This is a genomic window from Acetobacter musti (genome assembly GCF_011516835.1).
Classification (GTDB): domain Bacteria; phylum Pseudomonadota; class Alphaproteobacteria; order Acetobacterales; family Acetobacteraceae; genus Acetobacter; species Acetobacter musti.
The window spans coordinates 57,672-141,422 of record NZ_WOTB01000012.1; the positions used below are offsets into that span (position 1 = coordinate 57,672).

An 83,751-nucleotide genomic window follows, 5' to 3' on the forward strand; every position below is an offset into this window, starting at 1 on the left:
CGAAGCCGGTCCGGACCCACATCGTAATCCTGCATCAGCCGGTCCCCGATGAACTGACTGATCGCAATGACCCGGTCTCCCGACGCCAGCACGGAATTATACGTCTTCTTGCCCGGAAAACTCTCGCTGTGCACGCCATGCCACGTCGTCACAAACCGCACGGAGCGCGACCGCGTCGCCAGCCGGGCCGCCCAGGCCGGCGCGCGGGAACGGGCATGCACCAGCCCGACATTCTCCGAGGCGATCAGAGACCGCAGACGCCCCGCGTTGCGCAGAATGGCATAGGGAGACTTGTCGCCCAGACTGAGCGTAATATGCCGCCCGCCATAATATTCGATCTTGGGAACAAGCCGCCCGCCGGCGCTGGCCACCAGCGCCTCGCCACCCGCGCGGGTAATGGCCTCGACCATCTCGATGGTCCCGCGTTCAACCCCTCCTGCGTCGAGAGCGGGCAGCACCTGAAGAATGACGGGACGAGGCGACATAACCATAGTTATGCACGCCTAGCATGGTCTGGCCGACCCTGCATCCGCAACGACACATGAAGCCCGATCTTAAAGCACCGAACATGCCAATAAATCGTTAAAACCGGCGCCCGGCAGCCATGCGACGTAACACTTGACCACGGCAGGCAGGACGCGGTCCAATACCCCTGATGGAAGCCCGCCTTCAGTCAGCCCCCGCGACAGCATGCGTCCCGGCGATGGTCTCCGCTGTAAAGCCCCGCCATGAACGGCTGTCACAGGGCAGAGCGATGAAACACGCTCCCCTCATGACAGGGTTTATCGCCTGCGCCGTTCTCGCCTGCGCCACACCCGCCCTCGCCGCCGCACCACACGGAAAAACCATCACCCCGCCTCCGCTGCCCCCCTTCTCCTTCTCCGACTGCCTGGCGCTGCTGGATGACGATCCGTCCGATGTCAGCGATTACGTCGCCAGCCACAGCCATACCGGCAGCGAACGCGACGTCACGCATTGCGAAGCCCTGTCCGATGTCCTGTCCGGAGATTTCACCGGCGGCGCCACCAGGCTCGATACCCTGGCCCATGACGCTCCCCGCAGACCGGAAGAAGACGCCACGGCCGAGGAACGTGCGGATGTCGCCGCCGACGCCGCCCGCGCCTGGCTCGCCGCCGGCCTCGCCCGCCAGGCCGAAGACTCCGCCGCCTACGGTCTCACCCTCGCCCCGGACTCCGTCGCCCTGCGCCTCATCCGGGACCGCGCCCTCCTCCGCCTGGGCCGGCCGGACGCCGCGCTGACCGACCTCACCAGCCTCTCGTCCAACCCGCTTTTCGCGCCGGAAACACATCTGCTGAAAGCTCAGGCCGAACATGAAACCGGCCATTTCGAGGCCGCCCGCGCCGATATCGACACCGTCCTCGCCGTCACACCGGACGACCCGGCCGCCCTGCTGGAGCGCGGCATCATCCGCCAGCGCCTCGGCAATCTCCCCGGCGCGAAAGAAGACTGGGAGCAGGTCGTGGCGCTGTCCCCTGATTCCCACGAGGCCGATCTGGCGCGACAGGACCTGGATGTCCTGGCCTCTGACCCGGATTCCGCCACCGTCCACACGGACACGGCCGCCAACCAGACCACCACCCCGCCCGGACAGGCCGCGCCAGCCCACCCATGAGCCAGCGCATTCTGGTGATCAGGCTCGGCGCGCTGGGCGATTTCGTGCAGTCCTTCCCGGCGTTTCAGGCGATTCGCACCCACCATCCGGATGCCCGCATCACCCTGCTGACCACTGCCCCGTTCCGTTCCCTGGCGGCGGCAAGCCCCTGGTTTGACACCATCGAGACCGATACCCGCCCGAAACTGTCCGACCGGCGCGGCATGAAACGCCTGAAAGCGCAGCTCTCCGGCTTCGACCTGATCTACGACCTCCAGACCTCCGGCCGCTCCACCTGGTATTACCGCCTCGCCGGCCGTCCCGCCTGGTCCGGCATTGCCCGCGGTGCCTCCCTGCCACACGCCAATCCCTGGCGCGACGAGATGCACACCCGCACCCGCCAGCGGGACCAGCTCCGCATGGCCGGCATCGCGGAGGTCCCCGAGCCGGACCTCTCATGGCTCGCGAAACAGGGACCTCTTATCGAAACCCCGTACGCGCTGCTCGTCCCCGCCGCCGCCCCGCACCGCCCCGGAAAACGCTGGCCCGCCGACCGTTACGCCGCCCTCGCCGTCCGCCTGGCGGAACGAGGCATCCGCCCCGTCATCATCGGCACCGCAGAGGATAATGGCCTCGCCGTCACCATCCGCGCCCGCTGCCCGCAGGCCCTCGATCTCACCGGCAAAACCACCCTGCCCGAACTCGGCGGCCTCTGCGCCCGTGCCGCCCTCGCCGTCGGCAACGACACCGGCCCCATGCACCTGGCCGCCGCCATGGGATGCCGGTCGGTCGTCCTGTTCTCGGCCGAAAGCGACCCCGCCCTCACCGCACCGCTCGGCCGCGCGCCCGGACAGGTCAGCGTGATCAGGGTCAACGATATGGCAACTCTTTCCGTGGACAGGGTTGTCTCGGCTACCGGCTGACGCCATTAAAGTCCGCTGTTCGTGAAACGACCGTCAGTAAGGCCGTTTCAGTCTCATCATCGCCTGTATGACCGGAGCGCTCACCATGCCTGCCATAACCCTGCCAGACGGATCCGTTCGCCAGTTTGACGGGCCGGTCACGGGCACGGAGATCGCAGCCGCCATCGGCCCCGGTCTCGCTAAAGCCGCCCTCGCCATCGAGGTCGACGGCCAGCTTCGTGACATCTCCCGCCCGGTCGAACACGACGCGTCCATCCGCTTCATCACCCGCAAGGATGAAGCCTCGCTGGAAATGATCCGTCACGACGCCGCCCACGTCCTCGCCGAGGCCGTGCAGTCGCTGCATCCCGGCACCCAGGTCACCATCGGCCCGTCGATCGAAAACGGCTTCTATTACGATTTCTATCGCAACGAGCCCTTCACCCCGGAAGATTTCCCCGCCATCGAACAGCGGATGCGCGAGATCGTCGCGGCGAAAGAGCCCTTCACCCGTGAGGTCTGGGACCGCAACGACGCCATCAGATTCTTCGAGGACCGTGGCGAGCGCTTCAAGGCCGAACTGATCCGCGACCTTCCTGAAGACGAGCAGATCTCGATCTACCGTCAGGGCGAATGGCTCGACCTCTGCCGCGGTCCCCATCTGCGCAGCACCGCCGATGTCGGTACCGCCTTCAAACTGATGAAGGTCGCCGGCGCCTACTGGCGCGGCGATCACCGTAACCCGATGCTCACCCGCATCTACGGCACCGCCTGGCGCGACCAGAAGGAACTGGACGCGTATCTCCACCAGCTTGAGGAGGCCGAGCGCCGCGATCATCGTCGCATCGGCAAGGAGATGGACCTCTTCCACATCCAGGAAGAAGCCGTCGGCCAGGTCTTCTGGCACGCCAAGGGCTGGCGTCTCTACACCGCCCTGCAGGACTACATGCGCCGCGCCCAGACCCGCGCGGAGTATGAGGAAGTCCGCACACCCCAGCTCGTGGACCGCGCCCTGTGGGAAGCCTCCGGCCACTGGGACAAATACCGTCACCACATGTTCATCGCCACCGTCGAGGATGAGGACAAGACCCTCGCCCTCAAGCCGATGAACTGCCCCTGTCACGTGCAGATCTTCCGCCACGGCCTCCGCTCCTACCGCGAACTGCCGCTGCGCATGGCCGAATTCGGCGCCTGCCACCGCTATGAGCCGTCCGGCGCTCTGCACGGCATCATGCGCGTGCGCGGCTTCACCCAGGACGACGCCCATATCTTCTGCACCGAAGATCAGATCGCGGACGAGACCGTGCGTTTCGTCGCCATGCTCTCGGAAGTCTATAAAGACCTCGGCTTCGAGCATTTCCGCGTCAAATTCGCCGACCGTCCGGAAGCCCGCGCCGGCTCTGACGAAACCTGGGACAAGGCCGAAGCGGCGCTGAAGGAAGCCTGCGAGACCGCCGGTGTCGAATACGAATACAACCCTGGCGAGGGCGCCTTCTACGGCCCGAAACTGGAGTTCGTCCTGCGCGACGCCATCGGCCGCGACTGGCAGTGCGGCACCCTCCAGGTCGATCTCGTCCTCCCCGAGCGTCTCGACGCCAGCTATATCGGTGAGGACAGCGCCCGCCACCGTCCCGTCATGCTCCACCGCGCCATCCTCGGCTCGTTCGAGCGTTTCATCGGCATCCTGATCGAGCAGCACGCCGGCAAATTCCCGCTCTGGCTGGCCCCGGTCCAGGTCGTCGTCGCCTCTATCGTCACGGATGCCGAACCCTACGCGAAAGAGGTCACAGCTCAGCTTCGCAAGGCCGGCCTCACCGTCGAGGCCGATACCCGCAACGAAAAGATCAACGCCAAAATCCGCGAGCACAGCCTGGCCCGCGTGCCCGTCATCCTCGTGGTCGGGCGCAAGGAAGCCGAAGCCGGCACCGTCGCCATGCGCCGCCTCGGCGGCGCCGAGCAGCAGATCCTGCCGCTCGCCGAAGCCGTGACGCTGCTCGCGGAAGAAGCAAAAGCGCCTGATCTGAAACGCGGCTGATCGTCCTTCTGCCGGGGCTGTTCTCAGGGCTCCGCCCCGAACCCCGGCAGGGCCCGCAGGCCCCTGCACCCCGATCTGTTAAATAAAATGGTTTGCAAAGGTCCGCGACCTTTGCCGGGTCCGGGCAGCGCCCGGAAATCTCCCCGCAAAGACCACCGCCTCACAGCGTAATGAATTCAAAAGATTTCTGTGTTTCTGTTCATCTCCTGAATGTCAGGAGCCTGCCGATGAACCCGGTTCTCAAAGTCATCACTCTGGACAGAACGCCCTGGAGATTTGAGGCGTTTCGTCGCGCCAGCCCGAACATCCCGGTCGAGCGGATTTCCGCCTGTGACGGAAGCCGCCTGAATGTCGCGGCCTGTGCGCGCAGCGGCCTGTTCTCCGGGACGCTCCGCTACGGAGCCGGAGCAATGGGCAGCGCCGTCTCCCATATCTCCCTGTGGCAGGACTGCGCGAAGGGTGTCGTCCCGTTCCACATCGCGGAAGATGACGCCCTGATCCGGGACGATTTTTTCAAACAGGCTTCCACCATTCTGAACCGCAGACCCGGCTGGGACATCGTCCTGTGGAGCTATAATTACAACTGGCCCGTCGCGCTCCGCCCCGCGTCAGGCACCGCCCCTGTCGTTCTGAACGGCCCGGACGGCGACCCCGCCAACATCCGCAGTCAGAAAGCGGAATTTCAGGCTGGCCGGAGAGAGCCCGTGCTGCTGCCGCTCATTTCCGCAGCCGGCATTGGCTGTTATTCCATCTCACCGCAGGGCGCCGGAAAACTGCTGAAAGCCTGCCTTCCTCTCGCACAGAAACCGGCCCGCTACGCCCTCGATGCCGGAACGGACTGGATCAATGGCGCGCTGGACGTCGAAATGTCGCGCCATTACGAAAAACTGGAAGCCTTTCTGGCCTTCCCGCCGCTCGCGCTGATGGTGAATGACGAAACCGCTTCCACAATCCGCGGCCGTCATCGCGCTGAGGCCGAGCCTGTGCCCGCGTAACAGATCAGACGACCAGGAGCGCAACGGAGCTTCGTCAGGCTTTCCGCACGAACTCCGATTTCAGGTTCATCGCCCCGATCCCGCTGATTTTGCAGGCGATATTGTGTCCGTCATGACCATCGGTGAGGCGAATATTCTTCACCCTCGTCCCGGCCTTGACCACCAGGGACGATCCTTTGACCTTCAGATCCTTCGTCACGATCACGGAACAGCCGTCTTCCAGCACATTGCCTCCCGCGTCGCGAACCACGTCGTCCGCCGCACCTGTGTCGCTGCCCTCTGCGGCTGTTTCCGGATTCCATTCCAGCCCGCATTCGGGACAGTTCCACAGAGCCCCATCCTGCCAGACATGCTCACAGCCGCATTCCGGACATTTCAGTTCGGTATCCATCATAAAACCTTATTATTTCCCGAAACCGCCCGAAGCAGAAATACGGGACGTGGAATACAGGAAGGCATCCCCTGAAAAACGGCCTGATTTCCGCATCCTGCCGCCGGCGGGGACGCCCGCCACGCCGTCGCTCATACTGTCCCTGACGACCGGCAGAAACCCCAGGGCACGTCCTTATTATTGTTTTCTCTCTTCCTTTTGGCCCTCATCCCGCATACCTCACAAATCTGAAGCGAAGAGGATACCGCCATGAGCGACGATGAAGACGATGTGATCGTAGGATACCTGATCCAGCGCGAGTACGAGGAAGACGAGTTCGATTTCTGGGACCCGGAAAACGAGTGGCAGGACGATCCTAACGAAGCCAAACTCTACGAAACGGAAGAAGAAGCCGAGCGCGACGCAAAGGCTCTCCAGTCCGAAGACGCCTCCATGGAAATCTCCGTCGCCGTCGTGATCGAGGACGACGAAGAGGATGATGAGGACGAAGACGAGGACGAAGAGTAAGACCGCAGGCATATCCGGGCTCTGCCCGGACCCGGCAAAGGTCACGGACCTTTGCAAACCGTTTTATAAACAAACCGGGGCGCAGGGGCGTGCGGTCCCTGCCGGGTTTCAGGGCAGCGTCCTGAGAATGCCGCACGACGTGAAGCGCTGCCCCTGAGGGAAAAACCGGGCTCTGCCCGGACCCGGCAAAGGTCGCGGACCTTTGCAAACCATTTTATAAACAAACCGGGGTGCAGGGGCCTGCGGTCCCTGCCGGGTTTCAGGGCAGCGCCCTGAGAGGAACCCCCACTGGCCCTGACCGGCCCCTCAGAACCCTACCGCACCACGCCAAACTGAAACACGGTCGTGTAATCGAACGTCTCCCCTGGCTGCAGCACCGTCGTCGGAAACTCCGGATGGTTCGGGGAATCCGGATAATGTTCGGCCTCAAAGGCGATGGCGTCGGTCTGGCGGTAGGCTCGCCCGGACGGTCCCGCATATGCGCCATCCAGCGAGTTGGAGGTGTAGACCTGAAGCCCCGGCTGTGACGTCAGCACCGTCAGCGTCCGGCCTGTCGCCGGGTCCTCCAGATGCGCTGCCTGACGCGGTGTCCCGCCATAATCGCCGTTGATCACCCAGTTATGGTCATACCCCCGCGCGAACATCATCTGCGGATGATTGCTGCGCAGCCACTCGCCGATGACATGCGGCTCCCGGAAGTCGAACGGCGTGCCCGCAACCGGTGCAATCTCGCCTGTCGGGATCGAGGTCCTGTCCGTCGTCGCCCGGTAATGCAGCGTCAGCCGGTCTGAATCGTCAAGAATGTAATCGACATGCACCGTCAGCGTGCCGGGGAAGCCCTCGTCGCCATCCGGACTCACCAGAGTCAGTTCGGCGCCGGAAGCATGTGACAGCCCGTCCAGCCGGCGCACGCGCCACAATTTCTTGTCGAACCCGCGCAGACCGCCATGCAGCGAATTCGGCGGCGCCGTGACCGCGACGTGATGTTCCACGCCGTTGAGGGTGTAGGTGCCTTTCGCAATCCGGTTGGCATACCGCCCGATCAGCGCCCCGAAAAACAGACCGCCTTTCGCGCTGTCGACCGCGTAGCCCTTCAGATCAGGGAAGCCCAGGACGATATCGGCCATCGCACCATGCCTGTCCGGGGTCCGGATCGCTGTGATGATCCCACCATAAGATGTAAAACTGACGGTCACGCCATGCATGTTCCGAAGCGTGAAGAGATCGGCCTTTCCGCCATCGGGCAGAGCTCCGAAATCGGCTTTTTCGAAGCGCGGCGCGGCCTCCGCCCGGCCGGGGAAGGTGCCGGAACCAAGAAGCGTCGCGGTCAGGGCGCCAAGTGCGAGACGGGGGGAAAGACCGGAAAAGTGCATGGGCTGAAAATCCTCTGATCCGGATGAGAACATGTCACGAAAGATCTGTTTCCCATGCTGACGAAACTGTGTGCGGCCGCCCGGACCGCCGGTTTACCGTCAGAACGTCAGAGCCGTTTCGAAATCGAGAATATACGCGTTGGGATAACGGTTTGTTCCGCCCGGATGCCAGAGATACTGCATGCCGGGCCGGATCGTCGCCCACGGCGTCGGCCGCCAGCCATAGTTCAGTTCCAGCGAGTTTTCCTGGGAGGGTTTGTAAGCCTGTTCCCCGAGTGACTGCAGATAGCGCGCATAATCCGTCAGTTTCGGATTCACGACGAGAAACTTGCCGCCAAGACTGACCGTGTCATCCGGGCGGCCGGGAAACGTTCCCTTGCGGATGATGCCCCATGTCGCGAAATACGGCGCAAGAGCGGTGCGCGGATCGCCCCAGATGAAGCTGCCGAAAATAACGGTGCCCTGCGCACTGCCATCGTGATCGCGCTGGATCATCTGGTCGCCCTCGAACCAGCCGCCATAACGGCCCCGGACGGATTCATCGGGCAGACTGACCAGGGCCACGTTCGACGGCTCGAAGGTGGTGATGTGCGTGGTGACGATCTTCACCTCGGATGTGTCCCAGTAGCCGCCGACCTTAATGTTTTCGGGCAACGCGCCATGCTCGTCGGTGTCACCGGTTTTCCAGCCGAGCTGAAACGGCAGATAGGTTCCCGTGGAATCGCCGAGGCCCAGTTTCCAGCCATTATGGGTGTTCGAAATCGTGTTATCGACGTTGTAGACGCCGGCGGAGACAAGCAGGCGCTCGGTGCCCAGCGGATAGAGCTTCAGATAAGCGCCGGGATGGGCCGTCGGGTACCAGCCATAGCCGGAATTCATCGCCAGAGACTGTGGCATGCCGCAGACTGCGTTGGTCTGGAACTGACAGTAAATCGACATGCCCCAGTGCGTCGTTGACTGGGCGAAATCGTTTTCCGTGTTGACCCAGCCGGCCTCCATATCGGCATAGCGGCCGAAACGGTGCTCAAGGGACCAGCGCGTCAGACGCACCGTCTCGCCCGATCCGAAAATCTGCTGCACGGAGTCCAGAGCCGGCAGGATCGACGTGCCGAGCCCGAGCCCGGCCCGCTCCGTGATGAGCAGATGCATGATCCCGATGTCGTGTCCGGTCAGTTTTCTGAAATCGATATCGGCTCCAAGCCCGAATTCATGGGCGTAGCGCACCGCCTGCGCCCTGCCGCCGACCGGATTGCCGGAGGTGTCTTCCAGATAATGACCCAGAATGGTGACGCCCCGGTCCTCCAGCCACTGACGGCGGCCGCCCCAGTCTCCGGTCATGGTGCTGCCACGGATCCATTCTTCATAACTTTCCGGAAAAATCCCGTGGTAACCGGGAGAAACCGGAACAGGGGCCGAATGTGACGTCGTGGGGGCGGAGACTGCGGAAGAAGGCCTGACCGTCGCCGGCTGGCGGCGCAGCGGCGTGCGCGAGGCATATCCGCCGGTGCGGGGCGGCGTGCGTTCCGGACTGTCAGGATGGACGGAATCCGCCATGGATGACGGGCCGTGGAAAAAACTGGCCAGACACGTAAAAACGCAATATATTCTCTGATGTTTTGCGATATTCATCCGTTTCGAACGTGCTCCCGGAAGCGGAGTCCACGAAGAGAGAATTCAATAGTCTGAAATATTCCGGGTAAAAAAGTCCATCGGATGTTTCAGGATTAAATTTAACTTCACGCCGGAACTTTATGTCCTGTCCCGAAACCCATACGGCGCATCAGGCGTAAATCGTCGCGGCAAAAGTAGTCGTTGACAAATCAGATGCGGCTCATCTCTTTTCTTACCGATCCATAATGTTCTGAACAGGTTTTTCTTAATGACGACAAGAGCTGACAGGCCGGGCCTCATCCTGGCCGCAACAGCCATCGTAACGGGCCTTCTGGGGCTGATCCTTGCCAGCGGCGGCGGCTGGCTCGCCTCCCTTGGCGGGTCGCTTTACTATGTGATCTGCGGCATCGTGCTGCTCGTCACCGCAGCCCTCCTCTGGAAACGCCGGGCCGAAGCCTGGTGGCTTTATGCCGCTCTTGTCTTCGCGACCCTGATCTGGGCCGTCGCCGAAGCCGGGTTCGATTTCTGGACCCTCGCGCCGCGTGGCGATGTCATTCTGCCGCTTGGCCTCTGGCTGCTTCTGCCTTTCGTCACGAAAGATCTGGGCCGCCGTGCCACGGCCGCACGCCTCCCGCTTGCCGCCGGTATACTTGCCGGCATTGCCGTGTTTGGCTTCGCGCTTACACAGGACCCGCAGGATCTTCCGGGCACCCTGCCGCAGGCCAGCGGTCCGGTCACGCCGGGCGATGCGCAGGAAGTCGCGAACGCCGACTGGGGCGCCTATGGCCGCACGCAGTTCGGTGACCGTTACTCGCCGCTTGCCCAGATCACGCCGGCCAATGTGAAAAACCTGAAAGTCGCCTGGACCTTCCGGACCCATGATCTCAAGGGGCCGCACGACCCCGTCGAGATCACGGCGGAAGTTACCCCGATCAAAATCCATGACACGGTCTATCTGTGCTCGCCGCATCAGATCCTGTTCGCGCTGGATGCCGCCACCGGACAGCAGCGCTGGAAATTCGATCCGAAAATCTCCTTCGACCCGACCTTTCAGCACATGACCTGCCGCGGCGTGTCCTGGGCCGCGACGCCGGTCGAAAACATCTCCACCGATACCGCTCCGGGCGCCACCCCGGGCGTCACTCCGGGCACTGCGCCGGAAGCCGGGCCGGACAGCATCCCGCCCGCGCCTGCTACGCCTGATAACTGCCCGGAGCGCATCTTCCTTCCGACCAATGACGGCCGCCTGTTCGCCCTCAACGCCAAAGACGGCGAGCGCTGCCATGCGTTCGGAAAAGACGGCGTCGTCGATCTGACCGAAGGCATGCCCATGAAGGAGCCGGGCTTCTACGAGCCCACCTCCCCGCCGGTGGTGACCAGCAAGGTTGTCATCATCTCCGGCGCCGTAACGGATAACTATTCGACGCATGAGCCTTCCGGTGTCACCCGCGCCTACGATCTGCGCACCGGCCAGCTTGTCTGGGCCTTCGATCCCGGCAACCCGGACCCGAACGAGATGCCCTCCGCGACGCATCATTTCGTGGCGAATTCGCCGAATTCCTGGATCACCTCCTCCTATGACCGCAATCTGAACCTGATCTACATTCCGACAGGTGTGGCGACGCCCGATATCTGGGGTGGCCGCCGCACGCCGGATCAGGAACGCTATGCTTCCGGTATTCTCGCCCTTGATGCGGATACCGGCAAAAAGGCCTGGTTCTACCAGACGGTCCATCATGATCTGTGGGATATGGACATTCCGGCCCAGCCGAGCCTGGTCGATATCCATCGCCCTGACGGCACGGTCATTCCCGCACTCTATGCCCCGGCGAAAACGGGCAATATCTTCGTGCTGGACCGCCGCACCGGCGCGCCGGTCGTGCCTGCACCGGAAACCGCCGTGCCGCAGGGGGCAGCGCCTGGCGATCATGTCTCGGCCACCCAGCCTTTCTCGGAACTGACCTTCCGCCCGAAGAAGAATCTGACGGACGCCGACATGTGGGGCGCCACGATGTTTGATCAGATGATCTGCCGCATCATGTTCAAGTCGATGCGGTATGAAGGCCCGTTCACGCCGCCGTCCCTGCAGGGCACGCTGGTCTTTCCGGGGAATCTCGGCATGTTCGAGTGGGGTGGTCTCGCCGTCGATCCGGTGCGTCAGGTGGCGTTCGCCAACCCGATCGCCATTCCTTTCGTCTCGCATCTGATCCCGCGCGGTCCGAACAATCCGCCTGAGCCGACCCCGGCCGGTGGCCCTTCCGGTTCGGAAAGCGGTGTGCAGCCTCAGTACGGCACGCCCTATGGCGTCGATCTGCATCCGTTCCTGTCGCCCTTTGGTGTGCCCTGCAAACAGCCCGGCTGGGGCTATGTCGCGGGCATCGATCTGAAGACGAACAAGATCACGTGGATGCATCGCAACGGCACGACGCGCGACAGCTCTCCGCTGCCCTTCGGTTTCAGGGTCGGCATTCCCTCCCTCGGCGGGCCGATTACGACGGCTGGCGGTGTGGCGTTCCTGACCTCCACGGCGGATTACTACATCCGTGCGTATGATGTGACGTCCGGGCAGCAGCTCTGGGAGGATCGTCTCCCGGCCGGCGGCCAGTCCACGCCGATGACCTATGAGCAGAACGGACGTCAGTATGTTCTGACTGTCGATGGTGGTCATGGGTCGTTCGGCACGAAGCTGGGGGATTATGTCGTCACCTATGCTCTGCCGGATCAGAAGGACACGCACTGACGGCTGCTGTTCTCCTCCTGCCTTTTTGGCAGGGGGATTTTCAGAGGGGCTCGTCCCTTTCGCCGGGTAAGAGAGACAGGTTCTCCGGCGCCGTTCGCAAAGCGTGAGATCATGCAGAGCTCTGCCCTGCACCTGGAAGGGGTCGCGGACCCCTTCACCCCTTTAAGCAGGGGGATTATGTCGTTTGCGACTATGCCTGCTTACGCCTGCATGGCGATCGTATAATCGTTCATTTTTATTTTCCGAAAGCAGGCAACGACTTAGCCATTTTATTGGTCTGGTAAAATACACGGAAGGCAGAGCCGCTTTCTTTCACTGTCCCTCGCTTCCTGATACCTGTATTCCGGCTAAGGGAAGTCAGATAGCAACATGTCCATTCTTCCAGAGAGCTGGAAACTCCCATCAGAACTTGATCAGCCCATACCTCGGCAGGTTACCCGGCTTTCAGTGTTCGGTTTTAATTTCCGGGTGACGCTGGGGGTATTTGTCGGGATCTGGGCTTTTCTTGTTGTTATTATATATTTTGTTTCATTCGTTCATTTTCGTAAAATTGAAGAACATGGCATAATTACTTCTGCGACAATTAGCAGCGTTTACATAATAAAGAAACGCCGTGGGGTTGTTTGCGGCATCGACTACTCTTTTCAGTCAGATACAGGCCGTCTCATCTATAAAAACGGTTCAGGAGACCGCATGCCGCCCTGTAATCACAGGGTCGGAGATTCAATCCCGATCATTTATCTTCCCAGGGAGCCGGCTGGAAACCGTCCTCTTGCCAGCCTGGAAGACTCAAAGCATTCCCTGTTCGCACTATACATGGGACTGGCTGCTTTCTTTCCTGCCATTACCGGTCTGGCGATTACACTCACAGTTATACGGCAGCGCAGGGAGGTCGATTTACTCCGATACGGACATGCCACACAGGGCCGGATCAGAAACACAGAAATCCGACGTAAGCGTTATCGTCGGATCCTTCGTGTATTTTACGTTTATCGCGATGCCGATGGAAAAACACATGAGCATCATCGTGATTTCGAACTCGCTTCGGGGGACAACGGCGCCTCCATTCTCGAAAGAGTTTATAACAACACAACCGTGCTTTATTACCCGGATAATCCCTCCTCAGCTTTTCTCTATCCAGCTGATTTAGTGATATGCAGCAAAAACGATAAACCGAGGAACGGAGTGTCCGGGGCTGAGGGATGAGACTGACCTTCCTGAATAGTCTGTCAGCTATATGCGCGGACGGCAGACCGAATACGCTCTGATGTGAGACACTGATGGGGGTTTCCGTCTGCCCCATGGCGGACAAATCGATTCTTCATAAACAGGGTAACAACCGCTCTCACACCTTTTGTTTTTGGCAGTAAGCGGACGCAGGACCGGGTATGAGAAAAATATCGCTTAGGAAAGTCTGTCGGCAGGATGCAGAAGAGCTTATTAAAGCCAATACTGAGAACCGTCTTTATCACGCTCCCTGGGTTCAGCCTTTTATAACTCAGGAAGGCTTTGATACCTGGTTCGATGAGCAGATGTCTGGCGCCAATATAGGGTTTATAGCCCGAGACCCGGATACCGGAAGTATTACAGGCGTTACGCATCTCAGTCAGATTTTTATGAGGGGCTTTCAAAATGCTTATCTGAGCTATTATGGAATGATCAGGTTCGCCGGACACGGGTTGATGACGAAAGCCGTGCGCCTGACAGTGCAGGCTGCTTTCAATGACGTGGGATTGCATCGCCTGGAAGCAAATATCCAGCCCGAAAATATGAAATCCATAGCGCTCGTCCGAAGACTCGGATTCCGTAATGAAGGATTTTCCCCGCGTTATCTTCGCATAAACGGAGAATGGCGCGATCATGAGCGTTGGGCATTGCTACGGGACGAACGTTAATTTTCGAGCGTTTGCCAGTCCCCATTTCCTGTGCTCAGGCCTCATTCTTTGAGATAGAAGATGAAGCTTGCTGTGAAGTGGATTGCTGACATGAATGTATGAGCACACTCCTCCACGAGTGCCTGCAAATCGCAAAGCGCTGCTCAGCTCAATGAATTAACAGGTCCTGAGTCTGGTTTACTTTCGCCCTGTTCTGTTGACTCTGCATATCATAATTCGCGAGTAACACCCGGCACAAATAACCGCCAGCCAGAACCATCCAATGAGCAATAGTGGAACCCATACAAACAAAAAACCAAATACAAATTTTATATTATCCGCATGAGAATGCGTATTATAAAAATATTTAAAATGCGTTGCATGCACATATAAGAGAAATAAAATACTCAATGTCGATAATATCGACACGACTTAAATAATATATATGTCAACCCACCCAGGTTATCGGCAACGTATACTTTCGGAAATAAAGTTCTTATGCCTCATGATAATCCAGAGAATAATTTTTTGAAAACTTTCTCATGATGAAAATACAAATTGACACGGCAACATTTAAAAATACTATTTTCTATAAAATTTCATCAATAGTAAAATCTGCGGTACACAGAAAATAAGCCATAAAATTTCCAAAATATTATCGTATGTAATTCGTTAAATCCTGAATTTTTAAAGAACATCTCCCGTAAATAAGGAATTTATGTATTTTGCAAGTAAAATTCTGCTTTGTTTCGGCAGGGCGCCCAGCACCTTCACCGCATGATAATTTAACAAACCGGTTTGCAAAGGTCCGCGACCTTTACCGGGTCCGGACAGCGCCCGGCTCTTCCCGTCAGAACACTCCCCACAACACCGATTTCCATGCAACCGATTGCCACTAACAGACCGGTCACCCCTCAGGCCGACTCCCGCACAGCCAGACGCGGCGCAAGCGAGACAAGACGCGGAGCGGTGATCCGCCCCTTGAGGAAATCGTCGAGCATCCTCACCCCCGCGCGACCGATTTCCGCCGATGGCTGCACGGCGGTCGTGAGCGCCGGGGTGATGAAGGCGGTGTAGTCAAGCCCGTCATAGCCGGCGACGGCGACATCGTCCGGCACACTCAGCCCGGCCTGGCGAACGCCCTGCATGAAGCCGATGGCAAGGGCGTCACAGCAGCAGATGGCGGCGGTAGGCCGCTGATCCAGGGCCAGAAAACGCCCCGCCGCCGCAAATCCGGACGCCAGATCGAAAGGCCCTCCCTCGATCGGAACCAGCCCATCCTGCAGGCCGAGCGCCGTCAGACGGTCGCGGACAGCCGCGTAACGGCGCACTTCATGATAAACGCCGGGCAGCCCCGCGATATAGGCGAAAGACCGGTGGCCAAGTCCGGCGAGATGATCGACGACCGCCACAAACCCCTCTTCCTCCTGGGCGACGACGCTGCTCAGCCCCTCGGAAGTGAGATCGTGCATAACGCTGATCACGGGCGGCGCCGGACCGTCCTTATGCCCCGCCACGGCCCGGTCCCATTTCTCAGTGGCGATCAGAAGAATGCCATCCACCGTATGATTGTGCAGAAAACGCATGACGTCGGCCGTAGGGATCGGCTGCCCGGTATGTGAGTGAATCATTACGCTCAGACCGAGAGACTCCGCCTCATCGCAAACACCGAGAAGGACTTCGGTAAAGACAGGCGAAATAGCCTGCCCGGTGAAATTCGGGGCCAGCACCATGATGGTTTCCGTGGTGCCGCGGCTCAGATTGCGGGCGGCGATATTGCCCATATACCCCAGATCGGCGGCGACTTTCTCCACCAGACGGCGGGTTTCGGCGCTGACACGGCCCGGTCGCGTCAGCGCCCGGCTGACGGTCGAGATGTTGAGACCGGTTTTTTCCGCCAGATCCGCCAGAGTTATTCGCTGCGCCACGCTGCCCTCCCGTTGCGATGCTGTTCTCTGCCATCGTCAGCCATTTCTATCCAGCGCCGTCTGCTTTCTGCGCCGATCTCCATCCCTGCCGAGCACAACAGAAATCCGCCCGGATCAGATCAGGCCGGAGAATCGACGCTGCAGTTCCATCCTCAGATCATTACGAAGAAGAAAACTTTTTCTTTCCTTCCGGAACCGAATCGGTATATGCAGGTTATGGCAATCGCTTGCCATAACCTTCTCCGATGCCTTTGCCGTCATTCAGACGGCAGGCCCGATCGCAGGACACTCAGTGATGATGCTTTGCCGGCCCGACGCGCCCTCTCCGGATCATCGGATTTTGTCGTACAGGGCGTCGCGCCTGCCACTTCTCCGCCTGTTCCGCGTAACTCTTACGGCGTCCACCGCGCTCGCGCTGTATACCGGCGCCGCCTTCGCAGCCGCGCCGGAGGCTGCCGGATCATCAGCTCCAAAAGCGACGCCCTCATCCGCCGCATCAGGAAAGATGCCAAAGGCGCAAGCTAAGCTCTCTCATCAGCCTCGTCCGGCAGCGAAAACCGCACCGGCATCCGGCAAGGCCGCCGGACAGCGCTATGCCGCCACGGGTATCGAAGAGGTGACGGTCACTTCCCAGAAACGCGCGGCCTCGGCTCAGAAAACGCCGATTTCCATGAGCGTGTGGAAGGGGAAAGATCTGCAGACGCTGGGCATCAGCAATCTGGAGGCGCTCAGCACCGTGGCGCCGGATATAAATTTCCTCCAGACGGAAGGGCAGGCGGTGATTACGATCCGTGGCATCTCCAGCCACGACACCAGCGAGATCGGCGATCCCGCCGTGGCGATCGCGACGGACGGTGTTTACACAAACCGTGGCTATTCCTTCAACAACAGCTTCTATGACCTTGACCGGATCGAGATCGAGCGCGGCCCGCAGGGCACTCTGAGCGGCAGAAACGCGGTCGGCGGCGCCATCAATCTGATCACCGCGAAGCCGACAAAGAAGCAGGAAGCAAACGCGAAGGTCGAGTTCGGCAATTACGGCGCCATCAATTCCTGGGCGATGGTCAATCAGCCGATCTCCGACAAGGTGCAGATCCGGGCGGCGTTCAACTCAACCCATCACGAAGGCTACCGCGATCTGGGGAAATCAGGATACGGTGACGGCGCGAACGATGTCTCCGGCCGCCTGACCCTCGCCTTCCAGCCTTTCAAAGGATTTTCCGGCAATATTTCCTATCAGGGAACCCATATCGGCGGCGCCGGCCAGGCAGTCTATAACGTGTCGTACCGCTTCGGCGCGGATGGGAACCTGCTGACATCGCAGCCTGACCTGCCCTCCGGCAATCCGCGCCATCTCCCGATCCCGACAACGCCGCAGGTTTCCACCCTGGACAATGCCCTGCGCTGGAACTTCGATTATAAACTGCCTTACGTAACGCTGAGCTATCTCGGCGGTTATGACGCGACGAATTATAAAGAGGTCAACGATTCCAGTTCGAATGTGTCCTATTCCCGTCAGATCGAAACGTGGAACGCGAACGAGCACCCGAAGACGCAGAATCAGGAATTCAGAATTTCGTCCGATGAAAATTACAAATTCTTCTGGACGACCGGGATCTATTATTTCAAGGAAAATAACAGCCTGACCAGTTTCGACGCCATCCCGGTGGATGACGCCTGGGGGCGTTCGCTGATCTTCAATTACAATACGCTGGCGCGGTCGCTGGCGTGGTACGCGCATGGCACCTGGAAAATCCTGCCGACCCTGCGTCTCACCGGCGGCGTCCGGTATAACTGGGATTCAAAAACCCGTTCAGGAAACATCATGTTTCCGACGGACTCATCCAGCCTTCCGTATAACTACATCACCTCGCCCAATTACGGGCATGCGTCCTGGACCAAGGCCACATGGCATGCCGGCATCGAGTATGACATTACGCCGCGCAATATGGCGTATTTCAAGGTCGATACCGGCTACAAACCGGGCGGCTTTACCGATCTGAACGCCTATAATCCGGAAAATGTGCGTTCCTACGAACTCGGTTTCAAAAATCGCTTCTGGCATAACCGGCTTCAGTTCAATATCTCAGGTTTCTGGGAAGACTATACCGGCCAGCAGGTAAGCCAGATCATCAACAATCTCGGTGGTGGCGGCGAGATTATCGACAATGCGGGCTCCAGCCGGATTTATGGCGTTGACCCGAACCTTGTGCTCCAGATCCCGCATGTCGGCCAGTTCGATTTCGATTTCCAGTGGCTGCATGCACGGTTCAGAGATTTCTCTGTCGCCGTACAGAAGCCGATGGCTGACGGAACATCCGCGATCATAATGCAGCAGTTTTCCGGCAATCAGCTGCCTCAGGCGCCGAATTTCTCCGTCGGCGCCGGCTTTACCCGTTATTGGACCGTGCCATCCGGCCGGGTCATGACCCAGATCCGGACCCGGTTCCAGTCCTCAAACTATTTCTACTTCACAAACACGGGCGATACGAAGCAGCATGCCTACACCAACACCACGGCGCTGGCGGAATATTTCCCTGATATGGGACACTGGCACGCCCAGGTCTTCATAAGAAATCTTGAGAATAGCAGAATTTTCACTTACGCGGCGGAAAACGGCTACGCGAACGCGTATACCTATTCCTTTGCCGCCCCGCGCACTTTCGGAGGCTCGATCTCGGTCGATTACTGAGAGACTGTTTCAGAAGCCTGACCCTGAAACCTCGGGTTAATTACAAAGAAATTTTTGGTGAAGCTTTTTGAAAAAAGCTTCAGAAGACGCCGCCTTTTTGAAAAAAGGCGGCACCCAAAAACTTTTATTATTTTACAAAAGGCTTTAAACGGAGCAACCCGCTCCGCTCCCTGACCGGGATCAAAGGGACCGCGTCCCTTTGTGGGGTTCGGGGCAAAGCCCCGTAACCCACCATGTATCCGGCTCACTCTGCCGGAGCCAGACCCGTCATTCAGTGAGCGATCGGACAGCCGCCCGAAAGACTGTCAATCATTCCGCCGGCATCGAAATAATGCTCAAGCCGGGTGATCTTCAGTTCATCATTGAGCGTCGCCAGTGTCGCCCCATGAATATCAAGCAGAGTTCCGTCGCCCTTGTGACCGTTGAACTCCCCGTTCTGAAGACCCCAGTGCCGCCATGTCAGTGTCGCCGTCGGCAGATGGGCCTTGAGTGTAAGCAGCTCCCAGAGAAAACCGGTGCGAAACGCGTTGTGAAACGCAGCTTCCGATTTTTCATAGTTACTTTCGGAAGCGTTGTAGTTCGCCCTGTCTCCGATAAAAAGATTGTAGCCACCCTTCGCCACAAGATCCTGAACCGTATATTCGCGGCTGCCATTAACCGTCATCCGGAAGACTTTCGGATCGATCGAAATCCAGTCTTCAGGATTCGCTTTGTTGGTCGCTTCCATCTCGAAGACACGGACCAGATTGGTGATCGTCTCCTCCAGACTGCCCGGTTCGAAATGCATCTGACGTTCGTCAGCAAGACGCTTATTCGTAAACGCATAGCTCGGCGCGCCGTAGCGCCAGACATTTTCAGGTGTCGCCTCAATAACGGCCTCGCGATCCTGTAGCCACAAAGGGGCGCTCTCACTCATCCGGAAGTCCTTCCTGTTGTGACCAGCAGCCGATCACACGGTAATGTTCGTAATCCAGAATGATTACATCTTCAGGAAGATCAGATTTTCTTAACTTACTGACAATGATTTTTTGTGAATATGTTCATTTCCTGAACCGGTTCATTGTCTATATTTATATCCTTATCGTAAAATTAAAGAAAATATCTGACGGCTGAAGCCTGATGCATCAGTGAGGTAGACAGGATAAGGTTCTGATACTGAGGAACCCCGCCAGCCGCAAAACGCACCCCGCGACAAACCTTTGATAAAACCAGAAGTTTTTGGGTGCCGCCTTTTTTCAAAAAGGCGGCGTCTTCTGAAGCTTTCTGAAAAAAGCTTCACCAAAAACTTCTTTATAATTAACCAGAGATTTCAGGACCATGCTTTGAAACAGTCTCTGACGCACGCAGGACTGAACTGTATCAGGACAGTGGAAACACTTCCTCAGCCCCGCCATTTCCCGATCAGATATGAATACTCGCCGAAACCCGGTTTGCGCCGCTTTCTGTTCCACACAGCCCGCCAATCAGGCTTTCAGAAATGATCCGACGGCCCGCCCGCCTCACTGCGCGGGCGGCGAGGACACAACCGCCGTCGGAACTTCGCTGAAGCTGTTATTGCTGCGGTCGATATCCGGAATCACGCGGTCAGGATCGAGAATGGCGGTGCGGATCGCCTGCGTGCCCGCGATCTGAAGCGTAATCTCATTGCGCAGCAGCCACGTCTCCGTCGGAATGGTGATCCGGGCGGAACTCCCGTCCATCCAGGTGACCTGAAGAACAACCGGCAGCGGAAGCCAGCCCTTGCTGACAACACGGATCAGCGCACCCTTCGCCGGGTCCCTGTCGACATAGCTGACACCGCCAACAGCATAATCCGGCGCCCAGTTGTTGAAATACCACCCGCGCCAGAACCAGGAGAGATCCTCGCCGGCTTCGCTGTTCATCAGACGGAAGAAATCGGACGGGGTAGGGTGATGGAATGCCCAGGTGGCAATGTAGCGGCGGAAGGCACGGTCGAAGCGTTCCGGACCGAGGATCTGTTCGCGCAGAAGCGTGAGACCATAGGCCGCCTTGAAGTAGGTGACCGGATGGCGATATTTTTCCGGCACCGTCTCCACCGGCGCCATAAGAACCGGCGCCGCGGGATCTTTCAGAACTTTTATAATGTCGTCCGCCGGTTTTCCGGTATCCGGAGCATATTCAGCGTCGCGCTTCGGAGCGAATTCGCCCTGACTGAAATGATCCGAGGCATAGACGTCGATAAAGGTGTTAAACCCCTCGTCCATGAACGCATTCCGCCGTTCATTCGACCCGACGATCATCGGGAACCAGCCATGGCCAAGCTCATGGGTCGTGATCCAGAACAGTTCCGCATCACGATCGTCCATGCCGTCAAAGACAATCCCGGGATATTCCATGCCCGCGCCATGACCCGCGGCATTGATCGCGTTGGGCCACGGATAAGGATACCATTTCTCCGAGAAATACTCGATCGCGTGCTTGACGTAGGAGGTCGAGCGATCCCACGCATGGGAGCCGATGCCCTCGACCGGATAAACCGACATGGCAAGACGCGGACCCGCAGGTTTGTCGGGAGCCGGCGAGACAGGGGGCAGATCGAGTTTCGCCGCATCCCAGAGGAAAGCCGCCGAGGCCATGAAGGCAACATCGCGGGTATTGTTCATGCGGAAATGCCAGGTCTTCGTGGCAGGCGCCGCCGGCCGGGCATCGGCGCTGTCCGTGCGCGCCGGTTCGGCAGGTTTCGCCGTCTTTGCGTCTCTGCTCTCCGGAACGGGTGCCGGTGCAGGCGCGGCGGCGGCCGGTGGCGCCGTGGCCGCCTCGACCTCGGCCTGGGTACGGATCATGACACGCTGGTCGCTTTTCGCGGCCTGGGCGAGACGGTCCTGCTGTTCGCGGGTCAGAACCTCGGCCGGATTGAGGAGTGCGCCCGAGCCGGCGACGATAAAGTTCGCCGGCACGGTCACGCTGTAATCGATATCACCGTAATCGAGATAGAATTCCTGACCGAGATAGGGCGCGGTATCCCAGCCACGAATGTCGTCATAGACGTTCATGCGGGGATAGAACTGGGCGATTTCGTAAATATCGCCGTTCCTGCTCGGTGTTACCGCTGTGCGCCCACCCCATGGACCAGGAATGGTGTAGTGCCAGACAACGTGCAGCCTGAGCCGGCCGCCTTTCTGAAGCGGCTGCGGCAGTACGGCCTGCATGCGCGTGTCGGAAATGACCGGGACGATGGGCGCCGTTTTGCCGTCCTCGCCAACGGAGACGCTCTCGACCACCATGCCGTCAGTGTGGTGGGTGTGCCGTTCGGGCGAGGAGAAATCGGCCCGCGACCCTTCGCGGTAAATATTCTGGTCGAGCTGGAGCCAGAGGACGGCCAGATCGTCCGGGCTGTTGTTGGTATAGGTAATGACCTCATTGCCGGTAACGGTTTTGTTGGCCGGGTCGATCGTGACTTTGATGTCGTAATCGGCCCGGTTCTGCCATGCGGCGGGACCGCGCAGCCCGCTTCCGGAGCGATACGCGTCAGGCGCATCAGGCCAGGCCAGCGCCGCGAAAATCCGCGCGGGATCAGGCTGTGGCAGCGCAACGGGAGCCCCGGAGGTCGCGCTGCCGGAGTTCGGGGCAGGAGTCGCTCCGGCAGAAGCCGCATCTGCAGGAGCGTCATCGGCCCGGGCGGAAAGGACGGGACAGAACAGGCTGACGGACCCTGCCAGTGCGGTCGCGGCCAGAAGCGGGACAAGGCCGGTGCGTCGCGGCTGACATGCCCCGGCGGGGGGACGGATGCGAGAAAGGGCAGGCAGGGACTTCACAAGGCTCACTCCGGACCAGGCAACACGGCCATGTTCATGCGTTAAGGTGCTACCGCACTGACCGGTTCCGTCAAGACAGGGCTCAGAGACCGTTTCAAAAACCCGCCTGTCAAATCTCCGGCAGATTATAAAAAGTTTTTGGTGAAGCTTTTTTCAAAAAGCTTCAGAGAACGCCACCTTTTTGAAAAAAGGCGGCACCCAAAAACTTTTACTGTTTTTTATCAATTGCTTATCGCAGAATGCCCTCTGGTCCTGGCTGAAGCGAACAGGTGACTGGGACTCAAAAAACATAACACCATCAGTTTGTTATGAGACTTTTTATGCGTTGAAGGCTTTCGAAACAGTCCCTTATGCTCAGGCGCTGCACAGGCAGGAGTTTATAATGGCTTTCCGGGTCGGAACCGCAGGCTGGAGTATCGCCACACCGCTCGCAGCCTCGTTTCCGGACGAGGGCACGCATCTCGTCCGGTACGGCCGGCGTCTGCCCTGCGCCGAGATCGACAGCTCGTTCTGGCGTCCTCACCGCCGGACGACCTATGAGCGATGGGCGGCCAGCGTCCCGCCGGATTTCCGGTTTTCCGTCAAAATGCCGCGTGTCGTCACGCATCAGAAGCGACTCACGGAAACGGGTGACGACGTGAGCCGCTTTCTCGATGAGAGCGCCGGCCTCGGCGACCGTCTCGGCGTCCTGCTCGTTCAGCTGCCGCCGGGAGGCCGGTTCAGCCCGGAGATCGCGGCGTCGTTTTTCGACGATCTTCGCCGCCGGTTCGACGGAATGATCGCCTGCGAGCCGCGTCACAAAGGATGGTTCACTCCGGAGGCGGAGCAGTTGCTGACGGACCGCCGGATCGCCCGCGTCGCAGCCGATCCGGCGCCGGCACCGGGCGCCGGAGAACCCGGCGGCTGGCGGGGCCTGACATACCGGCGTCTGCACGGATCGCCGGAAATGTATATCTCGGATTATTCGCCCGAGAGACTGGCCGCCTTCGCCACACAGCTGCGCGAAGACCCCGCTGATGAGATCTGGTGCATCCTCGACAATACGGCGCGGGGCTGCGCGCTGCCAAATGCGCTCACCCTGTGGGCAGATGTCGCCCCCACCGCCGGCCCGCCTGGAAAAAGCACTCAGGGAGAATAATCGACGCGGGCTCTGCCCGCACCCGGCAGGGACCGCAGGCCCCTGCACCCCGGCCAGCCGCAAAGAGTCCCACGATAACGCTATGATAAAAACAAAAGTTTTTGGGTGCCGCCTTTTTCCAAAAAGGCGGCGTCCCCGAAGCTTTCCGAAAAAACCGTGACCGTATTTCGCAAACAAAAGACAAAGGCCTCTCCCTTCCACCCGCTTCATTAACAAACCGGGATCAAAGGGACCGCGTCTCTTTGCGGGGTCCGGGGCAAAGCCCCGAAAAGCACCCTAGTTTCAGGCCCATTTCAGGCATTGTCTTCCGCTGACGGAACGAACATCATCCGCCCCATGATCCGACGTCCTCTTCTCGCCGCCTTTGGCCTCGCCATCGTGCACGGCGCCATCGCCGCCTCCGCGCCCGTCCTCCCCACCCCGGCCACGCCGGCCGCCGCCTCCGATGTCGCGGCCACAAGCCGGCATTTCGAAGCCATCCGCGCCAGCCCGGAACAGCTCCTGCCGTTTCTGCGCGCGTTTCCGAAAGGAAGCGACCTGCACAATCATCTGGTCGGCGCCATCTACGCCGAGCACATGATCGACTGGGCGACGCGCGATCAGCTCTGCATCAATCCGGAAACCGGCGCCATCGGCCCGGCCCGATGCACGCCCGGCCTGCGGGGCACACGGGAAGGCATGGCGGCCTCGGCCATCGCGGCCGATCCGGCTCTGTACGGGCACGAGGTCGATACGCTCTCGATGCGGAATTTCGTCCCGACACCGAATGACCGGTCCGGCCACGACCATTTCTTCTCGACCTTCGACCGGTTCATGCCCGCGACATTCGCCCATAACGCCGACATGCTGGCCGACGCGCTGAATCAGGCCGGATACGACCACGTGCATTACGTGGAGCTGATGATTTCACCGCAGCTCATGCCGGTCGCCACGCTCGGCGCATCGACCCCGGTGACGGGCGCGGCGGATTTCGGCGCCGCGATCGACGCCTTTTCGCCGCGCTTCGCCCCGATGATCAGAGGCGCCCGCGACGAGACGGACGCCATGGAGCACGGAGCCCGCGCGCTGATGAAATGTGGCACCCCCGCCGCCACGCCGGGCTGTGACGTTTCGGTGCGGTACCTCTACCAGACCGTGCGCACGATGCCGCCGGGCATGGTGCTGGCGCAGCTGGCCTTCGGCTACGCGCTGGTGCAGGCGGACCCCCGTTTCGTGGGGATCAACATCGTCGCGCCGGAGGATAATCCGGTGGCGATGCGCGACTACGCGCTGCACATGCAGATGTTCAGAACCCTCTCGGCCCGTTCGCCGTCGGTGAAACTCTCCCTCCATGCCGGCGAGCTGGCCAGCGGTCTGGTTCCGCCGGAAGGAATGCGGGACCATATCCGCCAGGCAGTGGAAATCGCCGGCGCGAAACGCATCGGGCATGGCGTGGACGTCATGCAGGAGCGCGACCCGTACGGCCTGCTGGCCGAAATGGCGAAGCGTCGCGTGATGGTCGAGATCAATCTGACCAGCAATGACGAGATTCTCGGCGTGAAAGGCGCCGCGCACCCGCTGATGTCCTACCGCGCGCAGTCCGTGCCGGTCTCGCTCTCGACGGACGATGAAGGCGTGTCGCGCAGCGATCTCACGAATGAATACGTGCGCGCCGCACAGACCTATCCCCTGTCCTATGACGATCTGCGGGATCTCTCCCGGACCGGGCTGGAATACGCTTTCATCCCCGGCGACAGCCTGTGGTCCTCCACCCGCCCCTGGCATGTGACAGCGGCCTGCTCCGGCATCGCTCCTGACACCAGAGCTCCCGAAGGCGCCTGTCACGATCTGCTGGCCCACAGTGAGAAAGCCCGGCTGCAATGGGCGCTGGAAGCCGATTTCGCCCGTTTTGAACATGCGGTTGCAACCGGCGAGGCGCCCCGGGACTGACCGGGCGCCCCCTCGTCATGCCCATTCGTCATGCCCACTCGTCATGCTGGTTCATCATAAGGAATATTCTCCGATGCGTCTGACTTTTCCGGTGCTCACCGCCTTCGCGCTGAGCCTGTTCGTCCTCCCGCAGGCCCGGGCGGAGGAGGCGAAAATCCCGGTTCGCGTCGTCGTGGTGACGACCTTCGAACTCGGAAAAGACAGCGGCGACATGCCGGGCGAATTCCAGAACTGGGTCGAGAAACTGCCGCTCGGCACGGAAATCCCGGCTCCCGGCACGGATCACGGCGTGATGCGCTACAATCCGTCGCTGCAGGTGCTGGGCCTGGCGACCGGCGAGGGACCGGAACATATGGCGTCCGCCATGACCGGACTCGTGCTCGACCCGCGCTTCGATCTGCGTAAGGCCTATTTCGTCCTCGCCGGAATCGGCGGCATCGACCCGAATTTCGGCCCCGTCGGCGCGGCCGTCTGGGCGCCGCATGTCATCAATGGCGGCCTCGCGCATATGGTCGACGCGCGCGAGATCCCGAAAGACTGGCCGGACGGATTTCTCCCCGTCCAGGGCGCCTCGCCGTCGCTGAGCCCGGTGCCGCCGCTGCATTCGCAATGGGGCGATATGGGCTACACGCTCAATCCCGGCCTCGTCGCCTGGGCGTATCAGCTCACCCGCGACATTCCGCTGCCTGACACAAAGGGACTGCAGACCAGCAGAGCCCGGTATCACGGCTACCCGCAGGCGCAGCTCCCGCCAAAAGTGATGACCGGCGACACCCTGTCCTCGGAAACTTTCTGGGCCGGCGAGCGGATGAACCGCTGGGCGGAGCGCTGGGTGAAATACTGGACGGAAGGGAAAGGCGTCTTCGCCACGACGGCCGAGGAGGATATCGGCTTCATGCAGGCCCTCACGGCACAGGCCCGCGCCGGCCGGGTCGATATGAACCGGGTTCTGATTCTGCGCACGGCCAGCAATTACGACATGCCGCCACCGGGCCGGACCGTGGCGGAAATGCTTAAGGAAGAAACCACGGAGGCCGGATTCTCCGGCTTCATCCCGTCACTCGACGCCGCGTACCGCGTCGGCAGCGTGGTGGTGCGGGAGCTGGCCACGCGATGGGACCGGTATCAGGACACCATTCCGACCGCGCCGTAAAATCCCGCCCGGATCATCGGGCCTGAACCGCGCACCCCGCCCCGGCACCTCCCCGGGTTCAGCAAACCGGGATCAAAGGGACCGCGTCCCTTTGCGGGGCACGGGGCAAAGCTCCGAAAATCCGCTTCGCAGTTCTTTGCAAAGCATAAAGACGCCCGGCTTCAGGAGGGCGTTTATGTCTTTTGCAAGCAGGAGACAGAGCAGGGCTCTGCCCTGCACCCGGAAGGGATAACATATCCCTTCACCCATTTAATTTAACAGTCCGGGATCAAAGGGGCCGCGCCCCTTTGTGGGGTTCGGGGCAAAGCCCTGAAAAGCCATCCTGTCTGTAACTGCAAAGCATACAAACGTCTTCAGAAGACCTCCGGCAAAGCCAGTCCTCCCGGCCGGCCCCGCAAAGCATACAAACCGCCTCCCCGAAGCGGCTCGCGCAGGAGTGTTTTCATAAAGCAATTTTATATAGCATAGTGCATATACCGCATCGGGATGACGCCAGCAGGGTGCGGAAAACCGGGGAACAGACGTGCCGACCACCGACCGCCACGACCACAGCCTGTCCGAGGTGTTCGCCTCCGTAAGCGTGCCGGGTGCCGACGCCTCATGGCTGCGCCGGTTCCTCGCCTTCGTCGGCCCCGGCTATCTCGTCTCGGTCGGCTACATGGACCCCGGCAACTGGGCGACGGATCTGCAGGGCGGATCACGGTTCGGTTATACCCTGCTCAGCGTCGTCCTGCTCTCCAACCTGATGGCGATCCTGCTCCAGGCCCTCTCCGCGCGCCTGGGCATCGCCACCGGCCACGACCTCGCCCAGGCCTGCCGCGCGCACTTCCCGCGCGGCCTTAACCTCGTGCTCTGGGTGGCATGCGAACTGGCCATCATCGCCTGCGATCTGGCCGAAGTCATCGGCACGGCCGTCGCCCTGCAGCTCCTGTTCGGCCTGCCGCTGCTCGCCGGCGCCCTGATCTCAGCCCTGGACGCGTTTCTCGTCCTCCTGCTGATGGGCCGCGGTTTCCGCTACATCGAAGCCTTCATCATCGCATTGCTGACCATCATCGCCGTCTGTTTCGCCGTACAGCTCGTCATGGCCGCGCCGCCCGTCGCGGAGATGCTGCGCGGGTTCATCCCGCGCACGCGGATCGTGACGGACAGCGCCATGCTCTATATCGCCATCGGAATCATCGGCGCGACCGTGATGCCGCATAATCTCTATCTGCACTCCTCGATCGTGCAGACCCGCGACTACCCCCGCACCCCCGCCGGAAAACGGGAAGCCATCCGCTTCGCCACCCTCGACAGCACGATCGCCCTCACCCTGGCACTGTTCATCAACGCCGCCATCCTGATCGTCGCCGCCGCCGCGTTCCATACCAGCGGTCACAGCGACGTGGCCGATATCGCCGACGCCTACCATCTGCTGACACCGATCCTCGGCGCCGGCATCGCATCCACCCTGTTCGCCGTGGCGCTCCTCGCCGCCGGCACGAACTCGACCATCACCGGCACCCTCGCCGGACAGATCGTGATGGAAGGCTTCCTGCGCCTGCGAATGCCCGGCTGGGCCAGACGCCTGCTGACCCGCAGCCTCGCCATCGTCCCGGTCGTGATCGCGACCCTGTTCTACGGAGACCGGAGCGTCGATCAGCTTCTCCTGTTCAGTCAGGTCGTCCTGTCGATGCAGCTCCCTTTCGCCGTCATCCCGCTGGTCTGGTTCGTCTCCCTCCGTAGCCTGATGGGAGAATTCGTCATCTCCCGCCGCCTCGCCGTCGCCGCCTGGCTGGTGGCGGCGATCATCCTGGTGCTGAATTTCCTGCTGCTTTACGGAAGCCTCGCCGGATAGACCGGACCTCATTCCCCCTGACCTTGTCAGTCGTCATGGATTCCGGAGGAGTGCTCCGGGCTTTCCCGCAGTATGGGAAGCAGGTTTTCGGGGCTTTGCCCCGCACCCCACAAAGGGACACGGTCCCTTTGATCCCGGTCTGTTCAATAAGCGGGGGTGGGACGGAGTCCTGCCTTCCGTCTGCAAAAGATATTAAGAGACTGTTTCAAAAGCCTTAAATGCACAAAAAAAACATAACAAACTGATGTTGTTATGTTTTTTACCCGCTCATTCGCTCGCCTCAGCCAGCTTCAAAAAACACCCCACGACAAACCATTGATAAAAAACAAAAGTTTTTGGGTGCCGCCTTTTTTAAAAAGGCGGCGTTTTCTGAAGCATCCTGAAAACCTTCACCGGAAACGTCTTTATCATTGGACCGGAGATTTCACGATCAGGCTTCTGAAACAGTCCCTGAACGCCGGCAATAACCGGATCATACCGTTCACGGACACGACCTTATACACCCTCATGCCAGACAATACCCGCCAGCCCGAAAGCCAGATCTCACATCCCGCCCACTGGTCACGCCGCGAAAGCTGCGTTAGCAGCATTCCATGAGCGTATCCCTTCGCAACAGGTTTCACCTGCTGGCCGCCTGGCTACTGGTCCTGCTTGCGCTTCTGGTGCGCCTGTCCTCCGGCAGTATCGCTCTGCCGTCTTCCGTCTTCGACGATCCCGTCAGACAACTGACAAAACTCTCCATCCTGTGCGACGAGCCCGCTCCCCTCTCCGACCCGGACGGGAAGCATCAGCAGACCGGCGACGATCAGGATGGCTCCCTCCTCCTGGCCGACTTGCTGGAACTCCTGCCACTCATCGCAGGGGCCTGCCTGCCCGCCTCCCTGTCAGTCCTGTGCATCCACCGGGTCTGGACCTTTCCGCCCGTTCGCGGTCCTCCGCTCAGAAAACGCTCATCGCTCTGCCCCCAGGGGCCACCCGCCTGACCTGACTGCCACCGAGCCACCCGCGCGTGAAAACGTGCGGGCCTTCCGTGCTGATTATTCAGGTTACGATCATGGGCTTTTCACACTGCACCGCCCGCCGGTTCTTCGGCGCGACGGCGGGCGCCATAGCATTTCTCTGCGCGGGCACACATGCCGCGACACCGCAGAAACGCGCTCTCCCCCGGTCACGCCAGCACAGGGCGGATACGACGGTTCCGGCCCGAAAGCCGCCCGTGACCGAAAACATCCTCATCACCGGGATCAGCCACGCCCCGGCCACCATCAGACCGGCCGGGCAGACAACCTACAGTTCCGACCGGAGCAGCTTCGGAAACCAGCTCGGCCAGACGGTCGCGGACATGGCCGTCACCATCCCCGGCGTGAGCTTCACCCAGGGCAATGGCCCGCGCGATACGGTGGTGTCGGTGCGCGGCTCAGGCGACCGCCAGTCCTACGGCCTGAAAAACCTGCAGATCCTCGAAGACGGCTTTCCGATGACCCAGCCCGACGGAACCGCCCGCGCCGATCTGATCGACCCCCACGCCTATGAAGGCATGGACGTCTTCGAAGGACCGGCCTCCACCGTCTACGGCAATTACGCCGTCAACGGCGCCATCAGCTTCCGCACCCGCAAAGGCGCCGACATCCACGGACTCGAAATCGGTTCCGATTTCGGCAGCTACGGCATGTTCAATAATTACGCCACGCTCGGCCTCGGAAATCGCAGCTATGACCTCATGGTCTTCGCCAGCGACGTCCGGGGCAACGGCTTCATCGCCAGCAGCCGCTACAACACCTCAACCGAAAATGTCCGTCTGCGCGTCAGCCTGACGCCGTCCGATCGCCTCGTCCTGAAATTCGTGAACAACGTGACAGACGCCTTCCTGCCGGTCCGCCTGTCGCTGAACCAGTACCGCGCCAACCCTTATCAGCAGGGCTGCTATAACGCGGCCAGCGCGGCAGCGGGCTGCGCGTCCGTCAGCCTTTTCGTCAACGGCCGCTACGGCGCGAAAGAGGCCATGAGCCCCGAAGCCGCCGGCCTCGGCCGCTTCGACCGCCGCACCATCGTCGGCCTGCGCTGGGAACACGACTTCGACAGCCACACGACATGGCGCAACCAGTTCACCTATGACCAGCGCCACGTCGATCAGCCCACATCCCCGACCTCCTTCGCCGGGCCATACAATTCTTACAATGTCAGCAGCGATATCACGAACCAGGTCCGCATCGGCGCTACGTCACTCGAAACCTTCGGCGGCATAAGCTTCGATGACCTCGATTACGGATACCAGACCTGCAACATCATGCCCCTGGGCGGCGCGACCTGCGGCGCGATGAGTTCTGAATCCTATGGCCATCAGTGGAACCTGGGCGCCCGCTTTCAGGAAGACTGGCATTTCGCACCGAACTGGCATGCGGTCGCCGGACTTGGGGGCACCTATTCGGATATCGGCGCCATGGAAGCGGTTTACAACTATTCCGCAGCCGGCAGAACACAGCAATACATCACCGCCAATCGCTTTTTCTTCAATCTCGCACCCGAAGGCGCCCTGATCTACTCCCCGTCGAAAGACTGGACCCTGCATGCGCGGATCGGCACCGCATACGGAACGCCATCATCATCGAATCTTTTCATCACACCACAGGGCCAGTACGGAAATAACACGCAGCTGAAGAGCCAGAGCAGCACAGGCGTGGATGTCGGCGCGGACTGGCATCCGGACGCGAACAGTCACATTCAGATAACAGGCTTTTACGAATTCTACAGAAATGAACTCGTCAGCCAGTCCGCCGGCGTCAACACCGTAGGCGCCTACACTTTCAACGCTCCGGCCTCACAGCATCGCGGCATCGTCCTGGGGGCGGAGTGGAAGCCTTTTCCCAAAAACTTCCCCGGCGGCCGGATAAAGCTAAGCTATACCTACGATAATCAGATCTACACAAATTATACCGAAGTCCTTTCTGACAGCACGATCTCCCGCAGCTTCAGCCGGAAGGGCAACGCCATCCCTGGCGTCATCCCGAACTTCCTTAATGCCCGTTTCCTGTATGACCAGCCCGCCGGCCCGCTGGAAGGCCTCGGCGGATACGCGGAAGTCACCTGGCGCGACTCTTACTGGCTGGATAACGCCAGTAAACTCAAAGCCCCAGGCTACGCGCTGCTGAATCTCGAACTGCATTACGACCCCCCGGCGCGTTACGGCTGGGCTCATCGTCTGCACTGGTATTTCGAAGTGCAGAACGTCGCGAATACAAACTGGATCGCCGGCGCCACGAACATCAGCGATATACTCCTCGCCAGCGGGCGACAGGCCGGCGCCGGAACACTCATGAACAGCACTGGCTCAGTCTATGCCGGATCGCCACGGGCATATTCCGGCGGCGTACGGATCAGGCTTTAGGGGCTGTTTCAGAAGAAGCCTCATGAAACCGCCTTTAAATTACAAAAAAGCTTCATAAGACGACGAATTTTTTAAAAAAGCGGCACCCAAAAACTTCTTTTTTATCCCTGCGCGGCGTTTGAACCAGTCTCTCAAGGATGACAGACATGACTCACACTTCCCCATCCTTCTTGCGTTCCCTCTGGCCCGATCACCGCACGGTCTGGCGCTGGCACTTCTTCGCCGGCCTGTTCTGCCTGCCCTTCGTCGCCTTCCTGTCCCTGACAGGCAGCATCTATCTGTTCAGACCCCAGATCGATGACCTGATCGACCGGCCGTACGATCATCTGCCGGCAGTCACGGCCCCGTCACCCTCGCAGGACGTCAGCGCCGCACTATCCGCTGTGCCGCACAGCACATTTCTGGCTTACGAACTGCCGCGTACGCCCCAAAGCGCCGCGCGCGTCATCGTGGATCACAACGGCGACGCCATCCGGGTCTATGTGGACCGGACCACTCACCACGTCCTGAAAACGGTTTCGGAAGAACTGCGCTTCGAGCGTGTGATTTTCAAACTCCACGGACAACTGCTTCTGGGGAACGCAGGCTCCGTCATCATGGAAATGGTCGCCTCATGGACGATCATCCTCGTGATCACCGGCCTCTGCCTCTGGTGGCCGCGCGGTCAGCACAGCCTGGCCGGCATCCTTTATCCACGCCTCAGCCTGACTGGCCGTGCCCGCTGGCGGGATTTTCATGCCGTCACAGGCGTCTGGATCTCTCTGTTTCTGGTCCTCTTCCTGGTCTCGGGACTGCCCTGGTCCTTCGTCTGGGGCCATGCGCTGTCATCCGTCGAACACACCGTCGGGCGTCTGACATCCGTGCAGGACTGGGAAATCGGTGCCGTTCCGGCGCGGGATACAATCGCGGGCCACCCGGCTCCCGGACCATCCGTCCCGGACATGCCTCAAACGGGCACAGCCGGCATGAACATGACTGAAATGGATATGCCCCGAATGGATATGCCCCGAATGGATATGCCCGGAATGGATATGCCGCCGGCCGCTCCGTCCGCCCCTTCGGGACCGGACCTGACAGGCCTCGATAACGTCGTCCGCACCGCGCAGACCCTCAGCCTGCCCGATCCCGTGCTGGTGACACCCCCTTTGGAACCGGACACGCCGTGGACCGTCCGCTCCGACACGCAGAACCGCCCTTTACGGGAGAGCGCACAGGTGACAGCAGACGGGCATATCGTCTCGCGCCGGAACTTCGGTCAGAAAGGACTTGTCGATCGCTTCACCGGCTATGGCGTGGCCGCCCATGAGGGACAACTGTTCGGCCCGGCAAACCAGGTCATCAATCTGCTCGTCGCCCTCGGCCTCATGCTGATGAGCGTTGCCGCGACCATTCTCTGGCTGAGACAAAAACCTGCAGGCCAGACCGGCGCCCCGCCCCGGCTGCCGTCACAGAGAGCCGGCCTCATCGCGACAGCGATCCTGTGCCTCCTGGGCCTGCTCCTGCCCGAACTCGGCGCCTCGCTGATCGTCCTCGCCGTCGCCACGCGGCTTGGCCGCCACCGGGAGCAGACCGTCGCGCGGAAAAACGGATGACTCAGGAACCGGGCAGCAGACGCGCAAGATCGGCCGCGATCTGGTTGGCGCTGGAATCAACCGGAATCATGCCGACCAGATGGTTCCGCCCGTCCATCAGATAAAACAGAGAGCTGTGATCGACGAGATAATCCGGCCCACTCCCGGCGCGACGGCGGGCGGTGACATGGAATTCATCCATCACTGGCCGAAGCTGCGCCTCCGTCCCGGTCAGACCGACAATCCGCGGCGAAAACCGCGACACGTAATCCTTCACGACCGGCGGCGTATCCCGCTCCGGATCAACCGACACAAACAGAGGGGTGACAGCCCGGCCTCTGAGGCCAGGTTCGTCCAGAGCGGCCGAGACGGTCGCGAGTGTCAGAGGACAGACATCGACGCAATGCGTGTAGCCAAAATAGATAAGCGTATACCGCCCCCGGAAATCCGCCTGAGTGACACGCCGGCCAGCGCCGTCAGTCAGCGCATAAGGACCACCCACGACAGCATGGCGCTGGCCCGTCAGAAGCGTGCGAAACCCCGCCGCTCCCGCCACCAGCAGAAAAGCCGCGCCGGCAATGACGAAAATCGCCCTGCGGTCCCGTTTCACCGGAACCCCCGCCGGCCGGGCGGCTTTGGCTCTCCTGCGACTGTCCTGTCGTTTCATAAAAGCCGTATAGCAAAAACGGACCTGTTCCGCAGCACATCACAGGAACCCGGTTCCCCATTATTTCCGGAACGGCCAGACCGTCACTTTCCAGTCCCGCTCATCTGCCCGCCACAAAGAACATTTCACAATAAATCCCTGATAAAAACAGAAATTTCCACGGAAGTTTTTTTCAAAAAGCTTCATAAGACGAAGTCTTTTTAAAAAAGGCCGCGCCCAAAACTTCTTTATGATCTGCTGTAATCTATTGAAACAATCCTCAATACAGGCCTGTATAAACCTCCCGGATCGCGGAGAAAGGGCGATGAATGTCTTTCCGCCTCACCTGTCTGCTGAAAATAGCGAGGAAAAACCCACGCTGGAGACGAGCGGGACCGTGCTCCGTCATCGTCATGCTGCTTTCCTTCAGCACAGGCGCACGGGCACAGCAAGCACACGCACAGCTATCGGCCTCATCGTGTATCGAGGGCGCTACAGTCGTGCCTCTCCTCGGCGGAAACGGCGACAGTCCCATCATCCCGGTCAAAGCAGGCTCTTCACCGGCGGCGATGTTCGTAAGTCCCGCGTTTTCCCATATCCTGGTCCATGATCATGACCGGATATGGTTCCCGCAGGGGCCGGCGCAGCAAGTGGTGGCACAGGACGGAAACCGGGTCATTGCGGAGCATACCGAAATCGACAGCCTGACAATCGGAGCGGTATCGCTGCCAATGGTTCCCGCCCTGCTCCTGGATGGCGAAGCAAAACACAGCGCGGACGGCCTTCCGGTTCTCGGTATCATCGGACGTGACATACTCGCTCACGTCGAGGTGCTCCTCGACGTTCCCCACAGGACGCTCGCGCTGTTCCAATGGAGCCGCCGGAAAGGATGTGGCGAGACACCCGCTCCGATCTTCACCGGCGATGTCTATACGGTGCCCATGGACAGCGACGCCGGCATCCAGGTCCGTATTGGCCCGGCTTCAGCCCGCCTCCGGCTGGACCCGGATCTCGCAGTCAGCGTGCTGCCACGACCGGACGCCCACGCCGCCGGCGTCTCAGACGAAATCCTGTCCCATGACCCTCGCGTAACCGCGCGTTATGTATCCATACAGGCGGGAGCGAGACATCGTTTCCCGACAGTGACCATCGGCGCGGAGTCTCTCTCCGGTTTCGATTTCGTCATTGAGGACAGCATTCGAAACGGCGCTCTGGGAGAGAATTTCTTCGAAGGTGTCGTGGCCCTGCTGGATTTTCCCCATGGCCGGTTCATCTTTCAGCCGACCGATGACCGGAACGACGCGCCCGTTCTGCACCTCCATTTCGACCAGTCCCGCCAGGGCTACACCGCAGTCCGCGAACAGCAGGGAAAGCCGGACCATCAGTGAACGGACCATCAGCGAAACAGCAGAGACAGCTTCCCGGCAGGACCGTACAGACAGCCGCCGCCCGGATGACATCTTTTCCCGCCTGTGATCACTCCCCGGCTGCAGACATCCTTTCCCGAAGACGAACGATCCGGGGCGGACCTTCCGCTCACTCACCCTGCGCCGGCAACGCCCCTTCGCCGCCATCGGGGTAAACCCTGCACCCGCCGGAACAAAGCCGGACAGAGAAATCCCCTGACGCCCGGCCCCCGACGCAGCCCCCGGACGCAGCCACCCCCGCATCATCCACGGCAGCCGGACAGAACAGCCTCCCGTCCCCCGGTCTTTACGGCATCCCCTCCGGTCCATAATGGAAACGGCTCACGCAGCACGCTCCGGCAACAGAGGGCCGGAAACAGGAAGGCAGACCATGACGAAACCGCCGCAGGACGGAGCGGACCGCTCCGCCGACACCACGCGGGCCGTCCTCGTCGCGCTCCTCGCCAGCCTCATCGTCATCAGCGCGATCTGGATTCTCAGACCCTTCCTGCCGGCAACCATCTGGGCCGTGACCATCGGCGTCACCACATGGCCCCTGCTCCTGAGACTCCAGGCCGTCCTCGGACACAGCCGGGGCCTCGCCGTCTCCGTGACGATCCTCATTGCCCTCCTGATCTTCGTCCTGCCCCTCTGGCTCGCCATCACCACCGTCGTCCGGCACGCAGGCGATCTCGGCATGATGCTCTCATCCGCCGCGGCTTTCCGCCTCCCGCCGGAACCGGAATGGCTGCGTCACCTCCCGCTGATCGGCCCCCATGCCGGCTCCGTGTGGGAAAAAGCCCAGCACATGAAGCTCCCGGAAGTCGTCAGCCAGGTCATCCCCTCTCCCGAATATCTCATCCGGAGCTTCCTCTCCTACGCCGGAAGCTTCAGCATGCTGGCCGTCCAGTTCCTGCTCACCCTCGTCATCCTCGGCGTGCTGCTCATGAAAGCCGAAGCGGCGACAGCCGCGGCGGAACATCTCGTCACCACCCTCGCCGGAGAACGCGGCCGGGACATGCTGATGCTGGCCGGCCACACTATCCGCGGCGTCGCCTTCGGCGTCACCGTCACCGCCATCGTCGAGTCCGCCGTCGCCGGCCTCGGACTGAAAATCGCCGCCGTCCCGCTGGCCAGCATCCTCACCGCCGTCACCTTCATGGCCTGCCTGCTCCAGGCCGGTCCGGGCGTCACACTGATCCCCGCCGTCATCTGGGTCTATTTCGATCGCGGCCTGGTTCCGGCCATCATCCTGCCGCTGATCACCGTCGTCACCATCGTCATCGATAACGTCCTGCGCCCGTATCTCATCCGCAAACAGGCCGACATCCCCCTCGTGCTCATCATGCTCGGCGTGATCGGCGGACTGAGCGGACTGGGACTCGTGGGCATCTTCGTCGGCCCCCTCGTGCTCTCCGTGGCCTATACGCTCACCAGACACTGGGTGGCCGACTCCCGGAAAACCGTCACTCCACAATAAAACCCCGATAAAAACAGAAGTTTCCGGGTGCCGCCTTTTTTAAAAAGGTGGCGTCTTCTGAAGCTTTTTGAAAAAAGCTTCACCAAAAACTTCTTTATAATTTACAGCAGATTCCACGGGAAGATTTTTGAATCTGCCCCCGATCCACGTCCGGACGAAAAGCTCAGCCCAGGACAGGCCTGAAGGATCGGGGGAAAGAAAAACACCTTTATGAGATAAAAGATTTCCCGAACTGATCAGGATCGCTCTCCTGCCGCCAGGGCCGTCCGACAGACACCTGGCCAATGCCGGGTCAAACACACGCCGAAGCCCGCAAACCCCACCGCAACCTGCCCCGGAGCCGGCGACAGAAAACAGACACGCCCCGGCAACCAGTAAAATCAAAGAAACCTCCCCGGACCGGACCAGCCGGAACTTCGCCCCGAACCCGACAAAAGGACCCCCCTGCAGCCACGCGGCAGAGACACCTGCCTGCCCGCAAATCAGACGCTCCGGGCAGGCCGCCGGTACAGATCAGGGCCGGTTTTTCGCGATTACCGCTGTAAAACGACCGGAATCGCATTTATCGGCAGCATTTCGCCCCATCGGTATTTGACTTGCACGTAACAGCACGGTCATCATAGCGCCGAACCGGTCGCCCGCTCCTCACAGGCAGCGGGCGGTTTCCGTTTCAGCCCCATCAATTCAGACAAGAAGTACCTCTTTCGATGATTTCCGCCCTGATGCCGACCTACAACCGTGCCGACCTCGCTTTCGAGCGGGGCGAAGGCGCCTGGCTGTACACGACGGACGGGCGACGATTCCTCGATTTCGCGGCAGGCATCGCCACCTGCTCGCTCGGACACGCCAACCCGCATCTGGTGAAAGCCATCACCGAACAGGCCGCGCGGGTCATGCACGTCTCCAACCTGTTCCGGGTGCCCCAGGCCGAAAGGCTGGCCGACCGGCTGGTGCAGGCAACCTTCGCCGACAGCGTGTTCTTCTGCAATTCCGGCGCCGAAGCCAATGAAGGCATGGTCAAGGCCGTCCGCCGCGCCCAGGCGAAATCCGGACACCCGGAACGCACGCGCATCCTCTGCTTCGAGGGCGCCTTCCACGGTCGCACGCTCGGCATGCTGTCAGCCACCGGCAACCCGACCTATCTCGACGGTTTCGGCGAGCGCGCCCCCGGTTTCGACCATGTGCCGCTCAACAACATGAACGCCGTCCGCGCCGCCATCACGCCGGAGACGGCCGGCGTCATGCTGGAACCCGTGCAGGGCGAAAGCGGCATCCGGTCCGCCGATGTGCGGTTCCTGAAGGAACTCCGCAGCATGTGCGACGAATTCGGCCTGTTCCTCGCCTTCGATGAGGTCCAGACCGGCGTCGGCCGCACCGGCAAACTCTTCGCGCATGAATGGGCCGGCGTCACACCGGACGTCATGTCCACCGCCAAAGGACTCGGCGGCGGCTTCCCCATCGGCGCGATCCTGGCGACCGAAGCCGTCGCAAAGCACCTCACCGCCGGCTCGCACGGCACCACCTTCGGCGGCAACCCGCTGGCCTGCGCCGCCGCCAACGCCGTCCTCGACGTGCTGCTGGCGCCCGGCTTCATGGATCAGGTCTGCGCCCGCGCCGCCCTGCTCGGCACGAAGCTGGACGAGCTGCTGAAAGACTTCCCGGACGTGTTCTCCGAACGACGCGGCATGGGACTGCTGATCGGCCTGAAATGCGTGCCGAAAGCCGCCGACGTGCTGACCGCCGTCCACAACGCCGGCATGCTCGCCGTCACCGCCGGCGACAACGTGCTGCGTCTGGTTCCCCCGCTGACCATCACCGAGTCCGACTGTGAGGAAGCGGTCGCCCGTCTGAGAAAGGCCGCCGAAGCCGTGCGCGCCGCCGCCCTGGAGGCCGTTTCGTGAGCACCGTAACCCACGCGCCCGCCCCCATGCCCGTCGCCACCCCGTCTCCGGAGACCGCCTCTCCCGGAGGCGCAGCCGGCATCCGGCATTTCCTCGACATCCGGGACCTGGACCGCGCAACGCTGCGCCAGATTCTCGACGTCGGCGCCGCGATCAAACGCATGCAGCGCGGCCGCGCCCGCCCGCTGCACCCGGCCAGACCGCTCGAAGGCCGGGCGCTCGGCATCCTGCTGTCGAAACCCTCGACCCGCACCCGCGTCTCCTTCGAGGTCGGCGTCCGCCAGCTCGGCGGCGACGCCGTCGTTCTCTCCTCGAACGACACCCAGATCGGGCGCGGCGAGTCCATCCAGGACACGGCGCGGGTCCTGTCCCGCTTCGTCGACGCCATCGTCCTGCGCACCGGCCGCACCGCCTCCCTGCGCGATCTCGCGCGCTGGAGCAGCGTGCCGGTCATCAACGGCCTGACACCGGATTCCCACCCGGTGCAGATCCTCGCCGACATCATGACCTTCGAGGAATATCGCGGTCCTATTAAGGGCCGCACCCTCGCCTGGGTCGGAGACGGCAACAACGTCGCCTCCTCGCTCATGGAAGCCGCCGCGCAGTTCGGTTTCACACTGCGCCTCGCCACGCCGAAGCAACTGCCGCCGAACAAGGAAGTCGTCGCCTGGGCCCGCGCGAACGGCGCGAACCTGCTGCTGACCCATGACCCGCGCGAGGCCGTGGACGGCGCGGACTGCATCCTGACCGACACATGGGTCAGCATGTCCGACGAAGCGGCGGCGGAGCGCATCATCCTGCTCGAACCCTACCGCGTGGACCGCGCTCTCATGGCGCACGCGGCGAAAGACGCCCTGTTCATGCACTGCCTGCCGGCTCATATTGGCGAGGAAGTGACGGAAGAGGTCTTCGAGGGTCCTCAGTCCGTCGTGTTTGACGAGGCGGAAAACCGTCTTCACGCACAGAAAGGCCTGCTGGTCTGGGCTCTGGGCGGCGAAGACTGGACCCGCTTCGGAAAGGAGCCGGAATGACAGACGCGAAAGACAACGAAGGATCGGCGGACATCACCGGAGCGGACATCACCGGAACAGGTCCGGAAGACGGACCCGCTCAGTCCAGCACGACCGAAGACGGCCCGTCCGGCCCCGGCTGGCTGGAACCGGAAGTCGACGCCGCCTTCGCCTCGCTGGGCCTCTCCGCCGCAGCGGTGAAGCCATACCGCGATTCCTATCTCGACTGCCTCGCCGGCGTCCCGCGCAGCCAGGACCTCGATGTCGGGCACGACGCCTGCCGCATCGGGCTTCTGCGGGCCATGAAAGCCGGCGTCACCCTGAAAGACGAGGCATGGCAGGCTTTCGGCCAGAAACTGGAAGCCATCGAGTCCGAACTGACGTCCGATTTGTAAACCGGAGCCGCCATACACATATATTCCGGGACTGCCGGACCGATGTCCCGTGCGCTTCCCGGCGCGCCAGACCCGGAAAGCACTTCACGGTAAGTCTTTGATAGGAACTGACAGAAGTTTTTGGGTGCCGCCTTTTTTTCAAAAAGGCGGCGTCTTCTGAAGCTTTTTGAAAAAAGCTTCACCAAAAACTTCTTTGTAATTTACACGAGGTTTCACAGGCGGCCTTTTGAAACCGCCTCTGAGGGAACTGGCGCAGCAGTAACCGGCCCGGCATAACGGGTGCAGAATAATTCAGGTGGCCCGGCCGCGCCCGTCGCAATGACGGCGGCGCGAACGGGCGGGAGTATGACCATGGAGACCCCGGCTTTTCTCGATCGCAGTCGCCCCGACGTTCCCGATGTGGTGGTCCCCGGCGGCGTCACGCCTTTCCACCTCGCCGGCCGCCCGGTGCGCGGCCGCCTCGTGCGGCTGGGACGCCTGGCCGACGCGCTGCTGACCCGCCACGATACGGCCCCCGCCGTCTCCGCGCTCGGCGGAAAGGCCCTGGCCCTGGTGGCCGCCCTGTCCACCGCGCTCAAGTTTCAGGGCTCCTTCTCCCTGCAGATCAAAGGCGACGGCCCGCTCAGCCTGCTCCTCGCCGACTGCACCGATACCGGCAATCTGCGCTTCTGCGCCCGCGAGGACAAGGAAGCGCTGGACACCCTTCTCGCCGATAATCCGGCGCCCACCGACCGGGAGCTGACCGGCTCCGGCTATCTCGCGCTGACCGTGGACCAGGGCCCGGAAACGGACCGGCATCAGGGGATCGTCGAAATCTCCGGCGACGATCTCGCCGCCATGGCCACGCATTACTTCGAAACCAGCGAACAGCACGCCTGCTGGCTCACCCTCGCCGCGCGCCGGACGCCCGAAGGATGGCGCGCCGGGGCTCTGATCCTGGAGCGGATCGCCTCCGCCGGCGGAACCCCAGCCGGCACGAACGGCCACAGCCCGGATAATCATGATGTCAGCGTGGCGCTGGACGACCTCGCCGAAGACGCCTGGGATACGGCGGTGGTGCTGGCGCGGACCCTGACCGACGACGAACTGCTGGACGACGCGCTGCCGCCGGAGACCCTGCTGCACCGTCTGTTCCATGAAGAGGATCTGAGAGTCGGAGCGTCACGGGCTCTGGCTTACGGCTGCCGCTGCTCAAGAGCGAAGCTCGCGGATGTCCTGGAGCGTTTTCCGGAAGACGACCTCGACCACATGGCCGAGGACGGGCAGATCACGATGAAATGCGAATTCTGCAATGTCGACTTCCGCTTCGCCCGCAGCGAGGTCGGCAGGCACCCGGCCTGACGACGCTGTGCCGGATCGGAGGTATATCAGAGGCTGTTTCAAAAGCCTTCCTGTGAAATCGCCTTTAAATCATAAAGAAATTTTTGGTGAAGCTTTTTTAAAAGCTTCAGAATACGCCGCCTTTTGGGAAAAGGCGGCACCCAAAAACTTTTATTGTTTTTTATCAAAGGTTTTTCGTGGTGCGCTTTTTTTGAGACTGACTGAGATGAGCGGATAAATGGGACAAAGAACATAATATTATTCGTATGTTATGAAAGGCTTTATCCTGGTGAGGCTTTTGAAACAGTCTCTCAGAGCAGGACAGGCCGGCGTGAGGTATGCCGCAACCGGCGCATACCGGAGCAAAGTCCGCCGGCGCGCGATATCCCCGAATGTGGTATGCCCGGATGCAGTATGACCGTCCGTCGGACCCCCGCCAGCCGCATCCCGGATGCGCTCCGGGCGTGACGGACAGGATGAGCCGGGAGGTGGAGCGATCAGTTCGGTAATGTCAGGAGCGCCGGCATCGGCACACAGGCCGCCACGCGATGACGCGGACACGTTCGTCATCCGCATCGGAAACCACGCGTTCCCCCTTCGCATTCGCGGTCAGCCGATCCGCAGTCTCTATCCCGGCTGGCGCATCCACGCGCTGCATGTGACTCTTCTGCCCATGGCCGTCGCGCAGCTGCGTAACGACGCCGGCGCGGAAGCATACTGGATCTTCGACAGCGCCCTCGATTATCGGGCCAGCCTGTTCGACGATCTGGACGAGGAAGAACAGAGCGCCATGGTCGATGCCGTCGCGCCGTTTTTTAGTTCGCTCGTCCGGTCTTCGCTGGAAGCGGTAAAGCAGAGCCCGAGTGAAAACGCGGAGCTGATCCGCAATCTCGGCGCCCCCCTGCGTGACGCCCTTCTCGCCGCCTGGCTCGGGCGCTTTCCGCCCACCCGCTGCGTCACGCCACGGGCTCTGCCGGAGACGACCCTGTCCTTTCCCGACGATGTGATGCCCCTCGCGCCGAAAGCGCTGACGCCTCTCCTGTCCGCGGCCGCCGGACTCACGGAACAGCCCCTGCCGGTCATTCTCTCGCCCTGGGGCCATGCCGTCCTGCGCGGCCATCATGTCCTGAAAGACACCGACCTCAGCCTGACCCGTTTCGCCGACCCCCAGGCGAATATCGTCCTGTATCTCGGCACAGCCCGCCTGTCCCCGGAGAGTGACGAAACGACGCCGGTACTCTGCTGCCCGCAGCTCGACCTGATCGTGACAGATCTGCCATCCGACCGGGCCGGGCAGATCCCGCAACGGCTCCTGTCCCGCTTCATGGCCGACCCGACGCATGTGTCCGCCGCCCCGGCTGCGCTCCTGATGCAGTTCGGTGCCGGAGGAAATTTCACGCTCGGATCGGCCTCCTCCCTGCCGGTCCGGCCCCCGTCGCTGCCCGGCAACTGGCCGGCCGCCCCGGCTGCCGCACCGGGCCACCCCAGGCCGGACACATCCGGGGGACAGCAGGACGCCGCCCGCTTCCCGGACGCACAGGTGACCGATGCCTTCCGGACAAATCCGGCCAGCCCGCCACCAGACGACAGTCCCGAAGAAAAACAGGAACCCGCCCCGCCCGGGATCAAAGAACACCCCACGATAACCACCTGATAAAAACAGAAGTTTTTGGTGAAGCTTTTTTCAAAAAGCTTCAGAAGACGCCGCCTTTTTGAAAAAAGGCGGCACCCAAAAACTTTTTATAATTACATTGCGGTTTCACGGGCAGGCTTTTGAAACAGTGTCTGAAGGGCCGGGAAGCCCCTCCGTTCACGGCATGACTGTCCACGCGGCCGCCCGTGCGGCATGATGACCGCCGCATACGGGTCGGCTGGAATCGCATCATGACAGGACAGCCCGCGCTGTGGCATCAGACATCACGCCGCCCGCGGAAAAGAGGCCGCCGGCAGAGAGGGAGAAACGTGAGATGAGGCGTGTTCGCAACCGGTTTTCGACAGTCGCGAGCCTGTCGCGCGTGGCGCTGCTGATGCTCGGGACAGCGGGCGCGCTCGCGGCCTGCTCGTCGGACGACACGGTCACATCCTTCCCGCCCTATCAGTATTCCTATCTCTCGAAACTGCAGCTCAATGTGGCGACAGTCCAGGTGCTCGATCACGCCGCGCCCGGCACCATCCCGGGCGACGAGTCCGGCCAGGCGCCAATCCCGCCGGATCAGGCCTTGGTACAGGTGGCGCAGGATCGTCTCGTCGCCGCCGGCCAGAGCGGCGCGGCGGTCTTCACCGTCGACCGGGCATCGATTCTGCATCAGCCCGATGGCACACTCTCCGGACAGATGGACGCCCATCTCGACATCAGTTCCTCCACCGGGCAGCAACTCGGCGTGGCGGAAGCGCATGTCACGCGTGAATTCAAACCCGATCTGAGCAAAGGCGACGCGGACAGCCGGGCCAATCTCTACGAAATGACCCGGCAGATGATGCAGGACATGAATGTGGAGCTCGAATTCCAGATCCGGAAAAACCTGAAAGACTGGCTGGTCGACGCCGGCGGAATGCCGGCGGCAGGCGCCATAGAAACACAGTCCCTGGGCGGCCCGGGCTCTTCCCCGTCCTCATCTCCCGCCGACACACAGACCGGCACCGGCAGCAGCGTCAGCACGGGCAGCACTGCCGGCACCGACCCCGGCAGCGCCGCACCGGCGCAGGTCGACACCACCCGCGCTCCCGCGTCAGCCGTACCCGCCTCCGCAACGGACGACACCGGTCAGGCGGGCACCGCATCCACTCCGGCCCCGACTTCCGCCACGACTCCCACGGAGCCGGACGCCATTTTCCCCAGCGGCGCTCCTTCGGACGATTCTGCCGGAACAACGCCACAAAAACGCAGCCCGGCCGCAGGCTATCTGCACCTGCCTTCCTCCACGCCAGCCACGACTGCGACACCCTCCACCACGACACCCTCAGCCTCCACGACAGGCTACTGACGAATCAGGGGTGTTCAGCCTTCTGAACACCCCTCTGAAAATATTTTTTGCAAAATGAGCGGAGCAGGTTTTCCGGGCTCTGCCCCGAACCCTGCAAAGGGACACAGTCCCTTTGATCCCGGTTTGCCGGAGGCTGTTTCAAAAGCCGGCAATGCACAAAAACTACCATAACAAACTGATGATGTTATGGTCTTTAAGACCCGACACCTGTGCGCTTCATGCAGGATCAGAAAACCCTTCACGACAGATCCCTGATAAAAAACAGAAGTTTTTGGTGAAGCTTTTTTCAAAAAGCTTCAGAGAACGCCGCCTTTTTGAAAAAAAGGCGGCACCCAAAAACTTCTATATAATTTACAGCAGATTTCACAGGAAAGCTTCTGAAACAGTCTCTTAAAATAAATGAGGTGGTAAGGAAGTCATGTGCAGCATGTCCGCGCGTCGAGCCTCCTCCCAAGTGTGGCGCAGAGTCCGGCTCCTGTTTGCAAAACCCATAAATGTCCTCAGAATAATGGTTTCTCCGATCCGCCCGTCCGCCCGGCACCCGGTCGCGCCCGCAACCGGATACGGAAAGATAAAACAGTCACCCCGAGGACCGGAATTCGTGATGCCCCTGGAGCGCTCCATTTCGCGATTATTTCCACGATGTCATCCCCGCCGACAAAATAAGATTATCCATGATATAAATTGTATGATATAAACGTAATCAGCAGCAGAAATCTCAGAACACACTGATCCGAATATTTGTTTCTGCCGCCTGGCTTCCATACGTCCCAATATTTTCCGTGCGAATCATCGATCGCGCAGTCCGGTCGTATGCCGTCTGCCGATCCGCATTCCAGAAGGAATCGCCTCATGGCCAAAGGTCAGAAACGCGGCAACCGCGAAATCAAAAAACCGAAAGCCGCTAAAAAGCCCAGCGTCGAGGCGCAAAACGCCCTGTTGCAGCTTCAGGGCCGGATGCCGCTTTCAAAAGCCGGGAAGAAATAACCCGGTATTGCATGACCTCCGCGCCGGAACGTCACTGCAACCACTCATGAGCAGTCACTCAGAGGAGCAGATCAGGGGTCAGGTTCCGACCCCGTATACCGGAACGACCCGACGTAAAGCGGCTGTTTTTCAGCAGCACAGGCGTCGGCGGAACAGGATAACAGTTCATGACATCGACGCTACCGACCTCAGAACAGACGGAGACAGGGCCAATCCCTTTCGAAATCACCGCCGGCACCCGCCGCATCAGCTGCGGCGTCTCGGCTGAGGCGCTGGACGCCGCCGCCGGTCTCAGATCCCCCTCAACCGAAGCGGCGCGACGACAGTCGTTCAACCGCTTCCGGGTTCTGATTCATGCCGCGGCAAAACTGAAGCTCGACCGGTGTGGAAAAATTCCCGACGGCATGATCATCCTGGGCAGCGACGATCTGCGCCACGTACCGGCGGAAAAGGGAATGCCAATCTTCGGCGGCATCCCACGAAAGCCGGCTGTGTCCCTGAGCGAACCATCGCCGGTGACAGCATAGCTTCGTATCAGGATACAAAATAATCGGAATAATCGAAGATTTTTTCAGAGGGATTCATATATTTTGTAAACGGCAGACGGAACAGGGCGCTGCCCTGCACCCGGAGGGAGGCGCGGACCCCTTCACCCCTTTTGACTGGCGTCAGAGACTGTTTAAAAAGTCTTCAATGCACAAAATTCTCATAACAAACAGATGATGTTATGTTTTTTGAGTTCCGGCCATCTGCTTACCTCAGCCAGGTTCAGAGAGCACTTTGTGATAAAAAACAAAAGTTTTTGGGTGCCGCCTTTTTTCAAAAAGGCGGCGTTCTCTGAAGCTTTTTGAAAAAAGCTTCACCAAAAATTTCTTTATGATTCAGAGAAGATCTCACAGGAACCCTCTGAAAACGGATAAGCTCCGAACTCTCATGCCCCGGCTCTCAAGCCCGAAAAGGCATCCGGCCCCCTTTGCAAACTATGCTGTTAAACAAATCAGCATTCAGAGTCGTCTGCGGCCTTCAAAACCAGCTCAGCCCGTTTCAGGAAGCTCGTCGCCCCGGACCAGAAACCCGCGCAAACTGAGCTCCTCCGCCGTCTCCGCCCGCTTTCCGCACAGGAGCCTTCCGCGTCACGGCAACCACCGTTTCCTCCCCCGCCGCGCCCCGCAGCAGATCAAGCAGAATCCGTGTCCTGCGCCGCTCCATGTCGTTCGAAAAATCGTAGTTCATGGAACGGGAATCCCGCTTCGCCGCAATAATCCCCGCCCGCCGCAGCGCTCCAAGCTGCTGGCTCAGCGTCGGCTGCCCGATCCCCGTCCGCGCCTCGATATCGCTGACCGCCAGAGTCCCTTCCTGCAGCAGGTCCAGAATCATCAGCCGCTGCGGCTGCGCCAGAAGCCGCAAACGCTCCGTCAGCAGCTTCGCATCCTCCGCCGTCAGCCGCGTCATGCCGGCGTACACCGCGCATATTGCAGAAACCATGCCTGCCCCGTCGCCGCGACCGCATCCTCCGTCAGCTCGCCCGGCACAACCACATCGTCTCCCGGATGCCAGCCCTCAGGCGTCAGAACCTCCGCCCGGTCCACCTGCTGCAACGCCTGAAGCAGCCGGAGCAGTTCCTCAACCGACCGCCCGACCGAAGCCGGATACCAGGTGATCGCCCGGATCACGCCCGCCGGATCGATCACATACACGCCCCGCACCGTCGCGCTGCTCTCCGCCGCCCCGTCCAGCATCCCGTAAGCCCGCGCAATAGCCATCGACGGGTCTTCCACCACCGGAAACGGCACCCGCACTCCGAAACTGACCCGAATGGCCTCCAGCCACGCCAGATGAGATGGCAGACTGTCCACCGACAGTCCCAACAGCCGGCAGCCCAGCGCCGTAAAACGGTCCGCCGCCTTTGAAAACGCAATGAATTCGCTCGTGCACACCGGCGTAAAATCCGCAGGATGCGAAAACAGCAGCACCCATTGCCCGCGCAGATCACTCAGCGTCAGCGAACCCTGCGTCGTCCTCGCCGAAAAATCAGGCGCAGGATCGCCAATACGCGGCGGAACAGGCTCCGCGGAGACCGGAAGAGAATCAGAGAAAGCGCCGGTCATGATCACCCTTTGCCACAGAACAGTCCCGAAAATCAGTCTTTCGGAATTAACTAAACCGGCAAAGTGTCATCCGGCAAGCGGGAACTCCGGCCCGGAAGGCCCCGCCCGAAGGCCCGGAGAGGGCAGGGATTACGGGGCTCTGCCCCGAACCCCGTAAAGGAACGCAGTCCCTTTGATCCCGATTTATTCAATTAAAAGGGGTGAAGGGGGTCGCGCCCCCTTCCGGGTGCAGGGCAGAGCCCTGCCTTGTCCCCTTAAACGTCTGAGAACAGAGCGGAACTCACTCCCACTCAATCGTCCCCGGCGGCTTGGACGTAATGTCATACGTCACCCGGTTGATCCCCCGGACCTCGTTGACAATCCGCCCCGCAACCCGCGTCAGAAAGCCCATGTCGAACGGATACACATCCGCCGTCATCCCGTCCGTGCTCGTCACCGCCCGCAGCGCACAGGCCTGATCATACGTCCGCCCGTCACCCATCACGCCAACCGTCCGCACCGGCAGCAGCACCGCAAACGCCTGCCAGATCGCATCATAAAGCCCCGCATTGCGGATCTCTTCCAGATAGATCGCATCCGCCTTCCGCAGCAGATCCAGCTTCTCCTTCGTGACCGACGCACTCGGAATGCGAATGGCCAGCCCCGGACCAGGGAACGGATGCCGCCCGACAATGCTCTCCGGCAGCCCCAGCTCACGTCCCAGCTCGCGCACCTCATCCTTGAACAGCTCACGCAGCGGTTCCACCAGCTGCATGTTCATCCGCTCCGGCAGACCGCCGACATTGTGGTGAGACTTGATCGTCACAGACGGCCCGCCCGTGAAACTCACACTCTCAATCACATCCGGATACAGCGTCCCCTGTGCCAGGAACGACGCTCCGCCAATCTTCGCCGCCTCTTCCTCGAACACCTCAATGAACAGACGCCCGATGATCTTCCGCTTCTGCTCCGGATCAACAACGTCCTTCAGCTCCGACAGGAACAGCTCCGACGCATCCCGATGCACCAGCTTGATGTTGAAGCGCCCGCGGAACGTATTGACGACCTCCTCGGCCTCACCCGCCCGCAGCATCCCGTGATCGACAAAGATGCACGTCAGCTGATCCCCGATCGCCTCATGAATCAGCACCGCCGCCACCGAGGAATCCACACCGCCCGAAAGCCCGCAGATCACCTTCTTCTTGCCGACCTGCTCGCGGATCTTCTCAATCTCGACATCCCGGAACCCCGCCATCGTCCAGGTCCCGGTGCAGCCCGCCACATTATGCGTGAAATTCTTCAGCAGCGCCGCCCCGTGCGGCGTATGCACCACCTCCGGATGGAACTGAACGCCATACAGACGCCGCCCCTCATCCGCGATCACCGCATACGGCGCCCCCTCGGACGTCGCCACCGCCCGGAACCCCGGCGGCAGCTTCGTCACCCGGTCGCCATGACTCATCCACACCTGCTCACGGCCGCCCCGCGCCCACGCGCCACGGAACAGCGCGCAGTCCTCCGTGATATCAACAAACGCCCGGCCAAACTCCCGATGATCCGACCCCTCGACCTTCCCGCCAAGCTGGTTGCACATCGCCTGCTCGCCGTAGCAGATGCCCAGAACCGGAACATTCAGCGCAAACACCACATCCGGAATGCGCGGCGCGCCCTCGTCATGCACGCTCGCCGGCCCGCCCGAAAGAATGATCCCGCGCGGCGCAAACGCCCGGATACGCTCCTCCGTGGCGGTAAACGGCCAGATCTCGCAATACACGCCGCTCTCGCGCACCCGGCGCGCAATCAGCTGCGTAACCTGCGATCCGAAATCGAGAATCAGAATCCGGTCAGCATGCAGAGTGGCGTCGAGCGCTTCAGTGGCGGCGTTTTCCTGGTCCTTACCGGACATGACGGGCTCCTTCGGGCGGCGCACACCTGACCATGGCGGCGATGCATCAGGTCGGCGGGCAACATTGCGGCATTGATCTGCGGGTGTATAGGACGGCTGAAACCCGGCGTCACCCGTTTCCCTGCGGATGACCGGCACGGATACCGTTTCCTCAGGAGGTCACGCCATGCGTCGTCACTTCTCTCAGCCCGTCACCCGCGCCCTGCGCCGGATCGCCCTGTGCCAGATCGCTCTGCACCGGATCGGCACACACGCGATCACCCCGTGTCAGATCGTCCGGCGCCACGCGCCCCTCGCCGCCGCCCTGCTCGCAGCCGCCCTCGCCGCCAGCCCGTCCGCCCGCGCCGCGACCGCCGACGCGCAGAGCGACCCCTACGGCCTCTGGACCGGCACCCTCGTCACCGAAAAAGGGAAATGCCCCGATCAGATGGAATCCAGCCTCCAGATCGAATCCGACCGTATCGCCTTCACCCCCGGAACCGGCGCCCTCACCCTGCGCGGCAAGCCCGACAAGGACCACAAGCGCTTCCACGCCCAGCTCATCCTGACCGACATGAAAAAACAGCCCCTCCCCATGGTCTTCGAAGGCCACCCCGACGGCCAGACCATCACCGGCGAATACGGCACCCCAACCTGCCGCGCCCACATCGTCCTGACCCGCCCCGAACACCATGCCCTCGATAACTTCCTCGGCCGCTGATCCCCGCAGGGCGGTGTTCTGAGAGAACAGCCACAACGCGAAAACGATCTTTTGCGGGGAAGATTCCGGGTTCTGCCCGGACCCGGCAAAGGTCACGGACCTTTGCAAACCTTTTTATTTATTAAGGTGATTACACCGCTCCACACACAGAATGGACACTCGCTCCGCCCCGCTGTCACATTCATCAGACAGGCCGCAATTGGGGGAGGCGGAATGTCCGCTGACGATTTGAAAAACCCAGAAGCGGACGGCTCCCTCAGTCGAAAAGAAATATCGCCACGAAGCAAAAGTTGCGATATAGTGGAAGCCCAAAAAACGAGAGTTAATTAATGCTGGTCAATACTATATCGTTCTCCGCATTTGACCTTGCACTTATTAACTCTTTGAGAGGACAGAACGTCTCTCATATCCGTGTACTCGATGGATTGTTTCTTGATATTCATTGTAGTAATAACACTGTCGTTGGCTTTATGCCGGATGAGACAGAAATACTTCATCCCCGTGAAGAATTTTGGGGTGACATCAAACATCCGCGGATTATTAACAGACCATTTTGCGACGAAGACTCCCTTAAAAACACTATCCACGAAATAGGCACTCTACCAGCGTTTGGCGACGTTCGTAGTATATGGGGTCTTCGCACAGCGGTCAGTGTTTACGAATTTCAACCTCCTCATTCAGAGTATGACCCGGCGGCAGGCTTCTTACGCGATGCTATGCCACCTGAAATTCAAAAACTTCCCGTGAGAGAATTTCGATGGGATAATTTCAATCCGGATTTAGTGCCTGACAGCGCTGATTACGTAATTGCTGATATTGGTATTGTCCTTGATGTCGGGGGCACCGCCGTAAATGCATCAACCCTTGAAAATCACTGGAGTATTACACAGGAAATACCTGGCATTTCTACGCTTACCGAGGATGCATTTAAATTGCGCTACAAGGTTTATCGGGTATTCTAAAAACCAAGCAGGCGCCTTCCCGCTTTTCAGTGCTTAATCCAATGTCTCAAATGTCTTACATGAGGCGTAAACAGACCTGCTGCTACGGTCGTTCAGCCCACACCCACAACAAAGCCGCTGACACCCGCCCTACATCATCCGGTAAGAACCCAAAAACAAATCAGGGTGCAGGGACCCACGGTCCCTGCCGGGTTTCAGGGCAGAGCCCTGAGCAACCACCACCCTGAAGAAAAGCCCTCCTCAGAACTGAGCGCTTATCGTCCCGTAATACTGCCGCGGCGGCGCCTGGAAAAGAATGGCGTTGTCATCACCGGACACAGCCGCCGCGCCATACACGCCGCCAATATAGTTCTGGTTGAACAGATTGTTGACCATGAAAGACGCTTTAAGCGACCGCATGAACCCGATCTGGCCGAAATCGTAGCTCGCCATCAGCGTGGACGACCAGTAGGACGGAACCTTCACATCGTTCGTATACGTAATAGGCCGCGCCGACAGATAGGTCGTGTTGAAGTTGAAGGTCGCCTTGCGCCACGTATAGGTCACGTTCGCAGTATACATGAACTTCGGATAGAAAACCTGATGCTTGCCCTTCAGGCTGACAGTCGAACCGCCATAAGGCAGGCTCGTCGTCTGATACGTCGCATCGTTCCAGCTGAAACTGTTGGAAATATCCAGCCCTTTTACCGGACGGATCGTGCCGGCCACATCAGCGCCGTTCATGGTCTCGCGCCCCACATTCTCATAGGCGCTGTAAGGATTCTGCGCCGGACCGGTCGTGATCGCCGCCAGACGGTTATAGTAATCAGTATGGTAGAAATCAGCACTTCCGGTAAAGAACTGCGAGTTATACCGATAACCGATGATATAGTTCCAGGTGCGCTCCGGACGCAGCTTCGTCTTGTTGTCGTTGAAAACCTGCTGCGCGGTATAACCGGATGTCCCGAGACCGGTCCACGGACTGCCGCTGCCGGACTGCGCGGCATAGTCATACGCACGCACGTTCTCAGCAATATCCCAGTAAATCTCGTGATGATCCAGGAAATGGTAGTCGAAGTTGAAGTGCGGCAGGAACGCAGCCGACGCCGTCATGCTGCCATTGGCCGCATGCTGGTAGTAAAGACCCCAGCCCTCATTCTCCAGCGCGGTCGTATTGTCATACTCGGTGCCGCCATGCGTCGTCTGCGTCATGGAACGGAAACCACCCAGCAGCGTCATGCCCGGAATGATCGTCCAGGTGTCCTGAAGATAGAACTGAAACGTGTTGGTGTTGAACGCATCGGACCACAGCGTTCTCGCCTGAGAGGCGCTGTAACCACTGATGGAACTGTGCGGACCGGCCGCCGTGTCGGCATAAAGACGCATCGGATACCGGAACCGGTTGTTTTCATACCAGATACCGGTCTGGATATCGTTGTTATGCAGCTTGATGTTGAAGCTCTGGGTAAAGCCCAGACGCCGCACATCCGGATGACCCGCCTCATCGACCAGCGGCGTGCCGTCCGGTGAGGTCATGAAATTGTTCGTGCCCTGATAAAGGCCGTTCGACACATGGCCATACGCAACCGTATGGGACGTCACATTCGGAAAAATCTGGTAATCGAGAGCCAGGGCGGAGAGATAGTTCCGCTGGATCTGCGTGCCGTCATAGGTCACATCGCCGATCTCATCGTTGGTCAGCTTCCCGGCCCACTGAGCCGGCACGCCGCCATTCTGAGCATAGTTCGCCCATTCGATGGATTTGGCATAATCGGGCTTCAGATAGGTCGCGTCACGCCCCATCTGCTCCCACATGTTCTTCGTCATGCCGAGATAATTATACTGGCTGAAATTCGAATAATCGAAAATCGCCGAGAACTTGCCCTTGTCCTGCAGCGGCTGAACCAGCTTGAAATTGGCCTGCTGCTCTTCCTGATCGCCATACCCCTTCCACAGATTCTGATCCGTCCGGGCATAGGCCGCGTAAAACTTGGTTCCGCTCGGGTTCAGCACACCACTGTCCACCCGCCCGTATGTCCGGAACATGTGGTTGCTGCCGAACATCTGGCTGACCTGCCCCCCGGCGCGGTCTTCCGGATCAGCGGTCGTGAAGGTGATCGAGCCGCCCAGCGTCTGGGTGGAAGGCGTGCTCAGCGCACCCGCGCCCTGAGACGCCGTAATCGACGAAATGGTGTCCTGAATCGCCATCTGATCGACGTTCAGGCCGTACCAGTTATGGAATCCCTGCGCGCCCATCGGGATACCGTCCAGGCTGACCCCGAGCTGCGTCTGATTGAAGCCGCGCATGTAGAGAGTCGAGGCCACACTGTCGAGACCAAGCGCATCCGAGGACTGGAAGCTGACACCCGGCACGGACTGCGCCAGAATCTGCATCGGATTGGTGCCGGTAACGAAATGATCCATCGTCGCGCGGGACACAACCTGACTCACGCCATGCGAGATATGCCGGTGCCCCGTCGCCGAAACATCCTCAGCATCGCCGGAAGCATCCATTGAAGCCGGACGCCGATGAGCAGGAACTCCCGCCGCCTTACGCCCCGGCCCCGCCGCGGCAGCCTGCTGCCCGGTCACCGCATGTCCAGCCGCCGCATGTCCGGCCGCATGGCCCGTCACATGCTTCCTGCCGACGGTGGCGGCATATCCCGGGGACGCAATCGCGGTTGAGCACAGAAGCGCCGGCGTGATGCGCCGGAGCAATCGGAAGCCGGTTCCGACCCGTCTCAGAAAAGCCGTGCGCATATCGATTTGCATAAAAAAATCCCTCAGGCGCGGCGTGCCGCTCTGTGTCGGAAATATGACAGGTGCGAAAGTTCTATGCGGACGTGTTTGCAATCGGCAAGCGCCAGAAAATTCCGATCAACGTTTCGTTGTATGATTGTGTCGTATCCGCAACATAAGCCGTTGCACCGGACTGAAACCGCACTGAGCCCCCGCCTGTAACGGAGTAATCGTTCCGCTCAGCACCGCCATTTTTGGATGCGACCCGTTCTTAGGTTCTGTCAATAAAATACCTTTTCGGGTTGCTGCAGATGCAAGTCAGAAATAGTCTTTGCGACGACCAGCGAATGCATGGCGACCTAGCGGATGATGAAATTCCTGATTATATGGTGACTGGCTCCTGACGTCAGATTCCAGCGGGGGAGCCTGTTTCCTTATTAATATTTCCTCCATAAATTGATGGTGTTATGGAAATACAAGAATTCCGAATACATATAAGGAGTTCTTTATTTATTTTTACAGTTAGTGGAATGGAATTATTTTCCGTTGTCTGTTAATATTGGAGACGTCAAATGATCAAATGTACAATTGACTCATTTTTAGAACCTAACATAATTTCAGGATGGGTTTATGACAATGGAAAGCAGGTTGAAATAGAGGTTAAAAAAAACGACCATATTATTGGTATTGGCAAGAATGACCTGCCCCGAACCGATCTGGAGTCAGCGGGCCTTGGTTGTTGTGCCTTTAGCATAGAAACAATGGAACCTTTTTCTTATTACGATGTCATCTCAGGGTCAATAAATGTGTTTTATAAAAACGCATCCCAAAGAAAAGCGATATCCATTCGAGATGATGTCATGAAATCTATAAAATTTAAAGTAATGTCTCATATCTTGAAAGAATTCCAAAACATGGATGCCAATGAACTTGAAATGTATATATATAATGAGAAAAAATCAATCAATGAAAATATATATTATGCCCAACTGGCGGCCATTTCTTCTTTGAATAACAACAAAGTATCCACACCAAGACATATTGATATCAATAAAAACATTTCTCCACTTCATGTAAAAGTTGGCACAGTCTCTCCTGACCTGCAATGCGAAGTCGGGACAGGTGGGCATTTATTCCTCACGCGAGGTTCCAATAATGTCCTGAGCATATACGATCATGCCTATAACGAAAAAGAAGTTGAAGAAACCGCGGAAAAATGGGTAAACCTTTTCAAGGCTCGTCTGGATTTTTGTAATAGTTTAGGAGCACGCTTTATTGAAGTCATCATTCCGGACAAACTCTCTGTCCTGCGCGAACAATATGATGGAATGGGGTCAGCGCCATCTCCACTGTTGCAAATGCTGGAATGTAAAATCAGTAAGAACAAACTGTCCGACAATTATGTTTCAGGCCTGCAGTCTATCGAAAAAATAGGATTCATAAAGGCTTTCCGGAAAATAGATACGCATTTCCATCCTATCGGTGGCCATTCTGTATTCAAAGATATCTGCAGAAAAATTTCGTCATGTTACAATATTCCGGCCCAATTCAATATTGACTACATAACAACAGGAGACATTGGCAAGCGCTTTTTTGGACAGGATCTTTATGAAGTATGCTCCAGAGCGCCCCATCCTGCTTTCCATTCAGGTCGGAAAATATTGGAACAGATCCAGCCCCAGTCAGGCAGCTTTACAGGCGGCCGTGTTGTTTTTAAAAACGATAAAGCGCCCTTTGGTGAAAAAGTTGTTGGATTTGGTAATTCGTTTATGAATGATTATGAATCCCAAGCATCATTAGGCTATTGGTTTTCCACTTTTTTTCGGGAATTTCATCTTATTACCCACTCAGAAGTCAATAAAGATTATGTCAAGAATATCAATCCTGACATTGTCATCGGGCAAACAGTAGAAAGGTTTCTAGGGTTTATCCCAAATTTTTAAGATATAATATCGTGTTTTATACGTCAGGCGTGGTGTTCGATTAAATAGCTCCCAAAACCTGATTGACAAATCATGAGAGAGTATTTCTGCGCATAAGAATTGACCTCTATGGCAATGAGGATCATGGTCTGTGACCCGTCGATGCGGCGCTCGTAATCACGCGTAAGCCACATTGCCAGCCGTCGTCCAGCCAAGGCGCTTTCGGTCTCCCGGCATTGCAGATGCACCGGCCGGCGGCAGCCCGAATAAACGAGATAACACACTGCTTTGGTCACCTTATGGAATTCAACTGTCCGTAGGCGGCCAAGATGGCCTATCCCTCACTTCAACGGAGCGATCCACTCCCACTCATCATCCGCGAAAGCAGGTCTTTCCCCATCGTATCTGACCGATAAAAAATGGTACGAACTGCCGTATGTAATGGTCAGGATCGACCTGTCTGCTGACATTTGGCTGCCGAACAGGACAGCGTCCTCAGGAGACCGAATGTTCTCCCGTCAGGCCAGCCGAAAGAAACAGGGAAAGTCATCGGGCGGAAATTTGGGTAGGACAGGAATCGAGTATATGCTGCAAAAAGACAGGCACCATTCCAAACCACCGTTCCTGACAAAGAATAGATTCTAGTCCCTCTCTATAAAAAATTTTATTGCTTTAGTAATTATTATATATAATTAAATTAAATAATTTATTCCTAAAACAACTTTATTGAAATAGAAACATTACAGGCTCCGACGTAACGCAAAAAATCCAGAAAGCATATTAGGGCCTGTTAGATCTTGAATTTCTTCCCATATTGTAGGGATGGAGGAAGGAGACGGAACAGGCACTTTTACGGACGAAACATGGGCGATCTGGGAACCTCTGATTGAGGCGGTTCGCCCAAGGGGCAAGACGCCGCCCCATGATCTGCGGCGTACGATAGCAGCGATTTTCTGGCGCCATGAACTGCCCCTGGCACCAGCCATGCTCGACAACCTTCCCGCCATTCCTGCGAAACGACGCGATGGGCCGGTCGCCTGCCCAAAATGGGCCTGTCGGTGCCGGCATCTCGTTGAGAACCTCTGGGCTCGTCTCAGGGAGTGGAGCGCTGTCGCAACCAGATACGAAAAAACAGCAACGTCGTTCCTCGCGGTCATCTACATCGCTGCCGCAACAGACTGGATCAAGCCCTAACAGGGCCTAGTCCGAGGAGAAACAGGCAATAGAGAAGAAGAACGGGAAAGACTGTTTTTAGACTGCCACGGTACTGTACGAATGTCAGTCCAGAGCGACCCCAGCCAAAAGCTGGCAACGCTGAGATGACGAGAATGGCCCCAAGCGCGAGCAGCTTTCCTTGCCAGTTCCAATCGCCTCCCAAAAGACGAGGCAGTATACCATAACAACGAAGTAACAGCGCATTATTAACTGCCACGAGAAGAGCCGCCACGAGTAACCAGCGGAGAACAAAATTCTGACGATTCATAAAACCAAGAAATGAGCCCGCCAGAAGGAGCAACCCAAGGGTGCCGCTCAGCCCGATCAGATTATCTATATCTTCTGGAGCCGCCTTACTGTCTGATGAACGCGGATGAACATTGATTGACGGCAATGGTCGCTCGGTCAGGCATGACGCCGCTCCTTACAGCAGGGGCGATTTGATATTGCAACATCCTGCCATTGCTGAAACGCTTGGTCGAGTGGGACCTTTAGGGAATTCGTTCATGCTGTTTGAACGGCCGCTTTAGAGCGAATACGCACAGCCAGCCAGCCAGCCAGCCAGCCAGCCAGCCAGCCAGCCAGCCAGCCAGCCAGCCCGCACAGGCCCCCCCTTCGCGCCGTCACACGGAGCGCGCCTGTCCGGCGGGCCATGCCTGCATTCCGATCCGCGCGATTTCCAGCAGTCTCTCCCGCGATGCGCCGTCGCGGGCCTGCACCGCCATCCCGCGCAGCAGTGAGCCATAGAACGCAGCCAGCGCCCCGATATCCGTACCGGCGGGCAGATCGCCGGCTTCCACACCCTTGCGGAGACGGTCCGCCATGGCGTCCTCGGACCGGGTGCGATGACTGGCCAGCAGGTCACGCAAACGGGTCTGAGCAGGCGAGCACTGAGTCGCCGCCACCGAAATCATACATCCCGCAGGCAGGTCATCGCGCGTGAACTCTGAGGCGGCCGCTGTCGTTAAATCCTGAAAAACGGTCCGCGTGTCGGCGTCTTCGTTCAGAATGGCAAAAAGCCAGGCGCCGGCGACGCTCATATAGGTATCGATCGCCTCATGATACAGCGCTTCCTTGCTGCCGAACGCATTGTAGAAGCTCGACGCGCTGATCCCCATGGTCGCGATCAGGTCGTCGAAACTCGTTCCGTCATATCCCCGGTCCCAGAACAGCCGCATGGCCGCGCACAGAGCCTGCGTCCTGTCGAAAGACTGCGGCCGCCCGCGACCACGCCGCCCGCCATGCATTTTTTCTGGTGTCATCGCTCCATAAATCCTTGAACACGGAACTGCACGCCTCATATGCTTCATGTTGGAGCGATCGCTCCACATTTTAACCCGTCGGTTCCCGCAAACCTGGCCTGAGGCACACAGATGCTTCCCGGCCCGTACAGACAGGCATACATCAATGAACAGGCTTTCAGGAAAAGTCGCAATCGTGACCGGCGCCTCCAAAGGGATTGGCGCCGGCATTGCCAGAGCCCTCGCCGCGGAAGGAGCCGCGGTCATCGTCAATTACGCGTCCAGCAAAGCGGGGGCGGACGCGGTGGTCACAGCAATCACGGACAGCGGCGGCAAAGCCTTCGCGGTTCAGGGAGACGTCTCGCGCAGGGCCGATGCCCAGGCCCTCGTCGACGCCGCGATCAGTCAGTTCGGGCGGCTGGACATTCTGGTCAACAATTCCGGCGTCTATGAGTTCGCGTCGATCGAAGAGATCACCGAAGAGCATTTCCACCGTCTCTTCGATGTCAACGTGCTTGGCACGCTGCTGACGACGCAGGCCGCGGTGAAGCATCTGGAAGGCGGAGGCAGCGTCATCAACATCAGCTCCGTTGTCTCGCGCGTCACGCCACCTAACTCCGCCGTCTACACAGGAACGAAGGGCGCAATCGACGCCATCACCGGTTCCCTCGCGCGCGAACTGGGGCCAAAGCAGATTCGGGTCAACGCGATCAATCCGGGCCTGATCGAAACCGAAGGCACCAGAGCCGCCAGTGTCGTCGGCTCGGAGATGGAGCAGGCCATCATCGCGCAGACGCCGCTGGGGCGCAGCGGTCAGGTGCAGGATATCGCGCCGCTCGCAGTCTTCCTGGCATCCGATGACGCCCGCTGGCTGACCGGCGAAACACTGATTGCTTCCGGCGGTCTGCGCTGATTTTCATCGAGCATATCATGTGATTTCACCGGGTCGGAAATCTGCCGGTTTCTTCCCGGAGAGCGCTTCACGCCAGGCCGTTGAGGAAACAATAAAAGTTTCCGGGTGCCGCTTTTTTTCAAAAAGGCGGCGTCTTCTGAAGCTTTTTGAAAAAAGCTTCACCAAAAACTTTTTTATAATTTAAGGGAGGTTTTACGGGCAGGCTTTTGGGACAGCCTCTTAACAGGCTAAAAGGGCGCGGCCCGTTCGCCTCTCCGCCAGCCACTTCACAACGGCAGAACAGTCTTGCTCAGTAAGCCGGGGTGCAGGGGCCTGTGGTCCCTGCCGGGTTTCAGGGCAGCGCCCTGAAAGCACCCTATCCGTTCCCCTCCGGCGGCAGCAGTCCGTGCTTCCGCAGATACGCCGTCGAAAAAGAACAGTGCGACACCACCGTCCGCCCCTCCGCCCGCGCCACCTCCAGCGCATGACGCACCAGCGCCGTTCCAACCCCCTGTCCGCTCAGCGCCGAGGGCACATCCGTATGCAGGATGTCGAGAATCCTCTCCCCGCGCGCATAATCCAGCCACGCCGTATACCGGTCGATATGAACCTCAAACCGCCGCGCCGCCTTGTTGTCTGTGATCTGCATGGAACACAATCTTCTTATCTGCCGCGAAACCGGCACAATGCCGGAAAGGCATAACGCCACATGACGGGAAAGGTTGGGAGCGTATTCTCCCGGCCGGGACAGAGACCCGTTTCACACTTTCGCGACAGATCAGCGACGAACTCCCGGAACTTCCCGTCCTGATGTGGACGCACAAACAAACTATTCCTGAAAATAACATTTATTTTTCAGAAGGTTATGTGTTCTGAAAACAGGAGCCAGAGCAGGGCACCGCCCTGCACCCGGAAGGGGTCGCACACCCCTTCACCCCTTTTATGGTTAACAAACCGGGATCAAAGGGACTGTGTCCCTTTGTGGGGCTCGGGGCAAAGCCCCGAAAATGTATTTGCAAAGCATACAAACGCCATTTGCAGGGACAGATGTATCCCGACACCGCAATCATGAAGAACGCAAAACTTACTGGCAGAATGAGGAAAATACCTTCCTCCCTCAGGCGTGTCATAAGCCCGTCAGAGTCCCGCGCGCGCCTGTCCGGCACGCAGGATGTTTTTATTTCGGAATAAATGCGTATCAATGAGGGGTTCATCGGAACGGAGAAGGGGAACACCTTCATTCCGATGTCGTGTCTGTCGCAGTATGGTGTCCAGGGGATCTGATGATCTGTCGAAAAAAAATCCGGCCGTCGCAATCTGCGTTTCTGTTCTTTCTGACGCTCGCATGCCCTGTCGCCAGCCAGATTCCGATGCATGAAATGGCGCAAGCCCAGGACCGCTCCGCAGCCGCAGACATCGCCTCAGACCACCCGGAGCCTCTGCAGATCAGCAAAGACGTCATGATGCCCACGCGGGACCATACGAAACTGGCAACGGATATCTATACGCCATCCTGTCCGTCCGGTGGCTGCCCGGTCCTGATGCACCGGACGCCCTATGACAAATCCGATCCGGCCGCTGTCGCGATCGCCCGGACCCTTGCGGCGCATGGATATGTCGTGGTCGTGCAGGATATGCGCGGAAGACATCACTCGGAAGGAGTTTTTGAGAAATATGACGATCAGGACGGACGTGATGGTTACGACGCCGTGGAATGGGCCGCGCGTCTTCCGCATACGGACGGCCAGGTCGGCATGTATGGCACTTCTTATGCCGCCCACACCCAGGCCGATATCTCCAAGCTGCACCCGCCGCATCTGCGCACGCTGGTCCTGAACATGGGCGGCATGTCGAACGCATGGGATCATTCCGTGCGCAACGACGGAGCATTCGAGATCGGACGGCAACTGTCCTGGGCATGGGAACAGATCATAGAAGACGCGAAAGATCCTGTTGTCAGAAAAGGTCTGCAGGAGGAGCGTCTGAATGACTGGTACACAGCATTACCGCTGAAACCGGGACTCAGCCCGCTGTCGCTGTCGCCGCATTACGAAAAATATTACCAGGAGGAGTCCACGTTATCCGATTACGGACCATACTGGACGCGCCTGTCCATGAACTGGGCGGATCATTACGCCGAAACATCCGATATCCCGATGCTCCAGATCGGCGGCTGGTACGACATCTATCTGCGCGGGACAATTCTGAACTGGCGCGGTCTGCGGAAGCTGAAAAAGGCAGACCAGCGACTTCTGATCGGTCCGTGGACGCATCATCGTGACAACAAAACCTATGCCGGAGACGTGGATTTCGGCCCCGATGCCGCAATAAACGATTTCGATATCGGTTTTCATCTTCGCTGGTTTGATCATTATCTGAAGCACATCAATAACGATATCGGCAGACAGGCTCCCGTCCGGTATTTCCTGATGGGCGGCGGCGACGGACATAAAACCGCCTCCGGACGTCTTCAGAATGGCGGGGTCTGGAAAGACGCGACCGACTGGCCTCCGCCGGAGGCGCAGCCTCTGGTTCTGTTTCTCGCCGATGACGGAAACCTGGCCGGACAGACCGGAACATCCGGAACAGACAGCTATATTTCCGATCCCGCGCATCCGGTGCCGACCATCGGCGGCAGCGTGTCGGCGCGTCTCAGGGACGGAGCCTATGATCAGCGTGAACGTCCTGACATGCCGGGCTCCCGGCCACCCTATCTGCCACTGGCCGCGCGCTCTGATGTTATCGTCTATCAGACCGCGCCGCTGACGCATGACGTCACAGTCGCTGGCCCCATAAAGGTAAAACTGTTTGTATCCTCGACCGGTGTGGATACGGATTTCACAGCGAAACTGATCGACGTGTTTCCACCGGACGCTGATTATCCCAATGGTTTTGCAATGAACATCGCTGATGGAATCCGCAGGATGCGGTACCGGAACGGATTGCTGAAGGCAAAGCTGATCCGGCCCGGCAAGATCTATGAAACAGAGATCGACCCTTTCGATACGGCAAATGTGTTTCGGGCAGGCCATCGCATCCGGCTGGACGTATCAGGCAGTAACTTCCCCCGTTTCGATGTCAATCCGAATACGGGAGAACCGCTGGGCCGCAACAGAATGGCGATTGCGGTCAGAAACTCCGTCTATCGCGGCGCAGGACATGCCTCATCTGTCACGCTGTGGGTTATGCCTGAAAAATAAGGCGTTTATGTATTTTGCAAACAGGAGACAAAGCAGGCTCTGCCCTGCACCCATTTAATTTAACAGACCGGGATCAAAGGGACTGTGTCCCTTTGTGGGGTTCGGGGCAAAGCCCTGAAAAGCTATCTCATCTGTATTTGCAAAATATACAAACCCCAAACAAAGGGGGTAAAAAGGCATCATGTGCAGCACGTCTTCACGCGACGATCCTCTGCTCTGTCCCCATCGTGAAACACAACGCAGAAACCTTCCCGATTCTGAAAAATACCATATTCGTGATCTTTTCCATTCCTGAAACGAACTGAAAAGAGTCCATAACTCTCCGGAATCCCTTCCGTCCCCGCACTGGACCGATACCCCCGGACAGAAAAATATTCCCCACACCCCAACCCGGGACAGCTTCACTCCGGGATCACCACAACCGGAGCCACCACCATGCCACCCCGCCGCCACCCGCCAGTCACTCCCGGCCAGCACTCTGCCCGAAGCCCCCGGAACCACCCCGTCACCCGCCACAGAAACAATCCGTGACCAGACCCGGAAACACCCCGACCCTTCTGGAAAACGGCAGCTCCTCTCAGCCCCGTTTCCCGAACAGAGTCAGCGGCGCTCCCACCAGAAAACTGATCGCCACCCCGACCGGCACCAGCCACGGAAACGCCACAGGCACGCCCCCCGGCCGCACAAACGCAATCACCAGCGCCACCCCGACAACGGTGGCGAAAAACGCCGCCATCGCTACCCGCTCCGTCGCCCGGCGCAGCACCATCCCCAGCAGAAACGCCCCCAGCAGCGCCCCGTAAGAATACCCCGCGATCTGAAACCCGAACACCAGCGCAGAATGAGACGATCCTGAAAAAGCGCAGGCCACAGCAATAAGCGCCACCGCCCAGCCCGCCGTCACCAGCCCCGAAGCCACCCGTCCCGCAGACCCGGCCCCGCCCAGCAGATCGGAAAATGTCGAGGCCGTCATCGCATTCAGCGCCGAGGACAGAGACCCCATCGTGGCGCTGATAATCCCAGCCACCAGCAGCCCCGACAGCCCGGCCGGCAGCTCATCGACAATATACCGGGGAAAAAGCCCGTCCGGTGTGACAAACCCCAGCGATGCCAGACTGCGCCCGTCATGCCGCGCCCACAGAAAAATCCCGACCAGCGACAGCAGCCCGAACAGCAGCGTCACCACCACAGCACTGCCAACCATCGCCCGCTGCGCATCCCGCAACGACCGCGCCGCCAGCGCCCGCTGCACCATCAGCTGATCCGCCCCGTGCGACGCCATCGCCAGCACCGCCCCTCCGACCAGCGCCGTCAGCGGCGCATAAGGACTGGTCAGAACCGGAGCATGAACAGCAAAAGGCGACAGCAGTCCCGACTGCCCGATCGCGGCAACCTGCTCCGCTGTAAGCTGCCGCCACAGCAGCACGGCGCAAAGCCCCGCCCCGAACGTATACAGCAGAAACTGCGCCGCATCCGACCACACCACCGCCCGCAGCCCGCCGGCAGCCGTATAAAGCGCCGTCAGCGCCGTCAGCCCGATCAGCACGGAAAGCGGCGAAAGCGGCATCCCCCGCGCCGCCAGCAGCGCGCAGATCGGAATGGTCGAGGCGAACAGCCGCACACTCTCCGCTAGCAGCCGCGTCACCAGAAACGTCACCGAAGCCAGCCGCTGCATCCGCCGCCCGAACCGCAACGCCAGATACTGATAGGCACTCGTCAGATTGCCGCGCATATAAAGCGGCAGCAGAAACCGCGCCACGGCCAGCCGACCGAGCAGATACCCTCCGCCCAGCCCGACAAACACCATTCCCTGCTGATACGCGATGCCCGGCACACTGATCACCGTCAGCGTCGAGGTCTCGGTCGCCACGATCGACAGACAGATCGCCCAGCCCGGCAGATCATGATGCGCGTCCAGCACATCCTCCGCCGAACGCCGCCCCCGCGACCACGGCGCCGCCCCCGACAGATGCAGCGAACCCAGTGTCAGAGCCACAAGCCAGAGCAGAATGACCGCAGGATCAGTCAGACCAGCCGTCACAGACCGCCACCTGTCTCACTGAAACGATTCATCATCCTCATGGGCCGCCCTGCATCCTGAAAAGTGACAGCCCACTTTGCCCGATCAGTCACGGAAGGGAAGCCCGTACCCGAAACGCAGGGAGACAGGTGCTGATAACAGGGGGGTGCCGTCAGCCGCCGACCGGTCTATGCTGGCACACCCGGGTCCGCACCCGGCCACCTGTTTTGACGCGCATCTCCACCCGCTCACGAGATGCCCTGCCGCGAGCATTCATGAGACCATCCTACCGTTACGATCCGCCTCCGAATTTCCCGCAGCCGCCAAAATCCCGCGGGATAAAAGTCGCCGTTCTGGCGGGACTGGCCGTGATCTATATCGGCGGCTACTGGACCGTGAGCCACTGGCCGAAGAAGAAACTCCCGCCACAGATCGTGACGATCCCGGTCGATGTGGTGAAATGGCAGCAGCGCGTACCGCTCCCGCCGCCACTTCATCCGCACATGGAAACGCCGCAGCCGGTGGTTATCCCGCCACCACGTCTGGTGATCCGGGGACATTAAACAGGGCTCTGCCCTGTACCCGGAAGGGATCGCAGATCCCTTTACCCTTCTGAGATTAACAGGCCGGGATCAGATAGCCTTGTGAGGCCAGGGACAATCCATTCCGCACGGACTTCCGGTTAAGCCGGCTTCAGCCCAAGCTGTGCCCGCAAAGCGGGAGCCGTCGTCACGGCCTCAAATCCCGGATTACCTGGCTGAAACAACTTCGCCGAAGACAGGCCACCTGTAACAACCGGCTCGAACCCTGCTTCCCGCGTCAGCCCGGAAACGGTCGCCAGCGCGGCCTGATCGTCTCCGGCCAGCGGAATCGCAATGCGCGGCGTCTCATTCGCCTCGGCCCGCAGCGCCGTCATGGCGATAGAATTGAAGCCCCGCACAAGACGCGCCTGTGGGAAATAACGCGCCGTTACCACTCCGGCTCCGTCACGGGCCGCTTCCGCGGCAATCGCGCCATCCCGCCATGAATAAGGGTTGGTTGCATCGAGCAGAATCTTACCACTGACGCTGCCGCCCAGGTCCCTGGCAACAGCGGGCAGGGCGCCATAGGGAACAGCCAGCACAACAATATCCGCAAATGCGGCGGCCTCCTGCGGGGTCCCGGCACGGGCGCCGCCGCCCAGATTGTCCGCGACGCTCTGTGCTTCCGAAAGAGTGCGGGCCGATAACATGACAGGATGCCGCCCTCCACGGAGCCAGAAACCCGCCAGAGTGCTGCCAACCTGCCCCGCTCCGATAAAGCCGAGTTTCAGAGGACCGATGACCTCGTTTCCGGCAGAGCAGGCCGGACGCGGCAGAAGCGGAAGCGTGACGAACAGGGAAGTGAAGGCGAGGATCTGCCGGCGAGAGGGCATTCAGCTGTATCTCCAGAGAGCGGTCAGGGGACCGTCCGGTCCTGAGACCGGGTCACTTTCAGGAAAGGGCAGGCGGTCCATGAGGGCAAGGGCATCAGCGGAAAGGGCTTCACGTTGCAGATCGAAGTCCTGATCGGGCGGATAGGCTCCGACGACAAGGAAATCTTCCGTCGAGCCTTCGTTTTTATGACCGGTTCCGGCAGGCAGAACAATGAGATCCCCCGCTTCGGCTTTCACCTCTTTTCCTCCCGGCCCGCCAATCGTGAGAATGGCCTGACCTTTTGCGATGCCAAGCACCTCATGAGCGGTGCTGTGGAAATGGTGGAAAGCATAGACACCCCAGCGCCAGCGCGGAGTCCAGCCATTCTGTGTCAGCCGTTCCTCAAAGGCAGCAGCCGGATCAAGGACATCAGGACCGATGACTCCCTTGTAATGGAGCACCGGAAGATGCGGGTTGTTCGGCACCCAGTCATGAGGCTGGAGCCGAAATGCGTTCGGAGTAATGTGGGCATGCGCTATGGAAGCCATGGTTTTTCTCCCGGTGAGAGACAACCCGAGCGTCGCAAGCAACGCCAGGAACGTGCGGCGCTCAGTCTGCGGCGTATTGGCCGGACATCGTGATGGCATCATGCACATCCTTCTGTGTGGTGGTTTCCCCGTGTGCCGGGGTCAGTCTGGAATTGCAGTGTCTGAGAATGTACACCTCGTGCGGGGCGATGGTTCGCTGTTCACGGGGTATTGTTCGCCCTCGGCAGCAGACCTAGCTTTGTCCCGGTAACTGACCGGTCAGCGCAATATCAGAAGATATGGAGACTGATCGTACGAAACAATTTCATAAAATAAACCCGGGGACGAATATTTATGGTCTCCGTCAGTCATCGTCCTGAAAATTTTCCGGACTGATCAGAATTCAGAACGCTCTGTACAGCCGACAGGAATACAGCCTCGAAGCCGGCAGTTTCTGTGTCTCGCCAGCAGTGAAACATCAGAGTTGTGAAGGCGCTCTTCACTCGTAAATGCCGATAGCAGGATTCCGGTATCATGGCAGAATTTATATAATTATTTCATCAAAACGAATTTCCATAACAGGAAACTCATTCACATGAGTGCAGTCCGGTCTGTTTCCGATTCTGCCTTATCTGACCAGGGTGTAGTCCACGACATGATTTTTCGTGAACGATCAGGATTTGTTACGGTCCCTGACTCCCGATCTTATGGCTTTGACCTCGCAATATCTTTCATACCGCTGCTCGATATGACATCGCTTTTTATGATTGCAGGGACTTTTCATAAAATATGCATGACATCCCGGAATAAACTCTGATTTCATCAGGGCATATCTCTGCTTCCACTGCGCTGCGCCTGCGTTTTCAAGTGAGTGGCAGTGCCGGATATCCGTAGACCGGAATATTTCCGGCATGAATGCAGGAAGGAATCTCGTGCCAATCATCATGCCGGCGCATAGGGAAATTCCATATATGATCGATTTTTCGCATCCGATATACTTCGTCTGCTTTGCGGGCCGACACGGATATTGTGGATCGTTTCAGTAATCACGAATCCTGTCGCTCCCGCATGGAACAGGAACCCGACAGTTTTTAAGGACGTTCTGGTTGCTATGCAGCCTGGCCGGTATCCGTGTTATCCGGAAAGGGCGCTGTACGAGGAGATGAAGATAATGACGATTCCCGAAATCACACTCAGTGACGGAATGACTATTCCGGCGATAACTTTCGGTACGTACAAGCTGAACGGCGCTGCGGGCGTGGCGAGTATGAAGAGCGCACTCGAGACAGGTTATGATGCACTCGACAGTGCCTTTAATTATGAGAATGAAGGGGCAGTCGGACGTGCCATCCGGGAAAGTGGTCGTCCGCGAGAGGGGATGCGGATCGCTTCCAAGCTGCCAGGACGGCATCATGCTTATAATGAAGCCATCGCGACCATTGAGGAATCTCTTTATCGGGCGCAGCTGGATTATTACGACCTGTATTATATTCACTGGCCAAATCCGAAAGAGAACCTGTACGTTGAGGCGTGGACGGCACTGATCGAAGCGCAGAAACGCGGTTATGTCCGGTCGATCGCAGTATGCAATTTTCTGCCCGGGCACCTTGAGCGTCTGAAGAGCGAAACCGGTATTCTGCCGAGTATCAACCAGATCGAACTGCATCCGTATTTTCCACAGAACGAGATGCGGAAGTGGAACAAAGATCATGACATCGTGACACAGTCATGGAGTCCGCTGGGGCGAGCCAATGATCTGCTGACAAATCCGGTTCTGGAGAAGATTTCGAAGCGGATCGGGAAATCTGTCGGCCAGGTTATTTTGCGGTGGCATCATCAGCTCGGATGTGTGCCGATTCCTAAATCATCTTCCCGGGAAAGGCAGATCGAAAATATATCGATTTTCGACTTTTCCCTGACAGATGATGACATGGCAGCTATTGCAACGCTGGCACGACCGAACGGACGTACCAAGAACCAGGATCCGGCAGTCTATGAGGAATTTTGACGACGCTCTGTGCAGGTGTTCCGGAATCTGCATGGAACAGAGATGTCAGAAGGTGGCCTGCTTTTAATAATTGTAGTCAGGGGCCTGTGGCCCCTGCTGCATCCGGCGAGACAGGGAAGACCAGTACCAGGGCGACAATGGAGACATGGTCTGAAGCGTGTTCCGGGACAAAGATATCACAGCAGCTTCTCTGACCTGATAATGCTCTGGTCAGGCAGACTGATCCATCATACTGCGGACCAGTTCGAGATCTGCGGGCTTGTCGACATCTACGGAAGCGCGGCCGTCCGGCATGAAGACGAATCGGGCTTTAGCGCCCGTCAGACTGGTGATGCGCGCGAGCAGAGTCTTCGTATCCAGCCGCCTCATCAGAAAGCGGAGAAGAATGACCGGACCCAGAAGCCAGCCCATACGAAGTGGTTTTTTGCGTTCCCGTTCGAGACGTTGCCAGAGCACAGCGACTCTGGCGGCTGCTGGCGTCCGGAACAGGAAGAGATTACAGCCGGAGAAGGCAATGTCCGAGAGACGGATAAAGGTCCGGGTTGTGTCGGGAATGTCGCGCTGGACGACAGCTTCTGTGGCGACGCCGACTGCGATGTCCGCGTTCCCCGCACCGGAGAGAAATGCCTCTGTCCAGGCTGGTTGCAGAAGCGGGTTATCGGCTGTCGTGACCAGAAGGGGCGTTCCATAGCGCTGAATGGCAGCGAGGACACTGGCGCTGGGGCCGGCGGCGGCGGCGAGTGTTTCCACCTTCGGAGGCAGGATACCGTTCAGGGCTTCAGGAGTTTCGATGCAGACAACAATGCGGCCAACGCCGGGAGTGGCACGCAGGCTGTCGATAACATGCCTGATCATTGGTTTGCCGGCGATCGGGAGCAGAGCTTTATACGGGAGACCTGCCGCAACCGCCATAGGATCGGAAGCGCCCGCACGGGAGCCGGCGAGGATAAGAGCCGTCGTGAGAGCCTGCCTGCTCACGCGGCGTGCCTGTTGCCCTGCGCAGCGGAATCGCTTCCGGGTCGTGCACCGTCCGGACGATCTTTGGGAGCGTGGCCGGTGAGGCGCATGACCCATGGGTAGCGCTGAGCCTGCTCAAGATCGTAACCAAGATTAAAAACGGTCGGGCTGCGCTCGCGGCTACGCGCATCAACATAATATGTGCCCAGAGCGCGATCCACCACATAGCTGGTGATGCCGTAATTACCATCCTCATCATGGAAATGATGCAGGACGTGGCGGGCTTTCATACGCTGAATCCAGGCAGCACGAGGCTTATAATTCAGATGCTGGATACAGTGAAAAAATTCGTAGATGCATGTGATGATCACGCCGGCACAGAATGCTGTCGCGGCAGATCCCGGTCCACCGATCAGCCAGCCGACCGGAATGGTCACGGCACCAATGGTCGGCAACGTGGTCGCAGGTCCTCCGAACAGCACGTCGAGAAGATGCGGATCCTGATGATGATCAAAATGGATGCGCTTCCACAGTGCAGCGGTAAAGCGCCACTTATAGAGCAGATGACCATGCAGAACGTAGCGATGCAGCAGATACCAGACCACCGGGTAGATCAGTATCACAGCAAGAGCAGCAATAGCTGTCTGAAACCACCCCGCGAAGAAATGGACAGCCAGTCCGAAGCTGACAGCAATGAGAGCGAAATACAGCAGGATCGTCGGATAGGTGAGATAGGCGATCCAGAGCTGACGCAGATTCATCTTGCCAAGATCGAAGCTCCGCCCGGATCGGATGGTCGGGTTGCGCAGAGTGCCGCTCATTTATCCTCGTTCCTTAAAAGCGCAGTACCGGCAGCCAGAGTAAATATGATCAGCCCCGGAACGGTCGCAACCGGTGCCGGCAGGAGTCCTGCATTGCCCATCGCGCGAAACATGCCCTGCACGATGATAAAGAGCAAACCGGTGCCAAGACACCACACGGGCAGCCAGCTTCTGAGTCCCGTGCGGGGAGGGATATAGATCACCGGCATGGCGAGCAACAGCATGACAACGAGGGAAAGGGGACGAAGAAAGCGTTCAAATAATGAGGCACGCAGGTAACCTGGCGTGAGATTGGTGGCGATCCGTCCATGAAGAGCATCAAGAATCATGCCTGAAGACAGGGGAGACGAGTCAAGTGAAAGGCGGAGCATGTCTGCGGGGCCGAACGGATTGATCCAGCGGGCTTCGGGTGCCGTATCGTCTTCAGCGGTGGCGTTCAGGTCGGCGAATGAGACTGCGGTGCAACGGATATCGTGCAGGGTCCAGCCTTTCGTGCTGTTGTGGTCCGCATGATCGGCATGCAGGGTGCGCAGAAGACGACCCGAACTGTCCCGATCGTAAAGATCGATCTCCCAGGCCTCGTGTCCTGCATGAGTGACGTAGCCGACATGGGCGAGTTCGCTCGCCGTGGACTGGTTGGTGACGGGCATGCCACATGTGCTAGCCTGCCCGCGCGGGACGTGAAACCAGAAAGCATGCCCTTCTTCCGGGTGCGGATCGGTCCGGTTCCACCAGGACGCCAGAGCCAGTTCGGTCCGCGGAGTAATCTGATCCTCGAGGACGATACCGAGAAGGCCAATCGCGAGGGTGGCCGGCACGATAAGGCGCAGGAAACCGACGGGCGACAGACCGGAAGCACGCAGGATGGCGACTTCGCTGCTGATCGTCATCTGCGTGAGCATAAGCAACGCACCGATCAGCACGCTGAGCGGCAAAGCCGTCTGCATCATGGCAGGCAGATGAAGGATCATATAGGTCAGAACACCGGTAATCCCGAGATGGCGTCTCAGAATCGGTGTCATCTGATCCAGCAGAGCGAGAAGCTCCATGAGCGCGATCAGAATGCCGCAGCATATGGCAGTACGTGAGAACAGCGAAACCGAGAGGTAGCGCAGCAGAATATGCCTGGGGCCGTGCAGGACGGGCTGCTTTGTCATGCCGGTGTATTGTCCGGAATGCCGGCCCCCCGGGCGCCGGCAGCAGGGCTGATGTGACGAACGGGCAGAATTCTGGCGCGATATAGTAGAAGAAGCGTGCAGCCGGTACAGAACACGACAGTGGGCGGCCAGATCACGGTCAGGGCGGAGGCGCGGCCATTGGCGACGAGGCTTTCTCCGAGTTGAAGCAGGTGATCGTAAGTCAGCAGAATGGTAACGGCCAGGGCGAGGCCTGCGCTGCCTCGTTTTCGCTTTCCGATCACGGCGAGAGCGGTCGCAAGAACGGGGATGAAAGGGATGGACAGACTGCGCGCCAGGCGGAAGTTCAGCTCCGCGCGCATCGAAGGAATCGGGATCACGGTTTCCTGAGATTGCGCTGATGTTGCCTGTGACGGGTATTGCGGGGCCGCGCTTGCTGCCGGGAGCTTGGTGTCTAGATGTCGTCCGTGTTTTCGGGCGTGAATCTGCCTGGCCAGCTCAGACGAGGTCAGTTCACGTTCATCATCACCGCGTTCGCGGAAGGCTGAGGCCCGGGCATGGCTGAGCAGACGCGTTGCGTGATCAAAGGTGGTGACGGTCGGGTCCATTTCGGGCCGGATGGTCAGAATTGCACCATCGGTCAGTTCGATCTGGACCTCGCCTTTCACCGGGCTGGACCGGATGGTGCCGGTGCGGGCCGTGATATCGCGTTCCCGGTCTTCTCCGAAGTCACGGATGAAGACACCGGTCAGATGAGATCCGCCCTGGTCAACGTGATCGGCGGTTAGCATAAGAGACGCCGAGGGGGTGGCGAACATCCCTGACTGCAGCACCGGAGACCATCCGGCGTGACTGGCGAGATAGAAACCCTGCCGGAACTGATAGCGGGCGTGAGGCTGAATGTATCCGTAAAGCAGCATGGAAAGAAGGCCGATGGCGGCGCCGGTAACGGCGAAGGGGCGGCATATCCTGGCAAGGGAAACGCCGCTGCTCATCAGGGCATCGATCTCATCATTTTCGCTCATCCGCCGGATAACGGCGAAAACGGACACGCAGAGAGCGGCGGGGAGGGCCAGGCCCATGTAATGCGGCATCAGATCAGCCAGCAGCCGGATCAGCGTGAAGAAAGGGCTGGCTTCGGAAGCGAGGATATTCAGCAGCACAAGCAGGCGTTCAAGCAGCAGCGCGAGGAGAACGACTGACAGCGCTATGGTGAAAGGCGGAATCGTCTGACTGAGAAGGTAAGTATCCAGTGTCCCTGGTCGTGCCCAGTCGGGCAGCCGCGCGAGGGGCGGTATGTAATGTATTTCACTTTGTGCCGGTCGGGAGGCGTTCACGTGACGTGGACCTTACACGTATTGCCTGGCTGAAATTCGTCTGGGGCGGATATCGCCGGGCGTGTGTATTCGCGGGTCAGGAAGTCATGGAGTGTGCCCTGTGTGTCGAGGCGGCGGGCACGAATGGTGATGTGCCAGATAGCCGGACCGGGGACTCGTCTGATTGTAATATGGTTCCAGCCAGCGGCGGTCTGCAGACATCCGGGACGGTGTGAGGCTGAGGTGACGCCGATGACCGGGATATCGGAGCCCGGCAGGGTGGAAAAGGTGCCTCTGTGGGAGTGACCGTGCAGAATCAGCTCTGCTCCGGCATCACGGACGGTTCGGGCGAAGTGGTCGATGTCGCGCAGCGCCTTGCGCCGGACGACCAGATCGTGGCGGGGCGGGTGATGAATCATGACCACGCGGCACAGGCCCTGCTTTCCGGTCCGGGTCAGGAGTTCAGCAAGTTTTACAGTCTGCACCTCACCCACCTCGCCGGAAGCGAAGAACGGCGGGGTCGGCACGGCGGAACTGACACCGATAAGAGCGATGTCTCCGACATGGGTCAGGGAGGGAGTTTCGGGATCCGCCATTCCGCCATCAGGTGCCCAGAGACCGGGTCCTTCTTCCCAGGGAATACGGGTCAGCGCGTCATGATTACCGGGAATGACGGCACGGAGCATATCGAGCCGGCTCAGCCAGTTCCGGGCGGCACGGAATTCGCGCGGGGTCCCAAGATTGGTAAGGTCACCGGTAATGGCAAGTGCATCGGGTTTATGGGCTTCGATGTCACGAAGAACTGCGCTGAGGGCTTTGCGGGTATGGATATGCCGCCGGCGAAGATGCCACGACAGAAGGCTGAGCGCACGTTTGCCGACAAGAGCGCGGAGGGATGGTTCTGCCCTCGTGGGGATGTGAAGGTCGGAGAGGTGGGCCAGAACGGCTGACAAGACAGTACTTCCTGACCTGCATCGGCAGATTTGTTATGAGAGTCCGTATCCTTTCGGAAGACAGACAAACCACTGATCTGCCCCGATCTCCCTCAAATGACGTGACTGATCAAGTGCGCTGACTTCAATTCTGTTTTCAGAGTACAGCAGAGACACCATGTTCCCCATTTCAGATCATTGGGAATAAAATCGCATGCCGCGGATGCGTTATCGTGAGACGGCGTCAGTGAATGGTATTCCGACCTGTAACGTCTCCTGCAACACGGGTTTCCGCAGGGCATGATCGCACAGACCTAGTACTGGCACAGTGCTTCTTCAGGTAATTTTCGGGAGATGACTGCGGAGGGAATGTGACAACACGTTCCGGTATGTCTATATGACGCGCGCCTCCTGAGGCGAGTCGTCCGGGCATTGATGCACGGCGATCCTGTCTGAGCCGTCGGTGACGGCTGCCCATGAACTGCGGATTGTCGAGTGCCTGCACGCCTTGCTCTGATTCATAATCCGCGTAGCCGTCGCAATCTGCATGATCCGGATGGTTTTGCAGCGCAGGCAAAAGCGCGTCTGGGCGCTTTTTTTATTTCCCCAAGTAATCGTCATGAACTGGCGGACGATATCAGGCAACTCGCTGAGCAGGACGTGCGGTTCATTGCCGTGAATGGCGGCGACGGAACAGTAAGCGATGTTCTGAGTGCGGTCCTGGCAAGTTATCCTGCTGACCGGTTGCCGGCTCTGGCTGTCCTGCCTTCAGGCAACACGAATCTGATTGCCAGCGATGTGGGTTGTCAGCTGCGAGGGCTGCAGGCGCTGACACAGTTGCAGGAGCGTGCGGCTACGGGGACGTTGATGGAAGGTGCGAGCTGGCGGCAGCCCGTTATCGTATCCTGGTCCGACCCTGGCCGGCTCCCGGTTGCGGGCATGTTCTGCGGACTGGCAGCGTTTACACGAGGAATTGAGCTTGCGCACAACCCGGCGATTCTGGACCGGTATTCTCACGACATGGCTGTCTTTGTGACAGTGTTATGGGCGATCCGGCAGCTTCTCCAGCGCGAAACGCGGCGTAAATGGCTTAATGGTACGCCGATGATCCTCAGCGTTGATCATGCCACACCCGATGCGCGGCCTCGTTTTCTGTTTCTCTGCACAGGCCTGCATCGCCTGTCGCGCGGAGTGTGGCCATTCTGGCAGGATCACGAGCCCCAGGGCGGAATATCTTACCTTGATATTCTTGCTAACCCACCGGGACTGTTACGGAATCTGTTCTGCGTACTGCGGGGCCGCATCCCGGACCGTCTGCGTCAGTCTGCGGCTTACCGGAGTGGTATGGCCGGGGATATTCTGATTGAGACGAGAGATCATCTGGTAATAGACGGCGAGGAACTCGATCCCGGACCGGACGGGCGTATCCGGCTGGTGCAGGGACCGCGTATCGCCTTCATCCGGTCCTGATGCGCGGGAGGCCAGCAGACACGATGAGCGTGCCGGATCAGGATAAAGCGGCGCTTCGGGCTGCCGGAGTTGTGGCGCAGACGATTGTGGATGAACTGACAACGCCCGTTCCGCAGGCCATTACATTTTTTGTCGAAACGATGGTCGGCGGGGCTAGGCCTCTTGGCGTGCTGTTCTATGGCTCGCTGGTGCGGACCATTGCCAGCGGGGCGGTAGCGGCAGATCCATTGCTGCTTGCTGAGGGTGTTCTCGATTTCTACGTGATCGTGGAGCGGCAGGCTGACTGGCCGCGCGGATGGCTGGCGCGTATGGCGAACACGATCCTGCCGCCGAATGTCGAATATCATGAACAGAAAGTGGCTGGCCAGATTCTACGGGCGAAGGTTGCGATCCTGAGTCTCGCCCAGTTTCGGCGCATGACGAGGCCGGGCAGTCGGGATACTTCGGTATGGTCCCGTTTTTCGCAGCCTGTGCGTCTTGTCTGGGTCCGTGACCCGGATGCCGCCGATGCGATTTTGCGTTGCATGATGCGCGCTGTTGGGACGGCAACGCTGTGGGCTGCCGGACTGGGGCCTGAGCATGGAACGTTCGACGTTTACTGGGACGTGTTGTACCGGAAAACATATGCCGCTGAGCTTCGGGTGGAAGCGAAGGATCGTTCACGGCAACTGGTCGAAGGATGGGAGTCACGTTTTCGGCGGATATTATCGGCGTCGTGGGTTGCCGGTGGCCTCCGCAACGCGGCTCAGGACGGTGAGACACTGATACCGGGCTTAACAGAGATGCAGCGAAAGGCCTCTCAGATCCGATGGAAGAAACAGACGCGATTCGGACGGCTGCTGAATGTGGCGCGTCTGATGAAGGCAGCCTTCACCTTTACGGGTGGAGCGCGTTACCTCGCATGGAAAATTGAACGGCATAGCGGAATCTCTGTCTCGCTGACCCCTTTTGCCGAGCGACATCCGCTGCTGTATGCGCCAGTGGTATTGTGGCGGCTGGCCAGGGCAGGGGTGTTTTCGCGCTGAGGGTGTGACAGCGGGCAGTGTCTGGACTGTGCGTGATTTCGTTATAAGAGTGTAATTACTGCCGGTCATGACGACACCGGCTGTTCCGGACTGGAGATTTTTTATGGCGCAATCGGCGCTCGTTCTCGGTGGTGGCATGGTAGGTGTCTGTACGGCATGGCACCTTCGTGAACGCGGTTATGACGTCACCCTGGTTGAGCGTGGGGTTCCCGGGCGGGAGACCTCTTACGGTAATGCCGGTCTTATCCAGCGTGAGGCTGTCGAGCCCTATCCGTTTCCGCATGATGTTTTAAAACTGGCTCAGGTCGCGTTGCAGCGAGGGAATGACGTATCATATCGCCTGCGTGATGTGCTGGCCGTATCGCCACGACTTGCGCAGTACTGGTGGAATTCATTCCCGTCACGGTATCAGATTTCGGTTGCGGGCTATGAAGCGCTGATCCGGCATTGTCTCATCGAACATGACCGGATGATTTTAGCGTCTGGTGCCGGTAATCTCGTTGCTAGGCATGGCTGGAAGCAGATTTTCCGCACAGTAAAGGGATTCGACGAAGGGACGGCAAAGGCCCTGGCGCTGACCCGCAGATTTGGGGTTGAAAGCCGGATTCTTGACTCCATGGAACTTGCACGGGAAGAACCTGCTCTGAAGCGTACGATGACAGGAGCGATATATTGGGAATCTCCTTACAGTGTGAGTGATCCCGGAGGGCTTGTCGGTCGATATGCGGCGTCGTTTACCGCCGGGGGTGGGCGGATTCTGAAGGGAGACGCGCGCTCGCTCAGGACGGACGGGGCTGGCTGGTGCGTGGACACAGTGGATGGCACGGTATCTGGAGAGCAGGCGGTGATCGCGCTCGGTCCGTGGTCCGAGGTGGTGACGCGGATGCTCGGCTATCGACTCCCGCTGTTCGTGAAGCGCGGGTATCACCGGCACTTCGGCTGGAAGGGAACACTGAATACCCCGATGATCGACGCCGAAGCAGGCGTGGCGATGCTGCCAATGGCTCTGGGGCTGAGAGTGACGACCGGAGCCGAATTTGCATTGCGGGATGCGCCGCTCTCCACGAAGCAGATGGATGGCAGCGAATGTCTGGCGCGGGAGATGCTTAATCTCGGGGATCCTGTGGAGGCGACTCCATGGCTTGGGAGCCGTCCGTGTACAGTGGATATGCTGCCGCTGATTGGTCAGGCACCCTCCCATCGGGGATTATGGTTTCATTTCGGGCACGCTCATCAGGGATTCACGCTCGGCCCGACGACAGGACGGCTTTGTGCCGAACTGATGAATGGTGAGGCTCCTTATATTGATCCATCACCGTATCGACCGTCGCGATTTGGCAGGGCCGCGCAGGCGTAAAGGTGAATTCCAGACATATGAAAAAGGGACGCACAGATCGTGTACCCTTTTTTATTGTTTCTGTCAGTGTGAGACCTTGGATCAGTCTGGAACCAGGTAAGCTGATTTACAGGAGTCAGTGACCAATCATCTGCAGGTAGAATTGCGGGATTCAGGTCGGAAGCGCTTCCGTCTTCAGACTGTTCACGGCTTCACTGAAGATTTCAATTGCACGATCAATCTGGTCCGGCGTGTGTGTCGCCATAACGGAGCAGCGCAGAAGCGGATGATGGTCAGGTGTTGCCGGAGGCAGGCTCAGATTGACATAAAGTCCGAGCGTCAGAAGACGGTTCCAGAGTGCGATAGCCTCGGGAATGGTGTCCAGAACGACAGCGACAACCGGACTCACGGTTTTCCCCGTTGTCAGGCCAAGCGTATTCAGGCCGGCGTGGAACCGGGCCGCGTTGTCTATCAGGCGGCTACGGAGCTCCGGATGGGCCTGCATATCTTCCAGCGCTGCGATTGTCGCTGCAACAACCTCCGGTGGCAGGGAGGCGGTGAACATGTAAGGCCGGCAGTGAAGCCTTACGAGGTCCAGCTCCGGATGGTTCGAAACGCAGTAACCGCCGACAGTTCCAAGGCTTTTGGAAAAGGTCCCGACAATAAAATCCACATCTTTTTCAACGCCGGCAGCCTCCGCGACCCCACGACCGGTTGAGCCAAGCACGCCAAAAGAATGGGCTTCATCAACCAGCAGGGTAGCACCGGTCTCGCGTTTGACGGCTGCCATTTCCGCCATGGGCACGACATTGCCGGTCATGGAATAGACACCCTCGACAACGACAAGTTTTGAACCCGGTGTTCCGTCGAGGCGGCGCAGACGTTTGTGTAAATCTTCAGGGTCGTTGTGACGAAAACGGATAACCTGGGCATGGCCAAGCCGGCTCGCATCATAGATGCTGGCGTGACTGTCTGCGTCGAGCAGCAGATAATCCTCTTTTCCGGCCAGGGTCGAAATCATTCCGAGATTAGCCTGATATCCGGTCGAAAAGACCATACAATGCGTCTGGCCGAAGAAATCGGCGATCCGGCGTTCAAGCTGCTGATGAAGGCTCTGGGTACCGTTGGCGATGCGCGACCCCGTCGTTCCAACGCCTCGCGCACGCACTGTTTCGCAGGCAGCCTCAATTGCGCGCGGAGACTGACTCAGGCCAAGATAATTATTTGTCCCGAACAGCAGGGTTTCGCGGCCTTCAATGATTCCGGCCGTCGATGACAGCGGGCGCTCAATGACGACGTCGAAAGGGTTTCGGCCACCGAGCGCTTTGAGTTCTTCCAGGCGATGTTCGATGCCGCGAAACTTGTCGAAGATGGTCATGCCGGGTCAGGTGCCCTTCTTCAGAGAGACAATGCATGAGGCAAGATCGTCGATGGTGCGGATCTCAGCCAGGCGATCGAGAGGAACAGAAACGTCCAGTTCGTCTTCGATTTCCATGACGAAATTCATTACGGCCAGCGAGTCGAAAGCAAGGTCTTCCACGATCTTGCTTGAACCGGTGATGTCACGAGGCACCTTGGGGTTAGCAAGGAGCTTGCTGATAATCAGGGTCGAAACATCCTGAACCGTTTCACTCATCGGGACACCTTACATTGAATTAACAGAACGTTCTGTCTGCAGTGCGAGACGCCGAACGGGCGCGGTTATGACGGAAAAGGCCGGCGGTCGCCAGCGAAATGTCACGATGAAACGGGGACGCATGCCTCCTGCATCGGTCGCGAGGAGTAGTGCAGGCAGCTATCAGGCGGCGTCGGCGGTTTCCGAAAGCGCACTGAATGCGCCCGAAAGCAGCATGGCCTTCGCTTTGGCGCGTGTCAGTTTTCCGGAGGATGTCTGTGGCAGGGAATGTGGAGGCACCAGTACCACCTGAACTTCCACACCGTGCAGGCGCCGGAACAGGCTGGCGACCTGCTGGCTCAGCATGGTGCGGGCTTCGGGTGTGGAAGCACGGCATTGCACGAGAGCGATGATTTTTTCATGCTCATTCTCCTCGACCGAGAATACCGCGACATCGCGACTGCGGAGCGTATCGATCTCTGTTTCAGCGCACCACTCAAGGTCCTGTGGCCAGATATTCCGGCCATTGATGATGATAAGGTCTTTGGCGCGCCCGGTGACAACAATCTGACCATCCACCATATACCCGAGGTCGCCGGTGTTCAGCCAGCCATTGTGGCTGAGGGCTTCGGCACTCTCGACCGGCAGGCGGAAATAGCCGCTCATCAGACTCGGGCCACGGACATAAATAGTACCGATCTGCCGGTCATCAAGCGTGTTGCCGTTCGGACCGCGAACTTCAATTTCGTGACCGGGAAGAACACGACCGCACAGGACGAAGGTACGAAGGGAATGGGACGGATCATTGCTCGGAAGAGCGACACCGTCTGTTTCGAGATGCCGGAGGTCGACTGTATCAGTGCGGATGCCCTGCCCCAGGGGAGCAAAGCTGATCGCAAGCGTGGCTTCCGCCATGCCATAGCTGGCAACGAAAGCACGGGCATCAAAGCCGACAGAGGCAAAGCGTTCCGCGAACTCTTCAAGAATGTGGGGACGAATCATGTCGCCGCCGATACCGGCCACCCGCCAGCAGGAAAGGTCGACCCCGGCAGAGCCGGAACGACGGGCGCAGAGCTCGTAACCAAATGACGGACTGTAAGATATTGTGCCACGGTTGCGCGAAATCAGATCCAGCCAGACATGGGGGCGGCGGGCGAATTCGCGTGTTGGTAGCAGATCAACCGTGAGCTGACATGTCATGGGAGTCAGGAAAAAACCGACAAGTCCCATGTCGTGATAAAGAGGTAGCCATGAGACGCAACGATCACCGGTTTCACGCACCTGCAGACCGTCATGCGCAATGGAATGGGCGTTAGCCATCCCTGACCGCTGTGTGACACAGATACCTTTCGGAAAACGCGTACTGCCTGATGAGAACTGAAGATAAGAGAGGGCGTCCGGCGCTATTTTCGGCAATGGTCGATGTGGTGCCGGATAATCCATGAGTTGCGCCGGAGAGCCACCGAATTTCAGATCAAATCCGGCCGTGATCTCATCAGTCCAGCCGGCGATGAGATCGGGAACGATCACGGCAGATGCGTCAGAGCTTTCGATCATGCCACGAATGGTGGCGAGATAGGCCTCCCGGCCGCCGAATGCGACCGGTAGCGGCATAGGAGTCGCGACAAGTCCGGCATACTGGCAGCCGAAGAAGATGCGCGCGAAATCGCCGTCACTTTCGGCGATGAGGCCCACACGGTCGCCGGGCTTCAGCCCGAGAGCCAGCAGGCGAAGAGCCATTTCCCGGGCCTGCTCCCGCAGGACGGCATAAGGCAGGGCTTCGAGCAGAACACCACGTCCGGAATAGATATTGAAGCCGGCCGTTCCCTGAGCCGCGTAATCAAGCGCTTCGGTGAATGTGGCGAAATCACCGTAACGCCGCTTCTGTCCTGATGGGCTGGGTACAGGGGACAGAGTCGTGTCCTGGAAGCCGGTGGGGGCGGACGCGTTTTCAATACGGGATATGACAGTCATTCAGCTGGCCATTCTCAGGTAATCGACAATTGCATCGGCTCCGACAGGAGCGGTCGGTGTGTCGCCGTTCAGGTCGAACGTGTCGCGTATATAGTCTTTCTGGCGATTTAGAAAATCGGCCTGGGTTTCAAACGCCCGGTCAATGACGTCTCCGATCCCATCCGTGCTCTTTTCGACCTGACCGAGAGTCCAGAATCTGTAGTTCGGATCGTCCTGCCAGGCGACATCGTGGGCGTTAAGAAAAACGCAGGGGCGTGGTTTGACAAGAAATTCGGCGACCTGCGAACTGACATCGCCGAGATAGAGGTCAGAGCCCATCGTATAAGTCATATCGAGGCTTCGTGTGCTGCCAGTATCGATCAGCATGTGTTCGTGATGACCATAGGCCCGTTGAATCTGTTCGATTTCTTTGCGGCGTGTGTCGAACAGCCGGTAATGCGGTGCGAAGACAAGGTTGTAGCGGTCCTGTTTCGAAAAATGATTCAGGACTTCCAGACCGAAGCGTGGCCATGAGGAAAGGCTGCGGCTGAAATGAGGATTGTAGAGTACGGTCGGCCGGTCATTCCGGAACAACTTCGACCGGGTGGGCTGGAGCCGATGCACCATGTCGAACTTGGCATAAACGCCGGTTTTATAATGTCCTGGCCGGATTGATCCATCCGCCAGCAGGCGTTGTTCGAGTTTGCGTCCGGCCATCAGAACATAATCGAACAGCCGAACGTCGCGGGCGAATCCGATTGCGCGGTCTCCGGCGCCATGGCGTGTCCAGACCATACGCGGAGTGCGTACACCGAACTTGCGGAGATAAAGGGATGTCCGTTCGGGAACAACAATACTCTGAAATGTAGAGAAATAATTCTTGTTGTAAAAGAGACTCGCGACTTTCGAAACAACTGTATGTCCATGCCGTTCAACTTGTCGCCGAATCATTTTTGGCAGTGCGAGCAGATCGAAGCTGACCTGTGACTCCGGATAAAACGAAGCCAGGTACTTTGCGTAGTTAAGGTGTTCCTCTGTCGCGCACGCAATATGGACCTCGACATCCGGATGACGTCGGGCAGCTTCCATCGCGATCGGCAATGAGTGGAGCGTCTGGTGGGGCTGGGCGATATAGGGAAAAAGGATACGCATCAGAGAGTTACGCATTATTCCATAGTAAGGCCGGCCGTTGGGAAAGACGCGGTGTCTTTCATCCGCAGGACGAAACCCAGTTGCATCAGAACAAGAAATACGGTCGCAACAAGTATAGCCGGCCCCGCTCCATCCAGACCGTACCAGTCAAGTGTAACAACGAGAAGTGGCAGATATAACAATGCATCCACGCTTCTGGCGACGATCACGGCCCTGAGGCGCCGCATGGTAAACAGCAGCGGCTCAAGAGGCAGTCCCCATATGGCAACGACTTCAGCCGCAAGCAACCACAGGGTTACCGGAAGTGCTTCTGTTCCGTGAGGTCCGATGACCAGTCTCAGGATGGTGCCGCCGAGAAACCAAGCGAGAACGAGAAGTGCGCTGCCGATACCGCCGGCCGCCAGCGCGGCACGGAAAGCGAGGATACGCAAATTCCGGTTGTCCCGGTTGTTTCGGAGCCGGGTCATCTCCGGATAAAGCGTGGATTGTACAAGAGTTGCCGGCTTTGCGATCCCTGCTGCAATCTGGCTTCCGATCCGGTAATAACTGGCAGCGACAGGGCCGAGCATGCCGCCAATGATGAGTGTGCCGATATGGCTGAACGCAAGTGTTAAGGTGGTATTAATGTTTGTGCTGATGGCGAATTGCCAGATGCCTGGAAAGGTTTTTGTAATTCTTTTGTGAAACAGGTCGTTACGCAAAGTGATGTTGTTCGTCAGGATTCCGGACAGCAGATGTGCTCTTGCGAGTTGCTGCAATGCGAACAGGTTGAGAATCGCTGCAGCGATAATGTCGGCGCTTATCCATACAATTGTCATGGCGAGCAGGCTGCAGTGAGTTGCCCACAGGAGAAGGGTTCCGATCAGCCGCACCATCGTGGCCACGATACTCTGAGCCGAAATGAGCTTATACTGATTGAGTAGCCGAAGAATACCGGTTGGCGTAGCGGACGCCATAAATGGAATCGATACACAATAAAGAGGACCAAGTGTGGAAAGGCTGGCGGGCCAGCCGAGCCAGGAACGCCCTAGGCAGGTAAAGGCGATACCGATCCCCATACCGGCGATGCCACTGATGGCGTCCAGCACAAAGCTGAAGCGGATGATTCGGTGAAATCCAGATTTGTCTCCGGCATCCAGTGCATCACTGCCGAAGTTCAGGACGGTCTGCCATGACTGGAAGGTCACGATATCGGCCACTGTGCGGGCGAACGCGTAAAGCATGACAACAAGCCCAAAATCGTAGGTGCCGAGAATGCGGACGGCGAGCGCCGTATGGAGGAGCGCCATCGGAGCGTTGAGAGCTCTTCCGATCATCAGCGTGCTGACGTTTTTTACAATTCGCTTTTGGGGCGTGGCGGTCTGCCGGTGGGATTCCTCCGCTGAAGCCGAGAGGTTTTCCGGAGTGCTGGCGCGGATTCTGAGCATAGACCGGGGTATGTTCGATTCCTTCGCGGGGTGCAACGGTGGCCAGATTCTCTTTTTTAGTCGCGATTTTGGCGGATTTCCGCCGTCTGATCGCAGGATCGGAAATTTTTATGACGTTTTTATCGAACATGGTGTTGACGGTGTGTGTGTAGGGGTCTTATACCCCGCTTCACCGCAGCGGCGGGGCCCTTGAAAAGCTCTTCCGGTTCGGGTAAAGTCTTCAGCCCTTTGGGGTTTAGAG

65 protein-coding genes and 1 pseudogene (1 of these 66 cut by a window edge) are annotated in these 83,751 nt (G+C 59.1%); 38 read left to right on the forward strand and 28 right to left on the reverse strand.

Annotated features, from left to right (window positions below; all coding sequences use genetic code 11):
- Window positions 1-491: the beginning of a glycosyltransferase family 4 protein gene (locus GOB93_RS10475; protein ID WP_173583449.1), read on the reverse strand. The gene continues 727 nt to the left of window position 1, outside the view; the window shows 491 of its 1,218 coding nt (coding positions 1-491); its start codon is at window positions 489-491; the stop codon falls past the left edge of the window.
- Between the two features lie 263 nt (window positions 492-754).
- Here GOB93_RS10475 and GOB93_RS10480 point away from each other — a divergent pair, with 263 nt between their 5' ends.
- From GOB93_RS10480 to GOB93_RS10495, 4 genes are all read left to right on the forward strand, one after another.
- Window positions 755-1,633, forward strand: a complete 879-nt coding sequence (locus GOB93_RS10480; protein WP_173583450.1) for a tetratricopeptide repeat protein — start codon at window positions 755-757, stop codon at window positions 1,631-1,633.
- Window positions 1,630-2,535, forward strand: coding sequence for a glycosyltransferase family 9 protein (locus GOB93_RS10485; protein ID WP_173583451.1), 906 nt, complete (start codon window positions 1,630-1,632; stop codon window positions 2,533-2,535). The genes GOB93_RS10480 and GOB93_RS10485 overlap by 4 nt, the downstream gene beginning before the upstream one ends.
- An 85-nt stretch (window positions 2,536-2,620) precedes the next feature.
- On the forward strand, window positions 2,621-4,549 hold the full coding sequence (thrS, locus tag GOB93_RS10490) for a threonine--tRNA ligase (protein WP_173583452.1): 1,929 nt from the start codon (window positions 2,621-2,623) through the stop codon (window positions 4,547-4,549).
- Window positions 4,550-4,776: 227 nt separating this feature from the next.
- Window positions 4,777-5,544 carry a glycosyltransferase family 25 protein gene (locus GOB93_RS10495; RefSeq protein WP_173583453.1) on the forward strand — a complete coding sequence of 256 codons (768 nt, stop codon included), beginning with the start codon at window positions 4,777-4,779 and terminating at the stop codon, window positions 5,542-5,544.
- Window positions 5,545-5,578: 34 nt separating this feature from the next.
- Here the strand turns inward: GOB93_RS10495 and GOB93_RS10500 are convergent, their stop codons facing one another.
- The gene (locus tag GOB93_RS10500; RefSeq protein WP_173583511.1) at window positions 5,579-5,935 is read right to left on the reverse strand and encodes a zinc ribbon domain-containing protein YjdM; all 357 of its coding nucleotides are present in this window, start codon (window positions 5,933-5,935) and stop codon (window positions 5,579-5,581) included.
- Window positions 5,936-6,184: 249 nt separating this feature from the next.
- On the opposite strand from GOB93_RS10500, the gene GOB93_RS10505 reads away from it, so the two are divergent.
- Window positions 6,185-6,442: a hypothetical protein gene (locus GOB93_RS10505; protein ID WP_173583454.1), complete on the forward strand. Its 258-nt coding sequence runs from the start codon at window positions 6,185-6,187 to the stop codon at window positions 6,440-6,442.
- 314 nt (window positions 6,443-6,756) lie between these two features.
- Here GOB93_RS10505 and GOB93_RS10510 read toward each other — a convergent pair whose 3' ends face one another.
- Window positions 6,757-7,815, reverse strand: a complete 1,059-nt coding sequence (locus GOB93_RS10510) for an aldose epimerase family protein (protein WP_173583455.1) — start codon at window positions 7,813-7,815, stop codon at window positions 6,757-6,759.
- Window positions 7,816-7,914: 99 nt separating this feature from the next.
- Complete coding sequence (locus GOB93_RS10515; protein WP_242010694.1) at window positions 7,915-9,369, reverse strand: carbohydrate porin; 1,455 nt, start codon at window positions 9,367-9,369, stop codon at window positions 7,915-7,917.
- Window positions 9,370-9,694: 325 nt separating this feature from the next.
- Between GOB93_RS10515 and GOB93_RS10520 the strand changes: the two genes are divergently transcribed.
- The 3 genes from GOB93_RS10520 (at window position 9,695) to GOB93_RS10530 (ending at window position 14,061) form a co-directional block, all read left to right on the forward strand.
- Complete coding sequence (locus GOB93_RS10520) at window positions 9,695-12,166, forward strand: glucose/quinate/shikimate family membrane-bound PQQ-dependent dehydrogenase (protein ID WP_173583456.1); 2,472 nt, start codon at window positions 9,695-9,697, stop codon at window positions 12,164-12,166.
- A 369-nt stretch (window positions 12,167-12,535) separates the two neighbouring features.
- Window positions 12,536-13,372, forward strand: coding sequence for a DUF3592 domain-containing protein (locus tag GOB93_RS10525; protein WP_173583457.1), 837 nt, complete (start codon window positions 12,536-12,538; stop codon window positions 13,370-13,372).
- A gap of 182 nt (window positions 13,373-13,554) precedes the next feature.
- The gene (locus tag GOB93_RS10530) at window positions 13,555-14,061 is read left to right on the forward strand and encodes a GNAT family N-acetyltransferase (protein WP_173583458.1); all 507 of its coding nucleotides are present in this window, start codon (window positions 13,555-13,557) and stop codon (window positions 14,059-14,061) included.
- A gap of 893 nt (window positions 14,062-14,954) precedes the next feature.
- Here GOB93_RS10530 and GOB93_RS10535 read toward each other — a convergent pair.
- Window positions 14,955-15,968 (reverse strand): substrate-binding domain-containing protein, encoded by a 1,014-nt coding sequence (locus GOB93_RS10535; protein WP_173583459.1) that lies wholly within the window; start codon window positions 15,966-15,968, stop codon window positions 14,955-14,957.
- Between the two features lie 340 nt (window positions 15,969-16,308).
- Between GOB93_RS10535 and GOB93_RS10540 the strand changes: the two genes are divergently transcribed.
- Complete coding sequence (locus tag GOB93_RS10540; protein ID WP_242010695.1) at window positions 16,309-18,660, forward strand: TonB-dependent receptor; 2,352 nt, start codon at window positions 16,309-16,311, stop codon at window positions 18,658-18,660.
- Between the two features lie 271 nt (window positions 18,661-18,931).
- On the opposite strand, the gene GOB93_RS10545 is transcribed toward GOB93_RS10540, so the two are convergent.
- Both GOB93_RS10545 and GOB93_RS10550 read right to left on the reverse strand, forming a co-directional pair.
- A complete protein-coding gene (locus GOB93_RS10545) occupies window positions 18,932-19,576 on the reverse strand; it encodes a SnoaL-like polyketide cyclase (RefSeq protein ID WP_173583460.1) in 645 nt (214 codons plus the stop codon).
- Between the two features lie 583 nt (window positions 19,577-20,159).
- On the reverse strand, window positions 20,160-22,436 hold the full coding sequence (locus tag GOB93_RS10550) for a M1 family metallopeptidase (RefSeq protein ID WP_408742388.1): 2,277 nt from the start codon (window positions 22,434-22,436) through the stop codon (window positions 20,160-20,162).
- Window positions 22,437-22,818: 382 nt separating this feature from the next.
- Between GOB93_RS10550 and GOB93_RS10555 the strand changes: the two genes are divergently transcribed.
- From GOB93_RS10555 to GOB93_RS10590, 8 genes are all read left to right on the forward strand, one after another.
- Entirely contained in the window at window positions 22,819-23,574 is a 756-nt protein-coding gene (locus GOB93_RS10555; protein ID WP_173583461.1) for a DUF72 domain-containing protein, read from the forward strand.
- Window positions 23,575-23,910: 336 nt separating this feature from the next.
- On the forward strand, window positions 23,911-25,503 hold the full coding sequence (locus tag GOB93_RS10560; protein ID WP_173583462.1) for an adenosine deaminase family protein: 1,593 nt from the start codon (window positions 23,911-23,913) through the stop codon (window positions 25,501-25,503).
- 73 nt (window positions 25,504-25,576) lie between these two features.
- Window positions 25,577-26,656 carry a purine nucleoside permease gene (locus GOB93_RS10565; protein ID WP_173583463.1) on the forward strand — a complete coding sequence of 360 codons (1,080 nt, stop codon included), beginning with the start codon at window positions 25,577-25,579 and terminating at the stop codon, window positions 26,654-26,656.
- Between the two features lie 523 nt (window positions 26,657-27,179).
- A complete protein-coding gene (locus GOB93_RS10570; RefSeq protein WP_173583464.1) occupies window positions 27,180-28,493 on the forward strand; it encodes an Nramp family divalent metal transporter in 1,314 nt (437 codons plus the stop codon).
- A 252-nt stretch (window positions 28,494-28,745) separates the two neighbouring features.
- Window positions 28,746-29,090 carry a hypothetical protein gene (locus GOB93_RS10575; RefSeq protein WP_173583465.1) on the forward strand — a complete coding sequence of 115 codons (345 nt, stop codon included), beginning with the start codon at window positions 28,746-28,748 and terminating at the stop codon, window positions 29,088-29,090.
- Complete coding sequence (locus GOB93_RS10580; RefSeq protein ID WP_173583466.1) at window positions 29,087-29,476, forward strand: hypothetical protein; 390 nt, start codon at window positions 29,087-29,089, stop codon at window positions 29,474-29,476. The genes GOB93_RS10575 and GOB93_RS10580 overlap by 4 nt, the downstream gene beginning before the upstream one ends.
- Window positions 29,477-29,547: 71 nt before the next feature.
- The gene (locus GOB93_RS10585; protein WP_173583515.1) at window positions 29,548-31,878 is read left to right on the forward strand and encodes a TonB-dependent receptor family protein; all 2,331 of its coding nucleotides are present in this window, start codon (window positions 29,548-29,550) and stop codon (window positions 31,876-31,878) included.
- A gap of 146 nt (window positions 31,879-32,024) precedes the next feature.
- The gene (locus GOB93_RS10590) at window positions 32,025-33,470 is read left to right on the forward strand and encodes a PepSY-associated TM helix domain-containing protein (RefSeq protein ID WP_173583467.1); all 1,446 of its coding nucleotides are present in this window, start codon (window positions 32,025-32,027) and stop codon (window positions 33,468-33,470) included.
- Between the two features lies 1 nt (window position 33,471).
- Here GOB93_RS10590 and GOB93_RS10595 read toward each other — a convergent pair whose 3' ends face one another.
- Window positions 33,472-34,059, reverse strand: coding sequence for an SCO family protein (locus GOB93_RS10595; protein ID WP_338422351.1), 588 nt, complete (start codon window positions 34,057-34,059; stop codon window positions 33,472-33,474).
- 365 nt (window positions 34,060-34,424) lie between these two features.
- On the opposite strand from GOB93_RS10595, the gene GOB93_RS10600 reads away from it, so the two are divergent.
- From GOB93_RS10600 to GOB93_RS10640, 10 genes are all read left to right on the forward strand, one after another.
- On the forward strand, window positions 34,425-35,483 hold the full coding sequence (locus GOB93_RS10600; RefSeq protein WP_173583469.1) for a hypothetical protein: 1,059 nt from the start codon (window positions 34,425-34,427) through the stop codon (window positions 35,481-35,483).
- A 409-nt stretch (window positions 35,484-35,892) separates the two neighbouring features.
- Entirely contained in the window at window positions 35,893-36,981 is a 1,089-nt protein-coding gene (locus GOB93_RS10605) for an AI-2E family transporter (RefSeq protein ID WP_173583470.1), read from the forward strand.
- 707 nt (window positions 36,982-37,688) lie between these two features.
- Window positions 37,689-38,882 carry an aspartate aminotransferase family protein gene (locus tag GOB93_RS10610; protein ID WP_173583471.1) on the forward strand — a complete coding sequence of 398 codons (1,194 nt, stop codon included), beginning with the start codon at window positions 37,689-37,691 and terminating at the stop codon, window positions 38,880-38,882.
- A 26-nt stretch (window positions 38,883-38,908) separates the two neighbouring features.
- Window positions 38,909-39,913: an ornithine carbamoyltransferase gene (argF, locus tag GOB93_RS10615; protein WP_173583516.1), complete on the forward strand. Its 1,005-nt coding sequence runs from the start codon at window positions 38,909-38,911 to the stop codon at window positions 39,911-39,913.
- On the forward strand, window positions 39,910-40,287 hold the full coding sequence (locus GOB93_RS10620) for a hypothetical protein (protein WP_173583472.1): 378 nt from the start codon (window positions 39,910-39,912) through the stop codon (window positions 40,285-40,287). The genes argF and GOB93_RS10620 overlap by 4 nt, the downstream gene beginning before the upstream one ends.
- 351 nt (window positions 40,288-40,638) lie before the next feature.
- Entirely contained in the window at window positions 40,639-41,628 is a 990-nt protein-coding gene (gene hslO, locus GOB93_RS10625) for an Hsp33 family molecular chaperone HslO (RefSeq protein ID WP_173583473.1), read from the forward strand.
- Between the two features lie 430 nt (window positions 41,629-42,058).
- Entirely contained in the window at window positions 42,059-43,261 is a 1,203-nt protein-coding gene (locus GOB93_RS10630; protein WP_173583474.1) for a hypothetical protein, read from the forward strand.
- 313 nt (window positions 43,262-43,574) lie between these two features.
- Window positions 43,575-44,591, forward strand: a complete 1,017-nt coding sequence (locus tag GOB93_RS10635; protein WP_173583475.1) for a hypothetical protein — start codon at window positions 43,575-43,577, stop codon at window positions 44,589-44,591.
- Window positions 44,592-45,443: 852 nt separating this feature from the next.
- Window positions 45,444-45,578 carry a hypothetical protein gene (locus GOB93_RS22000; protein ID WP_277877246.1) on the forward strand — a complete coding sequence of 45 codons (135 nt, stop codon included), beginning with the start codon at window positions 45,444-45,446 and terminating at the stop codon, window positions 45,576-45,578.
- A 167-nt stretch (window positions 45,579-45,745) separates the two neighbouring features.
- Window positions 45,746-46,105, forward strand: a complete 360-nt coding sequence (locus GOB93_RS10640; protein WP_173583476.1) for a DUF1488 family protein — start codon at window positions 45,746-45,748, stop codon at window positions 46,103-46,105.
- A gap of 517 nt (window positions 46,106-46,622) precedes the next feature.
- On the opposite strand, the gene GOB93_RS10645 is transcribed toward GOB93_RS10640, so the two are convergent.
- From GOB93_RS10645 to guaA, 3 genes are all read right to left on the reverse strand, one after another.
- Entirely contained in the window at window positions 46,623-47,030 is a 408-nt protein-coding gene (locus GOB93_RS10645; protein ID WP_173583477.1) for an ArsR/SmtB family transcription factor, read from the reverse strand.
- Window positions 47,027-47,686, reverse strand: a complete 660-nt coding sequence (locus GOB93_RS10650; RefSeq protein WP_173583478.1) for a peroxiredoxin — start codon at window positions 47,684-47,686, stop codon at window positions 47,027-47,029. The genes GOB93_RS10645 and GOB93_RS10650 overlap by 4 nt, the downstream gene beginning before the upstream one ends.
- A gap of 280 nt (window positions 47,687-47,966) precedes the next feature.
- The gene (guaA, locus tag GOB93_RS10655; protein ID WP_173583479.1) at window positions 47,967-49,571 is read right to left on the reverse strand and encodes a glutamine-hydrolyzing GMP synthase; all 1,605 of its coding nucleotides are present in this window, start codon (window positions 49,569-49,571) and stop codon (window positions 47,967-47,969) included.
- A gap of 166 nt (window positions 49,572-49,737) precedes the next feature.
- Here guaA and GOB93_RS10660 point away from each other — a divergent pair, with 166 nt between their 5' ends.
- Entirely contained in the window at window positions 49,738-50,271 is a 534-nt protein-coding gene (locus GOB93_RS10660) for a hypothetical protein (protein ID WP_173583480.1), read from the forward strand.
- Between the two features lie 329 nt (window positions 50,272-50,600).
- Window positions 50,601-51,233, forward strand: coding sequence for a hypothetical protein (locus GOB93_RS10665; protein WP_173583481.1), 633 nt, complete (start codon window positions 50,601-50,603; stop codon window positions 51,231-51,233).
- A 240-nt stretch (window positions 51,234-51,473) separates the two neighbouring features.
- Here GOB93_RS10665 and GOB93_RS10670 read toward each other — a convergent pair whose 3' ends face one another.
- The gene (locus GOB93_RS10670; protein ID WP_277877247.1) at window positions 51,474-53,984 is read right to left on the reverse strand and encodes a TonB-dependent receptor domain-containing protein; all 2,511 of its coding nucleotides are present in this window, start codon (window positions 53,982-53,984) and stop codon (window positions 51,474-51,476) included.
- A gap of 539 nt (window positions 53,985-54,523) precedes the next feature.
- Between GOB93_RS10670 and GOB93_RS10675 the strand changes: the two genes are divergently transcribed.
- Window positions 54,524-55,894 carry a hypothetical protein gene (locus tag GOB93_RS10675; protein WP_173583482.1) on the forward strand — a complete coding sequence of 457 codons (1,371 nt, stop codon included), beginning with the start codon at window positions 54,524-54,526 and terminating at the stop codon, window positions 55,892-55,894.
- Window positions 55,895-56,872: 978 nt separating this feature from the next.
- Window positions 56,873-57,067 (forward strand): annotated as a pseudogene (locus GOB93_RS22230) (transposase); the annotation flags it as partial.
- A 525-nt stretch (window positions 57,068-57,592) separates the two neighbouring features.
- Here GOB93_RS22230 and GOB93_RS10690 read toward each other — a convergent pair.
- The gene (locus GOB93_RS10690) at window positions 57,593-57,742 is read right to left on the reverse strand and encodes a hypothetical protein (protein WP_173583485.1); all 150 of its coding nucleotides are present in this window, start codon (window positions 57,740-57,742) and stop codon (window positions 57,593-57,595) included.
- Complete coding sequence (locus tag GOB93_RS10695; protein ID WP_242010696.1) at window positions 57,712-58,350, reverse strand: TetR/AcrR family transcriptional regulator; 639 nt, start codon at window positions 58,348-58,350, stop codon at window positions 57,712-57,714. The genes GOB93_RS10690 and GOB93_RS10695 overlap by 31 nt, the downstream gene beginning before the upstream one ends.
- Window positions 58,351-58,495: 145 nt before the next feature.
- Between GOB93_RS10695 and GOB93_RS10700 the strand changes: the two genes are divergently transcribed.
- A complete protein-coding gene (locus GOB93_RS10700; protein ID WP_173583486.1) occupies window positions 58,496-59,242 on the forward strand; it encodes a glucose 1-dehydrogenase in 747 nt (248 codons plus the stop codon).
- Window positions 59,243-59,597: 355 nt separating this feature from the next.
- Here GOB93_RS10700 and GOB93_RS10705 read toward each other — a convergent pair whose 3' ends face one another.
- Window positions 59,598-59,870 (reverse strand): GNAT family N-acetyltransferase, encoded by a 273-nt coding sequence (locus tag GOB93_RS10705; RefSeq protein ID WP_173583487.1) that lies wholly within the window; start codon window positions 59,868-59,870, stop codon window positions 59,598-59,600.
- Window positions 59,871-60,504: 634 nt separating this feature from the next.
- Between GOB93_RS10705 and GOB93_RS10710 the strand changes: the two genes are divergently transcribed.
- Window positions 60,505-62,421 carry a CocE/NonD family hydrolase gene (locus GOB93_RS10710; RefSeq protein WP_173583488.1) on the forward strand — a complete coding sequence of 639 codons (1,917 nt, stop codon included), beginning with the start codon at window positions 60,505-60,507 and terminating at the stop codon, window positions 62,419-62,421.
- Between the two features lie 577 nt (window positions 62,422-62,998).
- Here the strand turns inward: GOB93_RS10710 and GOB93_RS10715 are convergent.
- Window positions 62,999-64,462, reverse strand: coding sequence for a sodium:solute symporter family transporter (locus GOB93_RS10715; RefSeq protein ID WP_173583489.1), 1,464 nt, complete (start codon window positions 64,460-64,462; stop codon window positions 62,999-63,001).
- Window positions 64,463-64,716: 254 nt separating this feature from the next.
- On the opposite strand from GOB93_RS10715, the gene GOB93_RS10720 reads away from it, so the two are divergent.
- Entirely contained in the window at window positions 64,717-65,004 is a 288-nt protein-coding gene (locus GOB93_RS10720) for a hypothetical protein (protein ID WP_173583490.1), read from the forward strand.
- 119 nt (window positions 65,005-65,123) lie between these two features.
- On the opposite strand, the gene GOB93_RS10725 is transcribed toward GOB93_RS10720, so the two are convergent.
- Both GOB93_RS10725 and GOB93_RS10730 read right to left on the reverse strand, forming a co-directional pair.
- A complete protein-coding gene (locus GOB93_RS10725) occupies window positions 65,124-65,855 on the reverse strand; it encodes an NADPH-dependent F420 reductase (RefSeq protein WP_173583491.1) in 732 nt (243 codons plus the stop codon).
- Window positions 65,856-66,485, reverse strand: coding sequence for a cupin domain-containing protein (locus GOB93_RS10730; RefSeq protein WP_338422352.1), 630 nt, complete (start codon window positions 66,483-66,485; stop codon window positions 65,856-65,858).
- Between the two features lie 1,048 nt (window positions 66,486-67,533).
- Here GOB93_RS10730 and GOB93_RS10735 point away from each other — a divergent pair.
- Window positions 67,534-68,370 carry an aldo/keto reductase gene (locus tag GOB93_RS10735; protein ID WP_173583492.1) on the forward strand — a complete coding sequence of 279 codons (837 nt, stop codon included), beginning with the start codon at window positions 67,534-67,536 and terminating at the stop codon, window positions 68,368-68,370.
- A gap of 210 nt (window positions 68,371-68,580) precedes the next feature.
- Here the strand turns inward: GOB93_RS10735 and GOB93_RS10740 are convergent, their stop codons facing one another.
- Genes GOB93_RS10740 through GOB93_RS10760 form a run of 5 tightly spaced genes read right to left on the reverse strand, consistent with a single transcriptional unit; the run spans window position 68,581 to window position 73,553 of the window.
- Window positions 68,581-69,348 (reverse strand): nucleotidyltransferase family protein, encoded by a 768-nt coding sequence (locus GOB93_RS10740; RefSeq protein ID WP_338422353.1) that lies wholly within the window; start codon window positions 69,346-69,348, stop codon window positions 68,581-68,583.
- Window positions 69,345-70,148, reverse strand: coding sequence for a sterol desaturase family protein (locus tag GOB93_RS10745; RefSeq protein ID WP_173583494.1), 804 nt, complete (start codon window positions 70,146-70,148; stop codon window positions 69,345-69,347). Before GOB93_RS10745 ends, GOB93_RS10740 begins: the two co-directional genes overlap by 4 nt.
- Window positions 70,145-71,305: an LptF/LptG family permease gene (locus tag GOB93_RS10750; RefSeq protein WP_173583495.1), complete on the reverse strand. Its 1,161-nt coding sequence runs from the start codon at window positions 71,303-71,305 to the stop codon at window positions 70,145-70,147. The genes GOB93_RS10745 and GOB93_RS10750 overlap by 4 nt, the downstream gene beginning before the upstream one ends.
- A complete protein-coding gene (locus tag GOB93_RS10755) occupies window positions 71,302-72,621 on the reverse strand; it encodes an LptF/LptG family permease (protein ID WP_338422354.1) in 1,320 nt (439 codons plus the stop codon). The genes GOB93_RS10750 and GOB93_RS10755 overlap by 4 nt, the downstream gene beginning before the upstream one ends.
- The gene (locus GOB93_RS10760; protein ID WP_173583496.1) at window positions 72,618-73,553 is read right to left on the reverse strand and encodes a metallophosphoesterase family protein; all 936 of its coding nucleotides are present in this window, start codon (window positions 73,551-73,553) and stop codon (window positions 72,618-72,620) included. The genes GOB93_RS10755 and GOB93_RS10760 overlap by 4 nt, the downstream gene beginning before the upstream one ends.
- Window positions 73,554-74,027: 474 nt before the next feature.
- On the opposite strand from GOB93_RS10760, the gene GOB93_RS10765 reads away from it, so the two are divergent.
- From GOB93_RS10765 to GOB93_RS10775, 3 genes are all read left to right on the forward strand, one after another.
- Window positions 74,028-75,002 carry a diacylglycerol kinase family protein gene (locus GOB93_RS10765; RefSeq protein WP_173583497.1) on the forward strand — a complete coding sequence of 325 codons (975 nt, stop codon included), beginning with the start codon at window positions 74,028-74,030 and terminating at the stop codon, window positions 75,000-75,002.
- A gap of 23 nt (window positions 75,003-75,025) precedes the next feature.
- Window positions 75,026-76,027: a hypothetical protein gene (locus tag GOB93_RS10770; protein WP_173583498.1), complete on the forward strand. Its 1,002-nt coding sequence runs from the start codon at window positions 75,026-75,028 to the stop codon at window positions 76,025-76,027.
- 103 nt (window positions 76,028-76,130) lie between these two features.
- Complete coding sequence (locus tag GOB93_RS10775) at window positions 76,131-77,384, forward strand: NAD(P)/FAD-dependent oxidoreductase (RefSeq protein WP_173583499.1); 1,254 nt, start codon at window positions 76,131-76,133, stop codon at window positions 77,382-77,384.
- Window positions 77,385-77,535: 151 nt separating this feature from the next.
- On the opposite strand, the gene spt is transcribed toward GOB93_RS10775, so the two are convergent.
- From spt to GOB93_RS10800, 5 genes are all read right to left on the reverse strand, one after another.
- Complete coding sequence (gene spt, locus GOB93_RS10780) at window positions 77,536-78,741, reverse strand: serine palmitoyltransferase (RefSeq protein ID WP_173583500.1); 1,206 nt, start codon at window positions 78,739-78,741, stop codon at window positions 77,536-77,538.
- A gap of 6 nt (window positions 78,742-78,747) precedes the next feature.
- Window positions 78,748-78,999, reverse strand: coding sequence for an acyl carrier protein (locus GOB93_RS10785; protein WP_173583501.1), 252 nt, complete (start codon window positions 78,997-78,999; stop codon window positions 78,748-78,750).
- Window positions 79,000-79,161: 162 nt separating this feature from the next.
- Complete coding sequence (locus tag GOB93_RS10790; RefSeq protein WP_173583502.1) at window positions 79,162-80,952, reverse strand: fatty acyl-AMP ligase; 1,791 nt, start codon at window positions 80,950-80,952, stop codon at window positions 79,162-79,164.
- Window positions 80,953-82,083: a sensor domain-containing protein gene (locus GOB93_RS10795; protein ID WP_173583503.1), complete on the reverse strand. Its 1,131-nt coding sequence runs from the start codon at window positions 82,081-82,083 to the stop codon at window positions 80,953-80,955.
- 14 nt (window positions 82,084-82,097) lie between these two features.
- Window positions 82,098-83,510 carry a lipopolysaccharide biosynthesis protein gene (locus tag GOB93_RS10800; RefSeq protein ID WP_173583504.1) on the reverse strand — a complete coding sequence of 471 codons (1,413 nt, stop codon included), beginning with the start codon at window positions 83,508-83,510 and terminating at the stop codon, window positions 82,098-82,100.
- Window positions 83,511-83,751 lie beyond the last annotated feature (241 nt).

Coding starts and splice junctions, on each gene's coding strand:
- GOB93_RS10735 (WP_173583492.1), top strand. CDS start 67,534: ATGACGATTCCCGAAATCACACTCAGTGACGGAATGACTATTCCGGCG.
- GOB93_RS10590 (WP_173583467.1), top strand. CDS start 32,025: ATGACTCACACTTCCCCATCCTTCTTGCGTTCCCTCTGGCCCGATCAC.
- GOB93_RS10485 (WP_173583451.1), top strand. CDS start 1,630: ATGAGCCAGCGCATTCTGGTGATCAGGCTCGGCGCGCTGGGCGATTTC.
- GOB93_RS10725 (WP_173583491.1), bottom strand. CDS start 65,855: ATGCCCTCTCGCCGGCAGATCCTCGCCTTCACTTCCCTGTTCGTCACG.
- guaA (WP_173583479.1), bottom strand. CDS start 49,571: ATGTCCGGTAAGGACCAGGAAAACGCCGCCACTGAAGCGCTCGACGCC.
- GOB93_RS10770 (WP_173583498.1), top strand. CDS start 75,026: ATGAGCGTGCCGGATCAGGATAAAGCGGCGCTTCGGGCTGCCGGAGTT.
- GOB93_RS10710 (WP_173583488.1), top strand. CDS start 60,505: ATGATCTGTCGAAAAAAAATCCGGCCGTCGCAATCTGCGTTTCTGTTC.
- argF (WP_173583516.1), top strand. CDS start 38,909: ATGCCCGTCGCCACCCCGTCTCCGGAGACCGCCTCTCCCGGAGGCGCA.
- thrS (WP_173583452.1), top strand. CDS start 2,621: ATGCCTGCCATAACCCTGCCAGACGGATCCGTTCGCCAGTTTGACGGG.
- GOB93_RS10480 (WP_173583450.1), top strand. CDS start 755: ATGAAACACGCTCCCCTCATGACAGGGTTTATCGCCTGCGCCGTTCTC.
- GOB93_RS10560 (WP_173583462.1), top strand. CDS start 23,911: ATGATCCGACGTCCTCTTCTCGCCGCCTTTGGCCTCGCCATCGTGCAC.
- GOB93_RS10670 (WP_277877247.1), bottom strand. CDS start 53,984: ATGCAAATCGATATGCGCACGGCTTTTCTGAGACGGGTCGGAACCGGC.
- GOB93_RS10525 (WP_173583457.1), top strand. CDS start 12,536: ATGTCCATTCTTCCAGAGAGCTGGAAACTCCCATCAGAACTTGATCAG.
- GOB93_RS10505 (WP_173583454.1), top strand. CDS start 6,185: ATGAGCGACGATGAAGACGATGTGATCGTAGGATACCTGATCCAGCGC.
- GOB93_RS10705 (WP_173583487.1), bottom strand. CDS start 59,870: ATGCAGATCACAGACAACAAGGCGGCGCGGCGGTTTGAGGTTCATATC.
- GOB93_RS10515 (WP_242010694.1), bottom strand. CDS start 9,369: ATGGCGGATTCCGTCCATCCTGACAGTCCGGAACGCACGCCGCCCCGC.
- GOB93_RS10580 (WP_173583466.1), top strand. CDS start 29,087: ATGAGCGTATCCCTTCGCAACAGGTTTCACCTGCTGGCCGCCTGGCTA.
- GOB93_RS10665 (WP_173583481.1), top strand. CDS start 50,601: ATGCTGGTCAATACTATATCGTTCTCCGCATTTGACCTTGCACTTATT.
- GOB93_RS10720 (WP_173583490.1), top strand. CDS start 64,717: ATGAGACCATCCTACCGTTACGATCCGCCTCCGAATTTCCCGCAGCCG.
- GOB93_RS10800 (WP_173583504.1), bottom strand. CDS start 83,510: ATGCTCAGAATCCGCGCCAGCACTCCGGAAAACCTCTCGGCTTCAGCG.
- GOB93_RS22000 (WP_277877246.1), top strand. CDS start 45,444: ATGGCCAAAGGTCAGAAACGCGGCAACCGCGAAATCAAAAAACCGAAA.
- GOB93_RS10565 (WP_173583463.1), top strand. CDS start 25,577: ATGCGTCTGACTTTTCCGGTGCTCACCGCCTTCGCGCTGAGCCTGTTC.
- GOB93_RS10660 (WP_173583480.1), top strand. CDS start 49,738: ATGCGTCGTCACTTCTCTCAGCCCGTCACCCGCGCCCTGCGCCGGATC.
- GOB93_RS10775 (WP_173583499.1), top strand. CDS start 76,131: ATGGCGCAATCGGCGCTCGTTCTCGGTGGTGGCATGGTAGGTGTCTGT.
- GOB93_RS10730 (WP_338422352.1), bottom strand. CDS start 66,485: ATGATGCCATCACGATGTCCGGCCAATACGCCGCAGACTGAGCGCCGC.
- GOB93_RS10630 (WP_173583474.1), top strand. CDS start 42,059: ATGCGCTCCGGGCGTGACGGACAGGATGAGCCGGGAGGTGGAGCGATC.
- GOB93_RS10575 (WP_173583465.1), top strand. CDS start 28,746: ATGTTTTTTACCCGCTCATTCGCTCGCCTCAGCCAGCTTCAAAAAACA.
- spt (WP_173583500.1), bottom strand. CDS start 78,741: ATGACCATCTTCGACAAGTTTCGCGGCATCGAACATCGCCTGGAAGAA.
- GOB93_RS10605 (WP_173583470.1), top strand. CDS start 35,893: ATGACGAAACCGCCGCAGGACGGAGCGGACCGCTCCGCCGACACCACG.
- GOB93_RS10690 (WP_173583485.1), bottom strand. CDS start 57,742: ATGGCCCGCCGGACAGGCGCGCTCCGTGTGACGGCGCGAAGGGGGGGC.
- GOB93_RS10650 (WP_173583478.1), bottom strand. CDS start 47,686: ATGACCGGCGCTTTCTCTGATTCTCTTCCGGTCTCCGCGGAGCCTGTT.
- GOB93_RS10745 (WP_173583494.1), bottom strand. CDS start 70,148: ATGAGCGGCACTCTGCGCAACCCGACCATCCGATCCGGGCGGAGCTTC.
- GOB93_RS10635 (WP_173583475.1), top strand. CDS start 43,575: ATGAGGCGTGTTCGCAACCGGTTTTCGACAGTCGCGAGCCTGTCGCGC.
- GOB93_RS10610 (WP_173583471.1), top strand. CDS start 37,689: ATGATTTCCGCCCTGATGCCGACCTACAACCGTGCCGACCTCGCTTTC.
- GOB93_RS10790 (WP_173583502.1), bottom strand. CDS start 80,952: ATGACTGTCATATCCCGTATTGAAAACGCGTCCGCCCCCACCGGCTTC.
- GOB93_RS10520 (WP_173583456.1), top strand. CDS start 9,695: ATGACGACAAGAGCTGACAGGCCGGGCCTCATCCTGGCCGCAACAGCC.
- GOB93_RS10500 (WP_173583511.1), bottom strand. CDS start 5,935: ATGGATACCGAACTGAAATGTCCGGAATGCGGCTGTGAGCATGTCTGG.
- GOB93_RS10645 (WP_173583477.1), bottom strand. CDS start 47,030: ATGACGCGGCTGACGGCGGAGGATGCGAAGCTGCTGACGGAGCGTTTG.
- GOB93_RS10585 (WP_173583515.1), top strand. CDS start 29,548: ATGGGCTTTTCACACTGCACCGCCCGCCGGTTCTTCGGCGCGACGGCG.
- GOB93_RS10495 (WP_173583453.1), top strand. CDS start 4,777: ATGAACCCGGTTCTCAAAGTCATCACTCTGGACAGAACGCCCTGGAGA.
- GOB93_RS10640 (WP_173583476.1), top strand. CDS start 45,746: ATGACATCGACGCTACCGACCTCAGAACAGACGGAGACAGGGCCAATC.
- GOB93_RS10695 (WP_242010696.1), bottom strand. CDS start 58,350: ATGACACCAGAAAAAATGCATGGCGGGCGGCGTGGTCGCGGGCGGCCG.
- GOB93_RS10795 (WP_173583503.1), bottom strand. CDS start 82,083: ATGCGTATCCTTTTTCCCTATATCGCCCAGCCCCACCAGACGCTCCAC.
- GOB93_RS10510 (WP_173583455.1), bottom strand. CDS start 7,815: ATGCACTTTTCCGGTCTTTCCCCCCGTCTCGCACTTGGCGCCCTGACC.
- GOB93_RS10530 (WP_173583458.1), top strand. CDS start 13,555: ATGAGAAAAATATCGCTTAGGAAAGTCTGTCGGCAGGATGCAGAAGAG.
- GOB93_RS10620 (WP_173583472.1), top strand. CDS start 39,910: ATGACAGACGCGAAAGACAACGAAGGATCGGCGGACATCACCGGAGCG.
- GOB93_RS10555 (WP_173583461.1), top strand. CDS start 22,819: ATGGCTTTCCGGGTCGGAACCGCAGGCTGGAGTATCGCCACACCGCTC.
- GOB93_RS10545 (WP_173583460.1), bottom strand. CDS start 19,576: ATGAGTGAGAGCGCCCCTTTGTGGCTACAGGATCGCGAGGCCGTTATT.
- GOB93_RS10675 (WP_173583482.1), top strand. CDS start 54,524: ATGATCAAATGTACAATTGACTCATTTTTAGAACCTAACATAATTTCA.
- hslO (WP_173583473.1), top strand. CDS start 40,639: ATGGAGACCCCGGCTTTTCTCGATCGCAGTCGCCCCGACGTTCCCGAT.
- GOB93_RS10785 (WP_173583501.1), bottom strand. CDS start 78,999: ATGAGTGAAACGGTTCAGGATGTTTCGACCCTGATTATCAGCAAGCTC.
- GOB93_RS10750 (WP_173583495.1), bottom strand. CDS start 71,305: ATGACAAAGCAGCCCGTCCTGCACGGCCCCAGGCATATTCTGCTGCGC.
- GOB93_RS10600 (WP_173583469.1), top strand. CDS start 34,425: ATGTCTTTCCGCCTCACCTGTCTGCTGAAAATAGCGAGGAAAAACCCA.
- GOB93_RS10700 (WP_173583486.1), top strand. CDS start 58,496: ATGAACAGGCTTTCAGGAAAAGTCGCAATCGTGACCGGCGCCTCCAAA.